General features: G+C 60.6%; 108 protein-coding genes, 2 tRNA genes and 3 pseudogenes (2 of these 113 cut by a window edge). 66 read left to right on the forward strand and 47 right to left on the reverse strand.

Annotation, left to right across the window (positions count from 1 at the left end; translation table 11 throughout):
* The 3 genes in view from BM346_RS02105 to BM346_RS02115 are tightly spaced (at most 37 nt apart) and all read left to right on the forward strand, a layout consistent with a single transcriptional unit that may run on beyond the window.
* On the forward strand, nt 1-732 hold the 3' portion of the coding sequence (locus tag BM346_RS02105; protein ID WP_092008646.1) for a putative selenate ABC transporter substrate-binding protein. 135 nt of this gene lie to the left of the window's left edge; only the last 732 of its 867 coding nucleotides appear in the window; its start codon lies off the left edge, out of view; its stop codon occupies nt 730-732.
* Entirely contained in the window at nt 732-1,388 is a 657-nt protein-coding gene (locus BM346_RS02110; protein WP_092008647.1) for a phosphonate ABC transporter ATP-binding protein, read from the forward strand. Before BM346_RS02105 ends, BM346_RS02110 begins: the two co-directional genes overlap by 1 nt.
* A 37-nt stretch (nt 1,389-1,425) precedes the next feature.
* Entirely contained in the window at nt 1,426-2,892 is a 1,467-nt protein-coding gene (locus BM346_RS02115; protein WP_092013202.1) for a PhnE/PtxC family ABC transporter permease, read from the forward strand.
* Nucleotides 2,893-2,912: 20 nt separating this feature from the next.
* Here the strand turns inward: BM346_RS02115 and BM346_RS02120 are convergent, their stop codons facing one another.
* The gene (locus BM346_RS02120) at nt 2,913-3,386 is read right to left on the reverse strand and encodes a hypothetical protein (RefSeq protein WP_092008648.1); all 474 of its coding nucleotides are present in this window, start codon (nt 3,384-3,386) and stop codon (nt 2,913-2,915) included.
* Nucleotides 3,387-3,530: 144 nt separating this feature from the next.
* Here BM346_RS02120 and BM346_RS02125 point away from each other — a divergent pair, with 144 nt between their 5' ends.
* The 8 genes from BM346_RS02125 to BM346_RS02160 all read left to right on the forward strand — a co-directional run bounded on the left by BM346_RS02125 (nt 3,531) and on the right by BM346_RS02160 (nt 13,133).
* Nucleotides 3,531-4,454 (forward strand): ABC transporter ATP-binding protein, encoded by a 924-nt coding sequence (locus tag BM346_RS02125; protein ID WP_092008649.1) that lies wholly within the window; start codon nt 3,531-3,533, stop codon nt 4,452-4,454.
* Nucleotides 4,455-4,487: 33 nt separating this feature from the next.
* Nucleotides 4,488-5,249 carry an ABC transporter permease gene (locus BM346_RS02130; protein WP_092008650.1) on the forward strand — a complete coding sequence of 254 codons (762 nt, stop codon included), beginning with the start codon at nt 4,488-4,490 and terminating at the stop codon, nt 5,247-5,249.
* Nucleotides 5,250-5,258: 9 nt separating this feature from the next.
* Nucleotides 5,259-5,768, forward strand: a complete 510-nt coding sequence (locus tag BM346_RS02135) for a DUF192 domain-containing protein (protein ID WP_092008651.1) — start codon at nt 5,259-5,261, stop codon at nt 5,766-5,768.
* A gap of 219 nt (nt 5,769-5,987) precedes the next feature.
* Complete coding sequence (locus tag BM346_RS02140; protein WP_092008652.1) at nt 5,988-6,617, forward strand: hypothetical protein; 630 nt, start codon at nt 5,988-5,990, stop codon at nt 6,615-6,617.
* Nucleotides 6,618-6,755: 138 nt separating this feature from the next.
* Complete coding sequence (locus BM346_RS02145) at nt 6,756-7,886, forward strand: cellulose binding domain-containing protein (protein WP_092008653.1); 1,131 nt, start codon at nt 6,756-6,758, stop codon at nt 7,884-7,886.
* A 14-nt stretch (nt 7,887-7,900) separates the two neighbouring features.
* Nucleotides 7,901-11,122: a DUF1592 domain-containing protein gene (locus tag BM346_RS02150; RefSeq protein WP_092008654.1), complete on the forward strand. Its 3,222-nt coding sequence runs from the start codon at nt 7,901-7,903 to the stop codon at nt 11,120-11,122.
* Between the two features lie 16 nt (nt 11,123-11,138).
* Entirely contained in the window at nt 11,139-12,434 is a 1,296-nt protein-coding gene (locus BM346_RS02155) for a DUF1552 domain-containing protein (protein WP_092008655.1), read from the forward strand.
* 453 nt (nt 12,435-12,887) lie between these two features.
* Nucleotides 12,888-13,133, forward strand: coding sequence for a TIGR02647 family protein (locus BM346_RS02160; protein ID WP_092008656.1), 246 nt, complete (start codon nt 12,888-12,890; stop codon nt 13,131-13,133).
* 15 nt (nt 13,134-13,148) lie between these two features.
* Here BM346_RS02160 and BM346_RS02165 read toward each other — a convergent pair whose 3' ends face one another.
* The 7 genes from BM346_RS02165 to BM346_RS02195 all read right to left on the reverse strand — a co-directional run bounded on the left by BM346_RS02165 (nt 13,149) and on the right by BM346_RS02195 (nt 19,610).
* Nucleotides 13,149-13,547, reverse strand: a complete 399-nt coding sequence (locus BM346_RS02165; protein WP_139229888.1) for a hypothetical protein — start codon at nt 13,545-13,547, stop codon at nt 13,149-13,151.
* A gap of 110 nt (nt 13,548-13,657) precedes the next feature.
* Complete coding sequence (locus BM346_RS02170) at nt 13,658-14,302, reverse strand: rhomboid family intramembrane serine protease (RefSeq protein WP_092013204.1); 645 nt, start codon at nt 14,300-14,302, stop codon at nt 13,658-13,660.
* A 191-nt stretch (nt 14,303-14,493) separates the two neighbouring features.
* Nucleotides 14,494-16,209: a DNA polymerase/3'-5' exonuclease PolX gene (gene polX / locus BM346_RS02175; RefSeq protein WP_092008658.1), complete on the reverse strand. Its 1,716-nt coding sequence runs from the start codon at nt 16,207-16,209 to the stop codon at nt 14,494-14,496.
* A gap of 162 nt (nt 16,210-16,371) precedes the next feature.
* Nucleotides 16,372-16,884, reverse strand: a complete 513-nt coding sequence (locus tag BM346_RS02180; RefSeq protein ID WP_092008659.1) for a CAP domain-containing protein — start codon at nt 16,882-16,884, stop codon at nt 16,372-16,374.
* Nucleotides 16,885-16,961: 77 nt separating this feature from the next.
* Nucleotides 16,962-18,353: a PRC-barrel domain-containing protein gene (locus BM346_RS02185; RefSeq protein ID WP_092008660.1), complete on the reverse strand. Its 1,392-nt coding sequence runs from the start codon at nt 18,351-18,353 to the stop codon at nt 16,962-16,964.
* Nucleotides 18,354-18,813: 460 nt separating this feature from the next.
* Nucleotides 18,814-18,900, reverse strand: a tRNA-Leu gene (locus BM346_RS02190).
* An 80-nt stretch (nt 18,901-18,980) separates the two neighbouring features.
* Nucleotides 18,981-19,610 carry a class I SAM-dependent methyltransferase gene (locus tag BM346_RS02195; protein ID WP_092008661.1) on the reverse strand — a complete coding sequence of 210 codons (630 nt, stop codon included), beginning with the start codon at nt 19,608-19,610 and terminating at the stop codon, nt 18,981-18,983.
* 177 nt (nt 19,611-19,787) lie between these two features.
* Between BM346_RS02195 and BM346_RS02200 the strand changes: the two genes are divergently transcribed.
* The 7 genes from BM346_RS02200 (at nt 19,788) to BM346_RS02230 (ending at nt 27,859) form a co-directional block, all read left to right on the forward strand.
* A complete protein-coding gene (locus BM346_RS02200; RefSeq protein ID WP_092008662.1) occupies nt 19,788-21,200 on the forward strand; it encodes a cytochrome ubiquinol oxidase subunit I in 1,413 nt (470 codons plus the stop codon).
* 1 nt (nt 21,201) lies between these two features.
* Nucleotides 21,202-22,203, forward strand: coding sequence for a cytochrome d ubiquinol oxidase subunit II (cydB, locus tag BM346_RS02205; protein ID WP_092008663.1), 1,002 nt, complete (start codon nt 21,202-21,204; stop codon nt 22,201-22,203).
* Nucleotides 22,187-23,869 (forward strand): thiol reductant ABC exporter subunit CydD, encoded by a 1,683-nt coding sequence (cydD, locus tag BM346_RS02210; RefSeq protein ID WP_092008664.1) that lies wholly within the window; start codon nt 22,187-22,189, stop codon nt 23,867-23,869. Before cydB ends, cydD begins: the two co-directional genes overlap by 17 nt.
* Nucleotides 23,836-25,521, forward strand: coding sequence for a thiol reductant ABC exporter subunit CydC (gene cydC, locus BM346_RS02215; RefSeq protein WP_092008665.1), 1,686 nt, complete (start codon nt 23,836-23,838; stop codon nt 25,519-25,521). Before cydD ends, cydC begins: the two co-directional genes overlap by 34 nt.
* A gap of 98 nt (nt 25,522-25,619) precedes the next feature.
* Nucleotides 25,620-27,107 carry a DUF1538 domain-containing protein gene (locus BM346_RS02220; protein WP_092013207.1) on the forward strand — a complete coding sequence of 496 codons (1,488 nt, stop codon included), beginning with the start codon at nt 25,620-25,622 and terminating at the stop codon, nt 27,105-27,107.
* The gene (locus BM346_RS02225; RefSeq protein ID WP_092008666.1) at nt 27,104-27,457 is read left to right on the forward strand and encodes a transcriptional regulator; all 354 of its coding nucleotides are present in this window, start codon (nt 27,104-27,106) and stop codon (nt 27,455-27,457) included. Before BM346_RS02220 ends, BM346_RS02225 begins: the two co-directional genes overlap by 4 nt.
* A 12-nt stretch (nt 27,458-27,469) precedes the next feature.
* Nucleotides 27,470-27,859, forward strand: a complete 390-nt coding sequence (locus BM346_RS02230) for a CBS domain-containing protein (protein WP_092008667.1) — start codon at nt 27,470-27,472, stop codon at nt 27,857-27,859.
* A 51-nt stretch (nt 27,860-27,910) separates the two neighbouring features.
* Here BM346_RS02230 and BM346_RS02235 read toward each other — a convergent pair whose 3' ends face one another.
* The 3 genes from BM346_RS02235 to BM346_RS02245 all read right to left on the reverse strand — a co-directional run bounded on the left by BM346_RS02235 (nt 27,911) and on the right by BM346_RS02245 (nt 31,044).
* Nucleotides 27,911-29,170, reverse strand: a complete 1,260-nt coding sequence (locus BM346_RS02235; protein WP_092008668.1) for a saccharopine dehydrogenase family protein — start codon at nt 29,168-29,170, stop codon at nt 27,911-27,913.
* A 182-nt stretch (nt 29,171-29,352) separates the two neighbouring features.
* On the reverse strand, nt 29,353-30,294 hold the full coding sequence (locus tag BM346_RS02240; RefSeq protein WP_092008669.1) for an electron transfer flavoprotein subunit alpha/FixB family protein: 942 nt from the start codon (nt 30,292-30,294) through the stop codon (nt 29,353-29,355).
* Nucleotides 30,295-31,044, reverse strand: coding sequence for an electron transfer flavoprotein subunit beta/FixA family protein (locus BM346_RS02245; protein ID WP_092008670.1), 750 nt, complete (start codon nt 31,042-31,044; stop codon nt 30,295-30,297).
* Between the two features lie 709 nt (nt 31,045-31,753).
* Here BM346_RS02245 and BM346_RS02250 point away from each other — a divergent pair.
* Nucleotides 31,754-33,406: an electron transfer flavoprotein-ubiquinone oxidoreductase gene (locus tag BM346_RS02250; protein ID WP_092008671.1), complete on the forward strand. Its 1,653-nt coding sequence runs from the start codon at nt 31,754-31,756 to the stop codon at nt 33,404-33,406.
* 150 nt (nt 33,407-33,556) lie between these two features.
* Here the strand turns inward: BM346_RS02250 and BM346_RS02255 are convergent, their stop codons facing one another.
* From BM346_RS02255 to BM346_RS02280, 6 genes are all read right to left on the reverse strand, one after another.
* Nucleotides 33,557-34,018: an FKBP-type peptidyl-prolyl cis-trans isomerase gene (locus BM346_RS02255; protein ID WP_092008672.1), complete on the reverse strand. Its 462-nt coding sequence runs from the start codon at nt 34,016-34,018 to the stop codon at nt 33,557-33,559.
* A 212-nt stretch (nt 34,019-34,230) separates the two neighbouring features.
* On the reverse strand, nt 34,231-34,797 hold the full coding sequence (locus tag BM346_RS02260) for a DUF1285 domain-containing protein (RefSeq protein ID WP_092008673.1): 567 nt from the start codon (nt 34,795-34,797) through the stop codon (nt 34,231-34,233).
* Nucleotides 34,798-34,930: 133 nt separating this feature from the next.
* On the reverse strand, nt 34,931-35,383 hold the full coding sequence (locus BM346_RS02265; RefSeq protein WP_092008674.1) for a SixA phosphatase family protein: 453 nt from the start codon (nt 35,381-35,383) through the stop codon (nt 34,931-34,933).
* A 3-nt stretch (nt 35,384-35,386) separates the two neighbouring features.
* The gene (locus BM346_RS02270) at nt 35,387-36,487 is read right to left on the reverse strand and encodes an NAD(P)H-dependent glycerol-3-phosphate dehydrogenase (RefSeq protein WP_092008675.1); all 1,101 of its coding nucleotides are present in this window, start codon (nt 36,485-36,487) and stop codon (nt 35,387-35,389) included.
* Between the two features lie 53 nt (nt 36,488-36,540).
* The gene (locus BM346_RS02275; protein WP_092008676.1) at nt 36,541-37,032 is read right to left on the reverse strand and encodes an STAS domain-containing protein; all 492 of its coding nucleotides are present in this window, start codon (nt 37,030-37,032) and stop codon (nt 36,541-36,543) included.
* 78 nt (nt 37,033-37,110) lie between these two features.
* Nucleotides 37,111-38,322, reverse strand: a complete 1,212-nt coding sequence (locus BM346_RS02280; protein ID WP_092008677.1) for a PP2C family protein-serine/threonine phosphatase — start codon at nt 38,320-38,322, stop codon at nt 37,111-37,113.
* Nucleotides 38,323-38,460: 138 nt separating this feature from the next.
* On the opposite strand from BM346_RS02280, the gene BM346_RS02285 reads away from it, so the two are divergent.
* Nucleotides 38,461-39,939 carry an HD domain-containing protein gene (locus BM346_RS02285; RefSeq protein WP_092008678.1) on the forward strand — a complete coding sequence of 493 codons (1,479 nt, stop codon included), beginning with the start codon at nt 38,461-38,463 and terminating at the stop codon, nt 39,937-39,939.
* A 25-nt stretch (nt 39,940-39,964) separates the two neighbouring features.
* Here the strand turns inward: BM346_RS02285 and BM346_RS02290 are convergent, their stop codons facing one another.
* The gene (locus BM346_RS02290; protein ID WP_092008679.1) at nt 39,965-41,041 is read right to left on the reverse strand and encodes an NAD(P)/FAD-dependent oxidoreductase; all 1,077 of its coding nucleotides are present in this window, start codon (nt 41,039-41,041) and stop codon (nt 39,965-39,967) included.
* A 96-nt stretch (nt 41,042-41,137) separates the two neighbouring features.
* On the opposite strand from BM346_RS02290, the gene BM346_RS02295 reads away from it, so the two are divergent.
* From BM346_RS02295 to BM346_RS02340, 10 genes are all read left to right on the forward strand, one after another.
* Complete coding sequence (locus tag BM346_RS02295) at nt 41,138-42,094, forward strand: acyl-CoA desaturase (RefSeq protein WP_092008680.1); 957 nt, start codon at nt 41,138-41,140, stop codon at nt 42,092-42,094.
* A complete protein-coding gene (locus tag BM346_RS02300; protein WP_092008681.1) occupies nt 42,091-42,567 on the forward strand; it encodes a nuclear transport factor 2 family protein in 477 nt (158 codons plus the stop codon). The genes BM346_RS02295 and BM346_RS02300 overlap by 4 nt, the downstream gene beginning before the upstream one ends.
* The gene (locus BM346_RS02305; RefSeq protein ID WP_092008682.1) at nt 42,564-43,352 is read left to right on the forward strand and encodes an SDR family NAD(P)-dependent oxidoreductase; all 789 of its coding nucleotides are present in this window, start codon (nt 42,564-42,566) and stop codon (nt 43,350-43,352) included. Before BM346_RS02300 ends, BM346_RS02305 begins: the two co-directional genes overlap by 4 nt.
* 6 nt (nt 43,353-43,358) lie before the next feature.
* Nucleotides 43,359-44,624 (forward strand): NAD(P)/FAD-dependent oxidoreductase, encoded by a 1,266-nt coding sequence (locus BM346_RS02310; protein WP_092008683.1) that lies wholly within the window; start codon nt 43,359-43,361, stop codon nt 44,622-44,624.
* A 14-nt stretch (nt 44,625-44,638) separates the two neighbouring features.
* A complete protein-coding gene (locus BM346_RS02315) occupies nt 44,639-45,562 on the forward strand; it encodes a DUF1365 domain-containing protein (protein WP_092013210.1) in 924 nt (307 codons plus the stop codon).
* Nucleotides 45,550-46,845 carry an SAM-dependent methyltransferase gene (locus BM346_RS02320; RefSeq protein WP_092008684.1) on the forward strand — a complete coding sequence of 432 codons (1,296 nt, stop codon included), beginning with the start codon at nt 45,550-45,552 and terminating at the stop codon, nt 46,843-46,845. The genes BM346_RS02315 and BM346_RS02320 overlap by 13 nt, the downstream gene beginning before the upstream one ends.
* Nucleotides 46,846-46,851: 6 nt before the next feature.
* Nucleotides 46,852-47,367 (forward strand): DUF2878 domain-containing protein, encoded by a 516-nt coding sequence (locus BM346_RS02325; RefSeq protein ID WP_092008685.1) that lies wholly within the window; start codon nt 46,852-46,854, stop codon nt 47,365-47,367.
* The gene (locus tag BM346_RS02330; protein ID WP_092008686.1) at nt 47,364-48,116 is read left to right on the forward strand and encodes a hypothetical protein; all 753 of its coding nucleotides are present in this window, start codon (nt 47,364-47,366) and stop codon (nt 48,114-48,116) included. The genes BM346_RS02325 and BM346_RS02330 overlap by 4 nt, the downstream gene beginning before the upstream one ends.
* Nucleotides 48,117-48,214: 98 nt before the next feature.
* The gene (gene xthA / locus BM346_RS02335; protein ID WP_092013212.1) at nt 48,215-49,027 is read left to right on the forward strand and encodes an exodeoxyribonuclease III; all 813 of its coding nucleotides are present in this window, start codon (nt 48,215-48,217) and stop codon (nt 49,025-49,027) included.
* A 25-nt stretch (nt 49,028-49,052) separates the two neighbouring features.
* A complete protein-coding gene (locus tag BM346_RS02340; RefSeq protein ID WP_092008687.1) occupies nt 49,053-49,679 on the forward strand; it encodes a TetR/AcrR family transcriptional regulator in 627 nt (208 codons plus the stop codon).
* Between the two features lie 16 nt (nt 49,680-49,695).
* On the opposite strand, the gene BM346_RS02345 is transcribed toward BM346_RS02340, so the two are convergent.
* Entirely contained in the window at nt 49,696-50,160 is a 465-nt protein-coding gene (locus BM346_RS02345) for a phasin family protein (RefSeq protein ID WP_092008688.1), read from the reverse strand.
* A gap of 431 nt (nt 50,161-50,591) precedes the next feature.
* Between BM346_RS02345 and BM346_RS02350 the strand changes: the two genes are divergently transcribed.
* From BM346_RS02350 to BM346_RS02385, 8 genes are all read left to right on the forward strand, one after another.
* Complete coding sequence (locus BM346_RS02350) at nt 50,592-51,029, forward strand: YeeE/YedE family protein (RefSeq protein ID WP_092008689.1); 438 nt, start codon at nt 50,592-50,594, stop codon at nt 51,027-51,029.
* 25 nt (nt 51,030-51,054) lie between these two features.
* The gene (locus tag BM346_RS02355) at nt 51,055-51,486 is read left to right on the forward strand and encodes a DUF6691 family protein (RefSeq protein WP_092008690.1); all 432 of its coding nucleotides are present in this window, start codon (nt 51,055-51,057) and stop codon (nt 51,484-51,486) included.
* An 87-nt stretch (nt 51,487-51,573) separates the two neighbouring features.
* The gene (locus tag BM346_RS02360) at nt 51,574-52,008 is read left to right on the forward strand and encodes a protein tyrosine phosphatase family protein (RefSeq protein ID WP_092008691.1); all 435 of its coding nucleotides are present in this window, start codon (nt 51,574-51,576) and stop codon (nt 52,006-52,008) included.
* A gap of 79 nt (nt 52,009-52,087) precedes the next feature.
* The gene (gene hemH, locus BM346_RS02365; RefSeq protein ID WP_092008692.1) at nt 52,088-53,185 is read left to right on the forward strand and encodes a ferrochelatase; all 1,098 of its coding nucleotides are present in this window, start codon (nt 52,088-52,090) and stop codon (nt 53,183-53,185) included.
* A gap of 37 nt (nt 53,186-53,222) precedes the next feature.
* Nucleotides 53,223-53,975 carry a 5-oxoprolinase subunit PxpA gene (locus tag BM346_RS02370; RefSeq protein WP_092013215.1) on the forward strand — a complete coding sequence of 251 codons (753 nt, stop codon included), beginning with the start codon at nt 53,223-53,225 and terminating at the stop codon, nt 53,973-53,975.
* A gap of 7 nt (nt 53,976-53,982) precedes the next feature.
* Nucleotides 53,983-54,684: a 5-oxoprolinase subunit PxpB gene (gene pxpB / locus BM346_RS02375; RefSeq protein ID WP_092008693.1), complete on the forward strand. Its 702-nt coding sequence runs from the start codon at nt 53,983-53,985 to the stop codon at nt 54,682-54,684.
* On the forward strand, nt 54,681-55,634 hold the full coding sequence (locus tag BM346_RS02380) for a 5-oxoprolinase subunit C family protein (RefSeq protein WP_092008694.1): 954 nt from the start codon (nt 54,681-54,683) through the stop codon (nt 55,632-55,634). Before pxpB ends, BM346_RS02380 begins: the two co-directional genes overlap by 4 nt.
* Before the next feature lie 88 nt (nt 55,635-55,722).
* Nucleotides 55,723-55,813: transfer RNA gene (locus BM346_RS02385), tRNA-Ser, on the forward strand.
* Nucleotides 55,814-55,837: 24 nt separating this feature from the next.
* On the opposite strand, the gene BM346_RS02390 is transcribed toward BM346_RS02385, so the two are convergent.
* The gene (locus BM346_RS02390) at nt 55,838-56,413 is read right to left on the reverse strand and encodes a hypothetical protein (RefSeq protein WP_092008695.1); all 576 of its coding nucleotides are present in this window, start codon (nt 56,411-56,413) and stop codon (nt 55,838-55,840) included.
* Between the two features lie 160 nt (nt 56,414-56,573).
* Here BM346_RS02390 and BM346_RS02395 point away from each other — a divergent pair, with 160 nt between their 5' ends.
* The 5 genes from BM346_RS02395 (at nt 56,574) to BM346_RS02415 (ending at nt 61,375) form a co-directional block, all read left to right on the forward strand.
* Entirely contained in the window at nt 56,574-57,176 is a 603-nt protein-coding gene (locus tag BM346_RS02395; protein ID WP_092008696.1) for a GNAT family N-acetyltransferase, read from the forward strand.
* 24 nt (nt 57,177-57,200) lie between these two features.
* Nucleotides 57,201-57,923: a TenA family transcriptional regulator gene (locus BM346_RS02400; RefSeq protein WP_092008697.1), complete on the forward strand. Its 723-nt coding sequence runs from the start codon at nt 57,201-57,203 to the stop codon at nt 57,921-57,923.
* Nucleotides 57,916-59,226: an MFS transporter gene (locus BM346_RS02405; protein WP_167812654.1), complete on the forward strand. Its 1,311-nt coding sequence runs from the start codon at nt 57,916-57,918 to the stop codon at nt 59,224-59,226. The genes BM346_RS02400 and BM346_RS02405 overlap by 8 nt, the downstream gene beginning before the upstream one ends.
* An 80-nt stretch (nt 59,227-59,306) precedes the next feature.
* Nucleotides 59,307-60,500 carry an aminotransferase class I/II-fold pyridoxal phosphate-dependent enzyme gene (locus BM346_RS02410; protein WP_167812653.1) on the forward strand — a complete coding sequence of 398 codons (1,194 nt, stop codon included), beginning with the start codon at nt 59,307-59,309 and terminating at the stop codon, nt 60,498-60,500.
* Nucleotides 60,497-61,375 (forward strand): dienelactone hydrolase family protein, encoded by an 879-nt coding sequence (locus tag BM346_RS02415; RefSeq protein WP_092008700.1) that lies wholly within the window; start codon nt 60,497-60,499, stop codon nt 61,373-61,375. The genes BM346_RS02410 and BM346_RS02415 overlap by 4 nt, the downstream gene beginning before the upstream one ends.
* 7 nt (nt 61,376-61,382) lie before the next feature.
* Here the strand turns inward: BM346_RS02415 and BM346_RS02420 are convergent, their stop codons facing one another.
* A complete protein-coding gene (locus tag BM346_RS02420) occupies nt 61,383-62,363 on the reverse strand; it encodes a GlxA family transcriptional regulator (RefSeq protein WP_092008701.1) in 981 nt (326 codons plus the stop codon).
* A gap of 196 nt (nt 62,364-62,559) precedes the next feature.
* On the opposite strand from BM346_RS02420, the gene BM346_RS02425 reads away from it, so the two are divergent.
* The 10 genes from BM346_RS02425 to BM346_RS02470 all read left to right on the forward strand — a co-directional run bounded on the left by BM346_RS02425 (nt 62,560) and on the right by BM346_RS02470 (nt 68,751).
* Entirely contained in the window at nt 62,560-63,591 is a 1,032-nt protein-coding gene (locus BM346_RS02425; protein ID WP_092008702.1) for a TRAP transporter substrate-binding protein, read from the forward strand.
* Nucleotides 63,592-63,667: 76 nt separating this feature from the next.
* The gene (locus BM346_RS02430) at nt 63,668-64,258 is read left to right on the forward strand and encodes a TRAP transporter small permease (protein WP_092008703.1); all 591 of its coding nucleotides are present in this window, start codon (nt 63,668-63,670) and stop codon (nt 64,256-64,258) included.
* Between the two features lie 30 nt (nt 64,259-64,288).
* A complete protein-coding gene (locus tag BM346_RS02435) occupies nt 64,289-65,572 on the forward strand; it encodes a TRAP transporter large permease (protein ID WP_092008704.1) in 1,284 nt (427 codons plus the stop codon).
* Between the two features lie 58 nt (nt 65,573-65,630).
* Nucleotides 65,631-66,071 (forward strand): universal stress protein, encoded by a 441-nt coding sequence (locus BM346_RS02440; protein WP_092013218.1) that lies wholly within the window; start codon nt 65,631-65,633, stop codon nt 66,069-66,071.
* A gap of 76 nt (nt 66,072-66,147) precedes the next feature.
* On the forward strand, nt 66,148-66,381 hold the full coding sequence (locus BM346_RS02445) for a hypothetical protein (RefSeq protein WP_092008705.1): 234 nt from the start codon (nt 66,148-66,150) through the stop codon (nt 66,379-66,381).
* Between the two features lie 134 nt (nt 66,382-66,515).
* The gene (locus BM346_RS02450; RefSeq protein ID WP_092008706.1) at nt 66,516-67,235 is read left to right on the forward strand and encodes a Bax inhibitor-1/YccA family protein; all 720 of its coding nucleotides are present in this window, start codon (nt 66,516-66,518) and stop codon (nt 67,233-67,235) included.
* Nucleotides 67,236-67,324: 89 nt separating this feature from the next.
* Nucleotides 67,325-67,750 carry a sulfurtransferase complex subunit TusD gene (tusD, locus tag BM346_RS02455; protein WP_092008707.1) on the forward strand — a complete coding sequence of 142 codons (426 nt, stop codon included), beginning with the start codon at nt 67,325-67,327 and terminating at the stop codon, nt 67,748-67,750.
* A 1-nt stretch (nt 67,751) separates the two neighbouring features.
* Nucleotides 67,752-68,102, forward strand: coding sequence for a DsrE family protein (locus tag BM346_RS02460; RefSeq protein WP_092008708.1), 351 nt, complete (start codon nt 67,752-67,754; stop codon nt 68,100-68,102).
* The gene (locus BM346_RS02465; RefSeq protein WP_092008709.1) at nt 68,099-68,410 is read left to right on the forward strand and encodes a DsrH/TusB family sulfur relay protein; all 312 of its coding nucleotides are present in this window, start codon (nt 68,099-68,101) and stop codon (nt 68,408-68,410) included. Before BM346_RS02460 ends, BM346_RS02465 begins: the two co-directional genes overlap by 4 nt.
* A 23-nt stretch (nt 68,411-68,433) precedes the next feature.
* Nucleotides 68,434-68,751, forward strand: coding sequence for a TusE/DsrC/DsvC family sulfur relay protein (locus tag BM346_RS02470; protein ID WP_092008710.1), 318 nt, complete (start codon nt 68,434-68,436; stop codon nt 68,749-68,751).
* A 70-nt stretch (nt 68,752-68,821) separates the two neighbouring features.
* Here the strand turns inward: BM346_RS02470 and nfuA are convergent, their stop codons facing one another.
* Nucleotides 68,822-69,409 carry a Fe-S biogenesis protein NfuA gene (gene nfuA / locus BM346_RS02475; RefSeq protein ID WP_092008711.1) on the reverse strand — a complete coding sequence of 196 codons (588 nt, stop codon included), beginning with the start codon at nt 69,407-69,409 and terminating at the stop codon, nt 68,822-68,824.
* A gap of 225 nt (nt 69,410-69,634) precedes the next feature.
* Here nfuA and metH point away from each other — a divergent pair, with 225 nt between their 5' ends.
* The 4 genes from metH to BM346_RS02495 all read left to right on the forward strand — a co-directional run bounded on the left by metH (nt 69,635) and on the right by BM346_RS02495 (nt 76,320).
* Entirely contained in the window at nt 69,635-73,333 is a 3,699-nt protein-coding gene (gene metH / locus BM346_RS02480; RefSeq protein WP_092008712.1) for a methionine synthase, read from the forward strand.
* A gap of 70 nt (nt 73,334-73,403) precedes the next feature.
* A complete protein-coding gene (locus BM346_RS02485; protein ID WP_092008713.1) occupies nt 73,404-73,658 on the forward strand; it encodes a DUF2970 domain-containing protein in 255 nt (84 codons plus the stop codon).
* A 483-nt stretch (nt 73,659-74,141) separates the two neighbouring features.
* Nucleotides 74,142-75,794, forward strand: coding sequence for a nitrite/sulfite reductase (locus BM346_RS02490; protein WP_092008714.1), 1,653 nt, complete (start codon nt 74,142-74,144; stop codon nt 75,792-75,794).
* Nucleotides 75,787-76,320, forward strand: a complete 534-nt coding sequence (locus tag BM346_RS02495; protein ID WP_092008715.1) for a DUF934 domain-containing protein — start codon at nt 75,787-75,789, stop codon at nt 76,318-76,320. Before BM346_RS02490 ends, BM346_RS02495 begins: the two co-directional genes overlap by 8 nt.
* Nucleotides 76,321-76,390: 70 nt before the next feature.
* Here the strand turns inward: BM346_RS02495 and BM346_RS02500 are convergent, their stop codons facing one another.
* Nucleotides 76,391-77,386 (reverse strand): YhdH/YhfP family quinone oxidoreductase, encoded by a 996-nt coding sequence (locus BM346_RS02500; RefSeq protein ID WP_092008716.1) that lies wholly within the window; start codon nt 77,384-77,386, stop codon nt 76,391-76,393.
* Between the two features lie 21 nt (nt 77,387-77,407).
* A complete protein-coding gene (gene sohB, locus BM346_RS02505; protein WP_092008717.1) occupies nt 77,408-78,472 on the reverse strand; it encodes a protease SohB in 1,065 nt (354 codons plus the stop codon).
* Between the two features lie 322 nt (nt 78,473-78,794).
* Here sohB and BM346_RS02510 point away from each other — a divergent pair, with 322 nt between their 5' ends.
* Nucleotides 78,795-79,109, forward strand: coding sequence for an SCP2 sterol-binding domain-containing protein (locus tag BM346_RS02510; protein WP_092008718.1), 315 nt, complete (start codon nt 78,795-78,797; stop codon nt 79,107-79,109).
* Nucleotides 79,110-79,253: 144 nt separating this feature from the next.
* Here the strand turns inward: BM346_RS02510 and BM346_RS02515 are convergent, their stop codons facing one another.
* From BM346_RS02515 to BM346_RS02530, 4 genes are all read right to left on the reverse strand, one after another.
* On the reverse strand, nt 79,254-80,963 hold the full coding sequence (locus tag BM346_RS02515; RefSeq protein WP_092008719.1) for a chemotaxis protein: 1,710 nt from the start codon (nt 80,961-80,963) through the stop codon (nt 79,254-79,256).
* Nucleotides 80,964-81,338: 375 nt separating this feature from the next.
* A complete protein-coding gene (dnaQ, locus tag BM346_RS02520; protein WP_092008720.1) occupies nt 81,339-82,043 on the reverse strand; it encodes a DNA polymerase III subunit epsilon in 705 nt (234 codons plus the stop codon).
* Between the two features lie 41 nt (nt 82,044-82,084).
* Nucleotides 82,085-82,522 (reverse strand): ribonuclease HI, encoded by a 438-nt coding sequence (rnhA, locus tag BM346_RS02525; protein ID WP_092008721.1) that lies wholly within the window; start codon nt 82,520-82,522, stop codon nt 82,085-82,087.
* 14 nt (nt 82,523-82,536) lie between these two features.
* Nucleotides 82,537-83,379, reverse strand: coding sequence for a class I SAM-dependent methyltransferase (locus tag BM346_RS02530; RefSeq protein ID WP_092008722.1), 843 nt, complete (start codon nt 83,377-83,379; stop codon nt 82,537-82,539).
* A 106-nt stretch (nt 83,380-83,485) separates the two neighbouring features.
* On the opposite strand from BM346_RS02530, the gene gloB reads away from it, so the two are divergent.
* From gloB to BM346_RS02565, 7 genes are all read left to right on the forward strand, one after another.
* Entirely contained in the window at nt 83,486-84,280 is a 795-nt protein-coding gene (gloB, locus tag BM346_RS02535; RefSeq protein ID WP_092008723.1) for a hydroxyacylglutathione hydrolase, read from the forward strand.
* Between the two features lie 200 nt (nt 84,281-84,480).
* A complete protein-coding gene (locus BM346_RS02540; protein WP_092008724.1) occupies nt 84,481-86,199 on the forward strand; it encodes a lytic transglycosylase in 1,719 nt (572 codons plus the stop codon).
* A gap of 104 nt (nt 86,200-86,303) precedes the next feature.
* The gene (locus tag BM346_RS02545; RefSeq protein ID WP_092008725.1) at nt 86,304-88,145 is read left to right on the forward strand and encodes an extracellular solute-binding protein; all 1,842 of its coding nucleotides are present in this window, start codon (nt 86,304-86,306) and stop codon (nt 88,143-88,145) included.
* Between the two features lie 51 nt (nt 88,146-88,196).
* Entirely contained in the window at nt 88,197-89,276 is a 1,080-nt protein-coding gene (locus BM346_RS02550; RefSeq protein WP_092008726.1) for a microcin C ABC transporter permease YejB, read from the forward strand.
* Between the two features lie 2 nt (nt 89,277-89,278).
* A complete protein-coding gene (locus BM346_RS02555; protein WP_206675709.1) occupies nt 89,279-90,301 on the forward strand; it encodes an ABC transporter permease in 1,023 nt (340 codons plus the stop codon).
* Between the two features lies 1 nt (nt 90,302).
* Nucleotides 90,303-91,928, forward strand: coding sequence for an ABC transporter ATP-binding protein (locus tag BM346_RS02560; RefSeq protein ID WP_092008728.1), 1,626 nt, complete (start codon nt 90,303-90,305; stop codon nt 91,926-91,928).
* Nucleotides 91,929-91,991: 63 nt separating this feature from the next.
* Nucleotides 91,992-92,783, forward strand: coding sequence for an enoyl-ACP reductase FabI (locus BM346_RS02565; RefSeq protein WP_092008729.1), 792 nt, complete (start codon nt 91,992-91,994; stop codon nt 92,781-92,783).
* Nucleotides 92,784-92,836: 53 nt separating this feature from the next.
* Here the strand turns inward: BM346_RS02565 and BM346_RS02570 are convergent, their stop codons facing one another.
* Nucleotides 92,837-93,244: a PilZ domain-containing protein gene (locus BM346_RS02570; RefSeq protein ID WP_092008730.1), complete on the reverse strand. Its 408-nt coding sequence runs from the start codon at nt 93,242-93,244 to the stop codon at nt 92,837-92,839.
* A gap of 16 nt (nt 93,245-93,260) precedes the next feature.
* Nucleotides 93,261-95,114 carry a DUF1631 family protein gene (locus BM346_RS02575; RefSeq protein WP_227662947.1) on the reverse strand — a complete coding sequence of 618 codons (1,854 nt, stop codon included), beginning with the start codon at nt 95,112-95,114 and terminating at the stop codon, nt 93,261-93,263.
* Nucleotides 95,115-95,278: 164 nt separating this feature from the next.
* Between BM346_RS02575 and BM346_RS02580 the strand changes: the two genes are divergently transcribed.
* On the forward strand, nt 95,279-96,352 hold the full coding sequence (locus tag BM346_RS02580; RefSeq protein ID WP_092008731.1) for a 3-deoxy-7-phosphoheptulonate synthase: 1,074 nt from the start codon (nt 95,279-95,281) through the stop codon (nt 96,350-96,352).
* Between the two features lie 62 nt (nt 96,353-96,414).
* Here the strand turns inward: BM346_RS02580 and cobA are convergent.
* From cobA to BM346_RS02660, 17 genes and pseudogenes are all read right to left on the reverse strand, one after another.
* Nucleotides 96,415-97,251 (reverse strand): annotated as a pseudogene (gene cobA / locus BM346_RS02585) (uroporphyrinogen-III C-methyltransferase); the annotation flags it as partial.
* 56 nt (nt 97,252-97,307) lie between these two features.
* Nucleotides 97,308-98,582 carry a serine--tRNA ligase gene (gene serS / locus BM346_RS02590; protein ID WP_092008733.1) on the reverse strand — a complete coding sequence of 425 codons (1,275 nt, stop codon included), beginning with the start codon at nt 98,580-98,582 and terminating at the stop codon, nt 97,308-97,310.
* A gap of 138 nt (nt 98,583-98,720) precedes the next feature.
* Nucleotides 98,721-100,073 (reverse strand): replication-associated recombination protein A, encoded by a 1,353-nt coding sequence (locus BM346_RS02595; RefSeq protein WP_092008734.1) that lies wholly within the window; start codon nt 100,071-100,073, stop codon nt 98,721-98,723.
* Nucleotides 100,073-100,711, reverse strand: coding sequence for an outer membrane lipoprotein chaperone LolA (gene lolA, locus BM346_RS02600; RefSeq protein ID WP_092008735.1), 639 nt, complete (start codon nt 100,709-100,711; stop codon nt 100,073-100,075). The genes BM346_RS02595 and lolA overlap by 1 nt, the downstream gene beginning before the upstream one ends.
* A gap of 17 nt (nt 100,712-100,728) precedes the next feature.
* Nucleotides 100,729-102,312: pseudogene (locus BM346_RS18410) on the reverse strand (DNA translocase FtsK); the annotation flags it as partial.
* Nucleotides 102,313-102,734: 422 nt separating this feature from the next.
* Nucleotides 102,735-103,341: pseudogene (locus tag BM346_RS18415) on the reverse strand (DNA translocase FtsK 4TM domain-containing protein); the annotation flags it as partial.
* A 51-nt stretch (nt 103,342-103,392) separates the two neighbouring features.
* Nucleotides 103,393-104,616, reverse strand: a complete 1,224-nt coding sequence (locus BM346_RS02610; RefSeq protein ID WP_092008737.1) for an O-succinylhomoserine sulfhydrylase — start codon at nt 104,614-104,616, stop codon at nt 103,393-103,395.
* A gap of 13 nt (nt 104,617-104,629) precedes the next feature.
* The gene (gene purF / locus BM346_RS02615; protein ID WP_092008738.1) at nt 104,630-106,153 is read right to left on the reverse strand and encodes an amidophosphoribosyltransferase; all 1,524 of its coding nucleotides are present in this window, start codon (nt 106,151-106,153) and stop codon (nt 104,630-104,632) included.
* 42 nt (nt 106,154-106,195) lie between these two features.
* Entirely contained in the window at nt 106,196-106,750 is a 555-nt protein-coding gene (locus BM346_RS02620; protein WP_092008739.1) for a CvpA family protein, read from the reverse strand.
* Between the two features lie 126 nt (nt 106,751-106,876).
* On the reverse strand, nt 106,877-107,599 hold the full coding sequence (locus tag BM346_RS02625) for an SPOR domain-containing protein (RefSeq protein ID WP_092013224.1): 723 nt from the start codon (nt 107,597-107,599) through the stop codon (nt 106,877-106,879).
* 135 nt (nt 107,600-107,734) lie between these two features.
* On the reverse strand, nt 107,735-109,012 hold the full coding sequence (gene folC / locus BM346_RS02630) for a bifunctional tetrahydrofolate synthase/dihydrofolate synthase (protein WP_227662946.1): 1,278 nt from the start codon (nt 109,010-109,012) through the stop codon (nt 107,735-107,737).
* A 7-nt stretch (nt 109,013-109,019) separates the two neighbouring features.
* Nucleotides 109,020-109,955, reverse strand: coding sequence for an acetyl-CoA carboxylase, carboxyltransferase subunit beta (accD, locus tag BM346_RS02635; protein WP_092008741.1), 936 nt, complete (start codon nt 109,953-109,955; stop codon nt 109,020-109,022).
* Nucleotides 109,956-110,000: 45 nt separating this feature from the next.
* Nucleotides 110,001-110,813 (reverse strand): tryptophan synthase subunit alpha, encoded by an 813-nt coding sequence (gene trpA, locus BM346_RS02640; protein WP_092008742.1) that lies wholly within the window; start codon nt 110,811-110,813, stop codon nt 110,001-110,003.
* A 49-nt stretch (nt 110,814-110,862) separates the two neighbouring features.
* Nucleotides 110,863-112,071 (reverse strand): tryptophan synthase subunit beta, encoded by a 1,209-nt coding sequence (gene trpB, locus BM346_RS02645; RefSeq protein WP_406812904.1) that lies wholly within the window; start codon nt 112,069-112,071, stop codon nt 110,863-110,865.
* Nucleotides 112,064-112,720 carry a phosphoribosylanthranilate isomerase gene (locus BM346_RS02650; protein ID WP_092013227.1) on the reverse strand — a complete coding sequence of 219 codons (657 nt, stop codon included), beginning with the start codon at nt 112,718-112,720 and terminating at the stop codon, nt 112,064-112,066. Before BM346_RS02650 ends, trpB begins: the two co-directional genes overlap by 8 nt.
* 16 nt (nt 112,721-112,736) lie before the next feature.
* Complete coding sequence (gene truA / locus BM346_RS02655; protein WP_092008744.1) at nt 112,737-113,642, reverse strand: tRNA pseudouridine(38-40) synthase TruA; 906 nt, start codon at nt 113,640-113,642, stop codon at nt 112,737-112,739.
* A gap of 83 nt (nt 113,643-113,725) precedes the next feature.
* Nucleotides 113,726-115,343, reverse strand: partial view of a FimV/HubP family polar landmark protein gene (locus tag BM346_RS02660; RefSeq protein WP_092008745.1) — the 3' portion only. Its footprint extends 1,430 nt past the window's final position; 1,618 of the gene's 3,048 nt are visible here — the last part of the coding sequence; the start codon falls outside the window, past its right edge; the stop codon is at nt 113,726-113,728.

The following is a 115,343-nucleotide window of genomic DNA, read 5'->3' on the forward strand; positions in this document are numbered from 1 at the left end:
GCCGTGGAAGAGTATCTCGAGGAGCAACTCGGGGTCGAGGTTCGCTATATCCCCGTGAAGTCCTATGCCGCGGCGGTCTCCGCCTTCCGCAACAACCAGGTGCAGCTGGCCTGGTTCGGTGGCCTCTCCGGGGTTCAGGCACGTCGCCTGGTACCCGGTTCGGAAGCCATTGCCCAGGGTGTGGAAGATCCGGATTTCCAGACTTTTTTCATTGCCAATCATGAGTCGGGACTTGAGCGCATGGCTGAGCTGACCGATGAGCTGCGCGGCAAGACCTTTACCTTTGGCTCCAAGGGTTCCACCTCCGGTCGCCTGATGCCGGAATTTTACATCCGGGAAGCGTTCGGTGAGGCCCCGGATGAGGTTTTCTCCCGGGTCGGATTCAGCGGCAATCACACCCGCACCATCCGGCTGGTTGAGGCGGGAACCTATGACATCGGTGCGGTGAACTACAAGGTCTGGGAAAGTCAGGTCAAGGAAAATGCCGTGGACACCAACAAGGTTCAGGTCATCTGGGAAACACCCTATTACGCGGATTACCAGTGGACCATTCGCGGCGACGTCGATGAGCGATTTGGTGACGGCTTCAAGGAGCGGGTCACCCAGGCGTTACTGAATATGGACGACCCCGAGCTGCTGGAGCGTTTCCCCCGCAAGGGCTTTATCCCCGCCTCCAATGAAGATTACGATGCCATCGAAGATACGGCGGAGTCCCTGGGCCTGGTCAATTAATGGATGCGCCGCTCGAACTGACCGGACTCTCCGGTTTCTACAATGGGCAGCGGGTGCTGGGCCCGCTGTCCTTTACCGTCAACCCGGGCGAAAGGATTGCCCTGGTTGGCAGCAGCGGCGCCGGCAAATCCACCCTTATCCGGCTGATCCATGACCGGGTCAACGATACGGCCGCGCTGGTTCCCCAGGAACTGGGACTGGTGAATGCCCTGCCGGTTTTCCATAACGTCTACATGGCGCGGCTGGACCAGCACAGCGCGCTTTATAACCTGGCAACCCTTATTCGTCCCTTCCGCAAGGACCGGGCGGAGGTAACCGGCATTCTTGAGCGCCTCTCCATGGGCGAGAAGCTCTGGAAGCCATCCGCGAGCCTGTCCGGCGGCCAGCGGCAGCGCGTGGCCATTGCCAGGGCGCTGTACCGTGAGGCGGACCTGCTATTGGCGGACGAGCCGGTCTCGGCCCTCGACGGGCCCATGGCGAACCTGGTCATGACTTTGCTTCAGGAGCGATTTTCCACCTTTGTGGTGGCCCTGCACGATGTTGAGCTTGCCCTGGACCACACCACCCGAATTATCGGAATCCGTAACGGCAAGATAGCCCTGGACGCACCAAGCCGTGACCTGACGCCCGCCGATATCCGACCACTGTACGACTGATGGACTATCTCTGATGCTGCGCTGGCCCAACGTACCCATGAGCCACTCCCGGACCGCCCGCACCAGTCTCATGTTCGTTGCGGTTGCCCTGGCGTGCCTGGCGGTATCGGACATTGCGATCACCACCAGTAACCCCTGGAAGGATCTGCTGCAGTTCTTCCTGGGCGTGGTGACACCGGATTTCTTTTCAAGTGAGGGTCTCGCCACCGCACTTTTGCGGACGGTGGCCTTTGCCTTTGTCGGCGTCACCATCGGCGCCCTGTCCGGCTTCCTGCTGGCGCTGGTGTACCGGATCCGGATCGTCCGCACATTCTGCGCCTTTATCCGTGCCATCCACGAACTGTTCTGGGCCCTGATTTTCCTCCAGTTCTTCGGCTTCCACCCCCTGACCGGGGTGCTGGCCATCGCCATCCCCTACGCCGGGATTTTTGCCAAGGTATACAGCGAGATTCTGGACCAGGTTGACCCGGAGCCCCGCAACCTGCTGCCAGTGCGCACCGGCGTTTTCTCTGCCTTTATCTACGCCCGGATTCCCGATTGCTGGGAACAGATCCGCACCTACACGTCCTATCGGCTGGAATGCGGCCTCCGCTCCAGTGCGATTCTCGGTTTTGTCGGACTACCGACCCTCGGCTTCTATCTTGAGTCTTCGTTTTCCCAGGGGTTCTACTCCGAAGCCGGCGCGGTCCTGATCCTCTTCTACGTGCTTATCGCCACTATCCCCCTGTGGGTTCGTCCGAAGCTATTGCCCTTGTATGTCATTGCCTCCCCCTTCTTCCTGGGCGATGGGATGCCCATTATCTGGGGTAACGTCAAGCGGTTCTTCACCGAGGATATCGTGCCTGCTCCCCTGAGAACTGGCTATGGCAGCGAGGAGTTCTGGCCCTGGATAACCGACCTTGTGGTCAACCAGGCCCTTCCCGGTATCTGGAACACCCTGGTGCTGACCCAGATAGCCCTGGTGGCCACCGGCCTCGTCACATTACTGGCCTTCCCTCTGATTTCTCGGCATTTCGGGAACCGGGTGTCCCGCACCGGGGGGCACGTGCTGCTGGTCATCGCCCGGTCAACGCCGGAGTACATCCTCGCCTATATCCTGTTGCAGCTATGGGGACCCTCCATGTTGCCCGCAGTGGTTGCGCTCGCTCTGCACAATGGCGGTATCATCGGTCACCTGATCGGCCGTCAGACCAATGGCATCCGGCTTCGCCCGGACGCCCCGAAAGGCGTGCTGCGGTATGGCTACGAGCTGATACCCCGGGTCTATCCTTCGTTCCTGGCCTTCCTGTTCTACCGGTGGGAAATCATCATGCGGGAAACCGCGATCCTGGGCATTCTGGGCATCTACACCCTCGGCTTCTATGTTGACAGCGCCATCCAGAACATCCAGTTCGACAAGGCGATCATTCTGATCCTGATCACCGCCATGCTGAATATCGGTATCGATTCCCTGTCCCGACGTATTCGCAGCCGGCTCGCCCTGCAGACCATGCCCACCTGTTAGGTCGGGTAAGCCGGGCGGCGTCAGCTCTCAAAGGCCTCCGAGGGACTGAAGACAAGGCCCGGCCCGGTGTCCAGTCGGCGGCCGTCCACCTCAAAGGTCACCTGCCAGACCATCTCCGGGCCGGTGGTGCAGAAGGGCGGGACGAAGGTGGCGTGATAACGGCCGGCTTGCTGTTTCTGCATTCCCACAGGGTATTCGCCCATGTACATGCTGACACCGAGCAGAATCATCACCACCCGATCCGGGTTGTCGGGCAGCTTGAGTTCTAGCGAGAGTTCATTCTGCTCCAGAGGCTTCATGGAGACGGACGCGGGGCCGTCAGCCAGCGGCCAGGTGCAGGTTTCAGACAGAGGATGGCAGGGGGACTCGTCGCCCTCCCCGGGGAGCTCGGATGACGAGCCGGCCACCTCGCCATCCCTGCCCAGCCAACGGGGACCCAGGGTCATCAGGGCCACAAGGCCGACAATCAGAAGTAGTACCAACAGACCACGCATGCAAAATACTGCCTTTTCGGGGACCAACGAGAAGAGCATGCATTGTGCCGGTGAATAGAGAGGGTGCCAAGCGGGACGGGACACCCGGCCCATAACATGCGAAAATGCCCGACTTTTCCCATCCTGCTGACGGAGTAACCTGGCGTGCAACCGGATATTTCGGTACAGAACCTCAGCAAAACCTATGAAGACGGCTTCCAGGCCCTCAAGAACATTGACCTGGATATCCAGAAAGGCGAGATATTTGCCCTGCTGGGCCCCAACGGCGCCGGCAAGACCACTCTCATCAGCATTATCTGTGGCCTGGTGAATCCATCCAGCGGCAGTGTCAAAGCCGCCGGCCACGACATCCTCAGGGACTTCCGCGCCGCCCGGTCTGCCATCGGCCTGGTGCCCCAGGAGCTGAGCACGGATTCCTTCGAGAAGGTCTGGAACACCGTGAGTTTCAGTCGGGGCCTGTTCGGCAAGGCGCCTAACCCCGCCCACATCGAAAAGATCCTCCGTGAGCTGTCGCTCTGGGACAAGCGCAACAGCCGGGTCATGTCCCTTTCCGGTGGCATGAAGCGCCGGGTCATGATCGCCAAGGCCCTTTCCCATGAACCGGACATCCTGTTCCTGGATGAACCCACCGCCGGTGTGGATGTGGAGCTGCGGCGGGACATGTGGGAAATGGTCCGCAAGCTGCGTGAAAGCGGGGTCACCATCATTCTCACCACCCATTACATCGAGGAAGCCGAGGAAATGGCGGACCGCATCGGGGTGATCCGCAACGGCGAACTGATCCTGGTGGAGGAAAAGACCAGGCTCATGTCCAAGCTCGGACGCAAGGAGCTCCGTCTGCACCTGCAACACCCCCTGGACACCCTGCCTCCGGAACTGGTGGATCAGCCCATTGAACTGTCGGAAGACGGCTACGAGCTGATCTACACCTTCGACAGCCAGCAGGAGCAGGCCGGTGTGGCCCTGCTGTTGCGGACGCTGGGAGAGCTGGGGGTGGAATACCGGGATCTGCAGACCCGGGAAAGCTCCCTGGAAGAGATTTTCGTGGGACTGGTCCACCATGACTGACCGGTCCGGCCTGCCCTGTTCTGGAGTGTGTTTATGAACCTGTACGGCATCCGTGCCATCTACAAGTTTGAAATGGCCCGCATGTGGCGGACTCTCATGCAGAGTGTCGCCTCACCGGTGATCTCCACGTCTCTTTATTTCGTGGTGTTCGGTTCGGCCATCGGCTCACGCATGGGAGACATTGATGGCATCAGCTATGGCGCCTACATCATTCCCGGCCTGATCATGCTTACGCTGCTGATGCAGAGCATCTCCAACGCCAGTTTCGGCATCTACATGCCGCGGTTCTCGGGAACTATCTACGAAGTTCTGTCGGCACCGGTCTCCTATGTGGAAGTGGTGCTGGGCTACGTGGGCGCCGCTGCGACCAAATCAGTGATTCTGGGGCTGATCATCCTCGCCACGGCCCGGCTGTTCGTCGACTACAGCGTACTCCATCCCTTCTGGATGCTGGCGTTCCTGGTGCTGACTGCAATCACCTTCAGCCTGTTCGGCTTTATCATCGGAATCTGGGCCGACGGCTTCGAAAAGCTCCAGATCGTGCCCCTGATGATCGTCACGCCACTGGTATTTCTCGGTGGCACCTTCTACTCCATCGATATGCTGCCGGAGGTCTGGCAGACCATCACCCTGTTCAATCCGGTGGTCTATCTGATTTCGGGTTTCCGATGGGCATTCTATGGTGTCTCCGATATCCATATCGGCATCAGTGTGGCCATGATCCTGGTATTCCTGACCCTGTGCATGGTGTTGATCAGCTGGATCTTCCGCACCGGCTATCGCCTGAAACCCTGAGGTTGGCCCATGGCCCTTTTACGGCAGTGTATCCTGCTTGCGCTGATCTGCGTTGCCATTCCCGCTGTCAGCGCGGATGAGGGCCCGCCCCAGTTCCTGGAGGCACGCCCGGCCTGCCTGGTGACGGACCGCGGTGCCGTGCACCTGAAGCTTGAGAGGGCGACAACGGATCGCCAGCGCCGGATAGGCCTGATGGAGCGGAAATCCCTGCCACCGGAACGGGGCATGGTGTTTCTCTATGAGGATCAAAGGTCCGCCAACGCGGGTTTCTGGATGTACCGCACCCGCATTCCCCTTGATATCGCCTGGCTTGATGAACAGGGTGTCATCATTAACACGGATACCATGACCCCGTGCACAACCCCAAGTGCCATTCTCTGTCCGACCTGGGAGCCTGGCGTGTCACACCGGATGGTTCTCGAGGTGAACGCGGGCTTTTTCGAGGAAAATCATGTCGACAAGGGCGACAAGTTAATACTGAACCCGAAAGACCACAAGGAGTGTCAAACGGGCGTTTGAGTATCTCCTTTCCTGAGATCGCTTGATAAATCTCACACCCTTCGTGTCCAACCCTGTCTTTTTTTCACGCCAAGTCCATATACTTTCCGCGGTTTTCAATTCAGGAAGCCCCGTAAGTCGCTGTTAATTATGACCATAAATTCATAATTGGTGGCGCGAACAGGATGAACCCGAAGCAGGATGTGTCGGGTCGGGAAAGCAGCTCAGGGAGAAGGCGCTATGGAATTACTTCCCGTGGAAACACTCAAGACGGCATTGATTGCCGGCCATCTTCTCGGGCTGGCCTTTGGCGTCGGTGGTGCCCTCACCCTGGACATTATCGCCTTTCGTTATTTCTATCTCGACCGCATCACCCCCGAGAAACTCGTCCTCTTTCATTTCATTGCCAGGCTGGTCACTGTTGGCCTGGTGATTCTCTGGATCACGGGGCTCGCCTTCCTGTGGCTCTATTGGCAGCACCAGCCCGAACTGCTGGGCAATCCGAAGGTGTGGGCCAAGGTGACCATCGTCGTGGTACTGACCGTTAACGGTTATTTCCTCCACCACAAGGTCTTCCCGATTCTCGACCGCAATCTCGGCAGGTACCTGTTCTACCGGGTGAACGTGGACGAGAAGGCAATGATGTTCACTTTCTCCAGTATTTCGATCATTTCATGGGGTTTCCCGCTGGTTCTCGGTATCGCCCGCTCCCTCAATTTCACCACCGGCGTGGAGAACATCCTGGCGTTCTATTTCCTGATGCTCGCCAGCACATGCTTCGTGATGCTGATTATTTTCAAGCTGTTCCTCGAGCCGTTCAAACGCTTTGTGATCGACAGGCCCGCGCGGCAGAGAATCGCCCCGCCGTGAGCCGTTCCCGGTACGCAGTCACGGATTCGGAAGTCATCCATTGAATCCCGATGCCCGCAGTTCGGGCCCCAATTCATTGCTACCCGTGGTTTGTGGTGGCCGTGTTTCACTTTCAGTACAGGATTAAAAACGTGTGCTATGAAGACTAAATCCAGACTGGCCCTGCTGTTGTGCGGCAGTGCCCTCTCCGGTACGGCGGCAGCCGACTCACTCTGTGAGGTGGAATACATCATTCAACACAGCTGGCAGACGGGGGCTGTTCACCGGGTTCACCTCAACTACAACGGTCCGGCAACCTCTGGCTGGAACCTGCGCTGGACATTTCCGGGGCAGGAACAGATCGACTCCATTTTCAACGTCACTCACCTCCAGAACGGCCACGAAGTCACGGTCGGGAACCTTCAGTGGAACGCCAGACTGGAACCAGGCAGCGAGCGCAAGTTCGGCTTCAATGTGCGTAATCCATCCGGAGCCATGCCTGGGGAGTTCTTCCTGAATGGCCAGAGGTGTGGCGCCGAAACCGATCCTCAGGAGCCTGAGGAACCGAGCGAGCCCGGAAATCCCGATGAGCCCCTGGACCCTCCTGGCGATGATGATGGCGGCCACGGCGATGGCGGATCCACGCCTCCGGATTCCGGCAACCCGGGCGACGGCAGTGACAGTCCGGATGATGGCGATACCGGCACCGACGACGGTGGCATGGAGCCGGGCACCCCGGCGGAGCCCACTGACTGGTCGCTGAATGGCGAGCAGTCCTTCCTCGGTTTTGTTACCACCAAGAACATCAACAACGTGGAAAGCCACGGCTTTGGCGGGCTTGCCGGTGGTGTTTCCGAAGACGGCATCGCCAGCCTCACCATCGACCTGGACAGCGTACAGACCGGCATCGATATCCGTAACCAGCGCCTGCGGCAGATGCTGTTCAATACCGCGGTGAACCCCACGGCCAGTGTTTCCATCGAACTGGGCGACAACCTTTCCAAAGTGCTCGGCCTGGATGCCGGCGAGGTCCTCTCCCTGGCGCTGCCGGCGCGGATCAGCCTGAACGGCCAGACCCGGGAGATCGGCAGCCAGCTGCGGATCGAGCGCCTGGGCAACCACCGTTTCCTGGTCAGCAGTGTCCAACCGCTGATCATCACGGCCGACCAGTTTGGCCTGGAAGGTGGCGTCGAGGCGCTTCGGGACGTGGCCGGCCTGAGCTCGATCAGTATTGCCGTACCCGTTGACTTCGCGCTGTTCTTCGAAACAGCCAAGCTCCCGACACCGTGAAGAGAGAGGCCCTTATGAAACCCTTATTCAAACTGCTGACACTCACCGCGGGGGCAATGGCCGGCAATGTCGCGCTGGCAAACCAGCTTTGTACCGTGGAGTACCAGGAAACCGCCAACTGGGGCGCGGGCGCCACCCACATCGTAACCGTGGAAAATAATGGCCCTGGCCTTGAACAATGGGACATCTCCTGGACGTTTCCAGGCAATGAAACCATCGTCCAGCTGTGGAAGGGACATTTCGACCAGCAGGGCAATCAGGTGGGCGTCATTGATGCCGGATACAACGGTACAGTGGCCACGGGCGGCCAGTTCGATTTCGGATTCAACCTGGAAAATCCCTCCGGCAACCTGCCAACCGAGTTCTTCCTGAACGGGCAGAGCTGCACCACCCTGCTGGGTGGCCAGGATCCCGGGGCGGAACAGCCCGGCGAGCCGGATAATGATGCCCCGGACATGTCCGTTATGGGGTGGTCCCTCAACGGCGTCCAGTCCGAGTTTGGCTTCGTCACTGTCAAGAACACCGACGTTGCGGAGATCCAGAGTTTCGCCAACCTGCAGGCGTATGTGGACACCTCCGGCCGTGCAACCCTGGCGATCGACCTGAATACCGTTGACACGGGTATCGACATTCGGGACCAGCGCATTCGCGACCACCTGTTCAGCAGCGGCCTTTTGCCAACGCTCTACTTCACCACCCAGGTGGATATGGGCTCCGTGGCCGATCTTGAGCCCGGCGACGCCACCACCATGACGCTGGATGGTCGGCTTACCATGAACGGCATAAGCCAGGATACCACCGCCGAAGTGCTGGTCATCCGCACCGCCGATAACCGCATCGCGGTGCGCACGGCACGCCCGGTGATGGTCAAGGGAGATGACTTCGAGCTGGCAGGCGGTATCGAGACGTTGCGGACCATCGCCGGCCTGTCCGCTATCGGCCAGACCGTTCCGGTGTACTTCAACCTCAATTTCTCGGCCATCCAGGGCGACGATGGCGATAACCTGATGCCGGTGGAGGCGGGCACCACCCCGGCCACGCCGTCCATCGTTAACGCCAGCTATACCGGGGCGAACAGCACGGTAACGGTCAGCTGGCAGGACCTCAGTGACAATGAAACCGGCTTTGTCGTAAAACGCCGTCAGGGCAACGGTTACTGGGAGACCCGGGCCGCTGTCGATGCAAACCAGACCCAGTGGATGGAGCGACTGGACTCCGAAGGCAACTACACCTATCGCGTGATTGCCGTGAACGGCAGTGTTCCGTCCGCCTCTTCCGGGAACGTTATTGTCAATGCCCAACCTGGCGATGACAGTGGAGATTCCGGGGACAACCCCGGCACCGACCCGAGCCAGAATCCTGATGATGGCGACAACGGTAATGGTGGCGACGGCGGTACCCCGGATAACGGCGATGGTGGCGATACTGGCGGTGAAGAGCCAGTACCGGGTGACGGTGATGACAATGCCGGTGGACAGCCCGATGGTGCCGAAATCTACGCCAGCCATTGCGCGGCCTGCCACGGGGCGGACGGTTCCGGTGGCGCCATCGGCGTCTCACTGACCAGCCCCGGCGAGCTCGGCTCGCTGGTGGCCTACATTGAACGCACCATGCCCCTGGGCAACACCGGCCGTTGCGTGGACGACTGCGCCGAAGCGGTAGGCCAATACATTGCCGACAGCATCTGGGCGGACACCGGTTCGGGAGGCGACGGCGGTGACGTCGTGCTGGAAGACGAAACACCAGGGCCACGCCAGCTCAACCTGATGACCCGTTATCACTACGCCAACGCTATTCGTGACCTGGTGGGCATTGATGCCTCCGACCTGACCACCAACTTCCCGGTAGAGGCACGGGTTCTGGGCTTCAATAACAATGCCGCCAAGAACTATGTGTCGGCACGGCACCTGGATGAATACCTCAAGGCTGCCGAAACCATTGCCGAAAAGGCGGTGACCGAGCGCCGTTCCAGCCTGTTGTCCTGTGATGCGGGCGCCAGCGGATGCTCCGCGCAGTTTGTGGAAGGCTTCGGCCGCAGGGCGTTCCGCCGACCCCTCAACAGTGACGAGCACCAGGCCTACCTCTCCATGTTCGATGCCGAGGGCGATTTTGACGAAGGCATGGAAGCAGTCATCACCGCTATGCTGGTGTCACCGAACTTCCTGTATATCAGTGAGCTCGGCGAGCAGACCGGCAGTGGGAACTATGAACTGACGCCCCACGAGGTGGCCACCCAGCTCTCGTTCACTTACCAGGGTACGATTCCCGACGCCACCCTGATGGCGGCCGCGGACGCTGACCAGCTGAATACGCCGGAACAACTGGAAGCCCAGGCCCGCCGTCTGCTGCAATCCGACAAGGCCCGTGTGCATCTGGGGCACTTCGCCGAACAGTGGCTGGAATCAGACCCGGCCTCCATGGGCAGCAAGGATCCGAACCTGTTCCCCCGCTTCAACGGCGATGTCCGTGAGGCCATGCACCGGGAACTGCGGGCATTCTTCAACCACGTGGTATTCGACTCCACCGGTCGCTTTGACGAGCTCTTCACGGCGGACTATGTCTTCGTGAACGAGGCCCTGGCGGACTACTACGGCCTGCCCGGTGTCAGCGGCGACCAGCTTCGCCTGGTTCAGGATACCAATGGCATCCGGGGCGGTCTGCTGGCACTGGGCGCCGTCATGGCCTCCCATGGTCACGCCAACGAATCGGCGCCCATCCCGCGGGGCAACTTCGTGCGCCGCCGGCTGATGTGCCAGGACCTGCCGCCCCCCCCGGAAGATCTGGACACCAGCGGCCCTGCCCCTGACCCGTCACAGACCACCCGTGAGCGATTTGAGGCCCGCACCGGGGGCGACGACTGTCAGACCTGCCACCTGTACATCAATGGCATCGGCTTTGGCTTCGAAGCCTTTGACGGAGCCGGCGGCTTCCGCACCACCGACAACAACAGGCCTGTTAATACCTATGGTGTGATCTACGGCCTCGAAAGCCTGCTGGAGGAGACCAGCGCAGCCTACGACGGTGTTCGTCAGATGCAACAGACGCTGGTCCAGACCGACAGTCTCAAGAGCTGTATGTCCAGGCAGTTTTACCGGTTCGCCCGGGGATACATCGAAACCGGCAGTGACAGCAACACTCTCGATAACCTGAACCAGCTGTTCGCCAATAGCGGCTATGACCTGCAAGAGCTGATGGTCGGCCTCACCCAGCTGCAGACGTTCACACTGCGCCGGTAAGACAAGGAGTTTTCCAATGAAATCCAATCGACGTCAGTTTCTGAAAACCCTCGGTGGCACCGCCCTTGCGGCGCCACTGGCCACCATGCCCTGGGCCCGGGTGGCCATGGCTCAGCAATCGGGAGCGCCCAGGCGCGCGGTTTTCGTCTTCATTCCGGACGGCTGTATCCCCGAGCGTTTTCATCCCAGCGGGAGCGAGTTCGAGTTTCAGCTGAACGACATGACAAGCCCGCTGGAATCCATCAGGCAGCACTGCGTGTTCACCAGCGGTCTGAACATGTATGAAGGCGGCCATACCCACGAGGGGGGTGTGGCAAAAGTGCTGACCGGTAACAACACCGAATCACTGGATTATTTCCTGGCCCAGCGCATCGGCCAGAGCACGCCCTTCCGTGGAATCAACCTGGGGGTGCACGCCACATTCCAGAATGGTGAGGGGAACGCACCGAGCTTTTCCACGGGTAACGTCCCCATAACCCCCAACGACAACCCGATCAACGCCTTCGATAACATTTTCGGAGGCCAGGACCCGGGTAATGTGCCGGTAAGCGACCGTCGCAAGCGCAGCATCCTCGACCAGATGATTTCTGAAATCCGGGCCCTCAACAGCAAGGTGGGTGCGAACGAACGGGAAAAGCTGGAATTCCACACCGACAGCATCCGGGAAGTGGAAAAGCGGATACTGAGTAACGGCGCCGAAGCGGGCATGTGCAACACCTCGGGCTACAATTCAGCCGGGTTTACCGTGCCCGAGGGCTGGCACGGTTATCCGCCGAAAATCCACCTGGACGAGCATTACGAAACCATCGGCCGCCTGCAGATGGATCTGATCACCGAGTCCTTCGCCTGTGACATGACCCGCGTAGCGACTCTGATGTGGTCCCACCCGGTCAGTCCGCTGCGAGTCGAGGGCATTGACCAGGGGCACCATGACACCTCCCACTTCGGCCAGGCCGACGGGGGCATCGCGGACAAGTTCGTACGGTACAAGCAGTACCACATGCGACAGTTCCGGTACCTGGTGGAGAATCTCGCCAGCCGTACCGATACCGATGGTAACAGTCTGCTTCACAACTCGGTCATCTTCCTGTGCTCGGAGCTCGGCCACAGTGATGCCCACGATCATCGCAACATGCCCTTTGTCCTGGCGGGCAACGCCGGCGGAGCGCTCCAGACCGGCCGTTACCTGAACTTCGGCGGCGACGCCCATACCAAACTGCTGGTATCCGTCGCCAACATGATGGGTGTGGACATTGACCGCTTCGGCTACACCGGCCACGGCACGGGCGGACTTCCGGGTCTGCTAGCCTAGTGTCTCGGCGGGTTAATTCGCTGACCTACTGAGCCCCTGAAAGCCTTGAGAGCAAGGCGCGGTGTCGAAGGTTTGGTGGTTCCAAATCGAGGCGCCGCAACACAGCTCTCAAGGCTTTCAGGGGCTCCCGGAGGGCTTGCCGCTGGCGACTCTGGACCTGTGTTGTCAGCCCTTGATGTGGAACCACCACACCTGCGGACTGACGCCTTGGCCAGAGTCGCCAGCGGCAAGCAATAGGTCAGCGAATTAACCGGCCGGGACACTAGCCTGGTCAGTAACGAAAAACAAGAATCCGGTCTGAGAAGATGCTTGCCCTGGCCTTGCCGGGGCTTTTTTTTGCCGAACCTCTGGACAAGGGCGGGCCACTCGCCAACACTCTGAAACAGTGAACAAAACCTGTAAGAGCAGGAACAGTCACAGACGACCTGCCAACAACACAATGAGGAAATGCCAATGCCGTTTTCCGCCGATCACATCGCCGAACTCAATCTGCTCACCCTGTTCGATGCCCCCTCCTCCCAGGAAGGCATCAAGGTCCATGAACATTCCGCCGCTCCGGAAATGGTCGCGGCTGCAGAACGTCTTCATGCCAAGGGTCTGATATCCCAGAGGGACGGTGGTTACCTGACCAACCTCGGTAGCGAGGCCGCCGAGCACGCCCAGCGGATTCTCTACGTGCTCACCAGTGACCAGAACTAGTGTCCCGGGGAAACACTACCGCTCAGGTAGCCTTACCTCTTTGACGCCACCTCCGTAGCCGTGCTTCTGGTCACGGCCTTCGACCACCACTGTATCGACATCTTCAGGTATCTCAACGCCTCCGAGACGGCGGGTAAAGGGCTGTTCGTCGGCATGGTGGTGCAGCAGCTGGCGCACTCCCAGCTGGGTGCCGTCCGCCGTCCTGATCCGGAAGGCGTCCGCATAGCGCTGGGGCGAATCATAGGGTGACGACAGGGTCACGGAAAACAGGTAGCTGCCACTGGCTTCGGGTTCGACCTCCACGCCGATCACATCGGGATATTTCTGCGCCGTTTCTTCGCCGTGGGCGGTCACCACGGCGAGGGCACAAGCGAACAGCAGCGGAGATAGCGTAACAAACGAACGAATCGTCATGGCGATATCCTTCCTGGAACAGGCTTTGATGGGCCCGAGGAGCTGGCAGGCCCCAGCCGCACCCGTCCAGTGAACATGGACCTCGTGCCCCTGATTGTCCAGCAGTAGCACTAGCCCCGCACTTTAGGTCGTACCGTGAGCATGAAGATCAGCCCGAAGACCATGCCCGCCAGGTGCGCGAAATTGGCCACGCCCTGCTGGGTACCGCTGACGCCCGCTACCAGTTCGATCACCCCGATGAGCACGACAAAGTATTTGGCCTTCATGGGAATCGGGGGAAATATCAGCATGACCATCTGGTTCGGAAAGGTCATCCCGAAAGCCAGCAGAATGGCAAAAACGCCGCCAGAAGCCCCTACTGTGGGCGCCGCCGGCATCACACCGCTGGACATCAGCAGAACCTGGACCGCTCCGGCGCCGATAATGCACAGGAAATAGAAACAGGCGAAGGTGAGCGAACCCCAGGCACGCTCCATGGCACTGCCAAACATCCAGAGCACGAACATGTTGATGAACAGGTGAAACAGGCCTCCGTGCATGAACGCGTAGGTGACCAGTTGCCAGATCTGAAACTCGCCGGCGGAAGCACCCGGGGGCAGATTGATGGCCACCTCGCCGCCCATGGGCCATAGCGCGAGGCTCTGGAGGCCGGCATAGGGCCCCGCCAGCAGCGCAACGAAAGCAATCGTATTGACGATCAGCAGGCCGGTAACGACGGGAATGGGCCCACGGCTGATCACTTCGTTCTCGTTCATTCGTTCGCTTTTTTCCTCGGCGTTCATAGCACTCCCCGGGTTGTGGAACTGGCACTCAGTTAACTATAGACGTGTGGCCCCACTCCCGGGACTACAACCCCGGCTGCCGGATCCACTGCCTGTCTGTTTTGAGAAACACCGGATACCAAGGCGGTTGTATCATCGAAAATGCCGCCGCCGAGGAGCTGCGATCAGCGCGCCAGCATTTTCTGCAGCTGTTTCAGGGTTCGGGTATTGAGCAGATGCTTCTTTTCCATCCAGCCCCGGCGGGCCTGGGCCACTCCCAGGTGCATGAAATTCAGGTGGTCCACCGCATGGGCGTCTGTGGAAACGACGCCCGGCACGCCGGCGTCCCGCAGCATGCCTGCGTAACGGCCAGACAGGTCCAGCCGACTGGGCTGGGCATTCAGCTCCAGGCAACAGCCCCGTTCGGCGGCCGCTTCAACAATTGCCTCCAGATCGATCCGGTAGGCTTCGCGCCTGTTGATCAGGCGACCGGTGGGATGGCCAAGGATGTTGCATCGTGGGTTATCCATGGCCCGCAGCACCCGCTCCGTCTGCTTCTTCCGGGACAGGTCGAATTTGGAGTGAACCGAGCAGACCGTTAGATCGAGCTCATCCAGTACGTCATCAGGCAGATCCAGCCTGCCATCCTCCAGGATGTCCACTTCGATCCCCTTGAGTACACGAATTCCGTCCAGCCCGTCGTTGAGTTCATCGATCTCTTCCATCTGTTGCCGCAGTCGCCTGGCGTCCAGGCCTTTGGCCATGGCCAGACGTTTCGAATGGTCGGTGATGGCGATGTACTCATAACCAAGGCGTTTCGCCTCCTCCGCCATTTCCCGGAGATCATTTCGGCCATCGGTGGCGCTGGTGTGAAGGTGCAGGTCGCCCCTTATGTCCTTCTCCTGCACCAGATCCGGTAGCCGGTCTCCCTGAGCGGCTTCGATTTCACCCCGGTTTTCCCGGAGTTCGGGAGGAATCCAGGGCAGTCCCACCTGCTCGAACACCTCCTCCTCGGTCTCCCCGGCGATGCGCTTACGGCCACGGTAGACGCCGTATTCGTTCACCTTCAGCTTGCGTTCGACAGCCATCTTCCGGATCGCGACGTTATGGGCCTTGGAGCCGGTAAAATAATGCAGCGCTGCGCCAAAACTGGCGGTTTTAACAACCCGCAGATCCACCTGCAGGCCGGATTTGAGATGAACGGTAGCGCGGGTTTTGCCCTGGGACGCCACCTCCGCCACTTCCGGATGACTGGTGAACCGCTCCATGACAGGCCCGCTGTCGTCGCAGGCCACCAGGATGTCCAGGTCTCCCACCGTGTCCCTGCGCCGGCGGTAACTTCCGGCCACCTCGATCCGACTGACTTCGTCCAGCTCATCCAGGTACCGCACAAGGGGGCCAGCCACCTGCTCGGCCTCCCCCAGCAGGATACGCTGATCTTCCCGCTCACTGAGCCTGGCCACCTCATCCGCTATCTTTCGTTCCGTCTTGGGGCCGAAACCGGAGAGCTCCCGGATCCTGCCCTCTTCCGCCGCTTTCTCCAGCTCCTCCAGTGACCCGATTCCCAGTGCATCGTAAATGGCGCGGGTCCGCTTCGGCCCCAACTGGTCCAGACGCATCAGTTCAGTAAGCTGTTCGGGCACTTCCCCCTGTAACTCCTGCAACTGTGGCAGATTGCCGGTTTTCACGAGCTCCTCTATCTTTCCCGCAAGATCATCGCCAATACCCCTTATGGCCGTCAGGTCCTCGCCGTCGGCCACCATGGATTCGATGGGCCGGGAGGAGCCCTCCACAATGCTGGCGGCGTTGCGGTAGGCCCGCACCCGGAATTCATTGGCGTCCTGGATCTCCAACAAGTCGGCCAGTTCATGAAACCTGCGGGCGATCTCTGCGTTGTGCATGGATGGCCTCCCAATACCAGCTTTTCTCTCAATGGTGGTACATCGTATCTGTACGGCAGAATTACAGTCAGTCTAACAGCCAGCGCGGAGTCGGCCAGCCGCACTGGTCCCGGTGGGGATCGCTGTAACCGTTCTCAGGGGGGGCATGCCGGGAGTGGATTCTCAGCGCGGTCGTGCAAAAACCTGGGTCCAGAAGGGAGAATATTGTGAGCCCGGCGCCTCGACCCTCGCTGCGCCCATCTCGGTGAATTTGGGACTCATGATGTTGGCGCAGTGGCCCGGGCTCGAGAGCCACCCATCCACCACGTCATCGACAGAGTTCTGGCCTGCGGCGATGTTCTCGCCCACCGCCGACCAGCGGTAACCCCTGTCGTTTACCCGCTCCCCGATCCGGACACCGTCAGGGCCGGTATGACTGAAGAATTCCAGTTCCGCCATCTCCGTGGAATGGGCCAGGGCGGCATCCTCGAGCTTGCAGTTCCAGGACAGTGGCTGTGCGGCATCAAAGCTTTCGTCACCGCATTGCCGGGCCTCGCCGCGGGCCTCATTGACTCGCTCCAGCAAGGCCTGCTCGGTTGCATCCAACCCACAGTCATCGGCCGCGGAACGATCGGCAAGCCCGGGCAGGAACACCAGGGCCAGGATCAGTAAGGAGTGGGATGCTGAAACAGTCATGGCGGTACCGGATACGCTACAAAAAAACCCGGCCGGCACAGAAAAAGCGCCGGCCGGGTGCCTCTTGTCAGCTTAGTTTACTGACCGGGGTTTTGCTTGAGCTCACCCACGTTCCGGTAATTTTCGGAGGATACCTTGTTGTAGTTTCGCTCCTGGTAATCAGCTGAGTCCTCCAGTTCGTCTTTTGTCCTGGAGGTGTCCCACACCAGACGGTCGTCTTGCAGGTGCAGTTCATCCAGAGGCGCCATCACTTTCTCGGCACCCATGCCAAGAATACCACCGATGGAGAGCACCACCCCTGCTTTCCCCTGATCCCGGGACACCACCACGTGGTCGACATCACCAAGATCCTCGCCATTGGCGTTTACGATCTCCCGGCCTCTCAGCTCATCGATGCTCAGGTTGTCCAGGGTCTGCTGCCGGGCCTGCCGCTCTTCACTGGACATGCCCGCTGCGGGAGCATCCATTTCGTCCAGATTCTCCGCCGCCACTTCCTGGCCCCGTTCCTGTTGCTCACTCCGGGCCTGGTCGCGTTCTTCCCCCTGCACGTTTACACCGGCCTGCCCTGCAGTCTCGATGGTAACCTCAGGCTCTGCCTGGGTGATCTCCACCTGGGGCTCGGACTCCTCAATCTGGACCTGGGTCTCCCCCTCTGCCTGCTGTGTGGTTACATCGGCCTGCTGTTGGGTGTCGGTCATGCTCACGTCGGGCTTATCCCGCTGCAAAACCACTTCCGGTTGCTGCCCTTCCACCTCAACCTCGGGCTTCTCTCTCCTCACAGTGACCTCAGGCTCCTGCTGCTCGATCTGAACATCGGGCTGGCCCTGATCAACATTGACGTTGGGGTCCTGCTGGGTCACCTCGACCTCCGGCTTGGGCATGGTGATGGTTACCTCGGGCTTGGGTTGCCGCACGGTCACCTGTGGCGCCTGGGGTTTCACTGAAACGTCCGTCTCTGCCTGCTGCACCTGCACATCAGGAGACTTCTGTGTCACCTCCACTTGCGACTGACCGGGATCGACCTGGACGTCGGCTGACTCAAGCTCGACCTCCCGCCGCTGCTGACCGGTCTGGCGTTCCTGCTCCGACTGCGCCCTGGCGGTCTGTCCGGTCTGACTTCCGGTCAGTCCCGCCTCCGTCACGAAGCGCTGGTACTCCTGGGGTTGCAGTGCGTCGTCGTCGTTCCGGTCAAACTCACTCATGAGTTTGTCCTGGTCCCACTTGTCCTTGGCATCCGCGTTCTCGAGCCTGGGCTCTATTTCGTCCCATTCCAGTTTCTGGTCGTTGTTCTCATCCAGTTGCTTGAATTCCGCCCTGGCCGACTGTTCCATTTGCCGGTTCTTGTCCTGCCTGGCCTGATCAGTGGAGCCTGACTGGGCAGATACCGGCGATACCAGCAGCAAGGCGCTTACCCCGGCTGTGGCCAGTTGCAGACCAAGATCCCGCATCAACTTGTGTTCCTTGTTCATACCATTTCCCCTTAGCCGATTCGTCGGCTTCGCTTCTGTCCGCTCTCCGGTATAAACAGATACCTTCACGCCCGCATTTCAAAGAAGAGCGTCAATCAGACGTTGCACGGGCCGGTAATACTCAAACTGGTGTGGAGCATCTTTCTTGCCAGGTCTCGTTATCCCGCTGTCCGGGGTCCTCTGCGGCCCTCCGGCAATGAAGAACCGGACTACCCCACGTAATAATTACTGGCGGGGCGGGAAATTTTTCCATATGTGGCGATTAACTTTGACAACTATTCCGAGTGTCGTTCGTCACGATTTGAAAAAGGCAGGGCAGGCTTCAAAGGCACCGCGAACAGTTCAGTTGGCAACGTACCCGGTCTGGATCTCAGCAACTGATTGGGAACAGGGTTGGGTCAACCTGAAAGCAGGATGATAGATACCTTGAGGAAAACAGCTTAACTAACTGAAAATATTTTGGTGCCCGGGGCCGGACTCGAACCGGCACGACCTAACGGTCAGGGGATTTTAAGTCCCCAGTGTCTACCAATTTCACCACCCGGGCATTGCAGGAAGGTGCTGGAGGGTCAGGATTGTATAAGGCCCGGGCGGCCAACGCAATTATGGTCGGTGCGACCTGTCGGGTTAGCTCTGCGCTGCCACGATCGCCCTGCCCTGGTAGATGTAACCGGCGAAGCCGGGGGCCTTTGGAAGGTAGAAGGTCTCCAGTTCCACCACCTCGAAACCCGTCTCTCGGAGCATGTCCGCGATGGGCCGGTTCAGGTGGCAGCCGCCGGCCACATGTTTCCAGACGGGGGTGATCCGGTTCTGCCATTTGCGAACTGCCTGCTGGTCGGCTTCGCCGTGTTCGAGGAACAGGAGCTGACCGTCGCTCCGGAGGACGCGCCTCATCTGGCCCAGGGCCTTTCGCCAGTCCGGTATGGTACACAGGGTGAACGTGGTCAGGACGGTATCCACCGAATTGTCGGCCAGGGGAATCTCCTCGCCCGGCAGGTTCAGCCACTCCACATCAAGTGGTGAGTTTTCTATCTGTGGCTGTGCCTTACGGCGCATTCCTTCCGACGGTTCGAGCCCGTAGAGTCGTTCCACCTTCTCCGGATCGTAGAACGGCAGATTGACCGCGGAGCCCATGCCGATCTCCAGCACGACGCCCTCAGCCCTCGGCACAATCCGCTTCCGCAGCTTCATCAGCTGGCCGACGGAACAGGCGCAGTCCGTCAGATGGGGGAGAATCTTTTCTTCATAGAAGTTCATGTTGTAAACCAGTCTTGAGATACATCAACAACTGCGACATTTCGCCCTATCCGATCTGAGCTATGGTTACGGTAGCATGCTGTTATCTGCCGGTGAGAAAAACAACCGCATAAATTGCAGGCAGTCTGCCAAGGTCGGTGTTGTTTCCTGTGATAATGGTGGTTACCGGAGGTTCCAATGGAGCTTGATCCCCTCTTGCTATCGCGAATTCAGTTCGCGTTCGTGGTGTCTTTCCACGCGATTTTCCCGGTCTTCACGATTGGCCTGGCTTCCTATATCGCTGTTCTGGAGGGCATTGGCTTCAAGACCGGCAACCCGATGTGGACCCGCCTTTCGACATTCTGGACCAAGGTTTTTGCCGTGGTGTTCGGCATGGGTGTGGTATCGGGCATCGTGATGTCCTTCCAGTTCGGCACCAACTGGTCCAACTTCTCTCAGGCAACCGCCAATTTCATGGGGCCAATGCTGAGTTATGAGGTAATCACCGCGTTTTTTCTGGAGGCTGCCTTTCTAGGGGTTTTGCTCTTTGGCCGGGACAAGGTGCCCAAAGGCGTCCACCTGTTTGCGGCTATTATGGTTGCCCTCGGAACACTCATCTCAACATTCTGGATTCTGTCAGCCAATAGCTGGATGCACACTCCGGCGGGCGTGGAACTCCGTGACGGCACTTTTCAGGTGGTGTCCTGGACTGAAGCCATTTTCAACTCTTCCTTCCCCTATCGCTTCACCCACATGGTGTTGGCGTCGTTCCTGACAGGCGGCTTTGTGGTGGCCGGGGTCAGCGCCTGGTACCTGTTGCGGGGCCGAGAGGTGGAGGCCAATCGCAAGGCGCTTTCCATGTGCCTGTGGCTCCTGCTGATCATTGCACCCGCCCAGGCCGTGGTCGGTGATTTCCACGGACTCAATACCCTGGAACACCAGCCCATGAAAGTCGCGGCCATGGAGGGACTCTGGGAAACCGGCTCAGGAGTACCCTTGTTGCTGTTCGCCTGGCCGGATCAGGAAAACCAGACCAACCACTTTGAAGTGGGAATTCCCAAGCTGGCCAGCCTGATTCTGACCCATGACCTGGAAGGCGAGGTGCCGGGCCTTGATCAGGTCAGTGAGGATGAGCAGCCGCCGGTCGCCCTGATTTTCTGGAGTTTCCGGCTGATGGTGGGCCTCGGCCTGTTGATGATTGCCGTCGCCCTGGCGGGGCTGATCCTGCGCAAGGGTGGCCGCTATGCCACCAATCGCTGGTTCCTGCAGGGACTGAGGTTCATGTCGGTGACGCCATTTGTGGCGGTGTTGGCGGGATGGGTCGTCACCGAAACCGGTCGAGCGCCCTGGGTTGTCTACGGCATGATGAGCCAGGCTGAAGGGGTGACCCCATCTCTTACCGGAGGTATGGCGTTGTTTACGCTGATCGGGTATGTGGTGGTTTACCTGCTCGTTTTCTCCGCAGGTGTCTATTACCTCATGCGGGTGCTCCACGACGGTCTTGAGGCCAAGGACACCGAACACGAGTCCGATCACCCCAAACGTCCGTTCTCGGCGGCTCATGTGCCGTTCGAATACAACGAGGACGTTGTCCGCCAGGGAGGTTACTGATATGGAACTGTTCGATCTGACCATGATATGGGCGCTTATTATTGGCTTCAGCGTGATCATGTATGTGCTTATGGACGGCTTTGATCTTGGCGTGGGGATTCTGTTTCCCTTCGCGCCGGATGAGGAGTCCCGAGATGTGATGATGAACACAGTGGCCCCGGTGTGGGATGGCAATGAGACCTGGCTGGTGCTCGGAGGGGCCGGGCTACTGGCGGCTTTCCCCCTGGTCTACTCGATCCTGCTGCCGGCTCTGTATATTGGCGTGTTCCTGATGCTGGCCGGCCTGATCTTCCGGGGTATCGCCTTCGAATTCCGCTTCAAGGCCCGCACCTCACGCTATCTCTGGAACTGGGCGTTCGCCGGCGGCTCCACCGTGGCGGCCTTTGCCCAGGGCGTTGTGGCCGGAGCCTATATCCAGGGTTTCGAGACCAGCAGCCGCGTCTACACCGGCGGTGCGCTGGACTGGCTCACCCCTTTCACGGTACTGACCGGACTGGGACTGCTTGCCGGCTACAGCCTGCTGGGTTGCACCTGGCTGATCCTGAAGACCGAAGGGGAGCTGCAACAGTGGGCCCGTCGTCTGGCCCTGCCCCTGCTCGCGGCGGTTCTGGTGGTATTCGGCGTGATCAGTATCTGGACGCCCTTTGTGGACGAGTTTGTCCGCAACCGGTGGTTCGACCATCTCAGTGTTATCTGGGTATTCCCTGTTGTCGGCCTGCTGTTCGCCTTCATGGTATTCCGGAGCGTTCGTGTCGGTGATGAGGCGGTTCCGTTTCTTGCCACCATGGGGCTGTTTATCTGTGCCTACCTGGGCCTGATTATCAGCAAGTGGCCCTACGTGGTGCCACCGGATTACACTCTGTGGGATGCGGCATCCGCCTACAATTCCCAGCTGTTCCTGTTGCTCGGCCTGTTGTTCGTGATTCCGGTGGTGCTGGGATACACCGCCTGGACCTACTGGGTGTTCCGGGGCAAGGTCCGCGCCGGTGAGGGCTATCATTAACACTTCCACCAATAGCGCGGCCGGCTGGCTGAGGGAGTACCAGAGCGTCGCCAACCGGCAGATCCGCGGTTCAGTGGTGGCCGGCACCCTGGCCGGAGCTGCTGCCATTGTCCAGCTGGGCATGATGGCCGCCCTGGCCCATCAGGCCCTTGTCGTGGAGGCACCGGTATCGGACTGGCTGCCATGGCTGGCGGGCATCATCGTGGCCCTGCTGGCCCGGGGTGCCGCCCTAGCGGTCCAGGGCCGGCTGTCCGCCATGGCCAGCCGGCACATCCGGGCGTTGCTGCGGCGTAACCTGTTGCAGGCGGTCCGCGCCCGGGGGCCGGTTGCCCTTGCCGATACCTCGTCGGGCACCCTCGCCTCGGAGTGGCTCGAGCAGGTGGACGCCCTCCATGGTTACTACGCCCATTTCCTGCCCCAGACCATCCTGTGCGTTTCGGTGCCGCTGATGATCCTGGCGGTCACCTTCTGGCTGGATTGGCTGGCGGCCCTGTTTCTGCTGCTCTCCGCTCCCCTGATCCCGTTGTTCATGGCCCTGGTGGGCATGGGCGCGGAAAGACTGAACCAGCAGCACATGCGCTCCCTGGGGCGCCTCTCCGGCCTGTTCCTGGACCGGATAAGGGGGCTGACCACCCTCCAGCTGTACCAGCGAACCGGCGCCGCTACCGCGGACATCCATTGGGCCACGGACCACTACCGCCGCATCAACCTCAAAACCCTGCGGGTGGCCTTCCTGTCCTCGGCGGTACTGGAATTCTTCGCGTCCGTGGCAATCGCGGTGATCGCGATCTACGTCGGATTCGGGCTGCTGGGTTATATCGATTACGGGCCGTCGGACCAGCTTACCCTGTTCAGCGGTCTGTTCGTGCTCCTGCTGGCGCCGGAGTTTTTCCAGCCATTGCGCCAGCTGGCCCAGCACTACCATGACCGGGCCACGGCCCTTGGAGCTGCCAGCCAGCTGGCGGCCCGTCTCGGTAGCGCGCCACCGAAGGAGGCATCCGCCGCCGCACCTGACCAGTCCCGTGGGGACCGTCCCGCGGTTCAGGTGGATGGCCTGACGGTGATCTACCCGGGTGACCGCCGGGCCCTGGACTCAGTTAGCTTTGCCGTCGAGGCCGGAGAGTTTGTGGCTATCCGCGGTCCCTCCGGCAGCGGTAAGTCCACCCTGCTCCAGGCTCTGGCCGGATTCCTGCCGTCCGCCTCAGGCACGGCGACAGTCCTCGGGCAGGAGCCCGGTGCCCTTCCCCTTGGCTGGCTGGGCCAGACGCCCTACCTGCGCCAGGATTCCTGGGCCGGCAACCTCAGGCTCGCCGCTCCGGATGCCTCGGACGCGGAACTGATGGACGCCCTGGAACAGGTCGGGCTCGCTCACGTTGTCCGTGGCAGGCCTGAAGGGCTGAATGCGCCAATCTCAGAGGAAGGCGTCGGGCTTTCGGGGGGGCAGGCCAGGCGACTCGCCCTGGCGCGGATCTTTCTGGCCCGCTATCCGCTGATACTGATGGACGAGCCCACCGCCGGGCTTGACCGCGCCAGTGAGGACCTCGTGATAGCAGCCATCCGGGCATTACGGCGGGATGGTTCGACCCTGGTGGTGGTCAGTCACCATCCAGCGGTAATGGAAGCGGCAGACCGATGCCTGAACATGGAACGGGGGCGGCTGTGCTGATCGGCCCCCTTATTCCCTGGCTCAGGATGCTGCAGCGGCGCCGGGGACGCCTGATGGTAGGCGGGCTGTTGCTGTTTGTCACCATTCTTGCCGGCACCGGCCTGCTGGCACTCTCCGGCTGGTTCATTACCGCCACTGCCCTGACGGGACTGCTGATGGCAGCGGGAGTCCAGGCCTCACTGGAGATCTACGCGCCCGGGGGCGGTATCCGTTTTCTTGCAGTCGCGCGCACGGTCGCCCGTTATCTGGAGCGACTCTACAACCATGACACGGTACTCAGGCTGGTGGCGGACATCCGGGTTGAGCTGTTCCGCGGTCTTGCCCTTCAGCCCCTTAATTTGCGCCGGGCGCATCGTGCTGCGGACCGGGTGAACAGGCTTACCCGGGACGTGGACGCCCTGGATAATCTTTTCCTCCGGCTGGCAGCGCCCCCGGCCCTGGCATTCGGTTCGTTGCTGCTGGCGGCCATCCTGTTTCTGGTCGTGGCCCCCGTGATGATATGGGCGCTGGTCCCACTTTGTGTGCTGCCCCTGGTGCTGATCTGGCTTGCCCACCGCACCCTGACACCGACCCGGGAGGCCGGCCGTCACGAAGAGGAGCTTCGGGCCCGCCTGATCAATGCCCTGGAAGCGCAGCCGGAGCTCCAGGCCGCGCAGCTCTGGCATAAGGAAGCCGCGGACCTGCTCGACCGCAGCGACCGGGTCGACCAGAGCCGCGAGCAAGCCACCGTCACATCGGCGACGGCCAGCGGACTGACCCTGGTTACCATACAGCTTGCAACCGCCCTGGCCCTGATCCTCGGCCTGGCACTCTGGCGGGAAGGAACCATCAGTGGACCGGTAGCCATAATGCTTACCCTGGGTATCCTGGGCCTTGGCGAAGCTTTTCTGCCACTGCCGGCGGCCTTCAGCCAGCTCGGCGCCACCCTGGGCGCAGCCGACCGCCTGAACGGGCAGACGGGTGCCGGCAAGGCATCAGGGGAGAACGGAGGCGAAGCCCCGTCCTCCGACACCGTCAGTCTTGAAGCGCTGTCGCTCCGGCGTTACGGGGAATGGGTGGTGCCACCGCTGACCGCAACACTGGAGCCGGGCGAGCGCCTGGCCATTCTGGGAAGCTCCGGCTCGGGAAAATCCACGCTGCTGGATGTGATCGCCGGGCTAGAGCCAGGCCATAGCGGGCGTCTGATGATCGGGGACCAGCCTGTCGATACTGCCCGTCATCTTCCCTGGGGCAACAGCCTGAGCTACCTGAGACAACAGACCCATCTTTTCAGCGACACGCTGCGGGCTAACCTGTTGCTCGCCCGCCCCGATGGCAGCGACGAGGAACTCGACGCTGTCCTCCACGCGGTCGCCCTGGACGAGCTGGTGTCGTCGCTGCCAGCGGGTCTCGATACCTGGGTCGGCGATCAGGGCCAGCGCCTGTCAGGGGGCGAGCGGCGGCGTCTGGCCCTGGCCCGGGCGCTGCTGCATCGCGGCTGGCTGGTATTGCTGGACGAACCCTTCACCGGCGTGGATCAGGCAACGACGGCTCTGATTTCGCGACGCATGGAGCCATGGCTCCGGGGCCGGACCTGCATCATGGCCGCCCATGGCCAAGAGGCCCTGCCCGGGGTGAAACGCTGGCTGGATCTTGACAAAAAAGATTGCTGAAATGAGTCTTATCAAGAATCATTATCCCAGCCGGGTTAACATTCCGGCGGATGGTCTCCGTCCTGTCACAGCTCAGCCTTGGTCCACAGGTATCGCCCGTGTCTGTCCTGAAATCGTTTATCCAGGCCTTCATGCATGCCCTGAAGAACCTGTTTCCCATTATTCTCGTGGTGGTAGTCTTCCAGGGACTGGTACTGCGGCAGATCCCGGACAATACCCTCGCCATGGCTCTGGGTCTGCTGGTGGTGGCGTTGGGAGTAGCCCTGTTCCTGCAGGGCCTGGAGCTGAGCATCTTTCCCGTTGGCAAGAGCCTGGCCAATCAGTTTTCTCGCCGGGGTTCGGTACCCATACTGCTGGCCTTCGGCTTTGCCATTGGCTTCTCCGCTGTTATTGCGGAGCCGGCGCTGATTGCCGTGGCCCAACAGGCCCAGGAAATCAGTGCGGGGCGAATCGACGCCTTCAGGCTACGGCTGCTTATCGCCGTCTCCGTGGGACTGGTGACGGCCCTGGGGGTGTTTCGGACCATTTTTGGCTTCCCGCTGCACTGGTTCATGATCGTCGGCTACATTACCGTGGTCATCATAACCTGGTTCGCCCCTGCGGAAATTGTCGGCCTTGCCTACGATTCTGGTGGCGTTACCACCAATATTGTCACTGTCCCCCTGATTGCCGCCCTGGGTATTGGTCTTGCCGGTTCGATCCGAGGCCGCAATCCACTGATTGACGGTTTCGGCCTGGTGGCCCTGGCGGTGATGGTTCCCATGATCAGCGTCCAGCTATACGGGATAATGGTGTTCGGCGACGACAACCCCGTCACCGCCCCTCTGACGACAGCCCCAGTCATTGCACCGGAGCCCATCGGGTTCTTCAAGGTACTTCTGGAGCTGGGCAGCATGATCCGGGATGTGCTGCCGATCATCGTCACTATCCTGTTTTTCCAGTATCTCGTTCTGCGCAAGGGGCTGCCCAATCCGCCCAGGACCCTGCTTGGTTTTACCCTGGTAATACTGGGTCTGTACGCCTTCGTGATCGGTCTGAAACTCGGCCTGTTCCCCATTGGCACCGCCATGGCGGAGCAGCTCATCGGCCTGGACGGGTTTCTGTTTGTCTACCTTTTCGCCTTCGCCATCGGTTTTGCAACGACCATGGCGGAGCCTGCCCTGATCGCCATCGGCCGACAAGCCGAGGAAGCGGCAGCCGGGCAGCTCAATGGCAATGTGATCCGGGTGCTGGTGGCTCTCGGGGTCGCCGTGGGCATCACGATCGGTGTGCACCGGATCATCACGGGGGGATCCATGCACTATTTTATTATCTCCGGGTATGCCCTGGTGATCCTGCTGACGTTTCTGGCACCCCGGTTTATCGTTGCCCTGGCTTACGATCTGGGCGGTGTAACGACCTCTGAAGTGACCGTCCCACTGGTTACGGCGCTGGGCATCGGTCTTGCGAGCAACATCGAGGGTCGCAATGTGCTGATGGACGGGTTCGGACTGATTGCGTTCGCGTCCATCTTCCCCATCGTGACGGTTATGTCCTACGCCATTGCTGTTCAGTGGCTCATTACACGACGTGAGGTAGAATCATGAAATTCTCCGTATTGGCCGCCATCGTTCCCGATGATCTCGAACAGGAGTGCATCGACGCCGCCAGGGATCTGGGCGCTGGAGGTATCACCATAATGCCGGGCCGTGGCATCAGCAACACCACGCGCAAGACGTTCTTTGGCCTTGCCTACGATGGCAGCCAGAGCGTATTGCTGATGGTGCTTGAAAAAGGACTGTCCCTGGAGATTTTGAAGGCGGTTCACAAGATCATCATGCCGGAGGGGCGGGATTCGAAAGGAATCGTCTTCACACTACCCCTTGAGCACCTTGCCGGCATCGACTTCAGCCAGGTAGAAAAGTTCGAGCAACACCTGAAACATTCCATGGAATAAGAGGGACTTCCGATGATCCTGGTCAAAGATGTGATGGTTCGTGATGTTATCAAGGTGTCGCCGTTCGCGCCGATCCGTGAAGCCATCGGGCTGATGAAAGAACATCGCGTAAAATCTCTGGTGGTGGAGCAAACCCATGAACACGATGCCTGGGGCCTGATCACCTACACCGATATCCTGAAAACGGTTATCGCCGAAGACGGCGACATCGACCTGATCAACGTTTACGACATATGCGCGAAACCAGTCATCAGCGTGGGCGAAAGCCTGGCGATACGTCACGTCGCGAGCCTGATGACTGCCCATAGAGTGAAGCGCTTGCTGGTACTGGATGATAATCGGCTGCAGGGTTTCGTCACCATGGACGACATCATGGGTGCCCTTTTCGAAACCCTCGACTGACCGCTCCGGTAAAACCAGCGCGGCCACGTGATAGCCGCGCTTTACAGGCGGTCAGCGGCCCATTAGCACTTCAAACTTCATGGCGGCGTGCTGCTCCAGGCGTTTCAGCAGGTGCCCGTCCAGCAGGCTGGCGGGGGTCCAGAAACCGCCCCCGTGGTCTTCGCCGATATCAAAGGCCAGGCATTCCGCCGCCTGGGCAAGAATCCGGCTGGTGGAGCCATAACCGGGATCGCCCTGACCCGTCACCTTGGTGGTGATGGTCTGTCCACCTTCGGTCTTGCCGATGAAACGGAGATCGTAGAAACCTTTCGCCTGGGCTTCCTTGTCGGGACCCTCTCCCGGGCTAGGAACCACAAACTTCTCCAGTACCCAGCGGGTCGGCTTGATGGCCGTCGCCAGAGTAAAGCCGCCCAGGGCCCCCACCATGGCCAGGGCCCGTGCCCGTCCCTTGAGGCCACGGCCGGTCATCATGGCTTCGTCATACTGGAACTCGGTGCTGTAAGGCGCGTCCTGAAGGGCGTTTGAACGATGCACCACCCGGGTATTGATGGCGGCCATCACGAAGGGGGCCACCCAGACCTCAAAGTCGCTGTCGTACTCGGCGGCCTTGACGTTGGGCTGGCGCTGTACCGACCGGTGGTCCGGCGGACAGATGGAGAACGGGTCCGCCAGTTCCTTGCGCAGTGCCTTGTTGGAGGATGCTTCCCGGATTACGTTCATCAGGCTGGCGACCGTCCCGCCAGACAGCCCGCCCCGGGCGGCCTTCACCCGCATTTTCACCTGATGGCAGGGTGTCCCGAAACGGTCGATGGCCTCCTGCTGGAGATGCCATACGCCCAGGTCCGACGGTACCGAGTCAAAACCACAGCAGTGAACGATCCGCGCCCCTGTGGCCTTTGCCCGCTCCTCGTACAGCTGCACCATCCGGCGAATCCACTGAACCTCGCCGGTGAGGTCACAGTAGTCGGTACCAGACTCCACACAGGCACGCACCAGAGGTTCGCCGTGGAGAGCGTAAGGGCCAACGGTTGAGATCACTACCCGGGTCTGCTCGCACAGGGCCCGCAGGGAATCGTCATCCTCCGCATCGGCAATGATCATGGGCAGGTCGGTCCCCGCGGGGCCGAGTTCGTCCCTGAGGGCATCCAGCCTGGCCTTGGAACGACCGGCGATGGCCCAGCGAACCGGTTTACCGTCGTTGCCGGACGCTTTCGTGCCATCGAACCCGTGGCGCTCGGCCAGCCGCTGGGTCACGATGCGGCCGACAAAGCTGGTGGCACCGAAAAGCACAATATCAAAGCCGGAATCCATGTCGTTCTCCTTACCTGTGTCGAGTGTTCCTGCCCCGGTTGCATCCACAAGGAGCCGGGGGTACCAAGAGTAAAAGCATCAGAAGGATAGCAGAGGCGGCGACAACAACCACCCTTCCGGAGCTGGAAAGCCACAAAAAAGGGGCGCCCGAAGGCGCCCCTTTTTTATTCTGAATCAGGCTCTTACAGGACCTTCTTCAGTTCCTCTTCAAGCTGGGGAATCGCTTCGAAAAGGTCAGCAACCAGACCGTAGTCTGCAACCTGGAAGATCGGCGCTTCCTCATCCTTGTTGATGGCAACGATCACCTTGGAGTCGCCCATACCTGCCAGGTGCTGGATGGCACCGGAAATGCCCACCGCGATGTACAGCTGCGGTGCGACGATCTTACCGGTCTGACCAACCTGCATGTCGTTGGGTACAAAGCCCGCGTCAACCGCGGCCCGGGAGGCACCGACGCCAGCGCCCAGAAGGTCGGCAACCTTCTCGAGCATCTTGAAGTTCTCGCCGTTCTGCATACCGCGACCACCGGAGATAACGATGTCAGCGGTTGCCAGGTCCGGACGGTCGGACTCGGCCAGCTGCTCGCTCACGAAGGAGGACAGGCCGGCGTCCTTGACGATGTCCAGGTTCTCAACGCTGGCGGAACCGCCTTCGCCGGAAACCGGATCAAAGCCGGTTGAACGGACAGTGATCAGCTTGGTGCTGTCGGACGACTTGACCGTGGCAATGGCGTTACCGGCGTAGATCGGACGCACGAAGGTGTCGGAATCGACAACGGCCATGATGTCGGAAATCTGGGCAACGTCCAGCAGAGCGGCTACGCGCGGCATGAAGTCCTTACCGACAGTACCGGCGCTGGCCAGGATGTGGCTATAGCCCTTGCCCGCTTCCGCCACCAGGTCCGCCAGGTTCTCACCCAGGAAGTGACCATAGGCCGCGTTGTCGGCAACCAGAACCTTGTTCACGCCTTCGGCCTTGGCGGCCTGCTCGGCAACCGCACCACAGTTCTCGCCGGCAACCAGAACGTCGACATCGCCACCAATGGCCTTGGCAGCCGCCAGGACACTCAGGGTAGCCTGCTTCAGGCTGCTGTTATCGTGTTCAGCAAATACCAGGATGCTCATTTAGATCACCTTCGCTTCGTTCTTCAGTTTGTCGACAAGCTGGGCCACGTCTTCGACCATGATGCCACCCTTGCGTGCCGCAGGCGCCTCAACCTTCACGGTCTCCAGGCGGGGAGCGATGTCCACGCCCAGGTCAGCGGGAGTCGTGGCGTCCAGGGGCTTCTTCTTGGCCTTCATGATGTTCGGCAGCGAAGCGTAACGCGGCTCGTTCAGGCGCAGGTCAGTGGTAATGACCGCAGGGAGGTTCAGGGAGACAGTCATCAGACCGCCGTCCACCTCACGGGTGACATTGACCTTCTCGCCTTCAACAACAACTTCGGAAGCGAACGTGCCCTGACCCATGCCAGCCAGCGCTGCCAGCATCTGGCCAGTCTGGTTGTTGTCAGAATCAATGGACTGTTTGCCGAGGATCACCATTTTCGGCTCTTCCTTGTCAACGACAGCCTTGAGCAGCTTCGCGGCTGCGAGGGACTGGACTTCTTCGTCCGTCTCGATGTGGATACCGCGATCAGCACCCAGAGCCAGGGCTGTGCGGATTTGCTCCTGAGCAGCCTTCGGGCCGATGGATACCACAACAATCTCGCTGGCGACGCCCTTTTCCTTCAGACGAACCGCTTCTTCGACCGCGATTTCACAGAAGGGGTTCATCGCCATCTTGACGTTGGCAAGATCAACACCGGAATTGTCCGGCTTGACGCGCACCTTCACGTTGTAGTCGATAACTCGTTTTACAGCGACCAGAACCTTCATAGATTCCTCGTTCTTCTACGATGGGTTTAATGACTCGTAATCAAAAAAACTCTCGACCAACCCGCCTGGGACACAATCACCGCCGGGGGCAACACCAGAGTATTCATGATTCCTGTCGCTCCGGCCGCAATGAGCAACGGCCGAACGTTGATTCAAACAGCAAAAACTCCATTGGACCTGCTGTCAGGGCGCCATAATACTGAAGGCAAAGACCCGGTGGGTCAATAGCAAAAGCCGTTTTGGCGCCCCTCCAGGCCCGTTTTTCCCGGATTATCAGTGGCTCCGGTACCGAACCGTGTTCTGTTTTCGGCCGTGAAAACCCCATTTTTGCGGTATTTTCGGAACACTGTTTCGCAAAATTATGGTATAACCCACTTTGCTTGCTATCCGGTTGGATCCGAGACTGACCGGACGCTTTAACGATGCCAGAACCGGCCGATAAATTCAAACGTGCGTTTGAAACCGGCAAAAAGCGGGGTAAACTGTCGTTTATCAGCCGCTTGTCCGGTACCATGTAAGCTTTGCATGTATACATGGGCCACCCGATAAGGGACCCGGTCGCTATCGTTACAATGAGATTTGGGCGTAAAAACGTGACGGGACGTGCAGCGCCGGCCGGAAAGAGCCGCCTGCCCCGGGAAACTTCCGTGAGAATCCCGACGTACCAGATTGCCTTTTATTCACTGATGAGACGTTTGAGGAGACCATCGTGGAACGCGAATCAATGGAAGTTGATGTTCTGATCGTCGGCGGGGGGCCCGCGGGCCTGGCGGCAGCTTGCCGCACCATGCAGCTGGCCCAGGAAGCCGGTGAGGAACTGACCGTTTGTGTCGTAGAGAAAGGCTCCGAGATCGGCGCCCACATCATTGCCGGCACGGTATTCGAACCGACTGCCCTCAACGAACTCTTTCCCGACTGGAAGGACCGGGGTGCGCCGCTGAATACACCGGTGACCCGTGACGACATCTTCCTGCTCAGGAACGAGGACAAGGCGACCAAGATCCCCAACGCCTTCGTGCCAAAGAACATGCATAATGAAGGGAACTACATCATCAGCCTGGGCAACCTGTGCCGCTGGCTGGCCGAACAGGCCGAAGCCCTGGGTGTTGAGGTGTATCCCGGCTTCCCCGCTTCCGAGATGATTATCGAGGATGGCCAGGTCAAGGGCATCATCACCGGTGACATGGGCATCGCCCGTGATGGCAGCAAAAAAGACAGCTACATGCCGGGCATGGAACTGCGCGCCAAGTACACCCTCTTTACCGAAGGCACCCGCGGCCACCTGGGCAAGCAGCTGATCAACGACTTCAAGCTCAACGAAGGCAAGGATCCGCAGCACTACGGCATCGGGATCAAGGAACTGTGGGACATCGATCCGGAGAAGCACGAGCCGGGGCTGGTCATTCACACGACCGGCTGGCCGCTGAACGAGTCCGGCAGCACCGGTGGTTCGTTCCTGTACCACCTGGAAAATGGCCAGGCGTACGTGGGACTGATCACTGACCTGTCCTATAGCAACCCTCACATGAGCCCGTTCCACGAGTTCCAGCGCCTGAAGCTGCACCCGGAAATCCGCAAGCACCTCGAGGGTGGCAAGCGCGTTTCCTACGGCGCGAGGGCCCTCACCAAGGGTGGTCTCAACTCCCTGCCGAAGATGAGCTTCCCGGGCGGCCTGCTGCTGGGCTGCAACGCCGGAACCCTGAACAGTTCCAAGATCAAGGGCTCCCATTCCGCCATGAAGTCCGGCATGTTGGGCGCCGAGGCGGTGTTCGAGGCAATCAAGGAGGGCAAGACCGGTGAGGAAATCACCAGCTTCCAGGAGCGCTTCGAGAACAGTTGGCTGTACAAGGAGCTCTATAACGAGCGCAACTTCTCGCCGGCAATGCACAAGTTCGGTAATGTTGGCGGCGGCGCCATTGCCTTCATCGAGCAGAACATCCTGGGCCGTCCGCTGCCCATGACGTTCCACGATACCACGCCGGACTACGCCACCCTGAAGCCGGCCGATCAGGCCAAGAAGATCGATTATCCGAAGCCGGACAATTCCCTCATCTTCGACCGCCTGTCCTCGGTGTTCATTTCCAACACCAACCATGAGGAAGATCAGCCGATCCATCTGAAGCTGAAGGATCCCTCGATTCCCATCGAGCACAACCTGCCGAAGTATGACGAACCGGCCCAGCGGTACTGCCCGGCAGCGGTTTACGAGGTGGTTGAAGCGGAAGACGGCAGTGGCAAGAAGTTCCAGATCAACGCCCAGAACTGCGTTCACTGCAAGACCTGTGACATCAAGGATCCGGCCCAGAACATAACCTGGGTTACCCCGGAAGGGGGCGGCGGTCCCAACTATCCGAACATGTAATCGTTCGGTATAAGCGAAAAACGGCCCCTCGGGGCCGTTTTTTTGTGGGTGTTCTCCGCCCAGGCGTGGCGGTGGTTGCCAGTCGGCCAAAAATAAAAAAAGCGGCCCGCGGGCCGCTTTTTTATTACCAGATCGCCTGGCGACTCAGAGTCAGTGCACGTGACCGTGCTCCTGCTCCTCGTCCGTTGCGGGACGGGCTTCAACGACTTCCACGTCGAAATGCAGGGTTTCACCGGCGAGAGGGTGGTTGGCATCAATGGTCACGGTCTCATCGTTCACTTCAACCACGCGAACGACCTGGGGACCGCCCGGAGTCTGCGCCTGGAACTGCATTCCCGGCTCGATGGTTTCCACGCCTTCAAAGGCGGAACGGGGAACCGGCTGGACCAGCTCTTCGTTCTTTTCACCGTAACCCTCGGCCGGTGACACGGTAACCTTTACCTGATCGCCGGCTGCCTTCTCGGTAAGGGCGCTTTCCAGACCACCGATGATGTTCTGCGCACCTTCCAGATATGCCAGCGGCTCACGACCTTCCACACGGGAGGAGTCAAGCTGCTCTCCCTGATCATTGGTCAGTGTATAGTGGATGGTTACAACGCGAGGTTCGGCCATGGTTTCTCCTTGCATGTCTCAATGACTGTATATGTTAAAACGGATGATCGAAAGTGATCGTGAACAGCCGGACTGCACAGAGGAACTAACGACCACAGGGCACCCCTACCGGGGCTGCCGGGCTCGATAACATGATTGAACGCACAGTCTAACAAGGGTCAGACCGTCATTTCCACCGTGTTACTTCCTTGGTGGAGGCAACGGACCGTATTTCAACCTTGCCCCACCTCAAAAAACTGACCATTACTCCAGATGCCGAGCGTCTTGCCCTCGTCGGTGGTTTCTTCCACCAGCAGGTCGGCCAGTTCATAGTAGGCTGCCGTCGTCAGTCTTGCCTCCAGGCCCCGGCGAACGTGAACAACCGGGCGGGGAGTGCTGTCACTGTCGTAGGCACCCACCTCAAGGGGATGATCCGCCCCCACGACGACATGCTCGCCCAGGTTGGTAGTGACACCCAGCAACTGCATCTCGCCCTCACCCTCGACTTCCAGAGTGTGTGCCAGAAAAGGGGTGTCCTCCACCTGGATGCGCCATTTTTCGACCGGGGTCACAAGGTAATACTCACCATCGTCTTCCCGCCTGAGAATGGTGGAAAACAGCCGGGGGATCGTCTCTCTCTGCATGGGCTCCCCTTCATGGAACCAGGTGCCATCGCGGGCGATGAGGATATCAATATCGCCTGACAGCTCGGGATTCCACTGCTCGATGGGGGGCAAGCCCTTACCCTCCACCTGAGCGGCCTTCACCTGTTCTTCCAGACGTTTCGGATCCTGGCTCATAGGCACTCCTGATCAGTATGGAAATATGGGGCTGGTGGTTTTCGTTTCAGCCACCGGCCATATATCCAGAGAATGGGGGCAGACACAATCGGTTCCAACCCAAACGACGACCCCCTGGTTTGCAGCGTCCACGTCAGGGGAGAAACTGGCTCTTCAGGTCGGCACAGCCGGGGCCGATCACCGGCATGTCCAGCAACACGGCCTGGCTGGTCATGAACGGAATGCCCCGCCGGTGACCGTCCACCAGCAGGGTGGACAGCGAACCCACCAGCGGCATGTGGGAAACCAGCATCAAGGGCCCGTCCACTGACATGTCCAGCAAGGCATCAAGGCACTTGCCGGGATCGTCGTCCGGGGTGAGGAATATCTTCTCATCCACTGGACAATTGAGGATCTCGGACACGACCGCTGCCGTCTGCCGGGCCCGGACCAGGGGGCTGGCCCAGATTTCGACCGGCCGCCAGGGGGATCTGGCGATCTGTCGGGCGACGATTCCGGCGGCCTTCCGGCCCGCGTCCGTCAGTTGCCGCTGCTGGTCAATGGAATGCCAGCCGGCCTCGCCATGGCGCATTACCAGCAGGTGCACGGCTCAGGCCTGCCCTGTCAGTGTACGGGGCAGTATGAACTCCACATCCGAGTTCTGTACCGCAGTCATGAGACTGCTGATCACGGCCTTGATGGAGGCTCCGCCGTACAGAATATCGTACAGGCCCCGAACCAGGGGCATGTAGATGCCAACCTCCTCAGCCTTCTCTTTCACCAGCAGCAGGGTATGGATTCCCTCGGCCACCTGTCCCAGCTCCGCAACGGCATCCTCCAGCCGGTCACCGCGGCCCACTGCATAGCCCACCCGGTAATTCCGGCTCTTGGCGGAGGTGCAGGTCACCACCAGGTCTCCGATACCCGCCAGACCCATGAAGGTCATGGGGTTGGCCCCGAGGCTCACGGCGAAGCGGCTCATCTCGGCAAGGCTGCGAGTCATCAGCATGGCGCGGGCGTTTTCACCCAGCTCGAGAGCAGACGCCATACCCGATACAATGGCGTAGATATTCTTCAGGGCCCCTGCCAGCTCCACGCCGTAGACATCCACGTTGGCGTAGACCCGGAAGTACTCGCAGCCCAGCAGCGCCTGCACCGTTCGCCGCACTTCAGGAACCTTGGCGGCGATGACCGTGGCAGTAAGCTCCCGGTTGACGATCTCCGCCGCGAGATTGGGCCCGCTCAGCACGCCGATGCGGGTTTTGGGAATCTCCTCCTGGAGTATCTCGCTCATCAGCTTGAAACCGTCCCGCTCGATACCCTTGGTCAGACTCACGACGATCTGACCGGGGCGGAAGGCACCGGCATGGCTGCGAATGACATCGCGGAAGGCTTTACTGGGGATGGCGACAAAAACGGTATCCACCTGCGCGACGGCGTCGGCGAAATCGGTGGTCGGACAAAGGTCGCCGGAAAGCGTCACGCCGGGCATGTAGCGGCTGTTGGTGCCTTTCTCGGACAGCTCCCTAGCCTGGGCCTCGTCCCGCATCCAGAAATGAACCCTGTGGCCATTCTCGGTGAGGACCTTGGCCATGGCTGTGCCGAAACTGCCGCCGCCGAGCACGGCAACTTCGTGCTTCTCAGACTGTCCGGAGTAGGTTTTCTGTATCTCGGAGGGTTGCCCGTCACCGGGCTGTCTATTCTCAGGCATAGTGCTTCCGTTTCGGCTCGCCGATGCATGGGAATGGTGCCTTCACGACCGTATCAGCCGATATCTTCGCATTCCAGTGCGCGCACCAGATTACGAAATTCCTCCCGATTACGGCTGTTCAGGCCCATCAGCACCCGGTGGGCATCCAGTACCTTGTCCCGGACTTCCTGCTCGCTGGCACGCAGAACAGGAATCTCTTCCAGTTCTTCAATCCTTGAGGCAGGCTCCCGGACAATGATGAAAATCCGGTCGAACCCCATGGAGGTAATAATCCGGGTAACGTCCGGATTGGTGGATATGAGTGTGGGCAGAAAATGACTCTTCTTGTTGGCCGCCATGGCGATTTTCGCCAACAGCCCCAGAGTCGTACTGTCGATGACCTCGGTCTCCGTGAGGTCAATCACAACCGTCTTGAATGCCGGATCAGAGGTAATGGACTCCACCAGATTATCCAACGTGGAACAGAGGTTGAGTCGTATTTCACCAATGAACTTGAGGACGTAGATCCCCTGCTTTTCAGCCTGCAGAATCTTGTAGCCAGCCATGTCTTTACTGCCAGTCGTTCGACAAAACGGAACCGCCGGAAAGCCTTGGCTTATCCAGCACCCGCCGGCTTCCCGGCATCAGTTTCCGATACGTTTGTTTTCATTTGCATCGGACATAGTCACATCAGTGACCGAGACAATCGCGATATCGTCTGGTAGCTCTGCCATCCCATCGAGATGAAGGGCCTCATTTAGCGATGCGATAGTGTGACGGCCTCCTGAAATGAGTTCAAGTAGTTGCTCTTCCTTTTTAATAAGGCTCTCAGCCTTCAGGACTTCAAGTATGCCATCTGAAAACAGGAACAGGCTGAAAGGCGTCGATAACGGTATCTCGTAGACCTCCCACTCAGGATCCTCAAACAGTCCCACTGGCAGTCCCGATCCCTCCAGAAAACGGGTCTCGCCCGGCTGAGCGATCACCGGCATCGGGAAATGCGCCCCAACAGCGTAACGGAGTGTTCTGGCGGCGGATGAGATGATCCCCACAAAAACCGTAACGTGCTTGCCAAGCCCGGTATCCAGTAACTCTGAATTGATACGCTGGAGAAAGCGTTCCGGATACAGAATGTCATCAGAGGAGCCCCGGCGCATGTTACGTTGAAGCCGGTTTGTGAGGTTCTTGAGCAACACCGTCACAAAGGCGGAGCTGGCTCCGTGCCCGGATACATCGGCGATGTAGACCAGGGTCTGGTCGTCGGAGATCCGGAAATAGTCCAGAAAATCGCCGCTGAGAAAAAGTGAGGGTTTGATCAGGTGATCGATGGCCAGGCCGTTGAGCATGACCTGATGGTCTGGCAGCATCCTCAACTGGACCTTGCGCCCGGCCCGCTGATCGGCCCGAAGTTCCGATATGCCCTCGCGCAGGTCCGAGTTGGCTTCTTCCAGTTCCTGGCGGTAGAGATGGTTCAGGCGGTGGATCCGGATCCGGTCAAACAGGCGCCCCAGTACATCATCGACCACGGACTTGTCACTGAGGGGCTTGAGGATGAAATCCGCTGCGCCGGCGCGCAACGCCTCGATAACCTGAGTGGCGTCGGTGGCATGGGAACAGGCGACGAGCGGGGTAAGGCCGACAGTGACATTCAGTACCGACACCAGCTCCGAGATGGCGCTGGGTGAAAGGTCGGCAAAAATCACATCCGGTGGTTGCTCGGTGAAGAGCTGCCGGCATTCGGAAATACTGGCGCAGCCCTGGGCGTAGAAGCCCCGGGATATCAGGTATTGATCAAGATCGTTCCTGGCAGCTTCATCAGGATCAATGATAAGAATGCGCTCAGTGCGCGCTGTCATGCTTCTGCCTTAGCGTTGTTGGTAAAGCCTGCCCATGGCCGGTCCATAACGTGTGTTATAGCGGGGCTCATACCGGGTATTCTGGCATGGTGCTGTGATATAACAAGTACCACATTGTTTTTCCTGTGAGGTTTAATCATGCGCAAGGCGGTAAACGACCTGCTCGGAGCCTATGACAAGATCATTATGGATCCGGTTCACGGCGGTATTCCCCTGTACCGCCATGAGATCAAGGTCATTGACCATCCGCTGTTCCAGCGGCTGCGAAATATCTGCCAGAACGACATCCTGAGCCTCGTCTTTCCCGGCGCAACCCACTCCCGTTTCCTGCACAGCGTGGGCGTCATGCATGTGGGCGGGCGGATGTTCCGGGCCATGATCGATGCCTATCTGCGGGAAAGACAGCTCAGCGAACAGGTGGACCTGACCCTGAGCCAGCTCGACGCCATTGACTACCTGGCCAAGACCATCCGCCTGGGATGCCTGCTTCACGACAGCGGCCATTCCAGCTTCTCCCACCAGTTCACCCAGGCGGCCCGCATCCACGATCTGATGGAGCAACCCGGACTGTTCGAGCAGCTATGGGAAGGTGTTGACTACCGGCGCTACTTCAGGGAGCCGCCGGAGGGACTGGAACACGAACACTATTCCGTCAGGGTGGCCCATGACATCCTCACCAGCATCGACCTGGCGGAGGCGGGACTCTACATTGAAGACGTGATGGGCATCATGGAAACAACGGATGTCACCCCCAGCGACGCCTTCTGTCGCCACGCCAATACCTTCTGGGAATTCATTGCCGGCGAGGACTCCGGCTCGGGCAAGCTCCGCAGCGCCGATATACCCGCCCTGGTAATGAACATGCTGTCGTCCATAGTCTCGGGGGAAATTGACGCGGACCGTGCCGACTACATGCTTCGCGACGGTTTCCACTCCTCGGTGACCATCGGCGGGTTCAACCTGGACCACCTGCTCAGTAACCTCCGCTTCGGCTGGGATACCAGGGCGCCGTGGCTGGGACTGGCCATCACTCACAAGGGGCTGGGCGCGCTGGAGGACTTCGTCTACAGCCGCTATCAGATGTATCGCAAGGTATACGCCCACAAGACCGCCCTCGGCTTCGACTGGCTCCTGCGGGAAGCCATAAACGAGGCCCTGGAGGCGCCGGACATCTATAACTGGGTGAATACCTGCCTGAGCGACATGAACTACTTCGCGGATCTCACCGACAGCTTCTTCTGGGAGGCCTTTCGCAAAATTGCCCGGCAACGGTCGGCCAGTTACTCACGGTGCATTGTGGACCGGGTCAAACTGCAGCACCTGGATACCCGCGAGGACCTCAGCACGGCGGAAACCGGCGCCCATCGTCACTGGCTTGCCCGGGAACTCGCCCTCGAGCCGGCGGAAGTGGTGACATGCACCATGCGGGCACGGTTCTCGAAGATCGGCGAGAATTTCGAGGGTATCAAGGTGCTGGTGCGGGATCCTGTCAGCCGACGCCGGTCCTTGCGGCGGATTACCGAGGTAAGCGCTTTCTTCAGCAAATTCGGTGATGGCACCATCACCCACTTCTACGTGCGGCCGCCAGGGGTCAGCGCTGCCGGGCCGAAGCCCTGAGCGCTGTCAGCCCCTGCCCCGGCAGTCAGCTCTGTACTTCTGCATCCGGCTGCGGCGCCGGCACCAGGCCCAGGGACTCGAGCCTCCGTACCAGGCCGTCGGCACTGTTGAACGCGCCCTCCACACGACCCCCCTCGAGCCAGTCCCCCATGATGCCAATGCGGTGGTCGTCGAACCAGAGGTGGCCAGGCCCCGTGCGGGCCCGGGGCCGCGCATAGAGCCATCGGTGCAGCAAGGTTTCACTGGGTTCGGCGGTGATGCCGCTGATGCTGAGAAACTCGTCAAGCAGCTGCCGCCGGACTTCCTCGGGATCGGTTTCGGTATTGGCATCGGACCAGTCCGGGTCTCCATGGAGCACCCACCACTCGCCCTCATCCTCCCGACCGGGTTTACTGGAGTTGTTACCGGCCCAGTGCAGCAGGCGACTGTTGGGCATATAGCCGCTGATATCGGTGCCGGTGCCCGTTGGAAAACGGACGACGACGGTCCAGCAGGCCTGCAGGCGACTGATCCGTATGTTCAGGTCGTTCGCCAGGCTGTCCAGCCGGCTGGCTTTCAGCAGCTCTTCGGTCTGGGCCGGCGGTGGCGTCAGCAGCACTGCATCAAACCCGTCATGCACACCGCCGTCCGTGTCCGTCAACCGCCAGAGCCCCCCAGTGCCCTGATCCAGGGACTGGATACGGATACCGGCTTTTATCTCCAGGGACGTGGAAAGGGCCCTGGTGATGGCGGTCATTCTCGGGATGCCCACAAAGCGTTCCGCCGGGCGCAACTGCTGCCAGACATTATCCGCACCCTGGAACCGGAAGATGCCGGACCACTCGCCGTAACTTTCACGGCCTGCGTACTGGTCGAGAAAGCTGCGAAAAGCAGGATTTCGGATAGTGAAGTATTGGGCTCCGATATCCGCCGAACTGGCGCTTCCCGCAATCTCCGGCAGACGTTTGGCTGCCATCCGGCCCCCGGGACCGCGGCTTTTCTCGAACAGAACAACATCGATACCGGCTGCCCGGAGCTGACGACCTGCGGTCAGGCCGGCGAGCCCTGAACCAACGATGGCGATCCTGCGTAATGGTAGGTGTGGGTTTGAACTATTAAACATGTGTTAAGAGGCATCCAAAAGAGTGATGGAAAACGTAAAAGTCAATGCAGCGATTTCTGCGGCACTACACGCTTATCTGCAAAAGGTTGTATCGGCATGACCAGAGTTCAGTCCTGGCTCACAAACATTCTGAGATGGTTCGACTCAAACGCCGGTTCGGATCAGCTTGATATAGAGTCGCGCCAATTCAATGCCCTCCGGGTGCTGCCCTTCATTGCCCTGCACCTGGCCTGCCTGCTGGCTTTCGTTACCGGTGTCAGTGCCTTTGCCCTGGGCTTCGCAGTGGCTTTCTTTGCCGTCCGCATGTTCGCCATAACCGGTTTCTACCACAGGTACTTTTCCCACAAGACCTTCAGAACCACCCGTGGCTGGCAATTCCTGTTCGCCCTGCTCGGGGCAAGTGCCGCCCAGCGGGGACCACTGTGGTGGGCGGCACACCACCGCCACCATCACCAGCATTCCGACCGGGAAGAGGATCTGCACTCCCCCCACCACGGTGGCTTCTGGTGGTCCCACGTCGGATGGTTCACCTGCGACGCCGGCTTCCGCACCGATGAGCGAAGGGTGAAGGACTGGCTGCGATTCCCGGAACTGCGTTTTATCAACCGCTTCGACGCCCTGGTTCCCGCCGCTGCGGCTGTGCTGATCTATACCCTCGGCGAAGCGCTAGCGGCCTGGGCCCCGGGCCTCGGCACCAATGGCCCACAGTTACTGGTGTGGGGCTTTTTCATCTCCACCGTGGCGCTGTTTCACGCCACCGTTTCCATCAACTCGCTATCCCATGTCTGGGGCTCCCGGCGTTTTGACACCCCCGACAACAGTCGCAACAATTTCTGGCTTGCCCTGATCACCTTTGGCGAGGGCTGGCACAACAACCACCACCGCTGGCCCCAGTCGGCCCGCCAGGGTTTCCGCTGGTACGAAATCGACCTCACCTACTACGGTCTCTGGTTGCTGTCCAGGCTCGGCATCGTCCACGACCTCAAGCCAATACCGGAAACCGTTCGGGATGAAACCCGTCGCATTGACCAGCAACGAGGAAATCGCCCATGACGATCCAGACCGCACCCGCCAGCGCAACAGACATCTACCGCAACCAATCCGTTGAGGGGACCGTGGACCGGTTCCAGCGCCTCTTCAACACCATGTGTGCCGGCAACGTCGGCAACCTGGACGATGTCTACGGCTCTGATGTCCAATTTATAGACCCTTTCGGCGAAGTTGACGGTATTGTCGGTCTCCGGGCCTATTTTGAAAAGGTCTACAGCAACGTCAGCTCGTGCCATTTCGAGTTCTCTGACACGGTCTTCAATGGCAACCAGGCCTGCGTTACCTGGACCATGTACCTTAAACACCCCAGGTTGCGCCGGGGGCGCGAGGTCACTGTTGCCGGTATGAGCCACCTGCAGGTAAGTGAGGGCCGGGTCCGTTATCACCGGGACTATTTCGATGCCGGCGAGTTGCTTTACCAGAACCTGCCGCTACTCGGCACCGTGATTCGCTGGATCAGGAAGTTCGCATCATGAGCGGTTTTCTGTCCAGACCGACTTCCATCTGGCTGACCGGAGCGACGTCCGGTATCGGTGAAGCACTGGCCGAGGCGCTGACCCGACAGGGGCACCGGCTGGTGGTGACCGGGCGCCGTCAGGAGGCGCTCGACAAACTGGTGGCTCAGGCGCCCGACCGCATCGTTGCCGCGGCGGCGGACACGACCAGTGTGGACCAGCTGGCGCGGATCGAACCGGCCCTTGAGCAGTTCGGTTCTCTGAATATGGCCATTCTGAACGCGGGTACCTGTGAATACGTTGATCCAGATCATTTCGACAGCGCTCTGATCGGCCGCAATATCGAAACCAACGTCATGGGCACCGTGCGTAGTGTGGAGCGTGCACTGCCCGCACTGAGGCGTGCCCGGGCCAAAGGCGAGAAGGCTGCCCTGGTTATCGTCGGCTCCTCCGCCTGGTGGTTTCCGTTTACCCGGGCCGAAGGCTACGGTGCGTCCAAGGCGGCACTGAGCTATTTCACGCAGTCGCTGCGGGCGGATCTCGCGTCAGAGGGTATCGAGGTATTCCTGGTCTCGCCAGGTTTCGTCAAGACGCCCCTGACCGACCAGAACGACTTTCCGATGCCCTTTCTGATTTCAGCCGAGGACGCGGCCGACCGGATCCTGCGGGGCCTCAGGAAAGGCAGGCACAGCATCGAGTTCCCGCGGCGCTTCACCTGGACCCTGAGGCTTCTGTCCAACCTGCCCCAGCCCCTGATCGACAAAATGGCCGCCAGAATGGCGCGAGACACCACCCGGGAAAACTGAATCATAATGAGCAACACCCGCGAACGAATTGCCGTGATCGGCGCTGGCGTGGCCGGACTCACCACGGCCTGGCTGTTATCCGAACACCACGACGTCACCCTGTTTGAGGCCGGTGATTACGCCGGCGGCCATACCAACACACGCCCGGTCAGCGCCGGTGGCCGCGACTGGCCGGTCAACACGGGGTTCATTGTGTTCAACGACTGGACCTACCCCAATTTCATCAGGCTGATGGAACGGCTCGGTGTCGACTCCGAGCCAAGCGACATGAGCTTCAGCGTCGACTCCGCCGCCAACGGGCTCCAGTACAATGGCACCAACGTCAATGCCCTGTTCGCCCAGCGTCGCAATGTTTTAAACCTGCCCTTTCTCAAGATGGTGCGGGAGATTCTCCGGTTCAACGACCAGACCCGTGGCGATCTTGGCGCCGGAACCCTGGACGATACCGAGACCCTGGGCAGCTACCTCGACAGACACCGGTTTTCCCGTTATTTCCGGAACCACTATATTGTGCCAATGGGTTCTGCCATCTGGTCGGCGCCGGAAATCGTCCTGGAGCAGTTCCCTATTCGCTTTTTCCTTCAGTTTTTCAACAATCACGGCATGCTGTCGGTGGACCAAAGACCCCAGTGGCGGGTGATCAGCGGGGGTTCGGCCCGCTACGTGGACCGGATGATGGAGCGCCTGGAAGATCTTACCCACCTGAACAGTCCGGTGGAGCATGTTACCCGTGGCGCCTCTGGTGTCACCATGCGGGTTCATGGTGAGAACCTGGCCTTCGACCAGGTGGTTTTTGCCTGCCACAGTGACCAGGCGCTGGCCATGCTGGGGGACCCGACCCCGGAGGAGTCCGAAATTCTCGCGGCAATTCCGTATCAGAACAACGACGTGGTCCTGCACACGGACAGCTCGGTTCTGCCGTCCAACCGGCGGGCCTGGGCCGCATGGAACTATTACATTCCCCAGCGGCAGGACCAGCCGGTATCGGTCAGTTACAACATGAACATTCTCCAGAATTTCCACGACGCCCCGGAAACCTTCTGCGTCACCCTGAACCGGACACGGGATATCGACGAGCGGCGAATCATTGAGCGTTATGAGTACGCCCACCCTGTGTTTTCCCTCGCTGCCGTTGCGGCTCAGCAGCGCTATCATGAAATCGGCAACCGCAACCGTACCCACTATTGTGGCGCCTACTGGTTCAACGGTTTTCATGAGGATGGGGTTCGCAGCGCCCTGAGAGTAACCGAAGACTTGGGGGTGAGCCTGTGAGTGATACCCAGGTGCTGGCCAGCAGCTGGCTGGAAGGCACGATCCGTCACCGACGCCGGCAACCGGTCAGCCATGAGTTCGAATACCGGACGGGGATGCTGGCCCTCAACCTCGACGAGTGGTCGCGCCTTGGCCGTTTCAGCCGCCTGGTGTCAGTGGAAGGCTTCAACTGGCTCTCAATGCATCGGCGGGATTACCTGGACCCGGCGGAGCCGAACCTGAAGCAGGCGGTCCGGGACCGGGTGGAGGCGGCCACCGGCTGGCTCCCCGACGGCGATATCGAGTTGATTACCCATCCACGGCACTTCGGTTATGTTTTCAATCCGGTGAGCTTTTACTTCTGCTACCGCAGCGGAGACCGTCCCGCCGACGGTGCCGTGCCCAGGGTGATCCTCGCCCAGATCACCAACACCCCATGGCATGAGCGTCACCTTTACTGCCTGGATGTGGGCGACGTCAGCGTCACCGGAACAGGCTGGCAGACGGTAAAGGCCGGTTTCGGCAAGCGCTTTCATGTTTCGCCCTTCAATCCCATGGACCAGCAATACCAGTGGAGCTTCAGCTTCCGGGGCCCGGAGCTGCGCATCCATATGAACGTGAATCGCCCTGGCAGCCCGGGGGCACCCCACCAACGCAAGGTTTTTGATGCCACCCTGGTGGTCCAGCGCACCCCTGTGACTCGTAAACAGATCAGACACAGCCTGAGGCGTTTTCCCCTGGAATCTTTCAAGGTGGTCGCCGGCATCTACTGGCACGCGCTCAGACTGAAACTCAAGGGGGTCCCGTTTCACACCCACCCGGACAAACTTCCGTCAGACCATCCCCAGCAGGGGCGGGGCAATGAGGACCAGGGGCTGGATGTGGGACTCGCCGACACCAAAACCGAACCACACTTTTCCGGCGCCAAGGCCACGAGGATCAGCTCATGGAGAACGTAAACAACCGCACCCGCCAGGACACCAGCAGCACGGCGTCGCCCCGGGATATGCCGGTGGCCAGCAGCTGGGCCAGGAAGCTCGTTTTCACCCAGTTGGCAGAACTGGGTCACGGCGAACTGGTGGTGAGGGAGCGCGGCTTCGACGACCGGGTGTTCGGCGATGGCGACTTCACCTGGCCTGCGGCCCGGATCGATGTGCACGATCACAGTGTCTGGCGGGACCTGCTTACCGGGGGTGGTGTGGGCGCGGCGGAGGCCTACGTCGCCGGTGACTGGAGTTCGCCGGACTTGACCGCCCTGCTCCGCTTCTTTACCCGTAACGTGGACCGGATGAATGCCTTCGAGGACCGCTTCAGCTGGCTGACGAAACCCGCTCTCAAGGGGCTGCACTGGCTCAACCGCAATACCCGGGAGGGATCCCGCAAGAACATATCCGCCCATTACGATCTGGGCAATGACCTCTTCGAGACTTTTCTCGACCCCACCATGATGTATTCCTCGGCGGTATATCCCCGCCAGGAGGCCACCCTGGAAGAGGCAGCGGTCCACAAGCTTGATCTGATCTGCCGCAAACTGGACCTTCAGCCCGGCGACCGGGTGATGGAAATCGGTACCGGCTGGGGCGGTTTTGCGGTTCATGCAGCCAAACATTATGGCTGCCATGTCACCACCACCACCATTTCCAGCGAACAGCTGGCCCTGGCCAGGAGGCGGGTCGAAAAGGAAGGTCTGCAGGACCGGGTCACCCTGCTGTTCGATGACTACCGGGATCTGGAAGGCCAGTTCGATAAACTGGTCTCCATCGAGATGATTGAAGCGGTGGGGCCGCAGTTCCTGGACAGCTATCTGAGCCAGATCAGCCGCCTGCTCAAACCTGACGGGCTGGCTCTCGTGCAGGCGATCACCATGCCGGAGCAGCGCTATCACCGGGCGCTGAAGAACGTGGATTTCATTCAGCGGTTCATCTTCCCCGGGAGTTTCATTCCCTCTTTCGGCGCCATTCTCGGCTCGGTCCGGCGGGAAACCGATCTGGTGCTGACCCACGCCGAAGACTTCGGCTTCCACTATGCCCGTACATTGCGGGACTGGCGCGAGCGCTTCATGGCCAAAGCCGGCGAGCTGGAGTCCCTTGGCTACGACGAGGCCTTCCGGCGGCTCTGGCACTTCTATTTCGCGTACTGTGAGGCGGGGTTCAGCGAGCGGGCCATCGGGGTCAACCAGCTGGTACTGGCCAAGCCCCACAACAGGCGGCCGAACCTGATTTCCGATACGGCGCAGGGCTGATCCGCCGTGGCACGTGATACCACGCTGAAGGTGATCAATTTCCTGCTGTTCCAGGCAGGCTGGTTTCTGTGCGTATGGCTTACCAACTGGATCGCCGTGGTGATCAGCCTGGTCATTGTCATGGTCCACCTGACCGTGATCAGTCGACGCCCCTGGCCGGAACTCCGTTTCATTCTGCTGGGTGTGGTGCTCGGCACTCTGCTGGACGGACTGTGGTTTCAGACCGGGATCCTCCGGGACGCCAGCGGCAGCGTCTGGACGCCGCCCTGGCTGATGGCGATCTGGGCGCTGTTCCTGACCACCCCGGGCCACTCCCTGGTATGGATGCAGGAACGTCTCTGGCTGCCCTTCGTGCTTGCTCCTGTCGCCGGGCCTTTCGCCTATTTCGCCGCCAATCGCCTGGACGCCATCTCCTTCCCCCACTTTACCGAATCTCTGGTCGCGCTGGCCCTGGGCTGGCTTCTGATCTTCCCTCTGCTGCTATGGCTCCAGCGACATTTTTTCCGGGAGACGATGACATGACAGTGCTTCGCGTTCACCCATTCATCCCCCTCGCCCTGCTGTTGGTCAGCGTCACCGGGGCGCGGGCCGCGGATTTCGCCTTTGAAGGGACTGCCAGGGACCAGCAGGGGGAAGTCATATACCAGGAGCGGCACCGGGTTTCCGGCAGCTGCAAAGAAGGTAGCTGGCGGCCGGGCAGCCAGAAGGTTGATTATATCCGCCCGGATGGGGACTCCCCCTTTGCCAAAAAAAGCCTCACCTACCCTGACACTCTCATCCGTCCGGAAGTGGACTTCCGCCAGCCGGATTTCAACGAAACGCTCGAAGTAACCTTCGGAGATCAGCAAGAGGTGGCGCGGGTCGAATGGTCCCTGGGGAATGGCGAGGCGGAACGCTGGAAACTTGAGGTAACCCCCCGGCTGGTTGTGGACGCCGGTTTCGACCACTTTATCCGGGCCAACTGGGACACGCTCAGGGAGGGTGGCTCCGTTGAGTTCCGGTTCCTGGCCCCGACCCGGGGCGAAGCCTATGATTTTGTGGCGGAGCCTGACCCTGACCCGCTGGATGGAGCCAGGCATGCCTTCCGCATCAAGCCTTCGGGCTTCCTGATGGGCATGCTGGTGGATCCGATCCGACTGGGCTATGACGAGCAGGGTTTCCTCACCCATTACTCGGGCCTGGGCAACATCCGCCGGAACCAGGAAGAAAACTACGTGGTTGACCTGCGCTACCGGGTCACCGAGCCAGCGGACTGCCCGCTGTTACCCTGACAGGGGCCTGAAACGGCCCGGGAGAACCGGGCCTTGGTGCTTCCGCTGGCTGTGATAGACTTTGCCGGCATCCTCACTGAATGGCAGAGTCCCTTTCCATGAAATTCGTGTCCTTCAACGTCAACAGTATCCGTACCCGTCTCCACCAGCTGGAGGCCGTTGTCGATCAGCTCCAGCCGGATATCATCGGACTCCAGGAAACCAAGGTCAGCGATGACCAGTTTCCGGTGGAAGACGTCGAAGCCATGGGCTACCACGTCAACTTCCATGGTCAGAAAGGCCACTATGGCGTCGCGCTACTGTCCAAAGAGGCGCCGGCTGGAGTCCACAAAGGTTATCCCTGGGATGGTGAGGAGTCCCAGCGGCGCTTGATCCGGGGCCGGTTCCGGGTCAACGACAAGACCCTGACAGTCATCAACGGCTACTTCCCCCAGGGGGAGAGCCGGGATCATCCCCTTAAATTCCCGGCCAAGGAAAAGTTCTACCAGGACCTGATGAAACTGCTGGACGAAACCAGAACCCAGTCGGACTATCTGCTGGTCATGGGCGATATGAACATCGCCCCCACCGACCGTGACCTGGGCATTGGTGACGCCAACGTGAAACGCTGGCTGAGGGAGGGCAAGACCAGTTTTCTGCCGGAAGAACGGGAGTGGATGGCGCGGCTGGAGCAGCGGGGCCTGACGGATGTGTTCCGCCACCTCCATCCCGAGGAGGAGGACACCTTCAGCTGGTTCGACTATCGCAGCCGGGGCTTTGAACGGGATCCCCGTCGCGGCCTGCGGATTGACCTGATCATGGCCGACGAAGCGCTGCTGTCCCGGGCCCGGTCGGCCGGTGTCAGCTACGAAATCCGGGCCATGAAAAAGCCCTCGGACCACTGCCCGGTGTGGGCGGACTTCGACCTGTAAACCCGTTCCGGCCAGGGAGGTGGCAGTGAAGGTTAAAACCCGCGATCGCATACTGTCCGCCAGCCTCGCCCTGTTCAATGAGCTGGGCGAACCCAATGTCACCACCCTGCTGATCTCCGACGAACTGGATATCAGCCCGGGCAATCTCTACTACCACTTCCGCAGCAAGGGTGACATTGTCGGTGAGCTGTTCGGGCATTACCGGGAAGCGATGGATGATCTGCTGGCGATACCGGATGACGTGGAGGTGAGTCTGGACCAGCTGGGCTTCTTCCTGCACCTGCTGTTCGAGACCCTGGAGCGGTACCGCTTCCTTTACCACGATCTGGTGAATATCCTCACCCGCTATCCCGAGTTGAAAACCCCGTTCCGCAGAATTCTCAAACGCAAGGAAGCGGGGTTCCATACGCTCTGCCGCAGTCTGTCACGGCAGAATATGATGAGCCTGGATGACCCGGGTGTGGAGGCCCTGTGCCAGCAGCTGACTCTGACGGTCTGCTATTGGGAAAGTTACGATTCACTTCGGGACCTGGGTAACCGCAACGGTGTCGACCCCGGCCGGGGCGTCTACCAGGTGCTGTACCTGCTGATGCCCCACCTGCCCGGCCCGGTCCGGGATGAGCTGGAACTTATCGCCCGGGATTACCAGTAACCCGCCCCTGATCTCCCTATTCCTCTTCATCCCGACCGGGGTTCCGGACGGGACTTCCCCCAGACGTCTCCCTGAGCTCAGCAAGCTCCCTTTCGACCTCGGCCAGCCTTTGCTGCAACGCCTCCATCTCCTCCCGGTGGGGGATACCCAGCCGACGCAGGGCGCCGGAAACCCGCTCGTCGAAAAGGGTCTCCAGGCGATCCCAGGTGCCGGTGGCCCGGTCACGGACGTCCTCGACCCGATGCTCCACGGCCTTGACCCTGCGTCCCACGATACCGCGGGTTTTGGATTCAATCTCCTCGCCCTCCGACACCAGGCGCTCGAATAAGCGGCCGGCGTCACCTTCCGCCTTGGTGTAGGCGCCCAGACCGGCCAGCCAGATCTGGCGGGCGGACTCGCGGATCCGGCCAGCCATCTGGGAATCTTCTTCACTCTGCTCTGGGGCCGGCTCGACCTGCGGAGGATGCTTCTTGTCGGCCATTGTTCGCCTTCCTGTTCTGTGATGTTCAAACGAGAGTTCTCTGGGCTCCAGTGTATTACATCAACCGATCCGATTCCTAAGGCAGTGCCTGAAACAAGCCAATCCATTGCCGTAAACCATAAGAGAGCCGCTGATATTCAAAAACAGTTTGAAATAACACCCCTGATTCCTTGAAGTGTTTAAATTTTGGTCAATACTGAAAGTGACCGACTTCTCCATGACGTCGGTTTGTCTGGAAGTCTTTCATGGATACTACTCGCACGCCTCTGCCCGGCCACCAGTGCCGGGCCTTTTTTTGCCCGGAAATACGGTGACGAGCATCTCCCGCTCCGCCTCCACCGAGAAAATAATCGTTTGGATATAAGCATAGAATCATTTATTATATACCTCCGTTATGAATCGTCGAGTCCAACTGATTTCAGGAGAGCGTCATGATCCAGATAGCCTGGGAAAGTTTTACCCCCTGGTCCGCCCTGATCGGCGGCCTGGTAATAGGCCTGGCCGCTGCACTGTTTGTCCTTCTCAACGGTCGCATTGCCGGCATCAGCGGTATTCTCGGTGGCCTTTTGACACCGGTGAGAAGCGATATCGGCTGGCGGGTCGCCTTTCTGGCGGGCATGATCCTGGCACCGGCAATCTGGGTGGCCTTTGCGCCGATGCCGGCCATCGAGGTAAACGCGAGCTATCCGGTCATCATTGTTGCCGGTCTGCTGGTGGGTGTCGGGACCCGATACGGTTCCGGTTGTACCAGCGGGCATGGCGTCTGCGGCTTGTCACGGTTTTCCCTGCGCTCGCTGCTGGCGACGCTGACCTTCATGGTGGCGGGTTTCGTCACCGTGTTCCTGATTCGCCATGCCTTCGGCGGCTGAACCCACACAACAGGGCGATACTGCAATGAAATACACGATAACTTCCTTTTTCGCCGGCCTGATATTCGGCTTCGGCCTGCTGATTTCGGGGATGGCGAATCCTGAAAAAGTACTTGGCTTCCTGGATATCGCCGGTGCCTGGGACCCATCCCTGGCGCTGGTTATGGTGGGAGCTATTGCCGTTGGTGTGGTCGCTTTTGCCATAGCGCGCCGTCGTCACCTATCCTTTCTGGGTTTCGATATGCGACTTCCCAAGGCGGACGAGATTACCACGCGGCTGCTGGTAGGCAGCATGCTGTTCGGAGCTGGCTGGGGTCTGGCGGGCTTCTGCCCGGGGCCGGGGCTCGTCGCCCTGGGGGCCGGCGAAACCAAGGCGGTCGTCTTTGTGGCTGCCATGGTTGCGGGCATGGCCCTTTTCCAGCTGCTGGAACGTCGTCACGCTGCTGTCAGCGCGTAACGGACCGGGGCGCCCGGCAGGCTGTGTTAACCCGCGGTTTTCTGTAGAATTTGAAAATCGCAGATCACTCGGACCAAAGGGCTCCCCATGGATATTCGCAAGATCGACGACGACCTCTCTGTTGCTCCCCAGATCCAGCCGGAGGAGGTCGCCGAACTGGCAAGGCTCGGCTTCAGAACCCTTATTGCCAATCGGCCGGACCGGGAAGAACCCGGGCAGCCGCCAATGGCGGATCTGGAAGCTGCCGCCAGGGAACATGGCCTCCACTGGGTCTACCTCCCCGTGGAATCCGGCAACATTACCGATCAGGACATCGACGCCTTCGACCCGGTCTTTGAGGAGGCCGAGAAACCCGTGCTGGCGTTCTGCCGCTCCGGCACCCGCTGCAGTGTGCTCTGGGCCCTGAGCTCGGCCCGGCGTATGCCTCTGGAGCCGATCATCCAGCGCGCCGGCCAGGCCGGTTACGATCTCCGTGGCCTCATTCCCCGCCTTCAGCAGCAGGCGGCCAACCGCAAGGACTGATCCCGAAACCCGTAGCGACCGTACTCCAGGTGCTCAGACCGCATCGCTTCCATTGACCGTTTCGAGGATCAGCAGCCCCATGAATTACAAGGGTGAGGACAGTTTTCGCCACGACCAGCCGGCAAGGCTGGGCATTCTGGTCACCAATCTGGGCACTCCCGATGCGCCCACCAAAAGCGCCCTTGGCCGCTACCTTGGGGAGTTTCTCTGGGACCCCCGGGTTGTGGAGGTGCCACGTCCTCTGTGGTGGCTGATTCTCCACGGCGTCATTCTGCGGATTCGCCCCTCCCGCTCGGCAAAGGCCTACAAGTCTGTGTGGCAGCCCGGCGGCTCGCCCCTGCTGACCCACACGGCGGACCAGTGCGAAGGCATTCGCGCGGCCCTGCAGCAAAAATACGGCGATAACGTGGTGGTGGGCTTCGCCATGCGCTATGGCAACCCTTCGATTCCCAGCGTGATCGATGAGATGAGTCGTCAGGGCATGCGGCAACTGCTCGTGCTGCCTCTTTATCCCCAGTATTCCGCATCCACCAGCGCCTCCACCTTTGACGCCGTCTCGGCCGACTTCCGCCGCCGCCGCTGGCTGCCGGACTTTCGCTTCATCAGCCATTACCATGACTTCCCTCCCTATATCGAAGCCATGGCAAGCCACATCGAAAGGCACTGGGCGGAGCATGGCAGGCACCAGAAACTGGTTCTCTCCTATCACGGCGTGCCCAAGAAATACCTGCTGCGGGGCGACCCCTATCACTGCGAATGTCACAAGACATCACGCCTGCTGGCGGAACGGCTTGGCCTCGGGGCCGATGACTACATGACCACCTTCCAGTCAAGGTTCGGCCGCGAGGAATGGCTCCGGCCCTACACGGACGAAACCCTCAAGGGACTCCCGGACCAGGGCGTGAGTTCAATCGACGTATTCTGCCCGGGGTTTGCCGCTGACTGCCTGGAAACCATAGAGGAGATCAACGAGGAAAACCGGGAGTACTTCCTCGAAGCCGGCGGGTCCGCGTTTCACTATATTCCGGCACTGAACGCCACCAGGGGGCACATTGACGCTCTGGTGGCCCTGATCGAAAAGAACCTGCAAGGCTGGGACCTGCCATCGAATGAGCCTTCCAGACTGACGAGGCGCCAGGAGCGGGCGGAAGAGGTCAGAGAGGACCTTGGATGGTAGACTGGAGCGAGCACGCCAGTACAGCGATCAGCACCGGATACCCGATATGAAACTGAACTGCGACCTCGGCGAGAGTTTCGGCGCCTGGACCATGGGACAGGATGAGCAGGTCATGCCGTATATTGACATGGCCAACATCGCCTGCGGCTTCCACGCCTCGGACCCGTCCATCATGACCCGCACCGTATCCCTGGCGCTCAGTCACGGTGTCCAGATCGGTGCCCACCCCTCCTATCAGGATCTGGCCGGTTTCGGCCGGCGCTCCATTCACCATACCGCTGATGAAATCCGGGGGCTGCTCTGGTATCAGACCGGGGCGCTGGAAGGCATCTGCCGGGCCCAGGGCACAACGGTGGAGTATGTGAAACCCCATGGCGCGCTCAACAACGACATGATGCGCTCCCCTGACATCCTCACGGCGGTAATGGAAGGCGTCGCGGCGTATCGCTCCGGACTGCCGCTGATGATTCCAGCCACACTGGATGCGGAGCATCATCGGGAGCTGGCGAAGCGGGTTGGCCTGCCCCTGATATTTGAAGCCTTTGCCGACCGGGCCTACGACGACCAGGGCCTGCTGGTATCCCGGATTGAGACCGGCGCGGTCCATGACGATCCGCAGGTCATTGTGGAACAGGCCCTGTCCCTTGCCAACCGCGGTGGCATTCGCAGCGTCAGCGGCAAGTGGCTTGCCCTGCCAGCCCAGAGCCTCTGTGTCCACGGAGATAACGGCCACGCCCTCGCGGCGACCCGGGCCATACGATCGGCCCTGAGCGGCCAGGTCAACGGCTAGCCAGACTGTGGATATTCGCCCCCTGTCCGAATGCTCGATCGTGGTGGTGTGGGGGAACGAGATCGACCCGGCGCTCACCCCCGCCATTGCAGGCGCCGTTGCCCGTATCCGCAGCAGTCTGGCTGAACTGGTAACCGATGTGGTTCCGTCCTACACGACAGTTACGGTTTACTACGACCCTGTCCGAATCGACTTCCGTAGATTTATCATAATGCTACGGCCTCTTCTTGAAGAAAACTCTGGAAACCACGAGCCACCGCCGGGTCGTCGCATCGAGCTGCCCGTCTGGTATCATCCGGATGCCGGACCGGACCTGCCTGCCCTCGCCCGCGCCTGCGGGTTGAGCATTGACGACGTTATCGAACGCCATACCACCGCGACCTACCAGGTCTACGCCCTCGGCTTCAGCCCCGGCTTCGGCTTCCTGGGCCAGGTGGACCCAACCATAGCCAGGCCACGCCTGGAAAGCCCCCGGGTACGGGTCCCCGCTGGCAGTGTCGGCATTGCAGGCCGGCAGACGGCAGTGTACCCGTCGGCCTCCCCGGGCGGCTGGCAGCTGATTGGCCGCTGCCCGGTCAGGCTGTTCGATGAGCAGAACCTTGCCCTGTTATCGGTGGGCGACCAGGTCACTTTCCGCCCGGTGGACCGCCAGGCCTTCCTGGAACTCGGTGGTGACGCGCTGGAAGCGGCCGATAGGGGTGCCGGGTGACCGGGCTCTGGGTTGACAACCCCGGTCCCCGCGCCACGGTCCAGGACCTGGGCCGGCATGGGTACCAGCATCACGGGCTGTCACCGGGAGGCGCTGCAGACCTGCATGCCTTCCGCTGGGCCAACCGCCTGCTGGACAACGGCCCCGGGGATGCCTGCCTGGAAATCACCCTGGGCGGTTTCACAGCGACGGCCGAGGCGACCCTGAGGGTTTCATTGACCGGCGCGGACTGCAACGCCCGCGTCAACGGGACGGCCGTCGCCAACTGGCGGACCTTCCTGTTGAAAAAGGGCGACCGCATACAGCTGGGAGTCCCCGCCACGGGACTTCTGACCTACCTGGGGGTGACCGGCGGCTGGCGGACCCGCAGCTTCTGCGGCAGCCGCTCGGTGGTGGCCCGGGAAGGACTGGCCGGGCTTTCGCCCGTCAAAGCCGGCTCGCGGCTACCCGCTGACCTGCCGGAACGGGCCCGGCTCCCTGATCGCCAGTTGCCACACCACCTGCAAAAACACTATGGCATGGCGCCCTGTCTGAAGGTCATGCCGGCCCTGTCACCAGAAGGACTTGATCCAGGCGATCCTGTGCGGTTTATCCACTCGTCCTACCGGATCGGCCGGCAGTCGGACCGGATGGGCTACCGCCTTGAGGGCCCGGCGCTCCAGTCTGACGGTGGGGTGGTCTCCCGCGGCGTGTCCTGCGGCACCATCCAGGTCCCGGGCGATGGAAAGCCGATGATCCTGATGAACGACCGCCAGACCATCGGTGGATATCCCGTGCTCGGAACCGTTCCGGTTCTTGATTGCAGCCGTCTCGCCCAGTGCCGGCCAGGCCAGTCTGTCAGCTTCCAGTGGGCGGATGTCGCCGACTGCCAGGCGGAGCGGCAACTCTTTGAGAGGCTTCTGACCCGGACCACCTGGGATAAACACGGCAACTGCCTGAACCAGTCCTGAAAATCCATGGAATACGGGGCGTTGACACGACTATCGATTCCGGTATCATGCTCGTCGCTGTCGCAATGACGGCATAATTTGGATAAACGGTGGGCTGGCAGAGTGGCTGAATGCAGCGGTCTTGAAAACCGCCGAAGGTTAATAGCCTTCCCGGGGTTCGAATCCCTGGCCCACCGCCATTTTTTTCCAATCTTTCCCAATTTCTATCCCCGTTCGTACTTCAGCACTCTTTTCACTGCACCCAGATAGAGCCTGACGGCGGTCCTGTCGGCCTCCGGTACTTTTGTCACCTTGGCCAGCAGTGCGGCGCTGTGACTCAACATATTCCGCATACTCGCTTTCTGTTCGGCCGAGAAATTCGGGTTATTGGCCAGATCTGCGCTTATGTGGGGGATTTCCGCCTCCAGCGTGGGTGCCGTATCACCCATTTCCAGACTCATGACTGCCAGCATCACCCGGTCGCCAACACTGGACCAGGTATCGACATCGGCGAAACCATGCTCCTCAACGAGCCGCTCCAGGACGTCATGGGCGTCATGGCCCACCAGGAGCGCCACCGTATCCGAGACCAGCACCGACACCGGGGTGTCCTTCTGTTTCATCCCCTGATCCCATGCCTCGTCCAGCGCGTGGAGATAGGTGTCACTGGTCTGTAATGCCTCCATCACCGCCACGAACCGCTTGACCTGCCCTTCGCTGAGGGGCGAGGACCATGCCTGCGCCGCCACCAGGAATCCCGCCAGGAAAAATACCAGTATCCCCGAGTATGCCCTTGTCACTGTGACCGCCTCCCATTCAGTCTACCGATGACCGCCTATCATGATCCCTGGCTCCCGCCGGGACAAGGCTGTCGCTTTCCCGCCGAACCCGTGTCACAAAATGGTCTTTCCCGTCAGGCGCCGCCACAGGACACTGTTCCGCCAGAGACAGGAGCTCACTATGACATGTCACTTCACCTGGATAGATTCCCCATTGCCCGTGGATGCCCTCGGCGGTGCCCTGTGGCGCCTCCTGGGAGCCACGGCAGGGGAAGACGCCATTCTCGGCATTGATGATCAGCACGACAGCAAGGCGCAGGAAGCCCTTCTGCGCCAACTGAAACAGACGCTGGCCGGCGGTGGTCACCTGCTGATCGGCAGCGTTCATGGGCGGCTGGTGGTTGCCTGCGTGCTCAAGCCCCAGTCCTTGCCCACGACCTGCCACCTTGCGGAATTGCAGAAGGGTGTTATCGCACCCGAGTACCGGGGCCAGGGTCTGCTGCCTGCCGCCCTGCGCCAGATCACCGAAAAAGCCCGCCAGCTGGGAGTCAGTCGGCTTTTGCTGGACGTCAGGGCGGGCTCCCTGCCTCACCGGCTCTGGCAGCACTGGGGCTTCAGGACGTTTGGCGTGCTGGAGGACTATGCCCGTCACAACGGTGAGGTATTTGCCGGCCACTTCATGCAGCAGAGCGTCGACGACCTCGCCATCCGGGTTGCCCGTCGCCTGAACAAAAGCCGTTACCCAAAGGACACCGGGGCCACGACGGCCTCATCGGATCAATGACCACAATCTCCAAGGAACCGAGATATGCTGATGGAACGTAATGAATTTCGTGCTGAACTGAACCGTACTCTCCAGCACAACCTGACCCTGAGCCACCCGCTCTTCGCCCTGCTCCTGAATGCCGATAACCCGGACATCCACCTGCTCCGGAAAGTGGCGCTACAGGGCTACCAGCTTACCCGGCACTTCCTGACCTACATAGAGCATCTGTTTTTCTTCTGCCCGTTGCCGAAGCACAAGCGCCACCTGCTGTTCAACATGTTCGAGGAAGAAACCGGCCGGCTCTCCCGCACCAAGAACCACGTCCACCTCATGGAGGACTTCCTGCGTGCCCTGGGCATCAGCGACCAGGAGCGGGACAAGGTGACTGCCCTGCCCGCCACCCAGGAGCTGATCGATTACCGCATGGACGCCTGCACCAACCCGGAGCGCTATCACATCGGCGCGGCGGCGGTACTGGTTGCCAGCGAAGGGCAGAATCTCGAGACCCTGGGTGAAGATGCGAGGCACACGATTCTGGGCCGGGTATTCGGGCTTCAGGAAAAAGATCTGCTGTTCTTTTCCGTTCATCAGAAGGAGGATGTGGCCCACGTCCGGCAGGGTCTGGACCTGGTCGCCGATCTCTGTACCACGGCGGCCATGCAGAAAGAGGCGCTGTTTGCGGTGAACCATACCTGCCGGCTTTTCTATGGCATGTACGAGGGCATCTACCAGACCCTCGGACAGCCGGAACAGGCTCATGTCTGACGCCATCCCATCCGCAAACGCCTCCCGGCAACTATGGGGGGTCGTTGCCGTCGGCTTTGGCGTTATGTTCCTCAGTTCGTCCATCAAGGGCGCCTACCAGGTCTATTTCCGGGACCTGGCAGACCTGTTCGATCTGGGGCGCGGCCAGTTCGCCCTGAGCGGGGCGCTGTTCGGTCTCTGCCTTGGTGTGGTTTCACCGCTGGTGGGCACCATTTGTGATCGCTACGGTCCCTACCGGTCGATGATCTCCGGCGCCCTGGTAGCGGCACTGGCGTTTGTGTTGCTGGGAGTCTTCCAGAACTTCCCGCTGTTCCTGATCGCCTACGGCGTGCTTGCAGCCTACGCCCTGGCGGCCATGACCTTCGTGCCGATGGGGGTCTGGATCGACAGCGTCTTCGCCGAGCGCCACAAGGGGCTGGCCTATGCCGCGGTCAGCAACGGGGTGGCCATCGGCTTTATTGTGCTGTCGCCACTTTGGGTCTGGCTGAACACCTGGCTCCACTGGTCGGCCCTGGCGCTGGCCATCGGCTTCGGCTTCCTGATGGCCGTGGCCGCGCCCCTACACTGGGCGGCCCGTCATCTCCCTGTCGACAGGCCGTCGGATACCAGTGGCCGGCCATCCGGTCGGCCGGTGGCCGGCATCCTGGCGGAGCTTCACCAGCCCCTGTTCATTCTGCTGGCCATCAGTTTCGCCGGATGCGGCTCTTCCATGGCCTTCATCGATCTGCACTTCGTCCCCCTGGTGCAGGAAACGCCGGTCACCGCCCACCAGGACACCTCCACGGTGCTTGCCCTGTCCCTGAGCATTCTGGGTGTTTTCGAGCTCGCCGGCGCGATGGCGGCGGGTTACCTGGCGGGCAAGGTCCAACCCGCCATGCTGCTGGCGCTCCTGTACGGCGTGAGGGCCCTGATCCTGACCTGGCTCGCCGTCTCTCCCAGCAGCGTGACCTTTGTGGTGTTCGCGGCGGTCTTCGGGGCAACCTATATGGGCACGGTGATTCTGACGTCGCTGCTGTGTCTCCGACTCTATGGCCCGGCAATCAAAGGCCGGATGTTCGGCCTGCTTTTCACCGTCCACCAACTCGCGGTCTTTGGCACCGCCTGGGCTGGCGGACTGGCCAGGGACATCACTGGCAGCTACATGCTCACCACCCTCGGCGTTGCGGCTTTCTGTACACTGTCGGTGGTCGCCGCCATTGTCCTGCTTGCCGTCGCGCAGAAGGCAGAAAACGATACCGCTGAACAGGCGCCGGACCCGATCGCCAGTGCGGGTATGCCCGGCGGCCAGGGGCAGGGACACTGATGCCCCCGCAGACACAATACCTGACCGGCCCGGCACAAGTAGGGCCCGTTCATACGGAGCATCGACCACAAGGAGACGTCATGCCATCGCACAATAACCTCACCCAGGCACTTCACTGCACGAGGGCCAACGGCGACGACGCCCACGCCGCTCCCATCTGGATGACTTCCGCCTATGATTTTGATTCCGCTGAGCAGGCCAGCGACCGCTTCAACAATCTATGTCCGGGCAATATCTACAGCAGGTTCACCAACCCCTCCGTGAGCGATTTCGAGCGCCGTCTCGCGATTCTTGAACACGGTGAGGAAGCTGTCGGCACCGCATCCGGCATGGGCGCGTACCTGGCACTGGCGATGGCGTTTCTGGGCCAGGGTGACCACGTTCTCCTGGGCGCCGGCATGTTCGGCTCCACGGCGCACCTGTTCCGACAGTATCTGGGACAGTTCGGTGTCGAGAGCCAGACTCTGCCAGTGGGCCATACCAGCCTGTGGGCGCAGTCCATTCGCCCCAATACCAGGATGCTGATTCTGGAGACGCCGCTGAACCCCACGATGGAGGTGGCGGATATCGCGGCCCTGTCGGTGATTGCCCGGGACAACGGTGTCCTGCTGGTCGTGGACAATACTGTCCTCTCTCCCATATGCCAACAACCGCTACGCTTCGGCGCAGACCTGGTGGTGCAGTCCGCGGGCAAGTTTATCGACGGTCAGGGCCGGTGTGTCGGAGGAGCCCTGGTGGGTGATTCCCAGCGGATCCAGTCGGTGCGGGGCGTGCTGAGAAGCGCGGGCATGTGCATGAGCCCCTTCAATGCCTGGGTCCTTGCCGCCAGCCTGGAGACACTCCATGCCCGCATGCGCCTGCACGAGATCAATGCCCGGCAACTGTGCTGCTGGCTCGAACGCCATCCGATGGTGACGGCCGTGCATTATACCGGCCTCCCCGGGCGGCCCGACGAGACCCTGATTGCCCGCCAGCAAACCGGTCATGGCGCCCTGATCAGCGTCGACATCAAGGGTGGCCAGCCTGCTGCCTGGGCGTTTATCAATGCCCTGCGCCTGGTTGCCCGGTGCACCAATATCGGCGATGCCCGCACCATGGTCACCCATCCCTGGTCCACCACCCACTGTCGATACACCCCCGATGAAAAAACCGCGAGCGGAATCGGTCCGGGGCTGGTCCGCTTCTCGGTAGGCCTTGAACCACCGGAAGACGTCATCGGCGACATCGAGCAGGCCCTGGCCCAGGCGTCCCAAACCCAGAGGAAAACCGCATGATCCGATTGATACATCTTTGGACCCTGTTGCTGGCGCTCTCAACCACAGCGGTTGCCGATGAAACATCCGCAACGCCCTGGCCCTGGAACTACCGGTTCGTCGCCTTCCCGGTACCGGGGCTCGACTCGCCGGTGGCCGGGCGTCTCAGTTTCCCGGCTACGGTGGAGACGGCTGTACCCGCGGTCATCATCGCCCATGGCTCCGGGGGCGTGGATGCCAGGGGCCCGCTGTACGCGAGGCGACTCAATGAGGCAGGCATCGCCACCCTGGAAATCGACATGTGGTCCGCCCGGGGCATGAACGGTGGCCTTGACCGTCCGACCCATGTCCGGGAGACATTCCCGGATGCCCGCGCCGCCCGTGATTACCTGGCCTCCCTGAGCGACATCCGCGGCGAGCGTATCGGCCTGATGGGCTTTTCCTGGGGTGGGGTGATGGCCATGCTCAGCGCTGGCGGGACGGAAGCCGATCCCGGGGGGTTCGACGCGCTGGTTGCCCTTTATCCGGTGTGCTGGGGATACAACCGGGTGCCCGGATACGAGCTTGAGGCCATCGCCGTCGACGACCTGCTGATCATCGCCGGAACCCAGGACGACTACGATGGCCGGGATGACTGCGACAGGCTGGTGTCTTCGCTTCCGGAACAGGATCGGCGCAAGGTTGAGTTACTGGTACTCAACGAGGCCACTCATGCCTTCGACCAGCGCGCACCGGCAACCACCTTCAATGACCCCTATGCTCACCGGGGCAAGGGGGGCGATGTGGCCATACGGTACAATCCCGCCGCGACCAAACATGCGCTGTCCCGGGTGACCACGTTCTTTTCCGAGAACCTTTCCGGGACACCTGGTCAGAAACAGGCAGATGCTCATTAGTGTCCCGCTATGGGGCGTCGGGCCGCCTGCCCTCCTGCTCCCGGGGATGCCCCCTGAGGAGGCTCGGCGCGGTGTCGTATTTCCGCATCCAGGCCTCCCGGAAGGCCCGGGTACTCTGGAAGCCGGACTTTTCCGCTACCAGCTCGATGGAGTCCCGTCCATCGGCCAGCAGCTCTCTCGCCTTTTCCAGTCGCAGAGCGGTCAGGTAACCCTTGATGGAGATGCCCGTGCTGGCCTTGAAAAGACGCTGCAGGTGTCTCGTTGAGACCCGGTGGGCCGCCGCCAGACCGGAGACTGTCAGCGGCTCCCGGAAAGCCCGCACCATGTGGTCCTGCACCTCATGGATCAGCGGACTGACGTGATTGTGGTGCCGGAGATGCTCGGAAATCTGGGGATCCTCCCCCATCCGGCGGTTATGCACCACCAGTTCCCTGGCAGTGTCGATTGCCACCCGGCAGCCCCGAAGGCGGGCGATGAGATATAGGGTCAGGTCGATACCCGCGGTCACCCCCGCTGACGTCAACAGGTTGCCATCTTCCACGAAAATGCGTTCGCGGGTCACCCTCGCTTTTGGAAACGCCTCGTTCAGTGCCTGCAGCAGTCGATGATGGGTGGTACATTGGCGGTCGTCCAGCAGGCCCGCCTCCCCCAGAACGAAAGTCCCTGTACAGATTCCCACCAGGGTTGCACCCAATCTGTCCGCGCGATTCAGCCAGTCAGTCAGCCGGCTGTCCCGGGCCGCAGCCATAACCTGAGGCGTCAGTTTCATACCACAGACGAAAATCAGGCTATCGGCGGTGACGGTCTCCGGCAATGGCTCGACATTTCCGATTGCTGGCCCCTGCCAGCAATTGACTGAGGCCCCGAGGCCCACGAAACGCGGTCGGAAAAAGCCTCCGTGAAGCTCATTACACTCATGGATAGCCTGCACCGGGCCTGCCATGTCAAGCAGATGAACGTCCGGAAGCAGCAGGAAATAAACATCCATGTCGGCTCCTTTTGTTTGAGTAAAGGGGGCGGTTTTCTTGCCTTATTATCAATGTTTTGCCAGTCTAAAAAAGCATTAACGCAAAAAACCGCGGCGAGCTCCGGGGCATTCCTACCCGGGGTCGGGGCCCATTTTTATAATAATAAAGCCGGTCAGAGCCCAGCCGTACCTCTTGAGGACGATGGAGAAGAAAGGCATGAACAAGAGCACAACTTTACGCAAGATCACTGGCGCATCCTGCCTCACCCTGGCTGCAGCCATCGGCGCAACCAGTGTGGCCAACGCCGCCAACTGGCGGTATGCCCACGAGGAGTATGATGGTGATGTGCAGGACGTGTACGCCGAGCACTTCAAGGATTACGTGGAGGAGAACTCCGACCACACCATCCAGATTTTCGAATTCGGTCAGCTGGGTGAATCCGACGACATCATGGAGCAGACCCAGAACGGGATTCTGCAGTTCGTCAACCAGTCTCCCGGCTTCACCGGTTCGCTGATTCCGGAAGCCCAGATTTTCTTCATACCCTATCTGATGCCCACGGACATGGACACGGTCGTCGAGTTCTTCCGGGAGAGTGAAGCCATCAACGAGATGTTCCCCAAGCTCTACGCGGATGCTGGTCTCGAGCTTCTTCAGATGTATCCGGAAGGGGAAATGGTGATCACCCTTGACGAGCCGGTGACTTCTCCGGAAGGGATGAAGAACAAGAAGATCCGGGTCATGACCAACCCCCTGCTGTCGGCCACTTACGAGGCCTTCGGTGCCACGCCCACACCCCTGCCCTGGGGCGAGGTATACGGCGCCCTGCAGACCAATATGATCGATGGCCAGGAGAACCCCATCTTCTGGATCGAGTCAGGTGGTCTCTACGAGGTCTCTCCGAACCTGGTCTTCACCGGTCACGGCTGGTTCACCACCGCCATCATGGCCAACAAGGACTTCTATGACGGCCTCTCCGATGAAGACCAGAAGCTGGTCAGGGACGCGTCCGACTACGCCTTCGAGAAGATCATTGTCCACATCGACGGCCTCGCGGATGAGTCCCTTGAGGAAATCAAGAAAGCCAGCGACAAGGTAACGGTGACCCGCCTGAACGAGGAGCAGATTGAAGCTTTCCGCAAGCGTGCGCCCAAGGTCGAGGAAGCCTTCATTGACATGACTGGCGAAAGCGGCAAGGAGCTGCTTGAGCAGTTCAAGGAAGACCTGAAGGAAGTCCAGAAGGACTGAATCAGGCAACGCCTGGGGCAGAGCAGGCTCTGCCCCAGGCGTACCTCCCCGCGGTTGACCAAATGGAGTTCTCATCATGACCAATTCAGCCACTGAACCGGATGAGGCGGAAGGCTACGCTTCCGGACTGCCCGGCGTGCTGGGTGTTATTGACCTCGCGATTGCGAAGGTAGAGGCGTTCATGCTGGCCGCGGGCGTTCTGCTGATGGCGCTGAACACCTGTATCAACGTCATCGCCCGCTTTGTATTCGGTGAGGGTCTTTTCTTTTCCGGTGAGATCAACCGGATCCTCATCATTCTGATCACCTTCGCCGGCATCGGTTACGCGGCCCGCCACGGCCGTCACATCCGCATGTCCGCGATTTACGACACCCTGCCCCCCAAGGGGCGCAAGGCACTGATGATCTTCATCTCCCTGTTCACCGCCGCGATGATGTTCTTCATCTGCTACTACTCGGTGGAATACATTCTCAATCTCTACGCCCGGGGCCGGGTCCTGCCGGCATTGGGAATTCCGATCTGGACCATTTATGTCTGGGTGCCGGTTGGCACCGCCATCACTGGCATCCAGTATGTGCTGACGGCAATCCGTAACCTGACTGCCCGCGATGTCTATATTTCCACGGCCGTGCTGGACGGGTACACCGACAACGAGTCAGAAGTCTGACCATCGGAAGAACGAAAAAAGGAACAAGAAATGGCTACCACGCTGATAGTGATCATGATCGTGCTGCTTCTGCTTGGCTTTCCGATGATGATCCCGCTTCTCACCGCTGCGGTGGTCGGCTTCTACACCATGTTCGATGGCTTCGGCCAGATGACCACACTGATCCAGCAGATGATGGGGGGCATCCGCCCCGCTTCCCTGATTGCCGTTCCCATGTTCATCCTGGCAGCCGACATCATGACCCGGGGCCAGTCCGCCGACCGGCTGATCAACATGGTCATGGCGTTCATCGGTCATATCAAAGGCGGCCTGGCAATCAGTACCGCCACCTCCTGCACCCTGTTCGGGGCGGTTTCCGGCTCCACCCAGGCCACCGTGGTGGCGGTTGGCTCACCCCTGCGGCCAAAACTGCTCAAGGCCGGCTACTCGGATTCCTTTACCCTGGCTCTGATCATCAATGCCAGTGACATTGCCTTCCTGATACCCCCCAGTATCGGGATGATCATCTACGGGGTCATCTCTGAAACCTCCATTGCAGAGCTGTTCATCGCCGGGATTGGTCCCGGGGTCATGATCCTGATCATGTTCTCCCTGTACAGCCTGATCTACGCCTACGTCAACAAGGTTCCCACCGAGACCCGGTCCACTTGGACGGAGCGCATGCGTTCGGTCCAGCAGGCGCTCTGGCCCCTGTTCTTTCCTGTTATCATCGTCGGCGGTATCTACGGGGGCATTTTCAGCCCCACCGAGGCCGCTGCGGTCTGCGTGCTCTACGCCCTTTTGCTGGAATTCGTGATCTTCCGGTCACTGAAGGTGATGGATATCCACCGGATCGCCAAGTCCACGGGTCTGATCACTGCAGTGGTCTTCATACTGGTTGCCGCGGGTAACGGTTTCTCCTGGATCATTTCCTTTGCCCAGATTCCCCAGGCCATCCTGGAGGCTGTGGGGGTCAATGATGCAGGCCCGGTCGGGGTTCTCGTCGCCATCTGCATCTCGTTCTTCATTGCCTGCATGTTCGTGGATCCCATCGTGGTTATTCTGGTGCTGACGCCCATATTCGCACCGGCGATCCAGGCCACGGGGCTGGATCCCGTGCTGGTGGGTGTTCTGATCACCCTTCAGGTCGCGATCGGCTCAGCCACACCGCCCTTCGGCTGCGACATCTTCACGGCAATCGCGATCTTCAAGCGGCCCTATTGGGAGGTCATCCGGGGAACACCACCCTTCATCTTTATGCTGATCCTTGCGGCTGCCCTTATCATTGCGTTCCCGCAAATCGCCCTGTTCCTCAGGGACATGGCATTCCGTTAACGATAAAGGGGCCCCAGGGCCCCATGAAATGACGCGGTCCGGCGTTGAGGAGGTGAACATGTTCAAGCGAATCCTGGTAGCCGTGGACGGCTCGAAGTCCGCCCTCGACGCACTGAAACAGGCGGTTGAGCTGCAAAAGCTCAGCCAGTCTGAGCTCTACATCATCTGCGTCTATAAGCACCACAGCCTGTTCTCGGCCTCTCTCTCCATCGCGCGACCGGAGGAGCTGCGGATTCCAGACGAGGCCCTGTCGCAATATGCCCGCGATGTGGTTGAGCACGCCAAGGCAATCGCCGTAGAAAACGGCGCCCCCACGGTCAAGGGCTATACAGACAGCGGCCGACCGTCAAAGACCATTGTCGAATTTGCATCCAAACACGATATCGACCTGATAGTTCTGGGTGCTCGTGGCACTCACGGTGCAAAAGATGGCATACTGCTGGGCAGTGTATCGCAGCGGGTCGCAGGCATGGCCAAATGCCCCATACTGTTGGTCTGAGCCTTGATTCCGGTGATATCGACCGCATATTCGAGCCCATAGGGATCACGATCCCCACACCATTCGGAGATGCGTCATGACAACGCCAGAGAGTTCACCCTCCAAGCCACCCGAGCGGGCCTCGGAGCAACCTCAGGATCGCCGGTTTTCCGTGTCGTCGAATCGCGGCAAAGCCCGCCACCAGATTCGTTACGTCGAATCGGGAGGAGCAATCGTGGACACCGAGGACTGCACATTCTGTCAGCCAAATCCCCAGCTGGACTGGGATGAGGGCAGCGACAATTCCTCAGAGGCACCGGACAAACATTAAATCAATTTAATAAAACCTTTCACGAAGGGCTCTGTCGAAGTTTCGTGAAAGTTGCGGATTGAAAGTTTATACCGGTCCATTATTATGGACCCCAGAATCCCAATCACCAGATGTGATCGATAACGGAGAGCAACATGGAAAACAGGCGTTTTAACGTCAACCAGAATCAGGGTGCCTACTCGGTCCCCCGCGCGGAAGCCGGTGGCCAGATCAGCGCCGAGGCCAGAAAGGTACTGCGCAATACCTATATGCTGCTGGCGATGACTCTTGTGTTCAGCGCCGTCATGGCGGGCGTTGCCATGGCCGCTGGCGTTGGTCAGGGTGTCAGCCTTATCGCGATGCTCGGCGCACTGGCACTGGTATGGCTGGTTCTGCCCCGCACCGCCAACAGCTCCGCCGGTATCGTTACGGTGTTTGCCTTCACAGGTCTGCTGGGCTTCTCGCTCGGCCCGATCCTGACCCACTACCTGTCCATGGCTAACGGCGGCACAATCGTCATGCAGGCTCTGGGTGGAACCGCCCTGATTTTCTTCGCCCTGTCCGGCTACGTGCTGACTACCAAGAAGGATTTCTCCTTCATGCGGAGTTTCCTGGTTGCCGGCCTGATGGTTGTGGTCCTGGCCATGGTAGGCGGCCTGGTTGCCAGCCTGTTCGGAGTTGAAATCAGCGCCTTCAGCCTGGCACTGAGCGCGGCGGTGGTGCTGCTGATGTCCGGCTTCATGCTGTATGACACCAGCCGGATCGTCAACGGCGGCGAGACCAACTACATCATGGCCACCACGGCCCTGTACCTGAACGTCTACAACCTGTTTGTGCACCTGCTGCACCTGCTGGGTGCCTTCAGCAACGAGTAAACCCGTCGACTGACAAACCGGTTTTGCCAAAGCCCCGCTTCGCGGGGCTTTTTTATGGCAGAATATCGCTTTTGGTTGTGGAGGACAGTATGGATTCAACGCCCGCTGCCGGTCTTCCCGGCTACTCCCTGGTCATCTCCGGTGGACTCTATTCCAGTCAGGCCCCCGCCACTGCACTCGCCTTTGCCAAGGCCCTGGTGAGTACAGGGCATCGGATCGACCGGGTATTTCTTTATGGCGAAGGGGTTTCCCTTGCCTCGGCACTAAACACCCCGCCCTCCGATGAAACCGACTGGACCCGGGCTTGGCAGGAGCTGCTCACCGATCAAGATATCCCCGCGTTTGCGTGCATTGCCTCGGCCCTACGCAGGGGGCTCCTCAACCAGCAGGAGGCGGACCGCTACCAGCGACCTGCCGCCAATCTTGCGGATGGGTTCGTTATCGCCGGTCTCGGGGAATGGGTACAGGCCCTGGCCGACTCGGACCGCGTTATTCACTTTCCCGGAGGAGCCTGAGATGACCGATTCCGCTGTTCTTGTGGTGATCGACCAGCCGCCCTACGGCGACTGGCAGGGTCGCGAGGCTCTGGACATGGCCTTCTCACTGGCCGCGTTTGACCGCCCGGTTGCGCTGCTGTTCCGGGGCCCCGGGGTGAACTGGCTCAGACCGGGCCAGGATGCGGGCCCTCTGGGCCAGAAAACCGTAAGCAGGAACCTGGGCGCCGCCACCATTTTTGGCGTGGAAGCACTGTACGCGGACACAACCTCGCTGGCGCACTTCGGCCTCCGGGATATGGAACCCCCGGCGGAAACGGTTTCTCCTGACGCCGCCTTCTACCGTTCCTTCAGTCATGTGGTGCAGCTATGAGCAAGCCCGATAGCAAAGTCCCGCCGGTGACCGCTACCCTTCACCTGGTGAACAAGACGCCGGACCATTCCCGCTTCGCCGAGTGCCTGCTCGCCATGGGGCAAGGCGATTACCTGTTGTTGATGGAAAACGCGGTGGTCGCCGTCGCGGACTGCCGCCACCGCCTACCGCCTGATACCGGCTTCCTGGTGGCCGATGCCCGCGCCCGGGGTCTCGGCGATGAGCCATCAGAAAAAGGACCGCAGCCCCTGGAATACGCGGATATGGTTCGCCTCACGGACCGATTCCACCGTATCGTCAGCTGGTAATGGTTGACCCGGAGAGATGATGCATGTCATTGCCTGAACGCAACAATGAAGGTTTCCTCGAGAATGCCAGTGAATGGGACGAAGCTGTGGCAAGGGCCATTGCCGCCGAGTCTGGCATCGATCTGACGGAGAAACACTGGGAAATACTGTTCCTGCTGAGGGAGTTCTATAAGCGGCACGAGGTGTCGCCTCCCTCCAACCGGCTGTTCGTCAAGGCGGTCAAGGATTCCCTGGACGAGGACAAGGGCAACAGCATCTACCTGATGCAGCTTTTCCCGGGAACACCCGCCAAGACAGCCTGCCGGATCGCGGGGCTTCCCCGCCCCACCAACTGCCTGTGACGAGCGCCTGGCCAATAAAAAACCCCGGACCGGTGTTAAGCCGGACCGGGGCTTCCTGTGCCTGTAGCGCTTACTGGTAGTAGGCGTTTTCCTTCACGGAGTGATCTGTCACATCCCTTACCGCCGTAATCTCCGGCACCCGTTCCTTCAGAGTGGACTCGACCCCCTGTTTCAGGGTCAGGCTGACCGCGCTGCAGCCCTGGCAACCGCCTCCGAACCGCAGCACCGCCACGGATTCATCGACGATTTCCACCAGCTGTACATCGCCGCCGTGGGAGGCCAGTCCCGGGTTGATCTCGGAGGCCAGGATGTAGTTGACGCGATCCGGCAGGGGCGCATCATCGTCAATCTTGGGTACCTTGGCATTGGGCGCCTTGATGGTCAGCTGGCCGCCCATCTGATCCTTGGCGTAATCCACGTAGGCTTCCTCGAGGAAGGGAACCGAGTTGTGGTCCAGGTACAGGGTGAACTTCTCCAGATCCACCTGCTCGTCGGTGGGCACCACCTCATTGGGCGGGCAGTAGGCCAGGCAGGTCTCGGCGTGTTTGGTTCCCGGCTGCGTCACGAAAATACGCACGCCCATGCCTTCCACATCCTGCTTGTTGATCAGTTCGGCCAGATAGTCTCTTGCGGAGTCAGTTACGGTTACCAATGCCATTTCTTCAACCTGTCAGCAAATGTGGGTTTATTTTACCGGAGATCGCGGAATCCTGAAAGACCAAGTAAAATAGTCAGACTTTACCAAAGGTAAGGACGCGAAGGCCCTGTTTCAAGGGCTGGATGGCCCGATGGACGCCACCTGCAACAGGACGCACTGGCGCAATTTTGCTATTATGCGCCGTTCACAACGGTACACATTCATTAATCCCGGACAGTTCAGACCATGACCGATCGCGCAACCCGACTTGCCCAGCTTCACCAGGCCCTCAAGGAACGTATTGTGGTACTTGATGGTGGCATGGGCACCATGATCCAGAACGAGCGCCTGGACGAGGCCGCGTTCCGGGGGGATCGCTTCCGGGATTACGAGCGGGAGGTCAAAGGTAATAACGATCTGCTGTGTCTGACCCAGCCTGAGCTGTTGACCCGGATACACGCCGACTACCTCGAGGCCGGCGCCGACATTATCGAGACCAACACCTTCAACTCCACCCGTCTGTCCCAGGCGGACTACGGCATGGAGGAGCTGGTCCCCGAACTCAACCGCGAATCGGCCCGCCTGGCGCGGGCGATCGCCGATGAGTTCACCTCCCGCAACCCTGACAGGCCCCGTTTCGTGGCGGGCGCCATCGGACCCACCTCCCGTACCGCTTCCATCTCGCCGGACGTCAATAACCCGGGCTACCGGAATGTCGACTTCCAGACCCTGGTGGACAACTACTACGAGGCGGCCCAGACCCTGACGGAGGGGGGCTGTGACCTGCTGCTGATCGAGACGGTGTTCGATACGCTGAACGCCAAGGCGGCGATATACGCGGTCCAGCAGTACTTCAAAGACTCCGGCATCGAGCTGCCGCTGATGATATCAGGCACCATCACCGATGCCTCCGGTCGCACCCTGTCGGGACAGACCACCGAGGCCTTCTGGAATTCCGTGGCCCACGCCAGACCGCTGACGGTCGGCCTGAACTGTGCCCTCGGCGCCGATGCCCTGCGGCCCTACGTTGAGGAGCTGGCAACCAAGGCGGAAACCTACGTCAGCGCCCACCCCAACGCGGGCCTGCCCAACGAGTTCGGCGAGTACGACCAGACCCCGGAAGAGATGGCGGAGATCATCGAGGGATTTGCCCGTGACGGCTTCCTGAATATTATCGGTGGTTGCTGTGGCTCCCGGCCGGATCATATCGAGGCCATCGCCACCGCAGTTGCCAAGTACCCGCCACGGCGGATTCCGGAGCGGCCCAAGGTCCTTCGCCTGTCGGGTCTTGAGCCATTCACCGGCGACGAGAACACGCTCTTCATCAACGTCGGCGAGCGCACCAATGTCACCGGCTCCAAGCGCTTCCTGAGACTGATCAAGGAAGAGCAGTACGAGGAAGCCCTCAGCGTGGCCCGGGACCAGGTGGAGAACGGCGCCCAGATCATCGACATCAACATGGATGAGGGCATGCTCGATTCCAGGGAGGTGATGGTCACCTACCTGAATCTGCTTGCGTCGGAGCCTGATATCTCCCGGGTCCCCATCATGATCGACTCCTCCAAGTGGTCGGTGATCGAGGCTGGCCTGCGGTGTGTCCAGGGTAAATCGGTGGTGAACTCCATTTCCCTCAAGGAAGGCGAGGAGGAGTTCCTCAAGCGGGCCACGGACTGCATGCGCTATGGTGCCGCGGTCGTGGTCATGGCCTTCGACGAGCAGGGTCAGGCGGATACCTACGAGCGCAAGACCGAGATCTGCAAGCGCTCCTACGATCTGCTGGTGGGCATCGGCTTCAATCCCGGGGATATCATTTTCGACCCCAACATCTTTGCCATTGCCACCGGTATCGAGGAACACAACAACTACGCGGTGGACTTCATCAACGCCACCCGCTGGATCCGCGATAACCTGCCCCACGCCTCCATCTCCGGAGGGGTGAGCAATGTGTCGTTCTCCTTCCGGGGCAACGATGCGGTTCGCGAGGCGATTCACTCCGTGTTCCTCTACCACGCCATCAAGGCCGGTATGAACATGGGCATCGTGAACCCCGGCCAGCTGGTTATCTATGACGAAATCGACCCTGAGCTGAAGGAACTGGTGGAGGACGTGGTTCTCAACCGTCGCCCGGACGCCACTGATCGACTGCTGGAGATGGCGGAACGCTACAAGGGCCAGGGTGGCAAGACCCGGGAGGAAGACCTGGCATGGCGGGAGTGGCCGGTTGAAAAGCGGGTGGAGCACGCCCTGGTCAAGGGCATCACCGCCTACATCGTGGAAGACACGGAAGAATGCCGTCAGCGCGCTGACCACCCCATCAGGGTGATCGAGGGACCGTTGATGGACGGCATGAACGTCGTGGGGGACCTGTTCGGCGACGGCAAGATGTTTCTCCCCCAGGTGGTGAAGAGTGCCCGGGTCATGAAGCAGGCGGTCGCCCACCTGATCCCCTACATTGAGGCGGAGAAGACCGAAGACCAGCAGGCCAAGGGGAAGATCCTGATGGCCACGGTCAAGGGTGATGTCCACGATATCGGCAAGAACATTGTCGGCGTGGTACTGCAGTGCAACAACTACGAGGTCATCGACCTGGGCGTCATGGTGCCCTGTGAGAAGATCCTGGAAACCGCCAGGAAGGAGAATGTGGACATTATCGGCCTGTCGGGGCTGATAACACCCTCCCTGGACGAGATGGTTCATGTCGCCCGGGAAATGCAACGGCTGGATTTTCAGATACCGCTGATGATCGGTGGTGCCACCACGTCCAAGGCCCACACAGCTGTCAAGATCGAACCCCAATACCGGAACGACCTGGCGCTCTACGTGTCGGACGCCTCCCGCTGCGTGAATGTGGCGTCCACCCTGCTCAGTCGGACCGCGAAACCGGACTACGTGGAAACTACCCGCAAGGAATACGATAACATCCGTGAGCGCCGCAAGAACCGGGGCGAGCGAACCAAGCTGGTTTCCCTGAAGGAAGCCAGGGCACGGGCTCCAGAGCTGGACTTCACTGACTTCAGACCGGTAAAGCCCCGCTTCACGGGGGTGAAGTCCTTCGAGCAGTATGACCTGAACGAACTCGTCGATTACATCGACTGGACGCCGTTCTTCATTTCCTGGGACATCGCCGGCAAGTACCCGGCGGTGCTTGATGACCCCAAAAGGGGTGAGGCGGCCCGCAGCCTGTTCGAGGATGGCCAGGAAATTCTACGGCGAATGATCGACGAGAAACGGGTAGAGGCCCGGGGCGTGATCGGTTTCTGGCCGGCGAACCGCCGTGGAGACGACATCGTCCTCTACCATGACGAGTCACGGACCGCCGAATTTGCGACCCTGCACCACCTCAGGCAGCAGGACGACAAGGCACCGGAACAGGCCATGCGTGCCCTCTCCGACTTCGTGCTCCCGGAAGACGCCGGCGAGTGCGACTATGTCGGGGGCTTCGCCGTCACCACGGGAATCGGGGCGGAAGAGTTCTCCCAGGAATTCAAGGACGCCAACGACGACTACAATGCCATAATGGTCAAGGCCCTCGCCGACCGCCTCGCAGAGGCGTTTGCCGAAAGGATGCACGAACGGGTAAGAAAAGAGTTCTGGGGTTACCAGCCCGAGGAGCAGCTCGACAATACCGCCCTGATCAAAGAGAAATATCAGGGCATCCGTCCGGCGCCTGGCTATCCGGCCTGCCCGGACCATACCGAGAAAGCTACCCTGTTCGAGGTGCTCAAGGCGACGGAAAATACCGGCATCGAACTCACCGAGCACTTCGCCATGTTTCCTGCTGCGGCGGTCTCGGGCTGGTACTTTGCCCACCCGCAATCGAAATATTTCGCAGTTGGCAAGATCGGCAAGGACCAGGTAACCGATTACGCCCGGCGCAAGGGTATGAGTCGGGCCGAGGCAGAACGCTGGCTTGCGCCGAGCCTCGCCTATGACCCGGCGGAGTGACCTGACCGGCAGCCCCCGGCACCAGAGTCCTCGCCGGGGGCTTCAACCGGCCTAACCATCAGGAGTTGTGATGAACGAGAGGGATTCAGATCGCGATCAGTCAACTGATCAGCGCAAGCCGGATCAACCGAAGAAGGGACCCGGCGTTCTCAAAGTGATGCAGAGCGTCGCCGCCGGTGCCTTTGGCGTTCAGTCAGGCAAACGCCATGAAGAAGATTTCGCCAGTCACAGCCCATGGCCCTACATCATTGCGGGTATTCTGTTTACGGTCGGATTTGTCGGTGTGCTGGCGCTCATCGTGCAGTGGGTGCTCTCCAGCCAGTAAGGAGCGGTCACGCCTCCTCATGCCACTGACTTGAGTGGGGAGGCCAGGCAGGTCCACCAGAGGATGCACCCACCCTGCCAGCACTGCATGTCTACTGGCCAGCTACCCAGCTCACGGCAAAAGCAACCACCAGAAGTACCAGCATGGTAAAGGCGATGGCGTCCACCTGACTGTCCTTGAGTGTACTCTTTTTCATTTCCGGTTCTCCCTTTTCAGTCTTGTTGGTCTTGTTGTCCCGGAGAACCCGCGGGCTCCGTCTCCGGAGACTATAATTTAGGCTACCCGGGAGTCCAAGTCTAGCGTCTCGCAAGGGTCCTGAAAGTCGGTTTCTTTATCACCTTAATCGATTACCATATTTTGAAATAATCATTTTAACAATAAGGGGGGAGTGATATCCTGCCGCCAATCCATCCCCTTGACCCATGTCATGGGAGCGCAGTGATTCACGGACTGCGGCAAGACACCATTCAGGAACACCCGATTATGTACGTTTACGATGAACACGACCGGCAGATACTGGAGGAGCGCGTCGCCCAGTTCCGGGACCAGACCGATCGTGCACTGGCCGGGGAACTGAGCGAGAGCGAATTCCTGCCCCTTCGCCTGCAGAACGGGCTCTATGTTCAGCGCCTGGCGCCCATGTTGCGGATCTGCATTCCTTACGGCATGCTCCGTTCCGAGCAACTCCGGCGGCTGGCCCGCATAACCCGTGATTACGACAAGGGCTATGCCCACTTCACCACGCGCCAGAATGTCCAGCTCAACTGGCCGGCGTTGGAAGATGTGCCGGATATCCTCGCGGAACTGGCGGAAGTGGAAATGCACGCCAACCAGACCAGCGGCAACTGCATCCGCAACACCACCACGGATCAGTTCGCCGGTGTCCAGTCAGACGAAATCACCGATCCCCGGCCCTACTGCGAGATTATCCGCCAGTGGTCCACCTACCACCCGGAGTTCGCGTTCCTGCCCCGCAAGTTCAAGGTGGCCGTAAACGCCTCCGAGCATTCCGACAGGGCCGCCATCCAGGTTCACGACATCGGCCTGCAAATGGTACGCAATGACGCTGGCGAGCTGGGATTCCGGGTCCACGTGGGTGGCGGCCTCGGCCGTACGCCGATGGTTGGCCCCGTAATACGGGAATTCCTGCCTGAACTGGACCTGCTGACCTACCTGGAGGCCATTCTGCGGGTCTACAACCGCTACGGCCGCCGGGACAACAAGTACAAGGCGCGCATCAAGATTCTGGTGAAAGCACTGACACCGGAAGGCTTCGCCGAAAGGGTGGAAGCGGAGTGGTCGCACATCAAGGATTCCCCGACCCGACTGACCCGGGAGGCCATCGATGGCATGAAGGAATACTTCACCGAGCCCGACTATGAGGCCCTGGAGGACAACCCCACGGAGTTGGCGGAAGCGCGCAGCCAGAGCAAGGCCTTCGATAACTGGGTGAGTCGTAACATCGACCAACACAAGAAGCCCGGCTATGCCATTGTCACCCTGACCCTCAAAAAGACCGGAACGCCTCCCGGCGATGTCAGCGACCTGCAGCTTGAGCAGATTGCCGAGATCGCCGACCGCTTCAGCCTCGGCGAGGCAAGGGTCACTCACGAGCAGAACGTGGTACTGGCGGATGTACGGCAGGATCAGCTTCACGAGCTCTGGCAGGCGATTCGCCCCATGGGCTTCGCCACCGCCAACCTGAATACCCTGACCGACATGATCTGCTGCCCTGGCGGTGACTACTGCGCTCTTGCCAACGCCAAGTCGATCCCAGTGGCGGAGTCGATCCAGCGCAGGTTCGACAACCTGGATTTCCTCTATGACCTCGGGAACATCGACCTGAACATTTCCGGCTGCATGAACGCCTGCGGTCACCACCATGTCGGCCACATCGGTGTCCTGGGGGTCGACAAGAAAGGCGAGGAGTATTACCAGATCAGCCTTGGCGGATCCTCCCAGCACGATGCCACCATCGGCAAGATCCTGGGCCCGTCCTTTGCCCGGGAGGACATGCCCGAGGTGGTGGAAAAACTGATTGGCGTCTATGTGGAAAATCGCACCGAAGAGGAAGAATTCCTCGACACCTATCGCCGGATCGGTATTGCCCCGTTCAAGGAGCGTGTGTATGCCTAACATTGTCCGCCACGACGGCACCATCACGTCGGACGACTGGACCGTCGTCCCTCAGCCCGCCGAGGGCGAATCCCTGGAATTGCCAAAAGGTCCTGCGTTGATTCCGGCCGAGCTGTGGCTGGCCGGCCGCGAGCATTTCGAGGGCAATCCGGAGATCGGCGTCTGGCTTGACAGCCATGAGGAGCCGGAAATCCTGAAGGACCACCTGGACAAGCTGCCCATCATTGCCATCAACTTCCCGAAGTTTGCCGATGGTCGCGGCTACAGTTCAGCACGCCTGCTGAGAGAAAGGTTTGGCTACCGCGGAGAGCTCCGAGCGATCGGCGATGTACTGCTGGACCAGCTGCAGTTCATGAAACGCTGTGGCTTCGACAGCTATGCCCTGCGCCCTGACAAGGACATCAACAAGGCGCCCCGCTGTCTGCAGTTCTTCACCAACGCCTATCAGGCCGCCACCGATAACGACGAACCGCTGTTCCGGCGCCGGGGTGAATTCCCGGTAGCGGTGGCCGAAGAAACCGCCTGACGACTTGACCGCGACACCAGAAAAGCAGGCCGGGGGGCCTGCTTTTTTTGTTTACGTGGTTCTGGTCCGCCTACAGACTGTGGTCCAGCACGATCTTGCCGCTGGATTCACCCTTGAGGAAGGCCTGCAGTGCCTTGTCCAGGTCCTTGCGACCGATATCCCGGGCCGTAGCCTCTGTCTTGGGGCAGGCCCACTCACCTGCCAGTTTCTGCCAGACGGCCTGCTTGTCCGCCAGAGGAATTTCAACCGAGTCCACACCAAGCAGGTTTACCCCCCGCAGGATAAACGGCATGACCGTGGTCTCCAGCTTCGGGCCGGCTACCAGGCCACAGCAGGCAACGGAGCCACCAGGGTGAATCTGCTTCAGCAGTTCAGCCAGGGGACCACCGCCGACGGTGTCCACAGCATTGGCGTAGGCCGGCTTCAGCATCGGTTTTTTCGACGTCTCGAGAGCGTCACGCCCCACCACATCGGTGGCACCGAGTTCCTTGAGGGTATCGGCCTGATCTGCCTTGCCGCTTACCGCCACCACCTTGAAACCCTGCCCCGCCAGAATCTCCACAGCCACGCTACCGACGGCGCCGCTGGCGCCGGTCACGGCAACGGGCCCCTGATCCGGCACGGCACCCATGCGCAGTAACTTGGCCACACACAGTCCGGCGGTCAGACCAGCCGTACCGTAGATCATCGCGGTCCGTGCGTCCCAGCCGGAGGGCATCTCAACACACCAGTCCGCCGGAACCCGGATGTACTCGCCAAAGCCGCCGTCGGTGTTCATACCCAGGTCATAGCCGGTGACAATCACCTGCCGGCCAACCGCCGGACGTCCGTTGGATTCGACCACCTCACCGGCGGCATCGATACCCGGTGTATGGGGGAAGTTACGGGTGACACCCTTGTTGCCGGAGGCAGACAGAGCGTCCTTGTAATTAAGGGACGAGTGGCTGACCCGGATCAGCACGTCGTTGTCGGGCAGGTCTTCAATACGGCGGGTTTCCTCGGCACCCTCGTACTTGCCGTCTTTCTCATGAACACGCCACGCCTTGAATTCGGTATCGGTTGTCATGGGGCTTCTCCTCGGTTGTCGTTATTGGATGTTCTGGTTCCGGAAGGAACCGACGATACGCCAGAAGGTGCTTTCTGCTGCGGTACTGGCCGCCAGTCCGAGTTTCTCCGGCAGGGTTCGTTTGCGCTCATAGGAGACCGTCACCACATCGGAACGGTCACAGGCCTCAATCAGGTACTCATCCGATGTTTTCAGTTCATCGATGAGCTTCATCTTGAGAGCCCGGGTACCAAACCAGATATCGCCGGTGGCCACCGCGTCGATATCCAGCTCCGGGCGCCGCTCACTGACGTAATCCTTGAACAGGTGATGAGTGTCCTCGAGATCTTCAAGGAACTTCTTCCGACCTTTCTCGGTATTCTCGCCAAACAGGGTCAGCGTTCGCTTGTGCTCCCCTGCCGTGAGGATTTCATAGTCCACATCGTGTTTCTTCAGCACCCTGTGGAAATTGGGCAGCTGGGCCACCACACCAATAGACCCAAGCACCGCAAACGGTGATGCCACGATGCGGTCCGCCACACAGGCCATCATGTAGCCGCCACTGGCCGCCACCTTGTCGACACAGGCAGTCAGGCGAATGCCCTTACTGCGCACGCGGTCGAGCTGCGCTGCAGCCAGGCCATAGGCATGGACCAGGCCACCACCACTTTCCAGGCGCACAACCACTTCGTCCCGACCAGGTTCCGCCACCGACAACACGGTGGTGATGGCCTTGCGCAGAGTTTCATTGTCACTGGCCTTAATATCGCCGTCGAAGTCCACCACGAAGGTCCGGGGCCGCTTTTTGTCGGCGTCGCTGTCTTTATCCCCTTGATCTTTTGCGGATTTTTTTCTTGCCTTGGCCGCTTTCTTCAAGGCTTTTTTCCAGGCCTTGCGCTGCTCCGGCGGTACCATGCGACTCTCGATGGTTTCCTTGAGGTGACGGTACTTCTCGTTGAGACGGCGAACCGTCAACTCACCCTCGTCATCCTCGCCATGACGGCTGCGCTGGATGGCTGAGCCAGCCACGGCAATCAGGACCACGGCGGCCACGACAAACGTCAGGGTTTTCGCGAGGAAAAGACCGTATTCAGAAAGAAGTTCCAATGCATGCTCCACTTTTGTCAGAAAAAGGCCATCAGGTCCGGCGTCCGGAGAAACCAAACGGCAGAGAACTCAGCCATAAACCCCTGATTGTAACCGAGGCCCTTTCTCGTACAACCATGATCGCTGAAAATAGAAGAGGTTGGAGGAAAAACTCATCAAACGATCGTTTGATTTTTTCTTGACACGATTATGGGCTCCCCCTAAAGTCGGATAGAACCGGCAGGTCCAGAGGCCCAACAGAACCATTGGAATGATACCTGCTGATTGCAGCGCTTGACGCGATTTCCAGAACCACAGCACTCGTCACACAAAGGGAAAAATAATGTCCGTAGCCCAGGTATTCGAGAAATTCGAACAGAACTTCAACGCCGACGCCGCAAAAGGCATGGATCTGGTATTCCAGTTCAACATTGAAGATGATCAGAACTACCACATCATCATCAACGATGGGACCTGCAAGGTTGTTGAAGGTGATCATGATGACCCTTCGGTTACCCTGATTATGGACTCCAACACTCTCAAAGGCATCGTGTCCGGCGAGACCGACGGAATGCAGGCCTTCATGTCCGGCCAGCTCCGTGCCGAGGGCGACATGATGCTGGCCACCAAGCTCGGACAGCTGTTCACCCTGCGCTGAGAACCGGCGTCAGCCCATCAAAAAAGGCATCCCCATGGATGCCTTTTTTATTTACCGACAGGCCTGAATCGTCAGCGGCCTGCCATGGCCCGGCCAATCAACAGACGGGATACCTGCAGACCTTTTTCACAAGCCCGTGCACTGTCAGAGACCGGCATCGTCAAGGGAGGTTTCCGCCAGCCTCAGGAGATCCGGATTACGGTCATCCCGCGTGCCGATACTTTCAATGTAATACTCCAATGACGTCAGGGCGTCCGCAAGGGATTCCAGCACCGCCCCACTCGGGGGTGTTTTCACGTCCAGCAGCCTCTCCTGGATCGACCGGGCCACACGCTCCATTACATCCGCCGCATCCGGGTCACCAATCAGTAGAAGACCGCCCCATATACTGTGCAGGGTGTGGGGAAGATTGGCCAGGTGCAACTTGTCGTAGTCCGATTCCACAAATGCCGTGATGGCCCGTTTGGCCAGGGTGAGCGCACCACGGGCCTCATCCCCCACGACAATGGTCGCCTCGCGCAGATAGAGGGATTCCTCACGGGCATTGGGGCGGGCAATGGCCAGGGCATCGGTTTCCGATGTAATGCCCCGGGAAACCAGTTGCTGTACCGCGTTCTCGATACCAAGAACCGCGTCCGCCAGGGAGTAGAGTTCGTCCTCGGCCGGCAGGGTGCCGGCGTGCTCCCACGTTCTCAGGCGGTCGGCCTCGGACCGGGCGACATCCCCCAGGCGATGAAGGTCGAGCATATTGAGGGTGTTACCCAGGCGTATCAGGGAGTCGGCAATCGTGGCCAGTTCACTCAGGTCCGGTTCGATACCCCGCTCAATGATGTCGAGCCGGTCCTTGAGCTGATTCAGTTCCTCCTGCAGGGCCTTGGACAGGGACTTGAGGACGTCGGCACCGGGGCCGTACAGACGCTTGCGGTGGGCTTCCATCATCGACTCAGGATAGCCCGAAGGCGCCAGCCGCCAGGCTGAAAGTATACGCTGGACTTCCTCGTTTGCTGAGCCGCTCCGGTACAGCAGGTATACCAGCTCGCGGATGACCTCGTCCTCCACGCTGCGCCGGGCAGCGGTTCGGCCGACATAGACCATGTCACGGCTGTACCGCTCGATTTGCATCAGCAGGCGCTTGCGGGACTGGCTGAATCCCATGGCACGATCGATCATGGCTTCCGCCACCACAGCCAGCAGGCACCACAGCTGTTTCAGCTGCCCGTCCCCGCACAGTCTGGCAAAGCCCCGGGCGGCGCGGGCAATCAGCTTCTTGCTGACCACCTCGTTACGGTCGCGGATGATCCCGACAAGAGCCACCTGAAGCATCAGCCGCATACGCCGGGCGTAATTCTCGAAATCTTCCTCGGAAAGATCCATGGGCCTGAGGGAAAGGCCGGAACAGAAATCCGGGCGCGAGGTTACATCCAGCTTGAAGAAATGGGATTCCGGGTGGGCCGGCTCTTTCCTGGCCACCCGCAATTCATTGATTATGGGCAACAGCAGTTCCGGGTGGTCTTCCCGCTGCTGATGATAATATTCCACGTAACGGCGCAGAATGAAGAGAGCGCTGCTCAGGGCGGTAAGAAGAATGTTCTTGTCGTCGCTGGCGCCTACAGGTACATCGTTGGCGACCATGACCGCTTCCTTGCACAGGAGGGTGCCGCCGCGCAGTTCCACCAGCACAAAGATGCCCCGCAGCTGATTGAGGTAATCAACACAGTTCTGCAGGTCTTCACCGCTTTCACGGTTCTCCTGGAAGCGCTCGAGACTGGATTCCGCATTTCGGATGGTCTGCTCAATCTCGCTCTTGACCAGTTCAAAGGACTGGGATTTCGTCGCAAGTGACGACTGAATCATAAACTGACGCTTCCTGTCTCAGCTCTGCCTGCGCAGGTACCGCTCAACTGACCAGTACTCCTGCACAGGCGTGGCCTGAACAGGGATTGCCCGGCTAAAGCCAGGCCACCGGCATCCTGTTATAACGGATACTGCTTGGTCGGGTGCGGTCACATTCGGTGTGCCCACGCCAACGGTTGCCGTAATTCAAGGACCGGAAATCATCGCAATCGTCGGAGATATCCACGGGATATTCCCAATATTTTCCGACTCCGGTCCATTACTTATAACACAAAAGGCAGCCCGCTCAAGCGACTGGGGCAGGAACTTTCGAGATATCCTAAACAGTTCTCAGTTCTGTCATTACACGCGACAATAGGACTTGCCAGACGGATTTTACGACGTGGCACCGCGCCACACCGACGCCCCGGCAGCCTTTTCCACCAGGTCCAGGAACTCATCGTGAGCCGAGGTTTCCTCGGCCGTGGCACGCACGACTTTCAGGGCCGGCCGATCGGCAGGCAGACGCCGGATAGCCAGGCTGCCCTCTTCGCCGTCTCCGCTGGCATCCAGAGAAAGAGCGGTCTGGCCGCCGGTGAGCAGGAGGAAGACGTCCGCAAGGATTTCCGCGTCCAGCAGGGCGCCGTGAAGCTCCCGGTTGCTGTTGTCCACTCCGTAGCGTTTGCACAGGGCGTCCAGGTTATTCTTCTGGCCCGGGTGTTTGCGACGGGCGATGGCAAGGGAGTCCAGGACCCCGCAGTGCTCCACAACCTTGCGCACGGGTTTGAGCCGGGCGAATTCCGAATCCATGAAGCCGACGTCGAACGCCGCGTTATGGATGACCAGTTCAGCGCCATCAATAAACGCCAGAAATTCATTGGCAATCTCGGCGAAGCGTGGCTTGTCCGCCAGAAACTCGTTGGTGATGCCGTGGATGGAGATGGCCTCTTCCTCCACTTCACGCTCCGGATTGATGTAGACGTGGTAATGGCGCCCCGTGGGCTGCCGCTCCATCAGTTCGACACAGCCAATCTCGATGATCCGGTGGCCTTCTGCGGGGTCGATACCGGTGGTTTCGGTATCCAGTACGATCTGTCTCATGGGTTACCCGTTCTCCATTGCCCCCAGGGGGCCTGTTCACGTCACTTCTGCTGTTCGATACCGCGATTGGCCAGCTCGTCCGCCAGCTCGTTATCCGGTATGCCTGAATGCCCCTTGACCCAGTGCCAGCGAACCGTATGCCGGCTGACCTCCTGGTCCAGTAGCCGCCACAGATCCTCATTCTTGACCGGTTTACGGGCAGCGGTTTTCCAGCCATTGAGTTTCCAGCCGGTAAGCCACTCGGTAATGCCCTTGCGGACATACTGGGAGTCCGTGTAGAGATCCACGTCGCAGGCCCGGTTGAGGGCACGCAGACCCTGTATCGCCGCCATCAGCTCCATCCGGTTATTGGTGGTATCCGGCTCGCCTCCATAAAGCTCCTTGAACGAGTCTCCGTACCGGAGTACGGCGCCCCAGCCTCCCGGCCCGGGATTGCCCTTACAGGCGCCGTCGGTATAGACAATTACACTTCGGGTCATGGGTGGTACCGTGTTTATGATGCATCGGAACGTCGCCCGTGTGCTGCTGATTCACGACACTGACGAGTGGCGCCGAGTGTACCGGGACTTGGCAATGGAATCACCTTGGCACGACGCCAGGCTCTCCGGCGGGCGATGGGCGAACAGACCCGCTTGGTGGCGCGAATGCAATAATAGGCCCCAACGGGCAACAGTCCCTGGGTACCGGCGTACTCCAGGGGACTCCGTCGCTCGAGGAACGCCTCGCTCTGTACCGGAAGCCGGAAGAAGTAGCTGCCACGCTGCTCCAGCGAACAGTCCAGCAGACTCAACCAGTCTTCCATCCTTGAGCGCAGTATGAACCGGCCGCCCCAGGGCCCCTGGCGCTGACGACTGATGAGTCTGCGCAATCCCCAGGAACTGACCGGATTGAAGCCCAGCACCAGCAGCTGCCCGCCGCCGCGAAGCACACGGACGGATTCCCGCAATACCTGATGGGGCCAGGCAGAAAAGTCGGCGCTGTGATGGAGAATCACCAGATCGACGGAATCCGACGGAAACGGCAGCTCGTCCGGGTCACAGACCACGACGCCGGGGGGCAGGTCCGGCCGCCAGTAGGGGGTGGCCAGAATGTGCTGGGTAAAGTCGGTGTCCGCTGCCAGCGGTAACCGGTGGCTGAGGCCGATATGCAGCTGCCTGGCACCACCAAGCTCCGCCACCTGGGTGCTGACACAGGCTTTCTGGTCCATCAGTAGCGCCTGGCCCAGGGGCGACTGGAACCAGGCCTCGAAGCTCCTGTGACTGGCACGGAAATCCCGGGGCCGGCGCCGAAGACCCCGGGCAAGTCCTGCCCACCAATGACGTTCTGGTCCTGCCATGTTGCCAAGCCTCCTGTTATGCCGGCTGAAACCACTTCCTTGGGCACATCCGTTCAATTCATCTATGATAACAGGCACGAATTCAGTCCTGAAACCGGGGGTACCCATGCTCAACATTACGCCACTACGGGCCTTTTCAGATAACTATATCTGGTGCCTGGCGAACACAGACTCTGGTAAAGCCCTGGTGGTCGACCCGGGAGAGGCCGAACCGGTTCTCCGGTTCCTTGAGCAGAAAGGCCTGACACTCGACACTATTCTCATCACCCACCATCACCCTGACCATACCGGCGGCGTGGCCAGGCTGCGGGAGCAACTGCAGCCAAAACGGGTGGTCGGCCCCGCCGACTCGCCCTTCACCGATACCACGGACACGGTTCACGCCGGCGATGAAGTGGTCTGGGAGAGCCTGACCTTCGATGTTCTGGCAACTCCTGGCCACACCCTGGACCATATCGCCTACTATGCGGACACCCGGGTCGAGGGCCAGAGGGTGCTGTTCTGTGGCGACACTCTCTTTGCCTGCGGTTGCGGGCGCCTGTTCGAGGGCACCGCTGGCCAGATGGTCGAATCCCTGGGGGGACTGCGGACCCTGCCGGACGATACCGCCGTCTATTGTGCCCACGAGTACACCCTGGCCAATCTTCGTTTCGCCCGAAGCTGGCTGCCCGATGACCCCGCCCTGAAAGCCTTCGAGGATTACTGCCGCGAGCGGCGGGAAATGGACCAGCCCACGGTGCCGGTGACCCTCGGCGACGAAAAAATCCGGAATCCTTTCCTGCGCTGGGACGACCCGGTGGTCATCGAAGCCGCCGACCGGTATGGCAGACAGGAAGGCCTGAAAACCGACAGTGATACCGGGGTATTTGCGGCAGTGCGTCACGGCAAGGATCACTTCTGACGGGTACAATGGACGTTGCAACCGGATGGCGTGCGGGTCGGTCCCTGCAAGAGGTCGCGACCCCCTCTGCCTTGCCATCCCGTAACGCGTGTTTCATTGACCCCGTCAGAGGGGTTACTTAGAATCGCGAGCATCCCGAATCACCTGACAAGCCCGCTCGGCAGCCCGCGGTCGCGGTCCGAGCCCCCGGAATGGCCATTATGATGGTAAGACGTAAAACCACCCTGACCTTCCTGACCGTGCTCCTGGCCGGTTGTTCCTCCACTCCCTCCTGGCTTGGCTCGGGGGGCGGCGATACCGTTCTGGACAGTCACCAACAGACCGTTGCGGCGGGTGAGGAGGCACTCAAGCGCGCCGTGGAGTCCAGCGAGGGCGATGGCAATACCGATCTCGACGAGGCCATCGAGCCCTCCCTGAAGCTGACGGCCGAAAATGCCCGGGACCGGCTGGATGCCGGCAAGCCCGATCTCGAAGATGAAGCCGAGGCAGAGGAACGGGATCTCTGGGCCCGCCTTCGCGGCGGATTTGCCATGAATCATGAACAGGGTGATGAACGCGTACAGCAGCAGCTGAACTGGTACAAGAAACACCCCTCCTATATCCGCCGGGTAGTGGAACGGGGCAGCCGTTACCTGCATTACATTCTGGACCAGACCGAGGAACGGGGCCTTCCCGCGGAATACGCCCTTCTCCCCGTCGTGGAAAGCGCATTCGACCCCTTCGCCTATTCCCACGGCCGGGCGTCCGGCCTGTGGCAGTTCATCCCCGGAACCGGAAAGCATTTTGGTCTGGACCAGAGCTGGTGGCATGACGACCGTCGCGATGTCATCGCGGCGACCAATGCCGCCCTCACCTATCTGGATCAGCTTGCCAGGCGCTTCGACGGCGACCCCACTCTCGCGCTTGCGGCCTACAACAGTGGCGGCGGCACGGTATCCAGCGCCATTCGCCGCAACGCCCGTCAGGGCAAGCCCACCGACTACTGGTCACTAAGCCTGCCCCGGGAAACCCGGCACTACGTACCGAAACTGATTGCCCTGGCAAAAATTTTCGACGATCCCGAAGCCTATGGCATCGAACTTCCGGCCCTGGCGGATGAGCCCTACTTCGAGGTGGTGGAAACCGGCGGCCAGATCGACCTGGCACACGCCGCTGAGCTGGCCGGTGTGGATGTGGATGAGATCTACCTGCTGAACCCGTCTTTCAATCGCTGGGCCACCAGGCCGGACGGACCGCACCGTCTCCTGGTGCCAGTGGCCAACGCCGCGCGTTTCCGGACCGGTATCGCCGCCATCGACCCGGATACGCGGGTCTCCTGGCAGAGCTATAAGGTTCGTTCGGGCGACAATCTGGGCAGCATTTCCCGGCGCCATGGCACCACTCCTGCCGTACTTCGCGAGGTCAACAAGCTCAACAGTGATCTGATCCGGGTTGGCCAGCAACTGCTGATCCCCTCTGCCCGTGATGGCAGGAATGCATACTCTCTGAGTCAGAGCCAGCGCATCGCCCGCAAGCAGGAAAGCGGCGGTCGCAGTGGCAGTGGCACCCGGGTTGAGCACGTGGTCAAGCGAGGCGACACATTCTGGGATATCGCCCGGGAACATGGCGTCAGCGTTCGTCAGGTGGCTGCCTGGAATGGCATGGCGCCAGGGGATCCCCTGGTGCCGGGCAAGAAACTGGTAATCTGGTCCAGGGACGCCAGTGCCGCCACCGGCACCGCGGTCGCCAGTGCAAACCGTTCAGGCATGGTGCGCAAGGTTGGCTACCGCGTCCGCAAGGGTGACTCCCTGTCCACCATTGCCAACCGCTTTGCCGTCAATATCAGCGATATTGCCAGCTGGAACGACCTGAACACCGCCCGCTACCTGCAGCCAGGTCAAAGTCTGGTACTCTACGTTGACGTGCGGAACAGCCGCTGATTTTCAGGTAGCTGGTTGTCACGGTCCGGGGCTTCCGCCAGTTTTCAGTGGGTGGTCCCGACCGCCCGCTCAACCGAACGGATAGAACGGGTAACCCAATATTTATGGCCAGACCACGTAGCTCTCGACTGTCCACCCTGCTCCTTCTGGCAGGCTCCTTCTGCATTCCGTCCGCCATCATGGCAGATGAGGCCGGCAAGTCATCCGCCGGGGCCTCGGGGCCGGAGGCGCGGCACGCCATAGCAATGCATGGCGAACCCGACTACGGTCCGGATTTCAGCCATTTCGACTATGTCAACCCTGAGGCTCCCAAGGGAGGCCGACTGCGCCTCGGTGTCGTCACCAACGGCTACGACACCTTCAATCCCTTTGTGGTCAGGGGTGTGGCCGCCGCCGGCGTCGCCACTTACCTCTATGACTCCCTGCTGGTGTCGTCCGACGACGAGCCTTTCAGCGCCTATGGGCTGGTGGCGGAATCCCTGGAAACGCCGGATGACCGGAGCTATGCCATTTACAACCTGCGCCCGGAAGCCCGCTTCCAGGATGGCGAGCCCATCACCGCCCATGATGTTGCCTTCAGCTTCAGAACCCTGATGGACAATGGCCATCCCTTCTATCGCAGTTACTATGGCGACGTGTCGGAAGTGACGGTGGTATCCGATCATCGTATCAGGTTCGATTTCGGCGACACCGATAACCACGAAATGCCGCTGATCCTGGGCCAGATGCCCATCTTTCCCAGGCATTACTGGGAAGACCGCACCTTCGGCGAAAGCGGCCTTGAGCCGCCGGTTGGAAGCGGCCCCTATCGCATCAGTGAGTTTGACGCGGGCCGCTCGGTCACTTACCAGCGACTTGAGGATTACTGGGCGGCGGACCTGCCGGTACGCCGCGGGCGCTTCAATTTCGACCAGATCCGGTATGAGTACTACAGCGACGACACTGTTGCCCTGGAGGCCTTCAAGGCGGGCAACTATGACTTCCGCCTCGAGAGTTCCGCCAAGAACTGGGCAACGGCCTATACGGGCGATCGGTTTTCCAGCGGAAAGATCATTACCGAGGCGATCGAACATCAGCGCCCGGCCGGCATGCAGGCCTTTGTCTTCAATACCCGCCTGGCCAAATTCTCTGACCCCCGGGTAAGGGAAGCCATTGCCCACGCCTTCGATTTCGACTGGGCAAACCGAAACCTGTTCCACGACCAGTACACCCGCACCAACAGTTACTTCGCCAACAGCGAACTGGCTTCCGCGGGAGTGCCCGAGGGCCGCGAGCTGGAGATTCTGGAACCCTTCCGCGACCAGTTACCGGAAGACGTCTTCACCGAGCCCTATTTCCCCCCCTCCACAGAAGGCGACCGGACCTTGCGGGACAACCTCCGCAATGCGGTCAACCTGCTCAAGCTTGCCGGGTACGAAATCCGTGACGGCAAGATGGTCCATGACGAGACCGGCGAGCGCCTGTCCTTCGAGTTCCTTCTCCATCAGAAGAACTTCGAGCGCATCGTGCTTCCGTTCAAGAACAATCTTGAACGCCTGGGCATGGATGTCAGCCTGCGGCTGGTGGACACCAACCAGTATGTCCAGCGGGTGCGCAGCTTCGACTACGACATCATTACCCAGGTAATGCCCCAGTCCAACTCACCCGGCAACGAGCAGCGTGATTTCTGGCACTCGTCCATGGTGGATGTCCAGGGCTCCCGCAACTACATGGGCGTCCGGAGCCCGGTCGTCGATGAACTCGTCGAGATGGTGATCCAGGCACCCAATCGAGAGGAGCTGGTTTACCGGACCCGGGCCCTGGATCGGGTGCTTTTGCAGGGGCACTACGTGATTCCGCAATGGCACCTGTCCACCGACCGTATCGCCTACTGGTCCTTCCTTGAGCGGCCGGAGGAAACCCCCAAAAACGGCGTCGACATAAACAACTGGTGGTATGGCCGTTGAGCTCATGCTGACTTTTTCTGACATGCATCGGAATCGGAGCTGATACGGTCCATGGGCGGCTACATACTCCGACGTCTGGCGCTGATCATTCCCACCCTGGTCGGCATCATGCTGCTTAATTTCATTATCGTGCAGGCCGCCCCTGGCGGCCCCGTCGAGCAGCTGATCGCGGAAATGGAAGGTCACGGCGGCAGCGCCCTGGCCCGGGCCACTGGCGGCGGTGGAGCGGAGGTTGCAACCGGTTCCGGTGATTCCCGGGCCTCACGGGGCCTGCCACCGGAACTTCTTGAAGAAATCAATACCATGTACGGCTTCGACAAGCCGCCCCACGAACGCTTCCTGATGATGCTCACGGACTACGCCACCTTCGATTTCGGAGAATCCTTCTTCCGCGATCGTTCGGTGGTGGAGCTGATTATCGACAAACTGCCGGTTTCCATCTCCCTCGGGCTCTGGTCGACCCTGGTCATCTATCTGGTTTCGATTCCGCTGGGTATCCGCAAGGCGGTTCACGACGGCTCTCGCTTTGATGTCTGGAGCAGCTCGATCATCGTGGTGGGCTATGCCATCCCCGGCTTCCTGTTCGCCATCCTGCTGATCGTGCTGTTTGCCGGGGGCAGCTATTTCGAGGTATTCCCGCTCAGCGGCCTCACCTCCCCCGATTTCAACCAGATGACCTGGTCCGAGAAGGTGGTGGACTACTTCTCCCACCTGGTACTGCCGGTAACCGCGAATGTGATTGGCGGTTTCGCCACCCTCACCCTTCTCACCAAGAACTCCTTTCTGGACGAGATCGGCAAGCATTATGTGGTGACCGCCCGGGCGAAGGGACTCAATCAGCGCCAGGTCCTGTATGGCCACGTCTTCCGTAATGCCATGCTGATTGTTATCGCCAGCATGCCCGGCGTGCTGGTGTCGCTATTCTTTACCGGGTCCCTTCTGATCGAAGTGATCTTCTCCCTGGACGGCCTGGGCCTGCTGGGCTTTGAGGCCGCTTTGAATCGCGACTACCCGGTCATTTTTGGCACCCTATATATTTTCACTCTCATGGGCCTGATCCTGAAACTGATCAGTGATCTCACCTATGTGGTGGTGGACCCTCGCATCGATTTCGAGAGCAGGGAGGGGTGAGCGTGCGGACACTGTCTCCCATCCAGCGCCGTCGCCTGGCCAACTTCCGTAGCAACCGGCGGGGATTCTGGTCACTGTGGATCTTCCTGCTGCTGTTCGGTCTTTCACTGATCGCCGAGCTGATCGCCAACGACCGGCCCCTCGTGCTCTCCTACAAGGGCGATCTTTACTTTCCCGTGGTCCAGACGATTCCCGAGGAAACCTTCGGCGGTTTCCTGCCCTCAGAAACCGACTACCGGGAAGAGTTTATCCAGGAGGAGATTGAAAGCCATGGCTGGGTACTCTGGCCGCCCATCCGCTTCAGTTACGACACCGTGAACTACCATCTCGATCAGCCCTCGCCGGCGCCGCCCTCCGCCGAGAACTGGCTTGGCACCGATGACCAGGCCAGGGACGTCGCTGCCCGGGTCATCTACGGCTTCCGGTTGTCGGTTCTGTTCGGCCTGATCCTGACGTTGCTCAGCTGTCTAGTCGGGGTAGCGGTGGGTGCACTTCAGGGGTTTTACGGCGGCAAGGTGGATCTTCTCGGCCAGCGTTTTATCGAGATCTGGTCCGGCCTGCCGGTGCTGTATCTTCTGATCATTCTGTCATCCATCGTCCAGCCCAATTTCTGGTGGCTGCTGGGCATCATGCTGCTGTTCAGCTGGATGGGCCTAGTGGATGTGGTGCGGGCTGAATTCCTCCGGGCCCGTAACTTTGAATACGTGAAGGCCGCCAGGGCACTGGGCCTGGACAACCGGAAGATAATGTTCCGCCACATTCTTCCCAACGCCATGGTGGCCACCCTCACCTTCCTGCCCTTTATCCTGACCGGCGCCATCACCGGGCTGACCTCCCTGGATTTTCTGGGCTTCGGCCTGCCCTCAGGCTCTCCTTCCCTCGGCGAGCTGATCGCCCAGGCTAAGGACAACCTGCACGCGCCCTGGCTGGCCGGCTCCGCCTTTGTCAGCCTGGCCCTGATGCTGACGCTGCTGGTCTTTGTCGGCGAAGCCGTGCGCGATGCCTTTGATCCGAGGAAGAGCTGAGATGTCCGACGTGCTTGAATTCGACGACCTCACCCTGTCCTTCCGCAACTCTGAGCCCGCGGTCGACGGCCTTTCTTTCGCCGTGGGCGAGGGTGAAACAGTGGCCCTCGTCGGCGAGAGCGGTTCCGGCAAGTCGGTATCCGCGCTGTCGGTCCTGCGACTGCTGAATGAAACCCAGGTCAGCTACCCCCGTGGGGCGGTCCGCTACCGCGGCGAAAACCTGCTGACGGCTTCGGAGACACGGCTGAGACAGATCCGGGGCCGGTCGATCGGCATGATTTTCCAGGAGCCGATGACCTCCCTCAACCCGCTGCACCCGGTGGAAAAACAGATAACCGAAGTTCTGGAGGTGCACAAAGGTATGCGCGGCGCCAGAGCCCGGGAGCGCTGCCTGGAGCTGCTGCACCTGGTTGGTATCCCCGACCCCGAGAGCCGATTGGCCAGCTACCCCCACCAGCTCTCGGGGGGGCAGAAGCAAAGGGTGATGATTGCCATGGCCCTGGCCAACGAGCCGGAGCTGCTGATCGCCGACGAACCGACCACTGCCCTGGATGTGACTGTGCAGAAGCAGGTACTGGAGCTTCTGGAGAGTCTGCAGAGGCGATTCGGCATGGCGATCCTTCTGATCACCCATGACCTTTCCATTGTCCGACGCTATGCGCAGCGGGTTGTGGTGATGGAGCATGGCCGCAAGGTGGAGGAAGGCCGGACCGAGCAGGTCTTTACCACTCCCGGACACCCCTACACCCGCAAACTGCTTGACTCGGAACCGCCGGGCCGGCCTCCGGCGGTGGCCAGCCGGCATGGGGAACTGCTGACGGTCAGCGATCTGAGAGTAAGATTCCCCTTGGGAAAGACCCTGTTCGGAAGAACCCGCGCCTGGTTCGATGCCGTCAAGGGAGTGTCCTTTTCCCTGAGACAGGGGGAAACCCTGGGCATCGTGGGGGAAAGCGGCAGCGGCAAGACCACCATTGGCCATGCCCTGCTCAAACTTACCGGCAGTGACGGTGAAATCCGCTTCCAGGATCATCGCCTGGACCACCTTAATCAGAAGAGCTTCCGGCCCTGGCGTCGCCGGATTCAGATCGTGTTCCAGGATCCCTTTGGCAGCCTCAGTCCCCGCATGTCGATCGGCGAAATCGTCGGCGAGGGTCTGGAAATCCACGCCCCCGCCACAGAACAGGAGCAGGAACAGCGGGTGATACGGGCCCTTGAGGACGTTGGTCTCGACCCCGATTCACGACACCGCTACCCCCACGAATTCTCCGGGGGCCAGCGCCAGCGAGTCGCCATTGCCCGTGCCCTGGTGCTGCAACCGGACATCATTGTCCTGGACGAGCCCACCTCGGCACTGGACCGGACCGTGCAGAAACAGGTCATTGAATTGCTACGGGAATTGCAGTCACGCTATGGCCTGAGCTATCTTTTCATCAGTCATGACCTGGCGGTTGTCCGGGCGGTCAGCCATCAGCTGCTGGTTCTTCGCTCCGGGGAAGTGATGGAATACGGCCCCGCCGAGGCCATCTTCCAGGCCCCGACGACCGATTACACCCGGGAACTGCTGTCGGCGGCCTTCTTCTACCAGGCTTCGCCTGACAGTCCCGGCCCCGGGCCTACGACCAATTGAGCGTTAGGCATAGCCCGCTCCGTCGGGGATAATGCCCAAAAATCTGATCAAGGGAGAACATTCATGGGAATTCTCAGTGGTAAACGCGCACTGATCGTTGGCGTTGCCAGCAAGCACTCCATCGCCTACGGCATTGCGGAGGCATTCCACGAGCAGGGCGCCGAACTGGCGTTCACCTACCAGAACGAAAAGCTGCAGTCCCGGGTTGAAGGCTTCGCCGAGGGCTGGGGCAGCACCCTGACCTTTCCCTGTGACGTCGCCAGCGACGAGGAAATCGACCAGGCCTTCGCCAGCCTGAAAAACCATTGGGATACGGTTGATATCATCGTTCACGCAGTCGGCTTTGCCCCGGCCCATGAACTCAACGGCAACTATGTGGACGTCACCACCCGGGAAGGCTTCCGCACCGCCCACGACATCAGCTCCTACAGCTTTGTCGCACTGGCCAAGGGTGCCCGCCAGCATGGCATGCTCAACGAGCGCAGCTCGCTGATGACGCTGTCGTATCTGGGTTCCGAAAAGGTTCTGCCCAACTACAACGTCATGGGCCTGGCGAAAGCGTCCCTGGAGGCCAGCGTTCGCTACATGGCGGTTTCCCTGGGTGGCGAGGGCATCCGCGTCAATGCCATCTCCGCCGGACCCATCAAGACCCTGGCCGCATCCGGCATCAAGAGCTTCCGCCGTATGCTGAATGAGAATTCCGGGCGCGCCCCGCTCAAGCGCAACGTCACCCAGAAGGAAGTGGGCAATGCCGCAGCCTTCCTCGGGTCCGACCTGTCCAGTGGTGTCACTGGCGAGGTCATGTACGTGGACTGTGGTTTCAACATCACGGGCATGGGCACGCTCGAAGACTGACCCGCGTCAGTGATACAGCCCGGGGCGGATTGTCCGCACCGGGCTGTCCTCCCCTATTCCGCATCCATGGCCTCGGCCAGCGCCTCCATCCACATCAGATAGTCGCCGTCACCGGTTTCCAGAATCCGCATTCCGGACTGCCACCGGCCGGAATCCATCGCCCGACACCAGACCACCTCCGCAGTCAGGTTGCAGGGCTCCGCAAACCCATCCAGACGCACTGCCACGGTCAGCAGGGCCCCCTCCACCAAGGGCTCCGGAATCACGACTCTCAGCCCGCCCGGAGAAACGTCCGAACTGGACGCCTCGACTACCCGGGCCTGGTCAAGGCCCCCTGGCTCAGCGGACTCCAGCTCCAGACGCACCTCGGCGCGCCCCACCAGCCGAAACTCGCCTCTCTGATCCTGTCCCGCCGCCTCGTTCCCGTTCCCGAAGCTGTAGGGATCTGAATGGTCTGTCATTCTGCCGCTTCTCACCTCATCTCCGTCCAACCCGGATTCTGCCCACAACCCGGCTCAGGGTCTCATCGAATTCCGCCGTGGAGCCCAGGATGCGGGCATTTCCCGACAGCAGCCGCTCCGTCAGGGTATCCACCGATAGCTCGGTGCGGTTCAGACCAAGCCGGTCCACAAACACCAGTTTCCGGCTGGCATTGATCCGCACGGCCAGCTTGAGGCGTCGCTCACCTTCACCCTCCGCAAGCGCGATCCAACCACCCATCTTGAGGCCGTCCACCTGTGCCAATGCCTGTTCCCGCGCGATCCGGCGCTCGACCTCAAGGCGCTCCGCCTCTTCCTGCTGCTCCTGCTCCCTTGCCAGCCGGGCCTGCTCCCTGGCTTCGGCGAGCCGGGCTGCTTCCTCCTCCCGCCGGCGCTGCTCCTCGGCCTCCTTCTCGATCCGCAACTGCTCGGCCTTCTCCCGGGCAAGGCGTGCGGCTTCCCGGCGCTGGCGACGCTGGGATTCCAGCACTCTGTCGAGAGCCAGCACCGTGTCCGCCAGAACATCACCAAACCGGCTCAGTGGGGGTAGCGGCCGCATGGCGCCGCTGCCCAGGGCCTCGGTGAACGCAGGCCAGGACATGGTACCCAGGCGCACACCATAGCCATTGCTCCAGAGTACATCGCCGGTATCCTCGAGAAAGGCCAGGAAGAACCGTCGCTGCTCGGTGTCACCGCTGCCCTGGACAAACCATTGGCCCTGGTAGCGTGACACCTCTTCTGCCGGGGCATCCGCCAGGTCCAGCCAGCGGGGGTCGAAGGCGAGCCTCCGGACCCACGGTTCGGCCATCTCTACGGCCGGATTGCCGCCCCTGAGGCGTTCCACCAGCACGGCCTCCAGTTCCGACAGGGGGGTGGCGGGAGGAACATCCTCCCAGACCCGCTGCCAGACCTCAGTGATCCGATCCGACAACTGCTCTCCCACCTGGTACAGTCGTTCCAGATTCTGTCCGGACAGTTCCGGATCCCCTGCCCAGACCATCCACTCGAGTAGCCGCGTGGCGTGACGCCAGGTGTCTGTCGTGGTCTCTTCCTGCCAGGCCACCTGGCGCAGCAGGGGTAGCCACTGGTCCACCACAAACCGTAACGTGGCAGCCGGCAGTTTACGTCCGGTCAGGGCGCGGCCCACCAGTGCACGGGACACCTGGTCCGCCCGGCGCTGGCGCGCAGCCCCAAATTCCGTTTCAAGCAGACGTTGATGGAGGCGGGTGGAGTGCCCCTGCCGTCGCTCCGCCTCGGCGTGCCACGCCAGGCAGAAGCTCTCAAATGCCTCCGTGTCACCGGACCGGAACCCCTCGTCGATCACGTCAACCAGCCTATCGAGCTGGTCCAGAAGCGCCCGCGATGATCGACCTCCGGAATCGCTCCAGCCACGCCAGTCGTCGAAGCTGTCCAGCCAGCGAACGAGCAGCGAAATGAACCGGAAGTCTTCTTCCTCCACCAGCCGCCAGGCCAGTGGGTACCGCAGACGGGCGAGACGTGTCACCAGCAGAGGATGCAGCCCCGAGGAGCGCAGAAAGACATCCATGATACGGTCGGCCAGATAGGCGGCATTGACCTGAGGCACACGCCAGGGGCCTTCCAGACCGGCGATAAGCGCCGATACCCGTTGATCGGACTGGGCACGCCAGCTGTCCTGCAACATTGGTTGCCAGTCCCTGTGATTACCGGGATCGGCCCGGCCCACGGGATAGGGCAGATCGGGAACACGAATCTCCCGCAGCACCCCACGAATGCGGTCGTCAAGGGACTCTGGAAGCGAGCTTTCTGGCATGTTTGGCAGCAGACTCTCACAGTGGGCCCGGAAGTCGGGCAGGGGTTCACATTGCAGCACGGGAGTTCGCCCCAGTCCAGCCCGGACGCCCCTCCCTGCCCCTGCCTCGTTGCATTGACAGGGTAAATGCCGCAGTATATCCATCCATCAAAATAACCACTGAAACCCTTGCGTACCAGGCATTCGCCGGGTTTCTCCGAGAGCGCACCAGGAATCACAACAGTATGTCCGGCAAACAACTTGAAAACCTGAACGTCGCCAGTCAGGAGCCCCTGATCACACCCGAGGCCCTCAAGCGCGAGATGCCCCTGACCGATGCGGCCGCCGTCACCGTCACGGAAGGCCGGCAGACCATCTACGACATCCTCGATGGCAAGGACCACCGGCTGTTCGTCGTCGTCGGACCCTGTTCGGTTCACGACGTGGAGGCTGCCCGCGAGTATGCCAGCCGTCTCAAGAAACTGGCGGACGAGCTCAGTGACACTCTTTATATCGTCATGCGGGTCTATTTCGAAAAACCACGGACCACCGTCGGCTGGAAGGGTCTCATCAACGACCCCCACCTGAACGATTCCTTTGATATCGAGCAGGGTCTCCATATCGGTCGCCGTCTGTTGCTGGACATAGCCGAGATGGGTCTTCCCACCGCCACCGAGGCGCTGGACCCGATTTCGCCGCAGTACCTGCAGGACAGCATTTCCTGGTCCGCCATTGGCGCACGCACCACCGAGTCCCAGACCCATCGGGAGATGAGCAGTGGCCTGTCCATGGCCATCGGCTTCAAGAATGGCACCGACGGCAGCCTCGACGTTGCGGTCAATGCCATGAAATCGGTTTCTCACCCCCACTCGTTCCTGGGTATCGACCAGCAGGGCAAGGTGGCCATTATCCGTACCCGCGGCAACCAGTATGGCCATGTAGTGCTGCGCGGAGGCGGCGGCAAGCCCAACTACGATTCCGTGAGTGTCGCCCTGTGCGAACAGGCGCTGGACAAGGCGGGCCTGCGCAAGTCCATCATGGTGGACTGCAGTCATGCCAACTCCAACAAGGATCCGGGCATCCAGCCGCTGGTGATGCAGGACGTCGCTCATCAGATCCAGGAAGGAAATACCTCGATCCAGAGCCTGATGGTGGAAAGCAACCTGAACTGGGGCAACCAGTCCATTCCAGAGAACCTGGACGATCTGAAATACGGCGTGTCCGTCACCGACGCCTGTATTGACTGGGAAACCACCGAAAAAGCATTGAGGGACATGCGGGACCGGCTGAAGGACGTGCTGCCCAAGCGCGTGAGATAGATCATCCGGATGCGTCTAAGGCCCTGCCCCGGTCACGGAACCGGCCAGGGTCTTTGTTGCTGTCAGACTTGCTGCTGAACCGCCCCCATCCAGTCCAGTCTTTCCCTCAGTTTCACCACTTCCCCGATAATGACCAGCGTGGGTGCCTGCACAGCGCTCCCCTTCACCCTGTCGACGATGGTCTCCAGGGTGCCGGAAATCACTTCCTGTTCCGGCGTTGTGCCCCGTGACACCAGCGCCACCGGCATGGTGGCGGCCATGCCATGGCCTGTGAGTTCCCTGACGATGATCGGCAGGCCCACCAGCCCCATGTAGAACACCAGTGTCTGGTTGTTCTGGACGAAATCCGTCCAGGGAAGATTGCAGCTGTCATTTTTGAGATGGCCGGTCACAAAGCGGACGGACTGGGCATAGTCCCGGTGTGTCAGTGGAATACCGGCATAGGCGGCGCAACCGGAAGCCGCGGTAATGCCGGGCACTACCTGAAAACGGATACCCGCATCCGCCAGGGTTTCGATCTCCTCGCCCCCACGGCCGAAGATAAAGGGATCACCCCCCTTGAGGCGAACAACCCGCTTACCTTCCCGAGCAAGGGTGACCAGCCGCTGATTGATCTGGTCCTGGGGCAAGGTGTGGTTAGCCCGCTGCTTGCCCACGTGAACCCGTTCGATGCCTTCCGGAATCAGGCCCATGATTGGCTGGGACACCAGCCGGTCGTACAACACAATGTCCGCCGTCTGCAGCAGGCGCCAGGCCTTGATCGTCAGCAGTTCAGGGTCGCCGGGGCCGGCTCCCACCAGAAAGACCTCCCCTTCCGAGGTATTCTCATTCAGGGTGACCGGGTTCAGCCGGTACCGGGGCGGCAACCGGATACCACCACTGCCTTTCAGTGGTGCGTCCCACTGGCTCGATGCACCAGAATGGTTCCCCGGTTCTCCGCTCCCGTTCTTTTCCGTCATTGAATCCTGTCCATGCCTCTCATATAGGGGCGCAGTGCCTCCGGAATCTCGATGCTGCCATCCGCCTGCTGGTAGTTCTCCATCACCGCAATCAGGGTGCGGCCCACCGCCAGGCCGGAACCATTCAGGGTATGGACCGGTTCCGGTTTCCCGGTGGCGGGGTTACGCCAACGGGCATGCATGCGTCGTGCCTGAAAGTCCCTTGTGTTGGAGCAGGAGGAAATCTCACGGAACTTGTCCTGGCCGGGCAACCAGACCTCCAGGTCGAAAGTGCGGGCGGCGGAAAACCCGATGTCGCCACCACACAGCTCCACCACGCGGTATGGCAGGTCAAGCAGCTGAAGAATCTTCTCGGCGTTGCCGGTCAGTTCCTCGAGGGCCGCATCCGATTCCTCCGGCCGCACGACATGGATCAGTTCCACCTTGTCGAACTGGTGCTGTCGTATCATGCCGCGGGTGTCCCGACCGTAGGACCCCGCCTCACTGCGGAAACAGGGAGTATGGGCGACAAACTTCAGGGGCAGCTCCCCGTCGTCGATGATGGAGTCCGCCACCAGGTTGGTGACCGGGACTTCCGCCGTGGGAATGAGGTACAGCGGATGTTCCCCTTCGGTGCGGAACAGGTCTTCCTCGAACTTGGGCAACTGGCCAGTACCGAACAGAGTGGTGGCGTTCACCAGGTAGGGCACATAGGTTTCCTCGTACCCGTGCTCCATGGTGTGCTGATCCAGCATGAACTGGGTAAGGGCCCGATGGAGGCGGGCGATAGGCCCACGCATGGCCACAAAACGGCTGTGGGCCAGGCGGGTGCCGGCTTCGAAATCGAGGCCACCGAGTTTTTCGCCAAGGGAGACGTGGTCCAGGGCCTCGAAATCGAACGAACGGGGTGTGCCCCAGCGACGCACCTCCACATTGTCGTCCTCGCTCTCACCCTCCGGCACGGTGCTGTCGGGCAGGTTGGGAATACCGGCGAGAAAGGCGTTCAATGCTTCCTGTACCGAACGCAGCTCATCCTCCGCCTCGGCCTTCTGGCGCTTGAGGTCGTCCACTTCCCGCAGTAGTGGCTGGATATCCTCCCCTGCCGCCTTGGCCTTGCCAATGGACTTTGAGCGGCGGTTCTGCTCGCTCTGCAGGGTTTCGGTCCGCACCTGGATGGAACGGCGCTTTTCTTCAAGCTCGTTGAAGACATCTCGCTCAAAGGTGAAATTCTTGACCGCCAGGCGGCGGGCAATCTCGTCGGTTTCAGCGCGGACACGTTTCGGGTCGAGCATGGCAATCCCTGTGGTTGACTCAGTGGCAATGGATCTGGAATAACCGCTGATTATAACCGCTCGCCCTGCCCTACGTTAAGGACAGGCTCCATAAATGCCACAAAGCCTGTTTCCTTGAGGGAGTTAAAGCCAGGCGTGTCAGCCCTTGCCGGAGGGATACCGTTGTCGGCTGCTGGCCTGGTTCAGACTGTCCAGCCGCTGGCGCTTCTCCGACAGCTTGATCTCCAACCCCCGGGAAACAGGCTCGTAGTAACGCCGGTGGCGGATTTCCTCGGGCAGGTAGGCTTCACCGGCGGCAAAGGCATCCGGCTCATCGTGGGCATAGCGGTATTCCTCACCGTAGCCCAGGTCTTTCATCAGGGCGGTGGGAGCATTACGGATATGCACCGGTACCGGGTAGTCCGGGTCATTGCGGATATCGGCCATGCACCGGTTGAAGGCGCTGTAGACGGCATTGCTCTTGGGCGCGAGCGCCAGATAGGTAACCGCCTGGGCCATGGCAAGCTGCCCCTCCGGCGAGCCCAGCCGTTCCTGAACATCCCACGCATCCAGGCATTGGCGCAAGGCCCGCGGGTCGGCATTGCCGATGTCCTCGGAGGCAATGCGGACCAGTCGTCTGGCCACGTAGAGGGGGTCGGCGCCGCCATCCAGCATGCGACACATCCAGTACAGGGAAGCGTCCGGGTCGGAACCCCGTACCGATTTGTGGAGAGCGGAGATCTGGTCGTAGAACACATCACCGCCCTTGTCGAAGCGGCGGAGGCTGCTCTGGAGCACCTGTTCGAGAACCGGCTCGGTGATTTCGGGAGTGCCATCATCCGCCGGCTCGGCAAGATCGGACGCCACCTCCAGTATATTGAGACTGCGGCGGGCATCACCGCTGCCCGCGGAGGCGATCATCGCCAGCACGTCATCGGACACCCGGATCCGTCCAGCCAGACCTTCCGGCGCATCCAGAGCGCGGTGCAGCAGCGCCAGCAGGTCATCGTCATCCAGGCTCTTGAGCACATAGACCCGGGTCCTGGAGAGCAACGCACTGTTGAGTTCGAAGGAGGGGTTTTCTGTGGTGGCGCCAACAAAAATAAAGGTGCCATCTTCAATGTGCGGCAGGAACGCATCCTGCTGACTCTTGTTGAAACGGTGCACCTCATCCACGAACAGCAGGGTATCCCGCCCTTCCGTCTGCTTGCGGTGACGTGCACGCTCCACCGCAGCACGGATGTCCTTGACCCCGGCAAGGACCGCCGACAGGGTTTCATACCCCAGGTCACCAACGCTGGCCAGCAGACGGGCAAAGGTGGTCTTGCCCACGCCGGGTGGCCCCCACAGGATCATGGAGTGGAGCTGACCCTGTTCCACCGCCTGGCGCAACGGCTTCCCCGGACCTACAAGGTGGTGCTGACCGGCGTATTCGTCGAGATTACGGGGCCGCATCCGGGCCGCCAGGGGCTCAAACCCACGTTGTTGTTCCCCGAACAGGCTGTCCTGCATCAATCCATGCCCTGAATCACATCCACTTCCTCGGGGTAATCCAGCGTAAACGCCGAATCCGGCACCGGTTCGTTGATGCGCACACTGCCGAACTCCAGCTCGGTCTGTTGACCCAGAGAGTCCTCCATCCGCATGGCCTGAAGCTCATCGCCGTAGAAGATCATGGTCAGCGACGTGAACAGCGAATCCTCGCTCCGGGGAACGAGGGTATATTCCCGGGTTCTATCGCCATAGCGCTGTTCGCTGATCTCGTAGATTTCGGAAAGACCCTGGGTTTCCCCACTGAGCAGCAGCGCCGGGGTGGCGGCAACCTGATCATCCAGAGCCTGGATGGTGACCTGTTCCAGGTCCGGGTCATACAGGGTTACGTGCTCGCCATCACTGACGATGAACTGCCGGGCCGGCGGCCTGGTCTCCCAGTAGAACAGACCGGGCCGCTTGGCCTTGAGCTCGCCCCCGGTTTCCTGCATCACGCGACCATCACTGTCCATGACGGTCTGGCTGAAGCTGGCCTCAAACGTGGAATAGCTTCGAAGGATATCGGCCAGGCGATCGGCAGCCGTATCCTCAGCCCAGGCAATGGCGCCGGACAGCGCCAGAGCCAGAACGGTAACAAACGTGGAAACGGTTCTGATCATGCAATGCCTCCTGAGCATCAGGGTTTGGGAGGGGGCGGCGCCAGGACTTCCCGGGCACCATTGTGGCCGGCGGGACTGACAACCCCGGCGGCTTCCATGGCATCCACCAGGTTGGCGGCCCGGTTGTAGCCGATCTTGAACTTGCGCTGGACCGAGGATATCGATACCCGGCGACCTTCAGTGACAAAGGCGACCGCCTCATCGAAAAGAGCATCGCCCTCACTGTCGCCACTGTCGGTCAGGGTAGGCACACCGGGCAGGCTTTCGCCCTCGGCACCGTTAAGTACATCATCCAGATACTCGGGTTCACCCCGGGCCTTCCAGGCATTCACGATGCGGTGCACCTCGTCATCGTCCACGAAGGCACCGTGAACCCGCACCGGCAGGCCTGAACCGGGAGGAAGGTAGAGCATATCGCCGTGGCCAAGCAGTTGCTCAGCTCCGCCCTGGTCGAGCACCGTCCTGGAATCGATTTTGGAGGAGACCTGGAATGAGATCCGGGTGGGGATATTGGCCTTGATCAGGCCGGTGATGACGTCCACCGATGGTCTCTGGGTGGCCAGGATGAGGTGGATACCTGCCGCCCTCGCCTTCTGTGCGATGCGGGCAATAAGCTCCTCCACCTTCTTGCCGACGATCATCATCATGTCGGCGAATTCATCGATCACCACGACGATGAACGGCAGGGTATCCAGCTCCGGTCGCTGCTGCTCATCATTGTCCAGGTATTCGTCCGGCTTCCAGAACGGATCCATCAGTGGTTCCCCGGCGTCCCTCGCCTCCCGGATCTTGCGGTTGTAGCCGGCAAGGTTACGGACCCCGAGATTGGCCATCAATTTGTAGCGCCGTTCCATTTCGGCAACACACCAGCGCAGGGCGTTGGCGGCGTCCTTCATGTCCGTCACAACCGGCGACAGGAGGTGGGGAATGCCCTCATAAATACTGAGTTCAAGCATCTTCGGGTCCACCATGATGAAGCGGACCTCTTCCGGGGTGGCCTTGAGCAGCATACTCAGAAGCATGGCGTTGACGCCCACCGACTTACCGGAGCCGGTGGTACCGGCCACCAGCAGGTGGGGCATCTTGGCGAGATTGGCCACCATCGGATTACCGCCAATATCGTTGCCAAGGGCCAGGGTAAGTGCGGAAGACGACTCGGTGAAGACCCGCGCTCCGAGGACCTCACTCAGGCGTACCATTTCCCGCTTCTCGTTGGGTATCTCGATCCCCACCACCGACTTCCCGGGAATCACTTCCACCACCCTGACGCTCAGCACTGCCAGCGACCGGGCCAGGTCCTTGGCCAGGTTGGATATCTTGCTGACCTTGACGCCCGGTGCGGGCTTGATCTCGAAGCGGGTGATGACCGGGCCCGGGTTGACCTCGACCACCTCCACCGAGACGCCAAAGTCCGCCAGCTTCTCCTCCACCATCCGGGACATGTGCTCCAGGGATTCCTCAGAGTACCCTTTCTCCTTGTGCTCCTCGGGCGGGTCCAGCAGGGACAGGGGCGGAATCGGGCTTTCAAGGTCCTCGAACAGGGACGCCTGCTTCCGGCTCTTCTCCTTTTCCGATTCGCTGTCGCTTTCCCGCTTGAAGGGAGAGATGCGCACCTTGCCGCCGGCCTTGTTACCGTGGCTGCGCCCGCTCGCGTCCGACTTGGCCGGGGCCGGAGTCGGCTCCGCGGCCAGTTCCTCGGGAAGCGGCTCGGCGACCTCGTCGTCCCGGGACGTGAAGCTCTCCAGCAATACCGGTTCGTCCTCATCAAATCCGCGCCTGGCGGACATGGGGTCGATCCTGCCCCGGGACCGGCTGGAACCATCGCTCTCTTCCGTTTCTCCGTTTCCGCTTGCTCTGCCGAAGGGCCACAGCCACCGCCACCAGGGCCGACGGGGCTCATCCCCGGAGTCGTCCTCGGGCTGGAGCACGGGAGGCTCCGGAGCGGGGCCGCGGGCACTGGCGGTTTCGGCAGACCCGGTGCTCTCAGTGCGGCGGAACAGGCCCAGGAAGCCGTAGAAAGTGCTCAGGGTGTAGCCGCCCACCTGGTCCATCAGGCGGAACCAGGACAAGCCGGTGGTGACCGTCAGGGCGAACAGGAAAATGGCCACGAGCAACAGGGTGGTGGCGGGCAGATTGAAGAACCGTACCATGGCGGAGGACACAGCCTGACCCAGGGCGCCACCGGAGGTGGAACCAAGGCCGAACAGGGAATAGAGCGCCAGCAGGCTACAGGCCGAAAGCAGAATCAGGAGGAACCCCCCCGCCCGCATCAGCAGCAGGGGCCAGTGCATTTCCAAGGGGTCGTGGCGGAGCCGTATCAGCAACAGGGCATAGCCTGCCACCATCACCGGGAACAGGTAGGAGACCTGGCCGAACACATCCATCAGCAGGCTCGCAAGCCAGGCGCCAAAGCGCCCCGCCGCATTGTCCACGGTCACCTGATGACCAATGGATGCCCAGCCGGGATCCGAGGGGCTGAAGGTGATCAGGGCCATGGCCAGGAAAATGGCCAAGGCGATCAGCGCGATCACCAGCCCTTCCCTGCCTCCCTGGGAAGCCAGACGACGAAATCGTTGCTGTTTTTCGGTGAGAGCCCTGGGGGCAGTCTCTTGCTTGCCAGTTTTTGCCATGAAGTCCGGAAACGATCCTTAGCTGCTTGAATGGCTTGGTTGCTGTCGGTCTCAGGACCTCAGCGCGTCAAGGCCCCGGCGGATGTCGTTTTTCAGGTCTTCAAGGGACTCGATGCCCACGGAAAGACGGATAAGGTTGTCGGTGATGCCGGCCAGGGCCTTGTCTTCCGGAGACAGGCGCCCATGGGTGGTGGTCGCCGGATGCGTGACGGTGGTCTTCACATCCCCGAGATTGGCGGTAATGGAGATCATTCGGGTGGCGTCGATGAAGGCCCATGCCTCCGCCTGTCCGCCCTTCACGGTGAACGACAACACACCGCCAAAACCGCTCTGCTGTTTGCTGGCCAGGGAGAACTGGGGGTGGCTTTTCAGGCCTGCGTAGAATACCTTCTCGACCGCCGGTTGCTGCTCCAGCCAACGGGCCAACTGTAGCGCATTCTCACAGTGCGCTCGCATACGGATCGGTAAGGTTTCCAGACCCTTATGAAAGATCCAGGCATTGAAAGGACTCATGGTGGGTCCCCCCGAACGCAGGAAACCGTAAACCTCTTCCATCAGCGAATGGCTGCCAACCACAACCCCGCCGACGCAACGCCCCTGCCCGTCAAGGTACTTCGTGGCCGAATGGATCACGATATCGGCGCCAAACTCGAAGGGACGCTGCAGCACCGGTGTACAGAAGCAGTTATCCACCACAAAAAGGGCATCATTGGCCCGGGCCAGTGCTGCCAGCGCCTCCATGTCGGCCACTTCACACAGCGGATTCGAGGGGGTCTCGATAAACAGCATCCGGGTATCGGCGGTAATCGCCTGCTGCCACTGGCCCATGTCGGTCAGGCTGACAAAGGTGGTGGTCACCCCGAAGCGGGCAAGGTATTTCTGGAACAGCACGTTGGTGGTGCCGAAAACACCGCGGGAGCAGACCACGTGGTCGCCGCTCTGGAGCAGCGACATGCAGGTGGCGAGGATAGCGGCCATGCCGGAGGCTGTGGCCACCGCCCGCTCTCCGCCTTCCATGGCGGCAATACGCTCCTCGAACGCCTGCACCGTCGGGTTGGTGAACCGGGAATAGATGTTACCGGGTTCGTCGCCCCCGAAACGGGCCGCCGCCTGAGCCGCGCTGCCGTAAACGAAACTGGAGGTCGGGAAGATGGCGTCGCTGTGCTCCAGCTGCGCGGTACGATGCTGCCCTGCCCTCACCGCCAGGGTATCGACCGAAACCCCTTCCAGGTCGGATTCAGGGATAAAGGTATGCTCTTCACGGCGTAGGGTCATGGTGCGATGCGCCTCAGTCTTCGTCGTTGTGCAGGTCAATGATGGCATTGTCGGACGGCACCCCTACCTGGGACGCTTCCCGGGCTTCGTCCCGCCGCATGGCATCGAGCCGCGCCAGATAAGCGTCATCAACGTCGCCGGTGATGTAATAGCCGTCAAACACCGAGCACTCCCACCCCTCGATGTCGGGATTTACATCGCTGACACAGGAAATCAGGTCATCAAGATCCTGATAGATCAGCCAGTCCGCACCGATCAGCTCCTGGATTTCACGTACCGTGCGGTCATGGGCAATGAGCTCCTGGGGCGATGGCATGTCGATGCCATAGACATTGGGGTAACGCACGGGCGGGGCGGCGGAAGCAAAATAGACCTTGCGCGCACCGGCATCACGGGCCATCTGGATAATCTCGTGACAGGTGGTACCCCGCACGATGGAGTCATCCACCAGCATCACATTCTTGCCTCGGAACTCCAGATCAATAGGGTTCAGCTTCTGGCGCACCGATTTCTTTCTCAGCTTCTGGCCGGGCATGATAAACGTACGGCCAATGTACCGGTTCTTGATGAACCCCTCCCGGAACTTGACCCCGAGGCGGTGTGCCATCTGCAGGGCCGAAGTACGGCTGGTATCGGGGATCGGCATGACCACGTCAATGTCGTGGTCCGGGCATTCCCTCAGGATCTTGTCCGCCAGGGTCTCGCCCATCCGCAACCGGGCCTTGTACACAGACACCTTATCAATGATGGAATCGGGCCGTGCAAAGTAGACGTGTTCGAAGATGCAGGGATTGAGGCGTGACGATTCGGCGCACTGCTGGGTGTACAGGGTGCCATCGGTCTCGACGTAAACCGCCTCTCCCGGGGCGATATCCCGCACCAGCCGGAAACCGGCCGCGCTCAGGGAAACGCTTTCCGAGGCAATCATGTACTCGTTGCCTTCCTCGGTCTCACGCACACCGTAACAGGCGGGCCGGATGCCGTTGGGGTCCCGGAAGCCCACGATGCCGTAGCCGGTAATCATGGCGATGACGGCGTAGGCACCACGGCAGCGCTTGTGAACCGCACTGACCGCCGAGAAAATCTCATCCTTGGTCGGGTTCAGTTTGCCCAGCTTCTGCAGTTCATGGGCAAAAACGTTCAGCAGTACTTCCGAGTCGGAATTGGTATTGATATGACGCAGGTCGGTCCGGAACAGGTCCCGGGCCAGATCATCAGCGTTGGTCAGATTGCCGTTGTGCGCCAGGGTGATGCCGTAAGGACTGTTCACGTAGAATGGCTGGGCTTCGGCAGAGCTGGCACTGCCAGCGGTGGGGTAACGGACATGGCCGATACCCACGTTGCCCACCAGCCGGCGCATGTGGGGCGCGAGAAACACATCCCGCACCAGCCCATTGTCCTTCCGCAGGTAGAACCGGTCGTTCTGGAAGGTCACGATACCGGCCGCATCCTGCCCCCGGTGCTGCAGTACGGTCAGGGCGTCATACAACGCCTGGTTTACGTACTGGGTACTGACAATACCTACTATTCCACACATGAGAGCTGTGTTCTCCAGAGCATTAATACGACTGCGTAAAAATCAAAGTGCCCGGGACTCCGCCTCCGACACTTTCCCCGTTCCGGCGTCCTTGACGGGCGCCGGCCCGAGGAAACGTTCAAACTCATCCCCGAAGGTGCGGCGGGACCAGTCCTCGACCACCGCCAACCGTTCTATCATTACCGAAGTCCGCCACCAGGTATCCTCAGCCAGTGGCGTATAACGGGTAAATGCGATGGCAACGATAACCACCACCACTCCCCTCAGAAGACCGAATATCATCCCCAGGACCCGGTCTGTTGCGCTCAGGCCGGTGACCCGCACCAGGTGGCCGATCATGTTGTTGATGATGGCGCCAATAATCAGGGTTCCCACGAACAGAATGGCAAAGGCGGCAATCAGGCGGACCAGCGGGGTTTCCACCGTACTTGCCAACAGGGTCTGCATCTGCGGATGGAAGGTCCGGGCCACGATGAAGGCTGCCACCCAGGTAACCAGGGACAAGGCCTCTCTGACGAACCCGCGCTTGAGGCTGATCAGGGTTGAAATTGTCAGCAGGGCGATGATGACCCAGTCGATCCAGATCAGCGTGTTCATGAACAACCCGGTGGTAAACAGGAAGCGCAAATTCTATCAGGAATCGCGGGCAACCCAAACCACAATACCGGGATTGCAGACCGCGGGGCGGTCAGGCGGTGGAAGGCGATGGGACCCTCCGGGACACTAGTCGTCGCCCCGGCCCGCACCCTGGGTCACCAGGGCCCGGATGTTGAAGGCCTCGTCGAGCACGGCCTTGGCTTTCTCGGCCTCGGCTTCATCAGTGAACGGCCCGGAGAATACCCGCACCATCTGGCTATCACCCACCGTCACCGGCTGCAGGTGGGCCCCGTAACCACGGTCACGCACCCGGTCACGCAACCGACGGGCGTTTTCCTCGTTGCCGAAGCTGCCCAGTTGCAGGACCCAGGCCCCTTCCAGAGTACGCTGGAAATCGCCATTGTCCCCGGAGGACTGAGGGGCGCCGGCTTCTACGGTCGTCGTTTCATCAGCGGTGGCCGTTGTTGTATCAGGAGTCCCGTCAGACGCTGTGTCGGTATCCGGGGGAAGACTGGCTGTATCGCCGGAACCGCCGGCGGGTTGCTCCGGATCCGGCTGGACCGCAACAGAATCGTCGCTGCCAGGTTCATCCCCGGCCATCGAACCCGCATCGGCATCCTCTGCTGAGCGCGCCGGCGGCTCAAGCTCCTCGATACGGTATTCCGGGACACCCTGCTCTTCCGGGCCGGTATCCGGTATGGAAACTTCGGGAAACGGGGGCTCTTCCGGAATATCCAGTGATCGCACGGCCCGTTCATCATGGGGTTCATCGAACATCATCGGTACGAATATCACCGCCAGTGATATCAATACCAGAGCTCCTATGATCCGTTGCTTCAATCCGCTCACCTCATCCGGCTCCCGTTGCTGACCGTGACCCCGATCGCCGGCCATTGTCGGCTTGCGGCGACCCGGAACTGCTGAATGTGAATATAACCGCCACAGATTCCGAACTCAAAGAGCGCAATCGTCCATGACCAATCTTTAAGACGTCCCGGGAAAATAGCGTCGCGCCTCCGCCACCGTGAAAAAGGACCCGAACACCAGCAGGATGTCTCCTGTGCCGGCCTTGCTGAGGGCGGCCTGGACCGCCTCCGTCACCGACTCCAGCACGGCGACGTTCTGATCGGCCACCGGGCCATGAAGCCGGCTGGCCAGGGCGGTCGCCGATAAACCCCGGGGCACGGCAAGGCCGGCCAGGTACCAGTAATCCACAACCGGAGCCAGGGCGGCCGCCACATTGGCTGAATCCTTATCTTCGAGTCCCGCGTACACTGCCCAGACCCGGGCATCGGGCGCCTGTTGACGCAGGTCGGCAAGCCGCCGCGCCAGCCAGCCGGCGGCATGGGGGTTATGCCCCACATCCACGTAGACGTCCGGTTCCCTGGCAACCTTTTCAAAGCGGCCAGCCAGTTGAACCGACCCGAGGACGGCGGCGATCTGGCTATCTGTCAGGGGCGATCCCAGCCTGATCATGGCGATGGCGGCCGCCGCCAGACTGTATAACGGCAGGCCGTTGGGGGGCAGCGCCACCCGATGTTCGGCGTCGTCGGTTATCAGCACCGGCCCCCCGGCAGTGGTCTCCAGAAAGTAGCCGGTGCCAGGCCGTTGGAGATTGACCTTCTGGGCCCGGGCCTGCTGGAGTACCGAGGCGGGTGGGTCCTCATCGGCGTAGATGGCCAGCTGGCCGGGCCGGAGAATACCGGCCTTCTCGAAACCGATGGTATTGCGGTCATTACCGAGCCAGGCCGTATGGTCCAGGTCAACGGAGGTAATAATGGCCAGATCGGCGTCCAGCACATTCACCGCATCCAGCCGACCGCCAAGCCCCACTTCAAGAACCATATTGCGCACGCCGGCTTCCTCCATCACCAGGAAGGCCGCCAGGGTGCCGAATTCGAAATAGGTCAGGGAAACGCCGGAGCGGGCCTTGTCGACCCGCTGAAAAGCCCGGATAAGGCTGTCATCGGAAACATTCCGCCCGTTGATGCGAACCCGTTCGTTGTACACCATCAGATGCGGTGAGGTGTAGCAACCCACGGTTTCCCCGGCAGCCAGCAGCAGCGATTCCAGGGCCACAACCGTACTACCCTTGCCGTTGGTGCCGGCAACGGTTATCACCCGACTGGCGGGCCTGGAGGGCATCAGGCGCCTGAGAACGAGCAGGACCCGGTCCAGGCCAAGATCCATTTCGGTGGGGTGAATCGATTCGAGGTAAGACAGCCAGTCATCAAGGACCGCCCCCTCATCAGGGGGCGTCACCGGCGCCTCACTCCTGGACATTGGCGGCTTCAGGATTGTCAGGCCGTTCCGTTACCTCGAACTCTATGGGACTCTCCGTCTCCGGTCGCTCCTGGCCGGTAAACTTGGCAAGCACCGAAGCGATTCGCTCACGCATCTTGTGACGGTGCAGGATCATATCGATGGCACCGTGCTCAAGCAGGAACTCACTGCGCTGGAACCCCTCCGGCAGCTTTTCCCGTACCGTCTGCTCGATGACCCGCGGCCCCGCGAACCCGATCAGGGCGTAGGGCTCGGCAATATTGAGATCACCCAGCATGGCCAGGCTTGCGGACACGCCACCGAACACCGGATCGGTCATCACTGAGATGTAGGGTATGCCCTCCTGTTTCATGCGTTCAAGAACCGCAGCGGTCTTGGACATCTGCATGAGGGAGATAATGGCCTCCTGCATCCGGGCCCCGCCGGATGCCGAAAAGCACACCAGTGGGATGCGCTCCTCAAGACAGATGTTGGCGGCACGAACGAACTTCTCCCCTACGACCTGGCCCATGGAGCCACCCAGGAAGTTGAATTCAAAGGCGCAGGCCACCAGTGGAATGCCCAGGGTCTTGCCCTTCATTACCACCAGGGCATCCTTCTCGCCGGTTGCCTTCTGGTTCTGGGCGAGACGCTCCTTGTATCGGCGGGTGTCCTTGAACTTGAGACGGTCCCAGGGCTCGAGCTCGCTGGCGATCTCCTCGCGGCCATCCTCGTCAAGAAAAATCTCAAGTCGGCGGCGGGCATTGACCCGCAGGTGATGGTTGCACTTGGGGCAAACATCCAGGTTCTTGTCCAGTTCGGGCTTGTAGAGAAAACCGCCACATTTGGGACACTTCTTCCACAGCCCCTCCGGCACTCCCGTCCGTTGCTTGGATTCCGAGCGGATCTTGCTCGGCATGATCTTGTCTAGCCAGTTACTCATGTTGTCATCCTGTCATTACCTGCTGACTGGGGCCGGCTTGCGCCGTCAGGAAACCAGCCCGTCCAGAGCCTTGCGCATGGGTTGCAACAGATCCGTAAGCGCCTGTTTCAGCTGGGCGGGATCCGTCTGGTTTCGCGCTATTGTATCCACCAGCACACTGCCGACTATTACACCATCGGATACCTTACCCACAGCGGCCGCGGTTTTCGCATCACGGATGCCGAAACCCACACCCACCGGCACCCTGGTGATACTGTGAACATTGGCCACCTTGCGGGCCACCTCATCCACATCAATGGCGGCGGAGCCTGTTACACCTTTAACAGAAACATAGTACACATAGCCGGAAGCGTGTTCACTGATCAACCGGATGCGTTCATCCGTGGTGGTTGGCGCCAGCAGGAAAATGGGGTCCATCTTGCGGGCCGCGAAAAGCGGAGCGACCTCGTCGGCCTCTTCCGGCGGCAGGTCCACCGTGAGAATGCCGTCGACACCGGCATCGGCGGCAATATCGGCGAAAGCTTCATAACCCATGGCCACCATGGGATTCAGGTAGCCCATCAGCACAACCGGCGTATCCGGGTCCTGCTCCCGGAAAGTTTTGACCAGTCCGGCCACCTGCCGCAGGGAGGTTCCATGCTTCAGGGCCCTTTCGCAGGCCAGCTGGATGACCGGTCCGTCGGCCATGGGGTCCGAAAACGGCACGCCCAACTCAATGATATCGGCCCCTGCCTTCACCAGCGTATGCATCAGCTCGACGGTCTGATCCGGATGGGGATCGCCAGCGGTAATGTAGGGAATCAGAGCCTTGCGGCCCTGCTCCCTGAGGTTGTTAAGCACCCCTTCAATTCGACTCATGCCTGCTCCTGTTCAAAACCTGGTTCCTGGTTCGGTCGGGCCCGGTCATTCAGGCCTCGATACCATCAAGCTGGGCGATGGTATGAATGTCCTTGTCGCCCCGACCCGATATGTTGATCACCACCATCTGGTCCGGCTCCATTTCAGCGGCCAGTTTGATGGCATAGGCCACGGCATGGGCGGTCTCCAGGGCCGGCATGATGCCCTCCACCCGGGTCAGCCTGCGGAATGCGTTCAGGGCCTCCTCATCGGTCACAGAGACGTAGTTGGCCCGGCCAATGTCCTTCAGCCAGCTGTGCTCAGGTCCCACACCCGGATAATCCAGGCCCGCTGACACGGAATGGGTGCCTGCGATCTGGCCATTCTCGTCTTCCATCAGGTAGGTGCGGTTGCCGTGGAGCACGCCGGGGCGGCCAGCGGCCAGCGGCGCCGCATGCTGGCCGGTTTCAATACCCAGGCCACCGGCCTCGACCCCATAGAGCTGGACACTCTCATCCGTCAGGAAGGGATAGAACATCCCGATGGCATTGGAGCCACCGCCGACACAGGCCACCAGTGCATCCGGCAGCTTGCCCGCCTGCTTGAGGGACTGCTCACGGGTCTCCCTGCCAATCACGGACTGGAAGTCGCGAACCAGCAGGGGATACGGATGGGGCCCGGCCACGGTGCCGATGATATAGAAGGTGTCGTCCACATTCGCAACCCAGTCCCGCATGGCGTCGTTCATGGCGTCCTTGAGGGTGCGGGTGCCGCTCTGAACTGAATGGACCTGGGCCCCCAGCAGCTTCATCCGATATACGTTGAGGGACTGTCGGCGAACGTCCTCAGCACCCATGAACACGTGGCATTCGAGCCCGAGGCGGGCGCAGACTGTCGCGGTGGCCACACCATGCTGGCCGGCGCCGGTCTCCGCGATAATCCGCTTCTTGCCCAGGAAACTGGCCAGAAGCGCCTGACCGATGGTGTTGTTCACCTTGTGGGCGCCGGTATGGTTAAGATCCTCCCGCTTCAGCCAGATCTGCGCACCGCCGGTTTCACGGGTCAGGCGCTCAGCAAAATACAGCGGGCTCGGGCGACCGACATAATGGGCGAGATCCTTGTCGAAAGCGGCCTGGAACTCGGGATCCTTCTTGAGGCGCAGGTATTCCCGCTCCAGGGTCATGAGAGAGTCCATCAGCGTTTCGGATACGAAACGGCCGCCATAGTCTCCGAAATGGCCCCTTGCGTCCGGCAGTTGGCCCAGCATTTCTTCAGTCAGTTTGATTGACACGGTTAACCTCGCTCAGAAACTCGGTAATTTTGGACACATCCTTGATTCCTTTCCGGGTGCCGTCGGCTGTCCCGTCGGGGCTCTCGACGCCGCCGCTGACATCCACACCCCATGGCCGCACCTGCCCGATAGCGGTCGCCACGTTAGCAGAGTTCAACCCACCGGCCAATATAAGGGGTAAGGGACGCTGTCGCGGGATGACCGACCAGTCAAAACTCTGGCCGGTCCCGCCATAGCGTGAAGGGTCATACGCATCAACCAGCAATCCCGATGCCTCGCGGTAACGATCAAACGCATCCGTAACCACCGCGGCATCGCGGACCCGCACGGCCTTGATCCAGCGACGACGGAACTGGGTGCAGAATTCAGGGGTCTCGTCACCATGAAACTGGAGGAGGTCCAGAGGAATCCGGGACAGTGCCATCTCCACATCCATTCGCGACGGATTCACGAACAGTCCCACCAGAGTCACGAAGGCCGGCACAACGGCGGCGATCTCCTGAGCCCGTTCAAGAGTCACGGACCTGGGGCTTTTGTTGTAGAACACCAGCCCGAGAGCATCGGCACCCGCCCGGGAAGCCGCCACGGCATCCTCCGGCCGGGTCACACCGCATATCTTTGTTCTTACTCGTGCCAGTTCCACGGCGACCTCGTCAGGACAGCGTTCGTTGTTTCTGGTGAATCCAGCTCGGCGTTACCGGGCCATTGGCGGCGTCATCGAACCAGGGGCGCACGAACGTGGGACCGCAAAGGGCCGACGGAATACCGAAATGATCCGGATAGCCGACATCCACCAGGTAAAGCCCCCCGGGCGGCGCCGTGACACCGGCAAGCCGGCGATCCTGGCCCGCCAGGACCTCTCCTATCCATGGGGGCGGGTATTTTCCCTGCCCCACCGCCATGAGAGCCCCGGCAAAATTACGCACCATATGATGGAGGAACGCATTGGCCTGCACGTCCATCACCACGAAATCACCACGACGGTCTATCCGGATAAACTCCACAAAACGACGGGGCGAACGGGACTGACAACCGGCGGCCCGGAAAGCACTGAAATCGTGATCACCTGTCAGCATCTGCGCCGCCTCATGCATGAGTCCGGCATCCAGCGGGCGAAAGGTCCAGGAGACCTGGGACGGCAGCAGCGCCGGCCGTACCGGACCATTGAAGATAACATACCGATAGCGCCGATACACGGCGGAAAAGCGGGCATGGAAAGGCTCCGGGGCATCGCCCGCCCAGTGTACGGCGATATTCGCCGGCAGCGCGGTGTTAATGCCCATCACCCACGAGCGCAGGTTGCGCAACGCCCGGGTCTCGAAATGCACCACCTGGTAGCTGGCATGAACACCGGCATCCGTCCGGCCCGCGCAGACCAGCTCAACCGGCTCGTCCGCAACCTTGCTGACCGCCCGGGTCAGTTCCGTCTCCACTGAGGGAACACCACTTTTCTGGAATTGCCAGCCATGGTAGGCCGCGCCATCGTACTCGAGGACCAGGGCCACCCGGCCCTGTCCGATCGGCTTGTCTGTGGTGAGGGGGACGGGCGTCTGGAACAATGTCTTTCCTGAATACAGGTGCAATCAATGAAGAACGCCGGCCCATGGGCCGGCGTTCTTGTCGGGATCGCTATTATAACGGATTACGGGAGTTTTTTGAGTAGCGATTGCGCGTCACTCTTCTGCTCATCCGTTCCCTCGAGAATCACCTCCTCGAGAATCTCCCGGGCACCTTCACTGTCACCCATGTCGACGTAGGCACGGGCAAGGTCCAGCTTGGTGGCCACCTCGTCGGTACCGGAGAGGAAGTCGAAATCATCGTCATCCCCCAATGAAGCCTCATCCATCTCATCGATATCCATACCGGAGGACTTTCCTGCAGTACTGGCTCCCTCCACCGGCTTCTCCTCCGCAAGGTCGTCACTGTCCAGTTCCGGGATTTCCAGATCCGATAGATCGTCGATGTCACCCTCGGTTGTTCCGGCTTCATCCAGGTCGAGATCGTCCAGATCCAGCCGGCTTTCGTCCTCAGGCTCTGATTCGGAAACCTGGTCCATCAGCGCGAGATCTTCATCGGACACGTCCAGCTCGAGGTCGTCGAAACTGTCCTCGGAAGCCCGGGAAGGCTCGGCGCTTTGTCCAGCCTCAACCCGGTCCAGTTCCGCGTCCAGCTCGTCAAGGAAGGATTCGTCGAGGTCGGCCTCATCCTCCGGGTTCACCGAGCTGTCGGCCAGGTCCAGATCGCCGGTCTCCAGATCGGTGTCGTCAAACTCCAGGGCCGACTCTTCCTCAGCGAGATCCGCGGCACCCTGGACGTCTTCCGGTGCCGGCTCGCTGTCGAATCCTGCGTCATCCAGTTCCAGGGAACTGAAATCGTCGTTGTCTTCGAGATTCAGCGGTTCCTCGCCGCCCTGATCGCTGACATCAGCCTCTGATGCTTCCTCTTCCTCCGGGAATTCGAAATCAATGTCGGCGAGGGATTCTTCCCCCTCCTCGCCGGCGGGCTCAGCGGGCAGCTCGCTCTCAGGCGGGGACTGTCGGTCCGGTGTCTCGTGTGCCAGTCCGGAGATGTCGAATTCAATGGCCTCATCGGGACCGGACCAATCACTTTCCCGGTTTTCCTCTTCCGGCAGATCCAGTTCCTCGAAGCCGGCAATCAGTTCATTGGCCTGCTCGTCGGAAGGCGCTGGCGGCTGGGTCGATTCCGAGGCCGGTGACTCGTAGGCACTGAAACCACTATCGCCCCGGAGCTGGGACTCCAGCTCATCGATACTGGGGGTCGATTCCATCTCTTCCAGTCGGGCCCGGAGCGCCTGGGCCTCTGGCATGGCCTCGTCCATCTCCATGGCTTCCAGCTCGGCATACTGCTTGTCGAAGGCCGAGCGGTTACCGGTGTCGGCATAGACCGCCAACAGCTTCAGGCGCAGATCGGAGCGGCTGGGCTCACGGGATATGGCGTTTTCCAGCACCTCCACTGCCGCATCATGCTGGCCGTAGGAGACATAGCGGTCAGCCTCTTCCAGCGCGGTGGTTTCAGAGGCAAGGTCTTCCTCGCCCAGGGACAGCTCGAAACCGCCCTCATCCTCACCTGTTTCCTCGTCCAGCTGGCGGTAGAAGTCCTTGTCCTTGCCACCGGAACGACGGGAGACCAACAGAACCAGCAACAGCAGCAAGACCAGAAAACCTCCGAGGGCGATCTGGTACATGAAGTTGCCGGCGATCAGTTCGATCGCTCGGGCGACCAAACCCTTTTCAGGGTCT

The organism is Marinobacter daqiaonensis (assembly GCF_900115285.1).
Classification (GTDB): Bacteria; Pseudomonadota; Gammaproteobacteria; order Pseudomonadales; family Oleiphilaceae; genus Marinobacter; species Marinobacter daqiaonensis.

Coding starts and splice junctions, on each gene's coding strand:
- BM346_RS02110 (WP_092008647.1), top strand. CDS start 732: ATGGATGCGCCGCTCGAACTGACCGGACTCTCCGGTTTCTACAATGGG.
- BM346_RS02115 (WP_092013202.1), top strand. CDS start 1,426: ATGAGCCACTCCCGGACCGCCCGCACCAGTCTCATGTTCGTTGCGGTT.
- BM346_RS02120 (WP_092008648.1), bottom strand. CDS start 3,386: ATGCGTGGTCTGTTGGTACTACTTCTGATTGTCGGCCTTGTGGCCCTG.
- BM346_RS02130 (WP_092008650.1), top strand. CDS start 4,488: ATGAACCTGTACGGCATCCGTGCCATCTACAAGTTTGAAATGGCCCGC.
- BM346_RS02135 (WP_092008651.1), top strand. CDS start 5,259: ATGGCCCTTTTACGGCAGTGTATCCTGCTTGCGCTGATCTGCGTTGCC.
- BM346_RS02140 (WP_092008652.1), top strand. CDS start 5,988: ATGGAATTACTTCCCGTGGAAACACTCAAGACGGCATTGATTGCCGGC.
- BM346_RS02145 (WP_092008653.1), top strand. CDS start 6,756: ATGAAGACTAAATCCAGACTGGCCCTGCTGTTGTGCGGCAGTGCCCTC.
- BM346_RS02150 (WP_092008654.1), top strand. CDS start 7,901: ATGAAACCCTTATTCAAACTGCTGACACTCACCGCGGGGGCAATGGCC.
- BM346_RS02155 (WP_092008655.1), top strand. CDS start 11,139: ATGAAATCCAATCGACGTCAGTTTCTGAAAACCCTCGGTGGCACCGCC.
- BM346_RS02160 (WP_092008656.1), top strand. CDS start 12,888: ATGCCGTTTTCCGCCGATCACATCGCCGAACTCAATCTGCTCACCCTG.
- BM346_RS02165 (WP_139229888.1), bottom strand. CDS start 13,547: ATGACGATTCGTTCGTTTGTTACGCTATCTCCGCTGCTGTTCGCTTGT.
- BM346_RS02170 (WP_092013204.1), bottom strand. CDS start 14,302: ATGAACGAGAACGAAGTGATCAGCCGTGGGCCCATTCCCGTCGTTACC.
- polX (WP_092008658.1), bottom strand. CDS start 16,209: ATGCACAACGCAGAGATCGCCCGCAGGTTTCATGAACTGGCCGACTTG.
- BM346_RS02180 (WP_092008659.1), bottom strand. CDS start 16,884: ATGACTGTTTCAGCATCCCACTCCTTACTGATCCTGGCCCTGGTGTTC.
- BM346_RS02185 (WP_092008660.1), bottom strand. CDS start 18,353: ATGAACAAGGAACACAAGTTGATGCGGGATCTTGGTCTGCAACTGGCC.
- BM346_RS02195 (WP_092008661.1), bottom strand. CDS start 19,610: ATGAACTTCTATGAAGAAAAGATTCTCCCCCATCTGACGGACTGCGCC.
- BM346_RS02200 (WP_092008662.1), top strand. CDS start 19,788: ATGGAGCTTGATCCCCTCTTGCTATCGCGAATTCAGTTCGCGTTCGTG.
- cydB (WP_092008663.1), top strand. CDS start 21,202: ATGGAACTGTTCGATCTGACCATGATATGGGCGCTTATTATTGGCTTC.
- cydC (WP_092008665.1), top strand. CDS start 23,836: ATGCCTGAACATGGAACGGGGGCGGCTGTGCTGATCGGCCCCCTTATT.
- BM346_RS02225 (WP_092008666.1), top strand. CDS start 27,104: ATGAAATTCTCCGTATTGGCCGCCATCGTTCCCGATGATCTCGAACAG.
- BM346_RS02230 (WP_092008667.1), top strand. CDS start 27,470: ATGATCCTGGTCAAAGATGTGATGGTTCGTGATGTTATCAAGGTGTCG.
- BM346_RS02235 (WP_092008668.1), bottom strand. CDS start 29,170: ATGGATTCCGGCTTTGATATTGTGCTTTTCGGTGCCACCAGCTTTGTC.
- BM346_RS02240 (WP_092008669.1), bottom strand. CDS start 30,294: ATGAGCATCCTGGTATTTGCTGAACACGATAACAGCAGCCTGAAGCAG.
- BM346_RS02245 (WP_092008670.1), bottom strand. CDS start 31,044: ATGAAGGTTCTGGTCGCTGTAAAACGAGTTATCGACTACAACGTGAAG.
- BM346_RS02255 (WP_092008672.1), bottom strand. CDS start 34,018: ATGGCCGAACCTCGCGTTGTAACCATCCACTATACACTGACCAATGAT.
- BM346_RS02260 (WP_092008673.1), bottom strand. CDS start 34,797: ATGAGCCAGGATCCGAAACGTCTGGAAGAACAGGTGAAGGCCGCTCAG.
- BM346_RS02270 (WP_092008675.1), bottom strand. CDS start 36,487: ATGCCTGAGAATAGACAGCCCGGTGACGGGCAACCCTCCGAGATACAG.
- BM346_RS02275 (WP_092008676.1), bottom strand. CDS start 37,032: ATGGCTGGCTACAAGATTCTGCAGGCTGAAAAGCAGGGGATCTACGTC.
- BM346_RS02280 (WP_092008677.1), bottom strand. CDS start 38,322: ATGACAGCGCGCACTGAGCGCATTCTTATCATTGATCCTGATGAAGCT.
- BM346_RS02285 (WP_092008678.1), top strand. CDS start 38,461: ATGCGCAAGGCGGTAAACGACCTGCTCGGAGCCTATGACAAGATCATT.
- BM346_RS02290 (WP_092008679.1), bottom strand. CDS start 41,041: ATGTTTAATAGTTCAAACCCACACCTACCATTACGCAGGATCGCCATC.
- BM346_RS02295 (WP_092008680.1), top strand. CDS start 41,138: ATGACCAGAGTTCAGTCCTGGCTCACAAACATTCTGAGATGGTTCGAC.
- BM346_RS02300 (WP_092008681.1), top strand. CDS start 42,091: ATGACGATCCAGACCGCACCCGCCAGCGCAACAGACATCTACCGCAAC.
- BM346_RS02305 (WP_092008682.1), top strand. CDS start 42,564: ATGAGCGGTTTTCTGTCCAGACCGACTTCCATCTGGCTGACCGGAGCG.
- BM346_RS02310 (WP_092008683.1), top strand. CDS start 43,359: ATGAGCAACACCCGCGAACGAATTGCCGTGATCGGCGCTGGCGTGGCC.
- BM346_RS02320 (WP_092008684.1), top strand. CDS start 45,550: ATGGAGAACGTAAACAACCGCACCCGCCAGGACACCAGCAGCACGGCG.
- BM346_RS02330 (WP_092008686.1), top strand. CDS start 47,364: ATGACAGTGCTTCGCGTTCACCCATTCATCCCCCTCGCCCTGCTGTTG.
- xthA (WP_092013212.1), top strand. CDS start 48,215: ATGAAATTCGTGTCCTTCAACGTCAACAGTATCCGTACCCGTCTCCAC.
- BM346_RS02345 (WP_092008688.1), bottom strand. CDS start 50,160: ATGGCCGACAAGAAGCATCCTCCGCAGGTCGAGCCGGCCCCAGAGCAG.
- BM346_RS02350 (WP_092008689.1), top strand. CDS start 50,592: ATGATCCAGATAGCCTGGGAAAGTTTTACCCCCTGGTCCGCCCTGATC.
- BM346_RS02355 (WP_092008690.1), top strand. CDS start 51,055: ATGAAATACACGATAACTTCCTTTTTCGCCGGCCTGATATTCGGCTTC.
- BM346_RS02360 (WP_092008691.1), top strand. CDS start 51,574: ATGGATATTCGCAAGATCGACGACGACCTCTCTGTTGCTCCCCAGATC.
- hemH (WP_092008692.1), top strand. CDS start 52,088: ATGAATTACAAGGGTGAGGACAGTTTTCGCCACGACCAGCCGGCAAGG.
- BM346_RS02395 (WP_092008696.1), top strand. CDS start 56,574: ATGACATGTCACTTCACCTGGATAGATTCCCCATTGCCCGTGGATGCC.
- BM346_RS02400 (WP_092008697.1), top strand. CDS start 57,201: ATGCTGATGGAACGTAATGAATTTCGTGCTGAACTGAACCGTACTCTC.
- BM346_RS02405 (WP_167812654.1), top strand. CDS start 57,916: ATGTCTGACGCCATCCCATCCGCAAACGCCTCCCGGCAACTATGGGGG.
- BM346_RS02410 (WP_167812653.1), top strand. CDS start 59,307: ATGCCATCGCACAATAACCTCACCCAGGCACTTCACTGCACGAGGGCC.
- BM346_RS02415 (WP_092008700.1), top strand. CDS start 60,497: ATGATCCGATTGATACATCTTTGGACCCTGTTGCTGGCGCTCTCAACC.
- BM346_RS02420 (WP_092008701.1), bottom strand. CDS start 62,363: ATGGATGTTTATTTCCTGCTGCTTCCGGACGTTCATCTGCTTGACATG.
- BM346_RS02425 (WP_092008702.1), top strand. CDS start 62,560: ATGAACAAGAGCACAACTTTACGCAAGATCACTGGCGCATCCTGCCTC.
- BM346_RS02430 (WP_092008703.1), top strand. CDS start 63,668: ATGACCAATTCAGCCACTGAACCGGATGAGGCGGAAGGCTACGCTTCC.
- BM346_RS02435 (WP_092008704.1), top strand. CDS start 64,289: ATGGCTACCACGCTGATAGTGATCATGATCGTGCTGCTTCTGCTTGGC.
- BM346_RS02440 (WP_092013218.1), top strand. CDS start 65,631: ATGTTCAAGCGAATCCTGGTAGCCGTGGACGGCTCGAAGTCCGCCCTC.
- BM346_RS02445 (WP_092008705.1), top strand. CDS start 66,148: ATGACAACGCCAGAGAGTTCACCCTCCAAGCCACCCGAGCGGGCCTCG.
- BM346_RS02450 (WP_092008706.1), top strand. CDS start 66,516: ATGGAAAACAGGCGTTTTAACGTCAACCAGAATCAGGGTGCCTACTCG.
- tusD (WP_092008707.1), top strand. CDS start 67,325: ATGGATTCAACGCCCGCTGCCGGTCTTCCCGGCTACTCCCTGGTCATC.
- BM346_RS02460 (WP_092008708.1), top strand. CDS start 67,752: ATGACCGATTCCGCTGTTCTTGTGGTGATCGACCAGCCGCCCTACGGC.
- BM346_RS02465 (WP_092008709.1), top strand. CDS start 68,099: ATGAGCAAGCCCGATAGCAAAGTCCCGCCGGTGACCGCTACCCTTCAC.
- BM346_RS02470 (WP_092008710.1), top strand. CDS start 68,434: ATGTCATTGCCTGAACGCAACAATGAAGGTTTCCTCGAGAATGCCAGT.
- nfuA (WP_092008711.1), bottom strand. CDS start 69,409: ATGGCATTGGTAACCGTAACTGACTCCGCAAGAGACTATCTGGCCGAA.
- metH (WP_092008712.1), top strand. CDS start 69,635: ATGACCGATCGCGCAACCCGACTTGCCCAGCTTCACCAGGCCCTCAAG.
- BM346_RS02485 (WP_092008713.1), top strand. CDS start 73,404: ATGAACGAGAGGGATTCAGATCGCGATCAGTCAACTGATCAGCGCAAG.
- BM346_RS02490 (WP_092008714.1), top strand. CDS start 74,142: ATGTACGTTTACGATGAACACGACCGGCAGATACTGGAGGAGCGCGTC.
- BM346_RS02495 (WP_092008715.1), top strand. CDS start 75,787: ATGCCTAACATTGTCCGCCACGACGGCACCATCACGTCGGACGACTGG.
- BM346_RS02500 (WP_092008716.1), bottom strand. CDS start 77,386: ATGACAACCGATACCGAATTCAAGGCGTGGCGTGTTCATGAGAAAGAC.
- BM346_RS02510 (WP_092008718.1), top strand. CDS start 78,795: ATGTCCGTAGCCCAGGTATTCGAGAAATTCGAACAGAACTTCAACGCC.
- BM346_RS02515 (WP_092008719.1), bottom strand. CDS start 80,963: ATGATTCAGTCGTCACTTGCGACGAAATCCCAGTCCTTTGAACTGGTC.
- dnaQ (WP_092008720.1), bottom strand. CDS start 82,043: ATGAGACAGATCGTACTGGATACCGAAACCACCGGTATCGACCCCGCA.
- rnhA (WP_092008721.1), bottom strand. CDS start 82,522: ATGACCCGAAGTGTAATTGTCTATACCGACGGCGCCTGTAAGGGCAAT.
- BM346_RS02530 (WP_092008722.1), bottom strand. CDS start 83,379: ATGGCAGGACCAGAACGTCATTGGTGGGCAGGACTTGCCCGGGGTCTT.
- gloB (WP_092008723.1), top strand. CDS start 83,486: ATGCTCAACATTACGCCACTACGGGCCTTTTCAGATAACTATATCTGG.
- BM346_RS02540 (WP_092008724.1), top strand. CDS start 84,481: ATGATGGTAAGACGTAAAACCACCCTGACCTTCCTGACCGTGCTCCTG.
- BM346_RS02545 (WP_092008725.1), top strand. CDS start 86,304: ATGGCCAGACCACGTAGCTCTCGACTGTCCACCCTGCTCCTTCTGGCA.
- BM346_RS02550 (WP_092008726.1), top strand. CDS start 88,197: ATGGGCGGCTACATACTCCGACGTCTGGCGCTGATCATTCCCACCCTG.
- BM346_RS02560 (WP_092008728.1), top strand. CDS start 90,303: ATGTCCGACGTGCTTGAATTCGACGACCTCACCCTGTCCTTCCGCAAC.
- BM346_RS02565 (WP_092008729.1), top strand. CDS start 91,992: ATGGGAATTCTCAGTGGTAAACGCGCACTGATCGTTGGCGTTGCCAGC.
- BM346_RS02570 (WP_092008730.1), bottom strand. CDS start 93,244: ATGACAGACCATTCAGATCCCTACAGCTTCGGGAACGGGAACGAGGCG.
- BM346_RS02580 (WP_092008731.1), top strand. CDS start 95,279: ATGTCCGGCAAACAACTTGAAAACCTGAACGTCGCCAGTCAGGAGCCC.
- serS (WP_092008733.1), bottom strand. CDS start 98,582: ATGCTCGACCCGAAACGTGTCCGCGCTGAAACCGACGAGATTGCCCGC.
- BM346_RS02595 (WP_092008734.1), bottom strand. CDS start 100,073: ATGCAGGACAGCCTGTTCGGGGAACAACAACGTGGGTTTGAGCCCCTG.
- lolA (WP_092008735.1), bottom strand. CDS start 100,711: ATGATCAGAACCGTTTCCACGTTTGTTACCGTTCTGGCTCTGGCGCTG.
- BM346_RS02610 (WP_092008737.1), bottom strand. CDS start 104,616: ATGACCCTACGCCGTGAAGAGCATACCTTTATCCCTGAATCCGACCTG.
- purF (WP_092008738.1), bottom strand. CDS start 106,153: ATGTGTGGAATAGTAGGTATTGTCAGTACCCAGTACGTAAACCAGGCG.
- BM346_RS02620 (WP_092008739.1), bottom strand. CDS start 106,750: ATGAACACGCTGATCTGGATCGACTGGGTCATCATCGCCCTGCTGACA.
- accD (WP_092008741.1), bottom strand. CDS start 109,955: ATGAGTAACTGGCTAGACAAGATCATGCCGAGCAAGATCCGCTCGGAA.
- trpA (WP_092008742.1), bottom strand. CDS start 110,813: ATGAGTCGAATTGAAGGGGTGCTTAACAACCTCAGGGAGCAGGGCCGC.